This is a genomic window from Streptomyces sp. CNP082 (assembly GCF_059570535.1).
Genome location: NZ_JCANSZ010000009.1, coordinates 115,344 through 200,423 on the forward strand (window position 1 = coordinate 115,344; position 85,080 = coordinate 200,423).

Below are 85,080 nucleotides of genomic sequence, written 5' to 3' on the forward strand. Positions count from 1 at the left end.
CGATGGCGCTGTCCCGGCGCGTCGGCAAGGTCAAGGACGGCGTCTTCCTGGTCGACGCCGACACCCTGCCGCAGACCGTCGCGGTGCTGCGCACCCGCGCCGAGCCGGCCGGCGTCGAGGTCGTCGTCGCGGACCTGGCCGGCGGCATCCCCGCCGAGGTCGCGGAGCGCGGCGTCTTCGGCGTGCTGCTGCAGTACCCGGGCGCCTCCGGTGCCGTACGCGACCTCGTGCCCGTCATCGAGCAGGCGCACGAGCTGGGCGCCGTCGTCACCGTCGCCGCCGACCTCCTGGCGCTGACCCTGCTGGCCTCGCCCGGGGCGCTCGGCGCGGACATCGCGGTCGGCTCCAGCCAGCGCTTCGGCGTCCCCATGGGCTTCGGCGGGCCGCACGCCGGCTACATGTCCGTCCGCGAGAAGTTCGCGCGCAGCCTGCCCGGGCGGCTCGTCGGCGTCTCCAGGGACGCGGACGGGGCGCAGGCGTATCGGCTGGCCCTCCAGACGCGCGAGCAGCACATCCGCCGCGAGAAGGCCACCAGCAATATCTGCACCGCGCAGGTGCTGCTCGCGGTGATGGCCTCGATGTACGCCGTCTACCACGGCCCCGAGGGCCTGGCGGCCATCGCCCGGCGCACCCACCGCTACGCCGCGATACTCGCCGCGGGCCTGAAGGCCGGCGGCGCCGACGTGGTCCACGACGCGCTCTTCGACACCGTCACCGTCCGCGTCCCCGGCCGGGCCGCCGAGGTCACCGCCCGCGCGCGCAACGCCGGCGTCAACCTCCGCCTCGCCGACGCCGACCACGTCGGCGTCACCTGCGACGAGACCACCGTCCGCGACCATCTGGCCGTCGTCTGGGACGCCTTCGGCGTCACCGGCCAGGACGTGGACGCGCTGGACGCGGCGACCGCAGACGCGCTGCCCGCCGGGCTGCTGCGCACCGACGAGTACCTGACCCACCCCGTCTTCCACCGCCACCGCTCCGAGACCGCCCTGCTGCGCTACCTGCGCACGCTGGCCGACCGGGACTACGCGCTGGACCGCGGCATGATCCCGCTCGGCTCCTGCACGATGAAGCTCAACGCGACCGCCGAGATGGAGGCCGTCACCTGGCCGGAGTTCGCCGGCCTGCACCCCTTCGCGCCCGCCGACCAGGCCGAGGGCTACCTGACCCTGATCCGCGAGCTGGAGGAAGGGCTGGCCGCCGTCACCGGCTACGACAAGGTCTCCCTGCAGCCCAACGCCGGCTCGCAGGGCGAGCTGGCGGGCCTGCTGGCCGTACGGGCGTACCACCGTGCGAACGGCGACGAGCACCGCACCGTCTGCCTCATCCCGTCCTCCGCGCACGGCACCAACGCCGCCTCCGCGGTGATGGCCGGCATGAAGGTCGTGGTCGTCAGGACCGCCGAGAACGGCGAGGTCGACGCGGACGACCTGCGCGCGAAGATCGAGCAGCACGGCGACGAGCTGGCCGTGCTCATGGTCACCTATCCCTCGACGCACGGCGTGTTCGAGGAGCACATCACGGAGATCTGCGACGCGGTGCACGCAGCCGGCGGCCAGGTGTACGTGGACGGCGCCAACCTCAACGCGCTCGTCGGCCTCGCCGGGCCGGGGAAGTTCGGCGGCGACGTCTCGCACCTGAACCTGCACAAGACGTTCTGCATCCCGCACGGCGGCGGCGGTCCGGGCGTCGGCCCGGTCGCCGTCCGCGCGCACCTGGCCCCGTACCTGCCGAACCACCCCCTGCAGCCCGCCGCGGGCCCCGAGACGGGCGTCGGCCCGGTCTCGGCGGCGCCGTGGGGCTCGGCCGGGATCCTGCCGATCTCGTGGGCGTACATGAAGCTCATGGGCGAGGGCGGTCTGCGCCGGGCCAGCCAGGTCGCGGTGCTGGGCGCCAACTACGTGGCCAAGCGGCTGGAGCCGCACTTCCCGGTGCTGTACACGGGGCCCGGCGGGCTCGTCGCGCACGAGTGCATCGTCGACGTACGGGCGCTGACCAAGGCGACCGGCGTGTCCATCGACGACGTGGCCAAGCGGCTGATCGACTACGGCTTCCACGCCCCGACGATGTCCTTCCCGGTGGCCGGGACGCTGATGATCGAGCCGACCGAGAGCGAGGACCTGGGCGAACTCGACCGGTTCTGCGAGGCGATGATCGCGATCCGGCGGGAGATCGACCGGGTCGGCTCGGGGGAGTGGGACAAGGACGACAACCCGCTGGTCGGCGCGCCGCACACCGCGGCGCAGCTCGCGGGGGAGTGGACACACCCGTACGGGCGGGACGAAGCCGTCTTCCCGGCCGGGGTGACGCCAGCGGACAAGTACTGGCCGCCGGTGCGCCGCATCGACGGCGCCTACGGCGACCGCAACCTGGTGTGCTCCTGCCCCCCGTTGGAGGATTACGACGCCTGACGTACGCCTTCGCGCGTACCGCACCCGGCCCGGCGCCCCGCGCCGGGCCGGCGGCGTGCGGGACGGGTGCGCGGGCGAGGGGGACCGGCCGGCGGGCGCCGGCCGGGTCCGGTGCCCGTGCCGCTCAGGCCGCGGCGGTCACGTCGTCGGCGTTCGGCGGCCGGTGCGGCGCGATGATCCGGCCGTCGGGAAGCAGCTCGCCCGTGTCCTCGAACAGCAGAACACCGTTGCAGAGCAGGCTCCAGCCCTGTTCCGGGTGGTTCGCCACCGGGCGCGCCGCCTCCCGGTCGGTGGACTGGGCGGTGGGACAGGGTGGCTGGTGCTGGCACATGGCTGGATACTCTCGCTGTCGGGTGGTCTCGGTTCCGCGGTCTGCAGATGTCATCGCCGCCCCCGTGTCGACTCGTTCCGTATCCAGTGTTCCCCCGCGCGCGTCAATTCGCAGGGATTTACCGGCAGGTGGTCTCCGGGGCAGAAGACGCATCACTCCCGCGGGCGGTTGCTCCGTGCTTGACCATCCTTTCGGGGGGCGCACCGGCGGGGAGTGGACTAGTCCACAGCGGTGATCAGACCGTGACCTCTCCGTGATCAGGCGGAGGAGCCGAGCAGCCGTCCCCCGGCCAGCCGGTCGCGCAGCGCGGGCAGCAGGTCGCCCGCGCGGTGCGCGCGGTGGGCGGGGATGCCGGGCGGCGCGGGCGCCAGCGGCACCAGCAGATCGGCCGGGTCGACCGCGCCCGAGTCGGCCGCGGCGTCCGCGTCGGCGCGCAGCCAGAGCGTCACCATGTACAGCTCGGGCACGGACAGCAGCCGCGGCTGCAGGAGGGCGGACAGCGACTCGGCCTGACGCAGGGCGCGTTGGGTGGAGGCGACGTACGGACCCTCGGAGAAGTGCGAGAACGCCCAGCCGTCCGGGGTGATCCGCGCCTCCGCGGCGGCGACGACCCGGCCCTCGGCGGTGAGGTGGAACCGCCAGCCGGCCAGCGCCGCGTGCGGCGCGCCGTCCGCGGCCCCGACACCGTCCAGGACGTGGACGGGCAGCGGGTCCGTGGCGCCCGCCGGGCCGGTCCCGGACGTCGGCGCGAGCGTACGGGTCCCGCGCACCGCCGTCGGGGACTTCAGCGCGGCGTGGACGCTGCGCAGAGCCGGGGAGGGGGGCGTAAGGACGCTGAGCGGCATGAGGGCTCGCCTACCTTCGACAGACGTGGAGCAGAGCAGGGGGCAAGATGCGGACGGCGCTGTCTGCTAGCGGGGTCAGAGGGGACCGCATCCGTGCAAGGGGGCGCCAACTCTCTGCCTCGTTCGCGAATTTTATACGACTACCGGTAGAAGCCCTTCCGCCTGGTCGCCCGGGTGAATTGCGCAAGGGGATTCTCGGTCGAATATTCTCTGGTCTTTTCCCAAGATCGGCGTGAATTCCCTGGCAGGTTCGGCAATAGTCTGTGCCCGGGGTCGGCCGGATCTCGTCGGTGATGGCGACCAATCGGCTCACGGCGCGGTGTGCGTGGGGCGGTGTGCAATCGGAACGGCCCCGGCCCGCGCGGGCGGCCAGCGTAGCCGAAGAACGCCGGTCGCCGGGCGTCAGGGTCCCCGCACCTGGGCATCATCCCGGGCAGCCGAGCCGAGGAGGAACCCCGATGGGCGAGAAGGTCGTCGCCGGCGGGTTCGACCTGTCCGACCGCCACCGCTATCGGCAGCGGCTGCGCGAGTGTCTCGCGGGGCTGGAGCGACTGCTGGAGGAGAAGAGATTCGACCGCCCGCAGAATCTGATGGGGCTGGAGATAGAGCTGAATCTCGTGGGCGCGGACGGCATGCCGCGCATGATGAACACGGAAGTGCTGGACCGCATCGCGAGCTCCGACTTCCAGACCGAGCTGGCCCAGTTCAACCTGGAAGTCAACATCGCGCCCCACCGGCTCGCCGGCCGGGTGCTCGACCAGCTCGCGGAGGAGCTGCGCACCGGGCTGCGGTACGCCGACCGGCAGGCGCGCGAGGTGGACGCCGGGATCGTGATGATCGGCATCCTGCCGACGCTGACCGGCGCCGACCTGGTCTCCGCCAACCTCTCCGAGGTCGACCGCTTCCACCGGCTCAACGAGCAGATCCTCGCCGCCCGCGGCGAGGAGATCCACCTCGACATGCGCGGGGTGGAGGAGCTGGTGTACACCACCGGCTCCATCGCCCCCGAGGCCGCCTGCACCTCCGTCCAACTGCATCTCCAGGTCACCCCCGGGCGGTTCGCGGACGTCTGGAACGCCTCGCAGGCGGTGGCGGCCGTGCAGATCGCGCTCGGTGCCAACGCGCCGTTCGTCTTCGGCCGTGAGCTGCTGAGCGAGTCGCGGCCCGAGCTGTTCCTCCAGGCCACCGACACCCGGCCGCCGGAGATGCGCGCGCAGGGCGTGCGTCCGCGCGTCTGGTTCGGCGAGCGCTGGATCACCGAGCCGCTGGAGCTGTTCGAGGAGAACATCCGCTTCTTCCCCGCGCTGCTGCCGCTGCGCTCCGCGGAGGAGCCGCTGCGGGTGCTGGACGAGGGCGGGGTGCCGAAGCTGTCAGAACTGGTGCTGCACAACGGCACCGTCTACCGCTGGAACCGGCCCGTGTACGACGTCGCCGGCGGCGTCCCGCACCTGCGGGTGGAGAACCGGGTGCTGCCCGCGGGCCCCACCGTCACCGACGTCGTCGCCAACGTCGCGTTCTACTACGGGCTGGTGCGCACCCTCGCCGACGAGCAGCGGCCCGTCTGGGGCCGGCTGCCCTTCGACGGCGCGGCGGCCAACTTCGCCGCCGCCTGCCGCCACGGCATCGACGCCACGCTCGTGTGGCCCGGCCGGCGGCGGCTCGGCGGGGTGGCGCGGGTGCCGGTGACCAAGCTCGTACGGGACGAACTGCTGCCCATGGCCGCCTCCGGGCTGGACGCCTGGGGCATCGACCCGGCCGACCGGGATCGCTGTCTCGGCGTCATCGAGGAGCGCTGCCGGCGCCGGGTCAACGGGGCGTCCTGGCAGTCGGCGGCGTTCCGCCGGGCGCTGGGGCGCGGGCTGGACCGGGGCGCGGCCCTCGCGGAGATGACGCGGCGGTACGTGGAGCTGACCCGCACGGAGGAGCCGGTGCACTGCTGGCCGGTGGACTGACGGCCGGCCCGGCGGCGGCCGGACGGGCGCCGGCGGGTCTCCGGCCGGCGCCCCGGCCCGTACCGCTCAGGACAGCGCCGCCCGCGCGCCGGCGTCCGTCACCGCCCGCAGCAGCACCGCGTGGATCTCCTTCGGGTCCGTCACCCGGTACGATTCGCCGCCGATCGCCTTCGCGATCCGCCCGCACGCCTTGATATCCGCGTCCGGCCCGATGCCGATGGCGATCAGGCCCACCGGCCGCTCGGGGTCGGCGGTCTCGCGCAGCCGCGCGGCGAGGTCCGCGGCGGAGATGCTGCCCGGGTCCTCGTTGGCGCCGTCGGTGAGGAGCACGACCGCGTTGAAGCGGCCCGGCGCGTACTCCTTGACCTGCCGCTCGTACGCCGCAAGTACCGTGTCGTACAGGCCCGTCGCACCGCCCGGCACCGGCGTGAGGCCGCCGAAGGCGCTCGCGAGGCGTTCGCGGTGGCTGGTGCCGTCGTCGGTGCGCTGGGCCAGCCGCGTGGTGCTGGTGACCTCCTCGTAGTCCTGCTCGCCCGCCAGCCGGGTGGAGAAGCGCCACAGGCCGATCTCGTCCTCGCCGGTGAACTGGGCGAGCGCCTGGATCAGCGCGTTCTTCGTGACGTCCATACGGGTCTGCCCCGGCTCACCCGGCACCGGCTCACCCATCGAGCCGGAGACGTCGACCACGGTGGTCAGCCGGGCGCTCTGCACCGTGACGGTCCACATGCCGAGGACCGAGGCGACCTCGTCGGGGGAGGGCGGTTCGGCGGGCGGGGCGTCGAAGGGCTGCGGGGCGGCGCCGCCTGCGGCCATCGCCAGCTCCGCGTCGAGGTCCCCCTGGGGGGTGCGGAAGCCCTGGCGGCGCAGCAGGCCGGCGGACTCGGCGTCGGTCAGCAGCCGTTGGAAGCGGCTGGCGGCGCGGACCCGGTCCATCGCCATGGCGTCGTTGTTGACGATGGCGTACGGGTAGTCGAGCGCGACCGTGCCGCCCTCGGGGTAGAACATGTCGAGCTGCTCGCCGGTGCCCGCGCCGGCGTTGTGGCGGAAGGCGGCCTGCTCGGAGAGGAACAGCGCGTCGTTGTCCCGCGGGTCGTCCAGGCCGGAGTCCGGCAGCGAGGCGAGCACCGCGGTGTCGCCGGGCTCGACGCGCTCGGCGAGCAGCTTGGCGGTGGCGGCGGTACGGGTGTCCGCGTGCTCGCCGCCGGCCCGGTGCATCGCCGTCAGCGCGAGCGCGCCGGTGGCGCTCACCGCGGGGTCGGCGGTGCCGAGGCGCAGGCCGGCGCCGTCACCCAGCGCGGCGTCCGTCAGCCCGGCCCAGCCGTACGTCTTCTCGGGCCAGCCGAGCTTGCGGGAGCCCTCCGGGAGGGTGGCCATGCCCACGGGCGAACTGGCCAGCCGGGTCACCTCGTCGACGGTCGCGCCCTCGCCGCCGGCGGTGACCATGCCCGTCCAGACGCTGGAGTCGGGGATCCAGACCTGGAAGTCCGGCGGGGTGTCCCTGCGGCGCAGCGACTGGGCGACCTCGGCGGCGGGCCGCGCGGTCACCTCGATGTCCAGGCAGCGGCCGTCCGACTTCAGCTCGGCCTTGCGGGCGCGGTCCGCGGTCCTGCGGATGACGGGGGCGATGTCGGGGGAGGCGACGACGGCGAGTTCCAGCTCGGCACCGGCGCACGGCTCGTCCGACGGCAGCAGGCCGGTCTCCGCGGCGACCAGCGTCCCCGCGCCGATCGCCAGGACGAGGGCGGTCGCGATGACCACGGTGCGGCCCCGTACGCTGCGCCGCAGCACGGCTTCGTCCGTTCCGTACGCATCGGGCAAGCTGTGTCGTCCCATGGTCGTCCCCCCGGACAGCCGCATATTGGTCACGTGTTTTTTCCGTGACCCTAGCGACACGGTGAGGCCCGTGGGGAGGGATTGAGCAATTGGAGGAGCGAGTGCAGGACCAGTCCCGCCGGCTGCTGCGCAGCGAAACGCTGCTGGTGCTGGCGCTGTCCCTGGGCGCGAGCGCGGTCTCGGCCCTGATCAGCTTCACCGGCTCGGTGACCCGGCCGGGCGGGCTGAAGGAGCAGTCGGCCAATCTCAACTCCTCCGCCGCGCCGGGTCGTCCGTGGCTGGATCTTGCGTGGCAGCTCTTCGGCATCACCACCGCACTCGTGCCGGTGGCGCTCGTGGCGTACCTCCTGGTGCGGGAGTGCGCGGGCGGGCTGAGCGCGGTGGGGTTCGACCACCGGCGGCCGGCCTTCGACCTGGGCTGGGGCGCGGCCGTGGCTGCGGTGATCGGCGGTACGGGGCTGGCGTTCTACCTGGGCGCGCGGGCGGCTGGGTTCAACCTGACCGTCGTGCCGGAGTCGTTGCCGGACGTGTGGTGGAAGATCCCGGTGCTGATCCTCTCCGCGGTGCAGAACTCGGTGGTGGAGGAGGTCATCGTCGTCGGCTATCTGCTGCGCCGGCTGGACCAGCTCGGCTGGACCCCGGCGGCGGCGCTGGCGGGCAGCTCGCTGCTGCGCGGGACGTACCACCTGTACCAGGGGATCGGCGGCTTCATCGGCAACGCGGTGATGGGCGTGGTGTTCGTCCTGCTGTACCGGCGGTGGGGGCGGGTCGGGCCGCTGGTGGCGGCGCACGCCTTCATCGACATCGTGGCGTTCGTGGGGTACGCGCTGCTGGCGGGGAAGGTGGGGTGGCTGCCTACGGAATGAGCCGTTCCGGCGTTGGCCCGCCGTGTCGGAGGCGGAGTCTCCCTGGTCCCGGGTCTTGACGGTGGTCTGACAATAGATAAAGTCTAGACCAATGCCCCCCATGCAAGGAGAGACAAGATGCGCAGTCTCAAGAAGCGCGCAGCGGTCGTCGCGGCGACCGTGGCTCCGTTAGTCGCCCTCGTCCTCCCGGCCCCGCAGGCGAGCGCGCACGGCTGGATCACCAACCCGCCGAGCCGGCAGCAGCAGTGTGCGCAGGGGACCGTCTCGTGCGGTCAGATCCAGTGGGAGCCGCAGAGCGTCGAGGGGCCCAAGGGCCAGACGACCTGTCACGGCGGCAACAGCCGGTTCGCCGAACTCAACGACGACAGCAAGGGCTGGGCGGTCACGCCGGTCAGCAGGACGCAGTCGTTCAACTGGCAGATCACGGCCAACCACCGCACCAGCACCTGGCAGTACTTCGTCGGCGGCCAGAAGGTCGCGGAGTTCAACGACGGCGGCGCGCAGCCGCCCTCGCAGTTCAGCCACACGGTCGACTTCGGCAACATCACGGGCCGGCAGAAGGTCCTGGCCGTGTGGAACGTGTACGACACCAGCAACGCCTTCTACGCCTGCATCGACGTCGACATCCGGTGACGTCGCGCCGGTCGTAACGGCAGTACCGGGCCCCCGGGGAGCAAGCGGCTCCCCGGGGGCTTCGCCGTGTCCCGGAGTCGGTGCTTGCGCTGCGACTGTCGTCGATATATCGTTGATGTGTCGCAACCGATCGCAGAAGAGAGATAGAAGAGGTGATGACCCATGCGATCCCACGGACACGGGCGCGGCCCGCGTGACGGGCGCCGCTCGGCATTCGGCGGTTTCGGCCCGCCGTTCGGGCCGCCCTTCGGCCGGGGCCGCGGCGGCCCGCGGGGCCGCGCGCGCCGCGGTGACGTGCGGGCGTCGATTCTGGCCCTGCTCAAGGACCGGCCCATGCACGGGTACGAGATGATCCAGGAGATCTCCGAGCGCAGCGGCGGTGCCTGGAAGCCGAGTCCCGGCTCGGTCTATCCCACGCTGCAACTGCTGGAGGACGAGGGGCTGATCGTCAGTGCCACCGAGGGCGGCAAGAAGCTGTTCTCGCTCACCGATGCCGGGCTCGAGGAAGCCGAGTCGGGACCCGAGGCGCCCTGGGAGGACGCCGGGCGCGGGGTCGACTGGGAGGCGCTGCAGGAGGTCCGGCAGTCGGGCTTCGCGCTCGCCGAGGCGTTTCGGCAGGTGTACACCACTGGCACTCCCGAACAGCGCCAGGAGGCGCTGGCCGTCGTCAACGAGGCCCGCAAGAAGCTCTACCTGATCCTCGCCGAGGAGCGCTGAGGCGCCGTGCTGTTGAGCTGTTGAGCCACTGAGCCGCGGTGCCCCGGTCCGGCCGGCCGGGCGCCGCGGCTCAGCCGCGCCGCTGCCGCCGTCACCGCGCCGGGCCGTCTCCCTTCGCCAGCGGCAGGGCCTCGATGCGGCCGGCGTCGCAGACCTCGCCGAGCCGCCACGCGGTGTCCGTGTGGTGGTAGGTGTCGGGCGGGATGACCTGCAGCTCCGCCGGCGTCGGCCGGCAGGCGCCGCTCGCGTCGTCCGAGCCGCTGGCCACCACCGTCCAGTGCAGCCGGCTCCACGCCGAGGAGCCGGGGGCGAGCGTCTGCATCGACGGGGTGCGGCTGCGGTCCCGTACCGCCTCGGTCGGGACGTCGGTGCCGTTGGCCTTGACCAGTTGGAGGCCGGTCCAGCCCTGGGTGCGGCACGTGGAGTCCGAGTCGTTGGTGAGGACGAGCGCCGCGTAGCGGTTGCCCGCCGCCGGGTTGAGCGGGCGTACGGAGGCCGACAGGTCGTCCGTACGGCACCAGCGGGCTGCACCGGCATCGTTGACGGCCGTCTTGGGCTCCGCCTTGAGCGGTTCGGCGGCCGCGTTCTCGTCCGCCGCGTCGCCGTCCTGTGCGGTGCCCGGTGCCTTCTCCGGTGCGGTGCCGTCCTCGGCGGGCGCGTCCTGTGGCGCTGCGTCACCGTTGTGCGTGCCGTCGTTCCCGTCGGCGCCTTGCGCCGCGTGGGGCTTGGAGTTGCCGGCGGTGTCCGTGCGCCCGTCGTCGGAGTTCGCGCCGCATCCTGCGGCCAGCAGCCCAGCCGCCGCGAGGGTGGCGAGGGCGATGCGGGTGCGGGCGCGGCTGGGCTGTCGTGTCATGTCTTCCCCCTGGCTGCTCGAGGTGACCAGATCGTGGGGTGCCGGTCGTTGGACCCGTGCGGGGAGCGATCGGTTCCACCGAGTGGATTCCCGTGCCGCGAGGGGAGGATGCGCGGTGTGCGCCCGCGCGCTTCATGACAGCAGCAATGAGGAATGACACTCATGTACGGCGCTGACATAATCGCCGCATGCAGCAGTCATTCGACAGGCGCGCGGGGCTCGGGCTCGCGCTGGCCTCCGCGCTCGCGTTCGGTGGTTCCGGAGTGGCGGCCAAACCGCTCATCGAGCAGGGCATGGACTCGCTGCACGTGGTGTGGCTGCGTATAGCCGGCGCCGCACTGGTGCTGCTGCCGCTCGCCTGGCGGCACCGTGCGCTGGTACGGGAGCGGCCGGCGCTGCTCGCCGGGTTCGGCGTGCTCGCGGTCGCCGGCGTGCAGGCGTTCTACTTCGCGGCCATCGCCCGGATCCCGGTCGGGGTGGGGCTGCTCATCGAGTTCTTCGGGCCCGCGCTGGTGCTGGGCTGGGTGCGGTTCGTCCAGCGGCGGCCGGTCACCCGGCAGGCGGCGGTCGGCGTGCTGTTCGCGGTCACCGGACTGGCGTGCGTGGTCGAGGTCTGGGCCGGTCTCGGCTTCGACCCGCTCGGGCTGCTCCTCGCCTTCGGCGCGGCGTGCTGCCAGTGCGCGTACTTCGTCCTGGCCGGGCACGGCGCCGGTGACGGCGACGGCGCCGCGCCGAACCCGCTGGGCGTCATCGCGTACGGGCTGATCGTCGGCGCCGTCGTGCTCACCCTGGTCTCCCGGCCCTGGAACCTGCGGTGGTCGCTGCTCGGCGAGCGAGCCGAACTCAACGGTCTGCGACCGCCCGCCTGGACGCTGATCGTCTGGATCGTCCTGGTCACGACCGTGCTGGCCTATCTGTTCGGCGTCCTTGCGGTGCGCCGGCTCTCGCCGCCGGTGGCGGGCGTCGTCGCGTGCCTTGAGGCGGTCGTCGCCACGGTGCTGGCGTGGGTGCTGCTGGCGGAGCATCTGGGTGCGGCCCAGATCGTGGGCGGTGCGCTGGTGCTGATCGGCGCGTTCACCGCGCAGCTCGCGGCGCCGGGGGCGGGCCGGGGGGAGCGCGGCGAGCCGGCCGCCGGGAACGTGCCGCAGCCGCGGGACGGTGGCACGGAGCCGTCCGGCGACGGGCCGGGGACGCCCGCCGCCGCGGACGCGCCGCCGCCGGGTCAGCCCGCCGGCAGGTAGCCGGGCGCCTCGATGCCCGGGGCCAGGTCGTCGGCCGGCACGGGCGCGCCGTAGACCGGCGCGACCGGCACCACCCCGGTCCAGTACGGCAGCTCCAGGTCCTCCGGCTCGTCGTTGGGGCCGCCGGTGCGCAGCTTGACCGAGACCTCCTCGATGGCGAGCCGGAGCACAGCCGTCTGGGCCAGCTCCTTGGTGTTCGCGCGCCGGGAGTCGTCGGCCCGGCCGGGGACGATGTGGTCGACGATCGCGTCGAGGGCCATGGTCCGCTCGTCGTGGTCGGTCACCGTGTGCGCGTCGCCGTGCACCACCGCGGAGCGGTAGTTGATCGAGTGGTGGAACGCCGAGCGGGCCAGCACCAGCCCGTCGACGTGCGTGACCGTCAGGCACACCGGCAGGCCGGTGTCCCCGGCCCGCCCGGCGGTGCGCAGCGGGCGGGAGCCGGTGGAGCCGTGGACGTACACCTGCTCGCCGACGCGGGCGTAGAGCGTGGGCAGGACGACGGGGCGGCCGTCGCGGACGAAGCCGAGGTGGCAGACGTAGCCAGCGTCGAGCACGGCGTGCACCACGGTGCGGTCGTACGACGCGCGCTCGCGGGAGCGGGTCGGCACGGTGCGGTCGGTGGGGCGGTAGTCGGCGGGGGGCGTGGTGGACACGGGCGGCTCCCTCGGTGCTCGGCGGGTGCGCGCGCCGCCGGTCTGCGGCTGCGGCGTGCGGAGTTGCTGTGAGATTGCACTAGTGCAATACTTTCTTTGTGCTAGGAGAGTATCGGATCGAAGGGCGGGGCGCAGCAGAGATCTCCGCCAGCATCGAGCGCGGCATCGGCACCGGCGCGCTGCGGCCCGGCGCCCCGCTGCCGCCCCTGCGCGCGCTGGCGGCGGAGCTCGCGGTCAACCCGAACACGGTGGCCGCCGCGTACCGCATGCTGCGCGAGCGCGGCGTCGTCGAGACCGCCGGGCGGCGCGGCACCCGGGTGCGGGCCCGCCCCGCGACCGCACCCCGCGAGCAGATCAGCGTCGCCGTACCGCCCGGCGCCCGGGACCTGTCCACGGGCAACCCCGACCCCGCCCTGCTGCCCCCGCTCGGCGCCGCCCTCGCCGCCGCAGCCGCCCGCCACGCCGAACGTCCCGTGCTCTACGGCGACGAGAGCGTCGCCCCCGAGCTGGCCCGGCTCGCCCGCGCCGACTTCGACGCCGACGGCGTGCCGGCAGGCCCCGTGGCCGTCACCTCCGGGTCGCTGGACGCGATCGAACGCGCGCTGGCCGCGCATCTGCGCCCCGGCGACGCGGTCGCGGTCGAGGACCCGGCCTGGGGCAGCCTGCTCGACCTCGTGCCCGCGCTCGGCCTGCGGCCGGTGCCGGTGGAGCTGGACGACGAAGGGCCCCTGCCGGAGCGCACGGCGGCGGCGCTGGCCGCCGGCGCGCGCGCTCTGGTCGTGACCTCCCGCGCGCAGAACCCGACCGGCGCCGCGCTCACCCCGGCGCGCGCCGCCGAGCTGCGCGCCGTCCTCGCCCGGCACCCGGAGGTGCTGCTCGTCGAGGACGACCACGGCCACGCGATCGTCGATCTGCCGTTACAGCCGCTGGCCGGCGCCGCGCGGCACTGGCTCGCGGTGCGCTCCGCCGCCAAGGCGTACGGGCCGGACCTGCGGCTCGCGGCGCTCACCGGGGATCGGGTGACGGTGGACCGCGTCGCGGGCCGCCAGCGCCTCGGCCCCGGCTGGGTCAGCCGGCTGCTCCAGGACGCGGTCGTCCACCTGCGCGGCAGCGGGGTCCTGGACCCGGCGGCGGTCGCCCGCTCGTACGGCGAGCGGCGCGAGGCACTGCTGACGGCGCTGCGGCGGCGCGGCGTCGAGGCCGCCGGGCGCAGCGGCATGAACGTGTGGCTGCCGGTGCCCGACGAGACCTCTGCGGTCACGCAGCTCCTCAGGGCCGGCTGGGCGGCGGCACCCGGCGCCCGCTTCCGCCTCGCCTCGCCGCCCGGTATCCGGCTGACCGTCTCGCCGCTCGCCGGCCGGGACGTGGAACCGCTGGCGGACGCAGTGGCGGCGGCGGTACGGCCCGCACCCGGACGGCGGTGGGTCTGAGGGGCAGTACGGGCTGCCGGTGCGGACGGCGTACGGAGCGCCCGTACCGAACGCCCCTACCCGCGCCCTGCGTCCGCCCCGCGCGGCCGGCTGCGCGAGAGCGCCGCACCCGCCAGCACCACCGCCGCCCCGACCGGCGTATTCCACGTCAGCTCCTCGCCGAGCAGCGCCACGCCCGCGGCCGTGGCGATGACCGGGATGAAGTACGTGACCATCTGCGCCGTCGTCGGCCCCACCTCGGCCACCAGCCCGTACTGCAGGAGCACCGCGAACCCCGTCCCCAGCGCCCCCAGCGCCAGGACCGCCAGCACCGGCACTGCCGGATACGAGCCGGGCGCCGAGGTGAACAGCCCGGTGGCCAGCGCCAGTTGCGCCGTGCCCAGGAGGAGCTGCGCGCCGGTCATCGACAGGTGGGAGTGTGGGCTGCCGGCCAGGGTCCGGCGTACGTACAGCCAGCCGACCGCGTAGCTCGCCGAGGCGAGCAGCGCGAGTGCCGTACCGAGCGGGTCCTGGCCGCTGAAGCCCTGCCAGGCGCCGAGGACGATCAGCACGCCGGCGAACCCGAGGCCGAGGCCCGCGACCCGGCGGCGTGTCGGCCGGTCCTCCTGCAGTGCGACGAAGGAGAGCAGCATGCCCCACAGCGGCGACGTGGCGTTGCAGATCCCGGCGAGGGAGGAGGGGATGTGCAACTCGGAGTAGGCGAAGAGGGAGAACGGCAGCGCGTTGAGAAAGAACGCGGCGACCGCCAGGTGCGCCCACGTACGGCCGCCGCGCGGCAGCGACTCCCGGCGCACGGCCAGCGCGACGACGAGGACGGCGGAGCCGAACACCATGCGGCCGAGGGTCACCTGCAGCGGGGCGAACTCGTCGGTGCCCAGCTTGATGAGCAGGAAGCTGAACCCCCAGATGACGGAGAGGGCGGCGAAGCGGACGCGCCAGTCGAGGACGGGCTTCCGGGCGGCGGAAGCGGTGGCCGGGTCGGTGGCTGCCGGTGCCGTGGTCATGGGACTACGGTGAGCCACCCGATCCTCGTAGCACAAGCGAGACTTTGTGGGAGCTATCTCGTAGCATCGCTTACATGTTGAACCTGGAACGCCTGCGCACCCTGGCCGCCGTCGCCCGGCACGGCTCCGTGAGCGCCGCGGCCGACGGGCTGCACATCACCACCTCCGCCGTCTCCCAGCAACTCGCCAAGCTGGAGCGGGAGACCGGGCAGCAGTTGCTCGCCAAGAACGGCCGCGGCATCCGCCTCACCGACGCGGGCCGGCTGCTCTCCGAGCACGCCGACCGGATCCTGTCGCAGGTCGAAGCGGCACAGTCCGAGCTGGAGGCGCACCGCGGACGGCCCGTCGGAGAGCTGGGGCTCGCGGCGTTCCCGACCGCCGCCCGCGGGCTGTTCCCCGCAGCGCTCGCGGCGCTGCGCCGCGACCATCCCGAGCTGCGCGTACGACTGCGCGAGCAGGAACCGGACGAGACGGTGCCCGGCGTGATGCGCGGCGACCACGACCTCGGCGTCGTCCTGGACTGGTACAACAAACCGCTGCCGCTGCCCCCGGGCCTGTCCCGGGCGCCGCTGCTCGACGACGTGGCAGACGTCGCCGTGCCCGAGAGCCACCCGCTGGCGCGGCGCGCGGACGTGGTTCTGGAGGACTTCGCGGACGACGACTGGATCTCCTGGCCGGAGAGCGAGTTCTGCCACGACTGGCTGGTGTTCACGCTGCGCGCCAAGGGCATCGAGCCGCGCATCACGCACACCGCGGAGGAGCACCACACGCAGCTCGCGCTCATCGCCGCGGGCCTCGGCGTGGCCGTCGCGCCGCGGCTGGGCCGCGGGCCGGTGCCCGTGGGCGTACGCATCCTGCCGGTACGCGGCGCGATGCACCGGCACATCTACGCGATCTGGCGCTCCGACGCCGACCGCAGGCCGTCGATCAGGGAGGCCGTACGCGCGCTGCAGGTGACGGGCCGCGCCGTCTGAGCGCGGCCCCGGTTCGCCCGGGCGCGGGGGTGGCGGCCGGGGCCGGTGGCCGCCCCACCCGCGGCCGGCCGGCCCTCCTCGTCTCCCGTACGCCCGCCGCGTACGCCCCGCGTGTACGCCCTGGGAGGGGTCAGCCCCGGCGCAGGGTGTCGCCGTCGACCCGTACGTCCTCCGCGGGCAGCGGCTGCGTAGCCGGGCCGGTCGCGACGCTGCCGTCCGCGATGGCGAACTTGCTGCCGTGGCAGGCGCAGTTGATCGTGCCGTCCTCGACGCTGCTGACGATGCAGCCCATGTGCGTACAGACCGCGGAAAACGCCCTGAACTCGCCCGGCTCCGGCTGCGTGACGACGATCTTCTCGTCCTTGAAGATCTTGCCGCCGCCCTCGGGCACCTCGCCCGTGGTGCCGAGCTGCGAGCCGCCGTCTCCACCCTCTTTCTGCGGCTGCTGCTCCTGGGCGCCGCCGGAGTCTCCGGAGCCGCCCGGGTCGCCGCCGTCGCCCGGGTCGTCGCCGCAGGCGGCGAGTGCGGCGGTGAGTCCGCCGGCGCCGACGGCGGCCACGACGGTGCGGCGGGCGGTGAGCCGGGCCGGGTTGCGGGATTGCGTCATGGTGGGGCCCTTTCCTGGTGCGCCGGTCTGCCGCCTTTGGGCCGGCGGGCCCGGCGTTCTGATCGTGTGCCTCAGCGCCCTCATACGTACGCCGGAGGGCCGGCGTTCAGCTCCCGCCGCAGGAACGCCAGCTCGAACCAGAGGAGATTCTCGGCGATCGCGTCGTCGGAGATCATGTGCGACGCGCCGGGTACCGGCAGGACGGTGTGCGGCCGGCCCGCGGCCAGCAGCTCGCCGGACAGCCGCAGGGTGTGGGCCGCGACGACGTTGTCGTCCGCGAGGCCGTGGACGAACAGCAGGGGCCGGCGCAGCCGGTGGCCGAGGCCCACCAGGGACGACCGGTCGTAGTGCTCGGGGTGCTTCGCGGGGTGGCCGAGGAACCGCTCCTGGTAGTGCGTGTCGTACAGCCGTGCGTCGGTGACGGGCGCGCCGGCGACGGCGGCGTGGAAGACGTCCGGCCGGGTGAGGACCGCCGCCGCGGCGAGGAAGCCGCCGAACGACCAGCCGCGGATACCGACCCGCTCCAGGTCGAGGTCCGGATGGCCGGCCGCCGCCTGCAGCCCGCGCACCTGGTCCTCGACGGCCTTGTCCCGCTTGTCGCCGCTGTTCAGCCGCTCCCACGACGGCGCGCCCGGCGTGGCCCGCCCGTCGGTGACCAGCACGGCGAAGCCCTGCTCCGCGAACCACTGCGAGACCAGCGTCCACCACCCGCGCGCCGGCACCGCCAGCCGCAGCCCCGGCCCGCCGTACGGGTCGAGCAGCACCGGCAGCGGGCCGTCGCCGGGACGGTGCCACGACGGCAGGAACAGGTTGCTGCGCAGCCCGCCGGGTCCGTCGAGCCGATGCGGCCGGGGCCGGATCGCCGGCTCCTCGGCGAGGGAGACCAGCGCCCCGGCCGGGTGGCCAGCGGCCAGCACCCGCGTCGCAGGACCGGTGGGCGTCACGCTCTCCAGCACCGTCGTCCCGCCGCCCGCGGTCGCCGTGTGGTGCCCCGGCTCGTCGGTCAGCGGCGCGCAGCCCGACCCCGGTTCGTACGACCACACATGCCGCTCCGCCGGGTCCTCGGCCGCCGTGAACAGCACCCGCTCGCCCGCGACTCCGAGCACCGCGCGCACCTGCAGCCCCGCGGGCGTGACGGGCTCGCCGTCGCGAAGCAGGCGGTACGTGTCCGTGGCGGTGTCGTTCGCAACCCGCAGCAGCGCGCCGGACGCGGACCTGGCGGGGGTCCCCGGCACGAGCCGGGTCCAGTGCGCGTCGCGCGTCTCGGCCAGCACGCGGGTCTCGCCGGTGCCCGGGTCGGCGGCGAGCGTGAGCAGGGTGCGCTGGTCGCGGCTCTGCACGCCGAGGAGCGGGCCGTGGGCGTCCCAGCGGACGGTGGCCAGATACTCGTACGCCGTCCGGTCCCACCGCACCTCCGTACGGCGGCCGGCCAGCGTGACCACGTGCAGGGAGACGTCCGCGTTGGCCGTACCGGCGACGGGGTAGCGCACGGTGCGCGGCTCGGCCGCCGGGTCGGCGGGGTCGGCGAGGTGCCAGCGCTGCACGCCGGACTCGTCCACGCGCGCGACGAGCAGCGCGCCGCCGTCCGGGGCCCACCAGTGGCCGCGGTCGCGGTGCATCGACTCGGCGGCGACGTGCTCGGGCAGCCCGTACGTCACGTCGGCCCCCTCGGGCTCCGCGAGCAGCCGGTCCTCGCCGTCCCCGACGGAGACGGCGTGCAGTGCGCCACCCGTGACGTACGCGACGTACCTGCCGTCGGGGGACAGGCGGGGATCTACGGCGGGCCCGGCGGCGGGCACCCGGAACGGCGCCGAGCCGTCCGTCCGCACCGCCCACAGCTCACCGCCCAGCGCGAACACCGCGAGCCGTACGGCGGCGTCCGTGGCGTACGAGGTGACCCCCGCGGTCCGCGTCCGTGCCCGCTCCCGCCGCACCCGCTCCGCCACGGGCTCCGCCCCGGCCCGCGGCAACCCGGCCGGATCCGCCAACTCCCGCTCCACGCCCCCCTCGTAGAGCCACAGCCGCGCCACGGCATCCGTGCCGCTCCCGGTGCGCAGGAACAGGACGCGCTCGCCGTCGGGCGAGACCGTCGCGCCGTGCGGCAGCCCGAGCGTGAACTTGCGGGTACGGGCGAGATGACGGGGGAACTCGGATGCGCGCTGAGCGTTCATGCCCGAGACCATGCACACAGATCAGCCGTCGCCGCCAGGGGGACAGCCCGGCCGGGCGGGACGTCACAGCGGGCGCTGCGGCTGCGTGACGCCACCCCGGTCCCGCACCGGCGCGCGCGCCTGGCGGGGCACAGCGGCGGCGGGCGCGAGGAGGGCCCGCAGACGGCCCGGGGGAAGTCCGGACTCGGCGCGTACGACGTGCGTCATGTGCGCCTGGTCGGCGAAGCCGAGTTCGGCCGCGAGCCCGCCGAGGTCGCGTTCGCCGGCGGCCAGGCGCTCCAGCGCCCGCGCGGCGCGCAGCCTGTTGCGGTAGCGGCTCAGCGTGGCGCCTGTCGCCGCCCGGAACACCCGGCTCAGGTGGTGCGGCGAGCAGCCCAGCCCGGCGGCGAGCGCCAGGAGCCCGAGGCGCGGGTCCGCGGCCAGCGCTTCCCGGGCGCCGTCGGCGAGCCGCCGCCGGGCCGCGGCGGTGGCCGGAGCGCCGCTCGCCACCCGGCGCGCGTCGAGTTGGGCGAGCGCCGCCGCGATCAGGGCGACGGCCGACTCGGCGGCCGAGAAGGGGTCCCCGGTGCCGCGGTCCGCGGACGCGCACAGCAGGCGGTGCCGCAGCGCCATCGCGGGCGTGGTGAACACCAGCCCCGCCGGCACGGCCGGATCGCCGCCCAGCAGCGAGGCGAGCAGCGGCTCCGAGGGCACCAGCTCGGTGTAGCGGTCGGCGCCGAGCGGGTGCGCGAACTGCTGCTCGCTGCCGAGCCGTTCGACGTACACCGACGCGGGGTCCATCGTCTGCTCCACGCCGTCCGCCCGCGTCCGTACGACACCGGTGCGTACGAGGACGAGCCCGAAGACGTCCGCGGCGCGCAGGGGCGTCCACCCGGCGGGCGGATCGCCGCAGTACACGTCGGCGGCGCAGAGGTCGTCGCCGGTGAGGATCGCACGCCGGGTCGCGGCCATGCCCGTAAGCCTTGCACAGGGGGGCGGGGATCGAGCACGAACTTACAAGTGCGGACGGGGCGGTGGACGGGAGGGTGACTGCTGTGCGGACGCGTGGGCGGCCGGCGGAGCAGGGGAGCTGTGATGGCGCGTATGAACGACGGGGGCGTAGCACCGGGTGCCGGGGCGGGCGGCTGGCGGGGAGGGAGCGCCGGTGCCGGGGTGTGGGGGCGGCGGCGGGTGCTGCGGGGCGTGGGCGCGGCGGCAGCGGGGGCGGTCGCCGCGGCGGCGTCGGGCACGGCGGCTGCCGCCGCGCCCCCGGCGCGCCGCGGTCCGGCGGGCGGCACAGCGGGCGGCACTGCGGTCGCTCCGGCGGCCGGTCCCGCGTCCGGCCCGGAGGCCGCCGGGGCGGCCGTGTGCCGGGCCGGGCGGTTCGAGGTGACGGCGCTGCTGGACGCGCACGGGACGTTCCCCATGCCCGGCGCGGACGCCTTCCCCGGCGCCTCCGCCGCCGCGTGGGCGGAGGCGCGGCGCGTCGACCCGCGGGCGTTCGGGCCCGGCGGCACCTGGGAGCTGGACTTCCGCTGCTTCGCCGTACGGCGCCCCAGCGGCCGGGTCGTCCTGGTGGACTCCGGCATCGGCCCGGCCGGCAGCCCCGCGGCGAGCTGGGCGCCGGTGCCGGGGCTGCTGCCCGGGCGGCTGGCCGCCGCCGGCATCGCGCCGGACGACGTGGACACCGTCGTCCTCAGCCACCTGCACGAGGACCACTACGGCTGGTCCGTCACCCCCGACGGCGTACCCGCCTTCCCGCACGCCAGCTACGTCGTCCAGGCCGCCGAACTCGCCGCCCTCGCCCCGGACGACGCCGCGGTGGCGTACGCCGTCGACCCGCTGCGCGCCGCGGGGCGGCTGCAGGCCGTCGACGGCCGCACCCGCCTGGCCGCGTACGGCGGCGGCGCCGTCACGCTCGTGCCGACGCCGGGACACACCCCCGGGCACCAGTCGGTGGTCGTGGACGGCGGCGACCGGCAGATCGTGATCGCCGGCGACGTCCTCGTCCACGCCGTGCAGCTCGCCGACCCGGCCGTGCGGTACTTCTTCGAAGAGGACCCCGACCTCGCCCGTCTCACCCGGCGCCTGCTGCTGGAACGGGCGAAGGAGCGCGGCGCGGTGCTCGCCACGGCGCACCTGAACCGGCCGTTCCTCTCCCTGCGCTGACCCGCGGTACGCAGCTGATGCCGTTCCGAGGGGGCGCCGGCCGCGGCGGGCGGCGAGTCGGGGACGACGGGCCCTCCGGGCCGGACCGGGCCCGGAGGGGCGTATCCGGGAAGCCTTTCCGCGTGTACAGCAGTACCTCGATGCGTTCATCGACCGGTGCTACGGGGTCCGGCACCCGACGCTCCAGCCGTGCACGCGCTGTGGTGGCGGGCGGCCAATGCGCTGGACGACGTGGCGGACGGCGACGCAGGCCCGCGGACGTACGGGATGGCCGGGAGCGCCGCCCTGACCGCCGCCCTGGAGTGCGGCTACGGACTGCCGCTGCGCGTGCTCACCACCCTGCCGGTACCCGAGCCGCTGCGCCGCGTCCTGGCCGCCGACTACCTGGAGAGCTGGACCACCGCGACCGACGGGCAGCTCGGCGACCTTCTCAACGAACCGGGCAGGGTGGGACCCGACGAGGTGTGTGAGGTGTACCGGAAGAAGAGCGGCGCGGTCTACGCCATGGCCTGCGCCGCGAGCGCCCGGCTGGCCCACGGCGCCGGGTCCGCCGGGTCCGGTCCGGACGCGGACAGGGCCGCGGCATGGGGTGAGTTCGGCGAGGTCCTGGGGATCCTGGCGCAGCTCCGCAACGATCACGAGGACCTGCGCGACGGCGCCGGGGCGGATCTGCGGAACGGGACCGCCACCTACCGCCTCGCGCAGCTTCTGCACCGGACGGACCTGGCGGTGAGGGAGCGGGCCCGCCTGCTGTTCAGCCAGGCCGCCGTCGAGGTGCTGGGCCGGCCGGCGGCGATGTTCTACCCCGCCGGCGACCGGGCGGCCGGACGGCCGGAGCAGACGCTGGCCGCCGCGGGCGAGAGCGGGCGGTACGAGTCCGAGGGCTGGCGGGAACGGCAGGGAGGCGAGCGGTGCTGGCCGAGTCCGGTGCTCACCGTGATCCGCGACGCGAACGGGGACGTGTCGGGCTTCGCAGAGGTGATCAAGGATGCCGGTGAACGGCGGCGGGCCGGCTCCCTCTTCCACGGCCTGCTGGAGTCCGCCCCCGACGCCATGGTGATCACGGGCCCCGACGGCCGGATCAAGCTCGCCAACCGGCAGGCGGACGTGCTCTTCGGCTACGAGCGCGAGGAACTGGTCGGCCGGGAGATCGAGGTTCTGGTGCCGCCCCGGTTCCGCGGGAGATCCTGAGCGGGGTGCTGTCCGGGCAGGCCGAGTTGCTGGCGGACCTGCGGGCGGACGGCGCGGACGGCCGGTCCCGGGCCGACGGGCCGCCCCCGTAGGACACGGGGCTCCGGGGCTTCGCGTCGTCGCGCACGAGCAGGGAGCCCGCCGGTGAACCTGCTGCGTAAGATCCGCGACACCGGACGGGCGGCGGAACCCGCCCCGCCGCTCCCGCAGGCCGAGCCGCCGCCCGCGGCCCGGGAACTGGGCGGTTCTGCGCAGGTGCGGTGCATCGACGCCGGCTCGTGCAACGGCTGCGAGGTCGAGATCGCGAACGCCTTCGGCCCGGTGTACGACGCGGAGCGCTACGGCGCCCGCCTGGTGGCCTCGCCGCGGCACGCGGACGTGGCACTGGTGACGGGCCCGGTGACCCGCAACATGGCCGAGCCGCTGCGCCGCACCGTCGCCGCGATGCCCGAGCCGCGGATCGTCGTGGCCGTCGGGGACTGCGCGCTGAACTGCGGCGAGTTCGCCGGCGCGTACGGGGTCGAGGGCGCGGTCGGCGACGTGGTGGACGTGGACCTTGAGGTGCGCGGCTGCCCGCCGCGGCCGAGGAGATCGTCGCGGCGCTGCGCACCGTGACCGGCCGATGAGCGTGATCGGGGCGGCGCTGAGCGCCGCCTGTGCCCTGGCCGGGGCGAGTGCCGTTGCCGGGGCGCTGGCGCGACCGCGCCGCCGTGCCGCCGTCGTCGGCGGCTGCTGGGGCTGCCGCCGTTCAGCCTGTTCGCGTCCGAAGTCGCCCTGGTACGGGCCGGGTTCGCGGCGGGTCTCGGATGGCCCACGGGGGCGGCGCTGCTGCTGGTCCTGATCGCGTTCGGGGCCATCGGGGCGCGTACGGCACGGATGCTGCTGGGTACGTACGGCCCGCGCCCGGCGCACGCCGGCGCGGACGGCGGGCACGTACCGCACGAACGCGTACCGCACGGAGAAGCCCGGCCGCGGCCCGCCCCGCCGGCCTCGGCGGAACCCGGCACCGCGCCCGCCACCGCCGCGTCCGCCGTCGCGCTCGCCCCCGCCGCACCGGCCGGCAGCCCCGGGAGCGCGGCCGAAGAGGCCCCGTTGCGCCTTCGCCCCGCCGCCGGAGCCCCCCTGGCCCTCGGGCTGCTGGCCTGCGCCGTCCTGGGCATCGCCGCCGCCCCGCATCCCCGTCCTCTACGGCGGCGACGTCCTGGCCCGCTTCCTCATCCGCGCCGAGGAGATCGACACCTCCCTGGCCCTCATCGCCGAACTCACCCCCGGCCTCCGCCCCGGCGTCAGCACCGCACAGCCGGCGACGGCACCACTGCGCGGGCCCGCCTCGGGCGTGGGCCTCACCGAGGGCTGGCGGGGCACCATCACCACTCGCGTCGAACTCGCCCCCGACGGCACCCTGACCCGCGTCAAGCCGGTCGACCCGTCCTTCTTCAACTGGCCCGTACTCCCGCTCGCCCTGGCCGACACGATCGTCCCGGACTTCCCCCTGACCAACAAGAGCTTCAATCTCTCCTACGCGGGCAACGACCTCTGACCGCCGCCGGGAGCCGGGGTCAGCTCACTTCGTCGCCCCCCTCGTGAACCCGTTGTAGATGTAGCGCTGGAGGAACAGGAAGACGGCGAGGGTCGGCAGGATGACCAGGATCGTGCCGGCTGAGATCGTCTCCCAGTGCGCCCCGTAGGGGCCCTTGAAGCGGAACAGCGCGGTGGACATCGTCCCGAGGTCGTCGGAGGGCATGTAGAGGAACGGGATGTAGAAGTCGTTGTAGACCGTGACCCCCTTGACGATGACGACCGTCGCGATCGCCGGCTTGAGCAGCGGAAAGATGATCTTCCGGTAGATCGTGAAGGAGTTGGCGCCCTCCAGCCGCGCCGACTCGTCGAGCGAGATCGGAATGGACCGGATGAACTGCAGGAAGATGTAGATCGAGACGATGTCTGTGCCCATGTAGAGCACGATGGGCGCGAGCCGGCTGTTGACCATCCCGAAGCTGTCGACGATCTGGAAGGTCGCCACCTGCGTGGTCACTCCCGGCACCATCGCTGCGACCAGGAAGAGCCCCACCACCAGCTTGCGGAACCGGAACCGGAAGCGGTCGATGGCGTACGCCGTCATCGAGCCGATGACGACGGTGCCGGCGATTGCGAAGACCAGGATGACCGCGGTGTTGGCGAACGCCGAGAGCATGCGGCCGTCCTCGAAGGCCGTCGCGTAGTTGTCGAAGTTGAGCGGGTTGCCGGGGAGCGAGAGGGCCCCGCCGTCGCCTGCCATCTCCTCCGGGGTCTTCAGCGAGGTGAGGAAGACCACCAGCAGCGGCAGCACCACCACCACGGCGGCCCCGGCCAGCGACAGATATGTCAGCGTGCGCGCGGCGACGGCCGCTTTCATACGAGGTCACCCGCCTTCTCGTCCGGTACGAGCGTCCGCTGCACCCAGGTCACCGCGAGCACGATCAGCAGCAGCACCACGGCCGCCGCCGACGCCAGCCCGGTCTTGTTGAACGTGAACGCCAGCTCGACGGTCTGGATCACGAACGTCTCGGTGCCGGTCGCGCCGCCCGTCATGATGTACGGGATCTCGAAGACCGCCAGCGAGCCGGAAACCGCCAGGATCACGCTTAGGCTGATCACCGGGCGGATGCCCGGCGCGATGATGTGCCGGAACTGCTGCCAGCGGTTTGCGCCGTCCAGCTCGGCGGCCTCGTAGAGCTCGCCGGGGATGGACTGGATCGCGCCGAGGAACAGTACGAAGTTCAGCCCCATGAAGCGCCAGACCGACACCCCGGCCAGCGAGGCGTTGGCGGAGGTGGAGTCGCCGAGCCAGGCGCGGTCGGGCTCGTCGCCGAAGAGGCCGAGGAGTGCGTCGAGGGTGCCGCCGTCCTGGAAGAAGTAGAGGAAGACGAAGCCGATGGCGACGCCGTTGACCAGGTACGGGAAGAACAGGATGCCCTTGAAGAAGTTGCGGAAGCGGACGTTGAAGCTGAGCACGGTCGCGAAGTACAGCGCCAGCGCGATCTGCACCGCCGAGGCGGCGAGGTAGTAGCCGCTGACGAAGAAGACCTCGAACAGCTCGGAGCGGGTGAAGAGGTCGCGGTAGTTCTCGGTGCCGACGTAGTCCAGCTCCGGGCTCAGCCCGTCCCAGTCGGTGAAGCTGTACGCGGCCATGTTGGCGACGGGCGCGTACGTGAACGTGATCAGCAGCGCCAGCGGGGCGGCGAGGAAAAGCCACGGCACCGCGCCGCCCGCCAGCCGGCGCCTGCGCGCACTCACCGGTAACCCAGCTCCTCCGCGGCGTCCGTCCAGCGCTCGGAGAGGCCGGCGAAGAGGTCGCCGGGGCTGCCGTCCCGGGCACCGCGCGCGATGTCGACCAGCTCCTGGCGGTACATCGGGTCGTCGATGCCGACCTCCGAGGCGTCGTCCAGCTCCTTCAGCTCCGCGCCCTTCGACTGGTCCAGCTCCAGCAACTGCACGTCCTGCTCCTCGTACTCGGCGAGCACGTCGGGCAGCGGGGCGTCGCGCAGGGTGGAGATGTTCATGTTGTCCTCGGGGTAGCCGGACTTCTCCGCGAACCAGTCGACCCAGGCGCGCGCGGCCTCCTTGTGCTCGGAGTGGATGCTGACGGCCTGCTGGTAGTCGGGGGAGAGACCGGCGCAGAACTTCCCGTCGACCTGGAGCGGGAACGGCATGAAGCCGATGTCGTCCGGGTCCGTGCCGGCCTGTTCGGCGGCGTCGCGCATCTGGACGACGGCCCAGGAGCCGAGGAACATCGTGGCGATCTCGCCCTTGGCGATCTGAGGCTTGGAGCCCTCCCAGTTGGTGGTGGTCGGGTCCTTCTCCGCCAGGCCCTGCTTCACGATGTGGTACAGCAGGGAGTCCACGGTGCGTACGGTGCCGCCCTCGGCGAAGGGGTCGCCCTCGACCACCTCGACGTCCGCCTGGTCGTCGCAGCTCGCGGAGGACTGGGCGGGCCACCACTGGGCCAGCGGCCAGGCGTCCTTGAAGTTGGTGTAGTACGGGACGGCGTCGGTGCGGTCCTTGACGGCCTTGAGGTCGTCGAGGAACTCCGCCGGTGTGGTGGGCCATTCGGTGACGCCGGCCTGCTCCCAGACGCGCTTGTTGTAGACGAAGCCGGGGATGCTGCCGTAGATGCTGACCCCGTAGACCTCGCCGTCGACCGTGGAGTAGTCGGTGAAGCGGAACTTCTCGCTGCGTTCCGACTGCTTGCCCAGCGAGGCGAAGAACCGAGGGTAGTCGTTCTTCTTCACCCTGCCCGGGATCATGAGCACGTCGCCGTAGTCGTCCGAGTTCATCCGGGTCTTGACTTCGCCCTCGTAGTCGGTGACCCCGTCGAACTCGACCTTGACGTTCGGGTACGTCCTGCGGAACTCGGCCGCGTACTCGTCCATCGTGCCGTCCTCGACGAGGTCGGTGCGGTGCGTGATGACCTCGATCGTGCCGGAGACCTCGTCCGGGTCGCCGACGGCCTTCGCCTCCTGCTTCTCCGACGAGGCCCCGCCGCCCGTGCAGCCGGCCGTCGTCGCGAGCGCGGCGGCCAGCAGCGCACCGGCAAGCGCCCTTCCCTTCATCGTCACCATCTCCGTCCGTGAGTCCGGCCCTGCTGCTGAACCGGTCGAGTGAAGGCCCCTTTTCTTGACGAGGAACCATCCCCCAGCACGTCCATGACGTCAACCTTTCCGACACAGAAAGGACTTGACCGGTTTATGGACAGCGTCGAAGGCTGCGACTACCTTGGCGCAGGACCCGAGATTGGAGCACCCATGAAGGACGTCATCCCGCTCACCGAGGGCTGGACCCTGCGCCACGGCGGGGACCGGCTGCCCGCGCGGGTGCCGGGCTGCGTCCACACGGACCTGCTCGCCGCCGGCGTCATCCCCGACCCGTACCTCGGCACGAACGAGACCGACGTCGCCTGGGTCGGCCGGCAGGACTGGACGTACGAGACGGAGATCGCGCCCTACGACGGGCCGCACGAGCGCACCGACCTCGTCTTCGACGGCCTCGACACCGCCGCCGCGCTCCGGCTCGCCGGCGAACCCCTCGGCGCGACCCGCAACATGCACCGCCGCTACCGCTTCGACGTCACCGGCCGCGGCGGCACCCTGGCCGTGGCGTTCACCTCCGCCTACACCGAGGCCGAGGCGGTACGCGCCCGCACCGGCGACCGGCCCAACGCCTATCCCGAACCCTTCCCGTTCATCCGCAAGATGGCCTGCTCCTTCGGCTGGGACTGGGGCCCGACGCTGGTCACCGCCGGCATCTGGCGGCCCGCCCGGCTGGAGCGCTGGAGCACCGCCCGGCTGTCCCGGGTGCGCCCGCTGGCGACGGTCGACGCCGACGGCACCGGCCGCGTCGACGTGCGCCTCGACGTCGAGCGCACCGACGCGGGCGCGCACCGACCGCTCACCGTCCGCGCCCGCGTCGGCGACGCCGAGGCGACTGCGGTGCTCGACGGCGCCGACGGTGCCGACGGCGAGGCCGCCACCGTCGCACTGGCCCTCGCCCGCCCGGAGCTGTGGTGGCCCCGCGGCTACGGCGGCCAGCCGCTCTACGCGCTGGAGGTCACCCTCCACGACGGCGACACCGCCAAGGGCCCGCTCCTGGACTCCTGGACCCGCCGCGTCGGCTTTCGCACCGTCCGCCTCGACACGGCCGACGACGCCCGCGGCTCCCGCTTCACCCTCGTCGTCAACGGCGAACCCCTCTTCGCCCGGGGCGTCAACTGGATCCCCGACGACGCCCTGCCGTCCCGCCTCACCGCCGCCCGCTACCGCAAGCGGCTGCGGCAGGCGGCAGACGCGGGCGTCGACCTCGTACGGGTCTGGGGCGGCGGCATCTACGAGAGCGACGACTTCTACACCGCCTGCGACGAACTCGGCCTCATGGTCTGGCAGGACTTCCCGTTCGCCTGTGCCGCCTACCCCGAGGACCAGCCGCTGCGCGGCGAGGTCGAGGCGGAGGCCCGCGACAACGTCGTCCGGCTCATGCCGCACCCCTCGCTGGTGCTGTGGTGCGGCAACAACGAGAACCTGTGGGGCTTTCGCGACTGGGACTGGGAGGGCGCCCTCGCCGGCGACTCCTGGGGTGAGGGCTACTACCTCGGCCTGCTCCCGCGCGTCGTCGCCGAGCTGGACCCCACCCGCCCGTACTGGCCGGGCAGCCCCTGGTCCGGCTCCTGGGCGCACCACCCCAACGACCCCGCGCACGGCAACCACCACGACTGGGAGGTGTGGAACCGCGCCGACTACACCGGCTACCGCACCGCCGTCCCGCGCTTCGTCGCCGAGTTCGGCTGGCAGGCACCGCCCGTGTGGGCCACGCTGCGCCGCGCGCTGGGCGAAGGACCCGAGCTGGCTGCGTACGCGCCCGCGATGCTCCACCACCAGAAGGCCGACGACGGCAACGGCAAGCTGGAGCGCGGCCTCGCCCGGCACTTCGACGTCCCCGACGGGACTGCCGACTTCGCCCGCTGGCACTATCTGATGCAGGTCAACCAGGCCCGCGCGATCTCCGCCGGCATCGAGCACTGGCGGTCCCACTGGCCGGTGTGCACGGGTACGGTGCTCTGGCAGCTCAACGACTGCTGGCCGGTCACCTCCTGGTCCGCCGTCGACGGCGACGGCCGCCTCAAGCCGCTGTACCACGAGCTGCGCCGGCTCTACGCGGACCGGCTGCTGACCGTACGCGAGGGCGGCGGGGCGGCGGGCGGCCTGGAGGTGGCAGTGGTCAACCAGGCCGCGGAGCACTGGTCGGGCACGCTCACGCTGCGCCGGACCGCGGTCGACGGCAGCGTGGTCGCGCAGGCCGAGGTCCCGTTCGCCGCCGGGCCGCGGGCCGTCGCCGTCGTGCCGGTGCCGGACGGGCTGCCGCCGTCGGCCGCGTCCGGGAAGGAGCTGCTGGTCGCCGAGACGGACGGGCTGCGGGCGCTGCACTTTCGAGCGCGGGACAAGGACTTCGCCTACCCCCGCCCGGAGTTCGTCGTCGCGGTGGTGCGCGCCGGGGCCGCCGACCCGGATAGGGTCGATGTCGTGGTCACCGCCCACACCTTCGTACGAGACCTGCTGCTGCAGCCCGACCGGCTCGACCCGGCCGCCACCGCCGACCGGGGCCTGGTGACGCTGCTGCCCGGTGAACGCGCGACCATCGCCGTCCGCGGCTGGTCCGCGCCCGCGGCGCCCCGATCGCCGGGCGGGGACGATCCTGCCGTCGCCGCCGTGCGTGCCGCACTCTTCTGCGTGGAGCCCGCGTGAGCGGCGGCGGCCCGCCGGCCAGAGCGACGATCAAGGACGTCGCCGCCCGCGCCGGGGTCTCCAAAGGGGCCGTCTCACTGGCCTTCAACAACCGCCCGGGTCTCGCCGACGCCACCCGCGACCGTATCTTCGCCGCCGCCCGCGAGCTGGGCTGGGCGCCGAACCTCGCCGCCCGCTCGCTGTCCAGCTCCCGCGTCGACGCGGTCGGCCTGGCGATCTGCCGCCCGGCCCGGCTGCTCGGTCTGGAGCCGTTCTACATGGAGTTCGTCTCCGGGATCGAGAGCGTGCTCGCGGAGCGGTCGTGCTCGCTGCTGCTGCGGCTGGTCCGCGACCTGGACGAGGAGCTGGTGCAGCAGGAGCGGTGGTGGAGGTCCAAGCAGGTCGCCGGGTCGATCCTGGTGGACTTCCGCACCGACGACCCACGGGTGACTGCCGTCGACGCGCTCGGCATGCCGGCGATCGCCGTCGGCCACCCCTCCCTGACCGGCGGCTTCCCCTCGCTGTGGACGGACGACGCCACCGCCGTCGCGGAAGCCGTACGCTATCTGGCCGCCCTCGGCCACCGGCGCATCGCGCACGTCGGCGGCGCCGCGGAGCTGGGCCACAGCGCGATCCGTACCGCCGCATTCGCGGCCACCGTCCGGGAACTCGGCCTGGACGCGGGCCGGCAGACGCCCACCGGCTTCTCCGGCGAGGACGGCGCCCGCGCCACCCGTACCCTGCTGGCCTCCGCGGAGCGGCCCACGGCGATCCTCTACGACAACGACATCATGGCCGTCGCCGGCCTGTCGGTCGCCGCCGAAATGGGCCTGTCGGTGCCCGCGGACCTCTCGCTGCTCGCCTGGGACGACTCGCAGTTGTGCCGGCTCACCCACCCCAAGCTCTCCGCGATGAGCCACGACGTGCACGGCTTCGGCGCCGAGGTGGCACGGGCGTTGTTCGACCTGATGACCACCGGTGCGGCCGAGTCCCGCCAGGTGCCGACCCCGGCCCTCACCCCACGCGGCTCGACGGGCCCGCCCAGGGGCTGATAGGCGGGGCGCGGCGATGGTGGAGCCGGGGTCGGTACGCGGCGGAGGGGCCCGGCGGCGCAGGTGGGGCGTCGCCGGGCCCTGTGCCCGTTTCCGGAACGGTAGGGAGCCGGTCACGGGCGGCCCGTGCCCGATACGGGGGCAACGGTCACGGGCGGTCCGGGGAGAGGCGCCCGCTACGGCGTCCAGACGATGGGGCTGCCCTCGTAGTCTTCCTCTTCGTACGAGGCGCCGGCGACGGCCGCGCCCGGCCCGGCGCCCTGCACCCGCTTCGTCTCGTACGTGGCACCGGCCTCGGCGAACTCGTCGGGCGCCATGCCCTCCTCACAGCCCTCGATGTCAGCGCCGAAGACCACTGCCCCGGTGTTGCCGCCGTCCGCCGTGACACCCCGCAGGTCCGGCGGATACGAGCCGCCGAGGTCGCTGCCGTCGGCGTTCTCGATCGTGTACTCGACGCAGAACGGCGTGATGTCCGCGTCGGCCTGGTCCCCCATGGCGGCGTCGAAGGCCGCCTTGTCCGCCTCCGTCACCGCCGTGACGGTGATCCCGACATGACCGGTGGCGCCCGCCCTGTCGTACGGGACGACCGCGGTCTCGCCGATCTTCAACTGCGTGCCCGGCGGCGTCACCTCGACCTCCTTGGGCGCGGCGGCCGGGCTCTCCTCCTCGTCGGCCGCCGGCTCCTCCTCGGGCTCCGGCGCGGCCTCCTGCGAGGACTCGGTGTCCTGGTCCGCGGCGGAGTCGTCGTCGTCCGAGCAGCCCGCAAGGGCGAGCGCGGCGGAGCTGACCAACGCCAGCACGGTCATGCGAGTTCGGTTCACTTCGGTGATGCCTTTCGGAAGTGCGCGGTGGCGCGCGGTGCCCCTCTCCCCGGCAGGTGCAGGAGAGGAATGCGTGAAGGACACGAGCGGTGCCGCGCACGCAGATTCGTGTCGCGACCCACGGTTGCACTCCGAGCCGCGGAAGGTCATTGACGCTCTGAGGACACTTTCTTGACGATGCGTCCACCGCCTCCGGCCCGGTCCGGGAAAAGCGCGGGCGGCGCGTGCTCTAGGCTCGGGTGCCTGCCTCGGGGGGCAGAGGGGTGGAGGCGTGATCGGGAACGAGTTCCGCAGCGACGACGTGCCGGCGGCCGAGCGCTTCGCGTACTGGCGCGACTGGATGCACGAGCGGATGGACGGGTTCAGTATCCGGGCGGCGGACGCGGTCGACGGGGGCGGCGGGACCGGCGACGGGTTCCTCGCCGAGGAGCTGGAGATGCGCCTCGGCGGGCTGGGAGTCTCGTCCCGCCGATTCTCCCCGGTGGACTTCCAGCGAACCCGCGCGGGCGCCGGCGCCGGCAAGGGCGGCTACCAGTTCCTGGTGCCCGTCCAGGGTGCGCTGCACACGGACTGGGACGGCCGCGCCGGCGTCTCCCGGCCGGGCGGCATGTACTTCCACGACGGGACCCGGCTCAACGCCCTCGGCTGCCGCGCCCCGGACGGCCACGGCCACTTCCACGCGCTGACCATCGAGATCCCGGAGGACCTTCTCACCCTCCCGGCCGGGAGCCTCGGGTGCCTCGTCGGGCAGGACCTCCCCGGCGACGAGGGCCCCGGTGCGCTCCTGACCGGGGTGGTCAGCCACGTACTGAGCAGCGCCGCCGGCTACCGCCCCAGCGACACCGCCCGGCTGGGCACCGCGGTGCTGGACCTGGTGCACGCCTGCCTGGCACACAATCTGGAGTCGAAGACGACCGCGGCGCTGGACCCCGAGCACCGCCAGCACGCCCTGCTGGTGCGGGTGGTGGACTTCATGCGCCAGCAGCTCGCTGACCCTGAGCTGACCCCGCAGCGGGTCGCGGACGCCCACCACATCTCGGTCAGCTACCTGCACCGGATCTTCCGCGCGCACACCGAGGGCCGCGAGACGGTCGCGGGCTGGATCCGCCGCCAGCGCCTGGAGCACGCCCGCCGCGACCTGGCGGACTCCGTCCTCGCGGCGGTCCCGGTGCACCGGATCGCCGCCCGCTGGGGCTACACCCACGCGGCGGCGTTCACCCGCAACTTCCGCGCTGCGTACGGCGTGACGCCCCGGGAGTACCGGCACGGGTCGGCCGGCGACTCCTGACGACGACCGGCTCCAAACCTCCCGCTGAGGTCGGATCCGGTGCGCGGGTCTCCGACGGCCGCCGAGCACCAGGCGCTACGGCGCCTGCGACGTCGCGCTTCCCAGGCACGCCCCGTACCTCTCCGCCGAGTGGACGCGGATGTCGCCGGCCGCGCCCCCGCGCCGCCGTCCGCCTGCGGTGCGCGTCAGCCGGTGATGCGGAAGTGCCGGAACTCCGCGGTGCCGGCGTGCCCGTCGCCGTCCGGGGCGGCGGCGAAGAGGCCGAGCAGCGCGCCGACCCAGCGCCACGGCGTGGCGGCGAAGACCGGGCCCGCCTCCCGCCACCCGTCGCCGGTGTCGGCGGCGAAGCGGCAGCGCCCGCCGGGGCCGGCCTCGATGCGCAGCCGGGCGCGCCCGGCCGGCGCCGGGCGGGAGTGGGCGGCGTCCCGCTCCCGCTCGGCGACCTGCTCGGCGAAGCGGTGCACGAGGCGTACTCCGTCCGGGCCCCGCTCGAGGCCGGTCCAGCGGTACGCGTCGCCCAGCACGACGAGCCCGGCCCGCGCGCCCTCCCCGGCCGGGTCCAGGGCGAGGTCGACGGTGACGGTGCACGGTGCGCCGGGCAGCATGTGCGTCAGCACGTGCGGCAGCCGGCGCAGGTCGTGCGGGTCGTCGCCGCGCACGCAGGCGAGGCGGAGGCCGTCGCCGCCGTGGTGCCGGATCCAGCCCGGCCGCGGGTTGGCGGTCCACTGCCACTGCGGGCCGAAGGCGCCGCGCGGGAAGTCGTCGTCCGTCGCCGGCTGCGCAGCGGGCTGCGCCGGGCCCGTGGGCTTGCGGCCCGTGGCAACCGGCTCTCCGCCGGCGCCGATCAGCGGCCAGCCGTCGTCGCCCCAGCGCATCGGCTGCAGGTGCACCACGCGCCCGTAGGGGTCGCGCTGCTGGAAGTGCAGGAAGTAGTCCTCGCCCGCGGGCGTGGTCACCCAGGCGCCCTGGTGCGGGCCGTTGACCTCGGTCGCTCCCTGTTCGAGGACGATGCGCTCCTCGTACGGCCCGAAGAAGGAGCGCGCACGGAAGGCGCCCTGCCAGCCGGTCTCCACGCTGCCGGCCGGGGCGAAGATCCAGAACCACCCGTCGCGCCGGTAGAGCTTGGGGCCTTCGAGGGTGAACCAGCCGGGCAGCCGGTCGCCGTCGACGATCACCTTCCCCTCGTCGAGCAGCGTGCGCCCGTCGGGGCTCATCCGGTACCCGGTGAGCCGGTTCTTCACCCCGGAGCGGGACTTGGCCCAGGCGTGGACGAGGTACGCCTCGCCCGTCTCCTCGTCCCACAGCGGGCACGGGTCGATCAGCCCTTTGCCGGCCAGGAGGAGGTGCGGCCTGCTCCACGGGCCTTCCACAGACGGCGCGTTGACCTGCTGGACGCCGTGGTCGGGGTCGCCCCAGAAGATCCAGAACCGGCCGGCGTGGTGGCGCAGCGCCGGCGCCCACACTCCGCAGTCGTGGCGCGGTACGGCGAACTCCTCCGCCGGCTCCAGCCTCTCCAGCGCGTGGCCGGCGTACGACCAGTTGACGAGGTCTTTCGAGTGCAGCAGCGGCAGGCCCGGAGCACGGCCGAAGCTGGAGCTGGTCAGGTAGTAGCCGTCGCCGACGCGGATGGCGTCGGGGTCGGAGAAGTCGGCGTTCAGCACGGGGTTGGCGTACGTGCCGTCGAGGCGGTCGGGCTCCCAAGGGGCGGGCCGCACGGTCATCGGGTTCTGCCTTCCTCCTGGAACCGCCCCGGCCGCGTTCGCAAGGCTGCGGCAGCCGGGGGGACGGGGTGCTTCATCGGGCCGCCGCGCGTGGCCCGGGTGGCCCGGCCGCCCGTCACGGGCGGCTCGGCGGCATGGTGCTGCCGCGGACGACGAGTTCGGTGGGAAGCTCCACCCGGTTCTGCGCCAGCGGTCGCCCCTCGGCCAGCTTGACCACCATCGCCGCGGCGGTGACGGCCATCTCGGTGAGCGGCTGGTGCACGGTGGTCAGCGGCGGCACGGTCCACTGTGCCGGGCGCAGGTCGTCGAATCCGACGACGCTGAGGTCCTCGGGGATGCGCAGCCCGGCCTCCGCGGCGGCCTGGTATACGCCGAGCGCCAGCGCGTCGTTGCAGGTGAACACGGCGGTCGGCGGGTTAGGCAGGCGCAGCAGCTCCCGGGCGTGCCGCAGGCCCTCCTCGGCCCGGTAGTCGCCGAGGCGGACATAGGCCGGGTCGACGGGCACACCCGCGGTCTCCATCGCGGTCTTGTAGCCGTCCACCCGGGCCCTGCTGGCGAGGGCGTGTTCGGGTCCCGTGATGACGGCGATGCGCCGGTGCCCGAGCCCGAGGAGGTGGCGTGCGGCCGACAGGCCCCCGCTCCAGTTGGTCGCGCCCACCGACGGGGACGCGTGGGCCGGTTCCCCGTTGGGATCGACGAGGACGAAGGGGATACCGCGGCTGCGCAGTTGGCCGCTCTGGGTGTCGGTGAGGACCGAGTAGACCTCGATGATGCCGGCCGGGCGCCGGAACAGGACGTCCTCGACCCAACCGCGGCCGGGTGTCAGGCGGCCCTGCAACTCGGAGAGCACCACGGCGAGCCGGTGTTCGCGCGCCACCTGCTGGACGCCCTTGATGATCTCGATGTGGTACGAGTCCCGGATCTGGCGGAAGACGAGTTCCAGCATGGCGGCGGGGCGGGCGGCCCGGTTCCGTCTGCGGTGCCCGTGGGTGCGGATGATCTCCTCGACCTGGGCGCGGGTGCCGGGGGCGACGTCCGTCCGTCCGTTGATCACTTTGGAGACCGTCGCGACGGAGACCCCGGCGTGCGCGGCGATCTCCGCGGTGGTCAGCGGCCCGGCGGGCGGGCCGTCGGCGGAGGAACGCTGTTGCGCTGAGGACATGCCAAGAGTCTAGGGTCCCGTACTCGAAATTTTCGAGCCCTCGATGAGCGCGAAACTGCCGCAGATTCGGGGCTTGACGCGAAAGCAAGCTCTTTCTATATTCACCGCGCTTCATGGTGAGGGTTCGAAAATTTCGCCCCGCGGGGTGCATCGATCCGGTCGTCTCTCACCCCCCACGACACTGGAGAAGACCATGACTTCATCCACCGTGAAACACCGCAGGCGCCGCTGGTGGCCGTACGTCGCACCGGCGGCGGCGGTCGCCCTGTGCGGCTCCCTGCTGGGCCCGCAGGCCCTGTCCGACGACGCCGGCGCCGCCCCGGCGGCCCCGGAGTGGGCGGACGTACCGGACGGCTTCGCCTCCACCGACGGCGGCACCACGGGCGGCGCCGGCGGCGAGACCGTCACCGTCTCCTCCTTCGCGGAGCTGGAGCAGTACGCCACCGCGGAGGAGCCCTACATCATCCGGGTCGGCGGGGCGATCGAGTACCCGGAGACGGGCCACGAACTGCGCGTCGCCTCGGACAAGACCATCGTCGGAGCCGGCACCGCGGGGGAGATCGTCGGCGGCGGGTTCTTCCTCGGCGAGGGCGTCAGCAACGTCATCATCCGCAACCTCACCATCCGCGACACCCGGATGCCCGACGACGATCCCGGCGACGACGACTACGACTACGACGCCATCCAGATGGACACCGCCGACCACGTCTGGATCGACCACAACCGGCTCGAGCGGATGAACGACGGCCTGATCGACAGCCGCAAGGACACCACCAACCTGACCGTGTCCTGGAACATCCTCAACGAGCACCGCAAGACCTTCGGCATCGGCTGGACCGACAACGTCACCGCCAAGATGACGATCCACCACAACTGGTTCAGCGACACCGGCTCGCGCAACCCCAGCACCGACAACGTCGCCAACGCCCACCTGTACAACAACTACCTGCAGAACACCGGCAGCGGAAACTGGTCCCGGGGCTCCTCGAACTCCGTCATCGAGAACAGCTACTTCGAGGGCGTCACGGACCCCCTCATCAAGGACGACGCCGCCCAGCTCGTCGACAACGGCAACGTCTTCGTCGACTGCGAGGGCGACCGGCAGACCGGCGGCGAGGGCTTCGACCCCGGCTCGTTCTACGACTACACCCTCGACCCCGCCGAGGACGTCCCCGCCCTCCTCCGGGACGGTGCCGGGCCCCAGCCCGGCATCGGCGGCTGAATCTCACGGGCTCTGACGTACACGAGGAGTGGGGACACATCTCCGGCATCGTCGTCGAGCACGCCGGCGACAACGGGATCCTGCTCGGCGGCAGCAACAACGTCGTCGAGCGGGTCGTCACCCGCTTCAACCGCGACACCGGGCTCCAGCTCTCGCGCTACGAAGCCGGCGCACCCGCCGGAGAATGGCCGTCCGGCAACCTCGTCGTGAGTTCCGAGTCGCACGACAACGCCGACTCCGACGGCGAGGACGCCGACGGGTTCGCCCCCAAACTCACCGTCGGCGAGGGGAACGTCTTCCGGTACACCGTCTCCCACCACAACATCGACGACGGCTACGACCTCTTCACCAAGACGGGCACCGGACCCATCGGCGCGGTGACCATCGAGGACTCCCTGGCCTTCGGCAACGGGACCCTCTCCGACGGCTCTCAGGCCGGCGACGGAGACCGCAACGGCTCAAGCTCGGCGGTGAGGACATCGGCGTCGACCACACCATCCGGAACAGCATCGCCTACGAGAACGGCAAGCACGGGTTCACCTGCAACCGCAACCTCGGCACCATAGAGGTGTCGGGCAACGCCAGCATCGACAACGAGGAACGCAACTTCAACTTCGACGGCGGCACGTCGGTGTTCTCCGACAACACCTCCTGCTACTTCGACGGCGGCCTGGAGACGAACGACCGGATCGTCGGCGACGACACCGGCTCGAACCAGTTCTGGCACGAGGACACCGGCAACGGCTCCCGCTGCTCGGCCTACAGCGGCTCCCTGAGCTGGTCCTTCAACGCCGACGGCAGCCTGAACGTCAGCTTCGGATAAGACCGCGGCCGGGCTCGCCCGGCGGCGATCCGCAGCGGAATCCGGGGGCGGGGACAGGGGGTTCAACGTCCGTACACCTCGAACGAGTAGAGCGAGTACCCGTACTGCGTGTTGCGCTGCGTCCCGTACATGCGCACGTAGCGTCCGTCGGCGGAGACGGGGATGATCTCGACTCCGCCCCGTCCGTCGGTGGTGGCGTGGATGTCGGTCCAGTTGCCGCCGTCGTCCGAGATCTGGAGCCGGTAGTTCTTGGCGCTGGCCGTCTCCCAGTGGAGTTTCACGGTGCCGATGGCCGTCGTGGCACCCAGGTCGACGCTCAGCCATTGCGGGTCGGAGTAGTCGGATCCCCAGCGGGTGTTGTTCTGCCCGTCCGTGGCGTTGGCCGGGGCCAGTTCGGCGACGCGGGTCGAGGAAGCGGTGGCGGTCTTGCCGCGTGCCAGGTCGGGGGCTGTGTGCACCTCGAGACCGCGCAGGGAGAAGCCTCGCCTGGTGTGCCGCTTGGTGAGGTTCAGGCGGACGAAGCGCACCGGCTGGACGGCGAGGGGCAGGGTCTGGGTGCCGCCCGTTCCGGCGGTGGTCGAGTGGATGGTCCGCCAGGTCTCGGCGTCGGGGGAGACCTCGACGGCGTACGCCTGGGCATAGGCCGCGTCCCAGTGCAGCGTCACCGCGTCGGCGAACTGCGGCGTCAGCAGGTCGACCAGCGCCCACTGGCCGTCCGCATACGCCGACTCCCAGCGGGTGCCGGGGTTGCCGTCCGTCAGGAAGTGGGATCCGACGGAGGTGTCGTGCTCGGAGGAGGTGAGCACCGGCCGGCGCAGGGCGGCGTTGTTCGCCGGTGCCCCGAGGGTGACGGCGGCTCCCTGGCGGTCGCCGTCGGGGAGGGTGGCGGTCCGGCGGGTCACCTCTCCGGACCTGGTGAGGGTGACGGCGACGGTGAGGCCGGGTGCCTGCGGGGCGGAGACGGTGACGACGGGTTCGCCGGGCCCCGACTCGTCGAGGATGACCATGCAGGGCTGGTCGACGTCGAGGGTCACTCCCTGGCGGACGCCGGCGGTGCCGGGGGAGTAGAAGAGGAGCTGGGCGATGCCCAGACCGTCGTGGCGTACGCCTTGCAGGGACGTGGTGTTGGCGAGCACCCGGACCGGCAGGTCCTGCGCGTACGCCGCGGCCTGGCCCTGGTCGACGCCGGGCCGGACGACGTAGGCGTAGGTCGCGCCGCTCGGCTTGGCGCCGTGGTCGAGCCAGAGGCCGAACACGTCCTGGGTGACGGGTGCGGGGTCCTGGCCGGTGGCGATGTCGGCCCAGGAGCCGGTGACGGTCTCGTTCTTGACCGTCATGGCGACGGGTTCGAAGAAGGCGTATCCGGTGCCGTCGTGGTAGGCCCACGTTCCGGTACGGGTACGGGTGGCCCCCGGCTGGACGGTCGCTCCGGCGGCGACGGCCTTGCCCAGCCGGCGCGTCTGGTTGAGCGTGGTCACCACGGGGTTCGGGTCGGTGGAGGTGATGCCCGCGCCGAGCGCGACGAATTCGTCGTCGAAGCAGAAGTAGCCCTTCCGGGCGCGGGTGCCGTACTTGTCCATGTCCAGGGCCGCGGCGCCGTAGAGCCCGTTGTCCACACCGCCGACGAAGGTGGTCGACTGCCGGTAGGGGTTGCCGGCGTCCAGGGGGACCACGACCGCGGGGTTGGTGCATCCGGGCAGGCGGGACCAGTCCCAGACGGGGAACAGGTTGCGGTACTCGTCTCCCCTGCGGGCGATGAACGTGGTGCCGAAGGGGACCCAGTACAGGTAGTTCAGTCTCCGGGGGTTGGAGGAGCGCCACTCGGAGCCGATGGTGCGCGCGGAGACCATCTTGACGGTCACGCCCCAGTCGGGGCGCTTGTGGGCGGCGAAGTCCGAGCGCCAGAAGTACTTGTGGCCCCGCAGGCCCGTGTCGCTGCTCCGGAGGGCGATGTTGCGCCGCAGCCGGTCGAAGTGGCCGGCCTGGCCGGGCAGTACGTCGTCCATCTGCCGGAGGGCTTCGAGGATGCGCTCGGCGTTGCTGCGGTACCGCGGGGCGGGGTTGAGGAAGACGTTGAACTCGGCGTGGTCCCCGTTGATCATCCAGCGGGTCCCGTCCAGGACCCAGCTCGTGTAGTCGTAGACCGACGTGGGCGTGAAGGCGAAGGAGGTGCGTCTCAGGACGTACAGCCATTGCGCGACGTCGTTGAGCATGCTGCGGCCGTACCCGGCCGAGTAGAGCTGGTCACCGTGCTGGTGGTAGCTGAGGTCGCTCTGGATTCCGTCGCCCGTGTCGAGGAGGATCGCGCGGGCCATGGCATCGCGTCCGGAGGCGACGAGGGCGGGGTCGGGGGTCAGCAGGCCGCGGAAGATGACGTTCTGCGCGTACCAGACGGCGTTCTGGCCCGTGCCCGACGAGCTGCTCTGGAGGATGCCGACGATGTCCGCGGTGCGGTCGGCGCCGAGCTGTCCGTACAGGAGCAGGCCGATGCGCCCCAGGCGCAACTGGATGCCGATCCCCCGCTCCCACCAGTTGACGTTGGTCGGCTCGACCTCGAACCAGTGGTCGACGGCCTTCTGCACGCCGGCCAGCAGCGCGGGGTCGCGGTGGTGCGGTCCGGCCGGATTGGCGTAGGCGGCGGCCATGGCCTGCATGCGGTCCAGCGCCCGGTACGGCGACCACGCCGCCCCGTTGGCCGCACTGTTGGTGGCGGAGTAGTCGACGTCGCTCCACGAGCCGTCCGCGCCCAGGGCGGACAGGTAGCTCATGGCCTCGCTCTGATAGGTCCATTCCACCCGGGCGGTCGTGCCGTCGTCGAGCCAGTCGTGTGCGAGATAGAGCCCGAGCAGGGTCGAGCGGATGTCGGCGAGGTCGCCGGTGGTGCCGGCGAACGCCGACGGTACGCGGCCCAGCGGGCCGTTCGTCGTGATCAGCGCGGCGAGTGCCGCGCTCGAGGAACCCAGAAAGACTCGGCGTGAAACGGTCACGACGAGACTCCTCTCTGCGAGGTGGGGGCGGGACGGGGATTACGGGGTGGCGCGCTCGAGTGCGGCGACGCCGATGGAGCTGTCGGCCATCCCGTAGAAGACGTACGGGATGCCTTCGATCTCCTCGATGGCGGTGGGGAAGACGACATTGCTGAGGGTGCCCTCGGTCTCCTCCCGGGTCTGCGGGGACAGCCACGGCTGCGGGCTGCGCGCCAGCACCCGGGACGGATCGAGGGCGTCGAGCAGGATGCCGCCGGCCCGGTAGACGGAGCCGTGGCTGAGTTCGAAGCCCTTGGCGAGCGGTCCGGTGACCCCGTGGTGGATGAGCAGCCAGCCCTCGGGGACGCGCAGCGGTGGCGGCCCGGCTCCGATCTTGGCCTCCTCGAACGGCATCAGCGGTCCCGCGACCGGCGCGGCGTGGGTCAGCGAGGTCAGCGCGGTCAGGTCGGCGCGGACGGCGTCGGCGTCGGCGTACGCGATCCAGATCGACGGCCGGGTATCGGTGATCCCGGCCGGGACCGGAGCACCTTCGCCGGGCCGCAGCCAGTCCAGTTCCCACATCGGCCGGTGCAGCATGGCGAAGCAGGGCCGCCCGTCGGGTCCGGGCAGCACCTCGGGGAAGAACACCAGGTCCTTGTTGGGGAAGAAGTTCAGGTCGGTGGAGAGCCCCGGCTGGTAGGCGAAGCGCAGCGGACCCAGGCGCCGCCAGTGGACGGTGTCGTCGGAGACGGCCAGGGCCGGGCGGGGACCGAGAGGGCCGTAGGCGACGTAGGTCATGACGTGCACGCCGAGGTCCGGGAGGAAGGTGATGCGCGGGTCCTCCACGCCGGCGTTGTGGGCGCCGCGCTCGAAGCCCTCGTCCGGGGCCAGGACCACGCCCTGGCGTTCGACGCCGACCGGGACACCGCCTTCGATCACCACGCGGGCACGGGCGATGCGGGAGACGTTGCCGGCCGAGACGATCCGCGGGAACAGGTAGAGGTGGCCGTCGGAGCCCCAGGCCGTGGCGGGGTTGAGGACGCCTTCGGCCTCCAGCGGGTCGGCCGGGTCGGCGGTCATGAGTACGCCGATGCGCTTCAGGGCGTAGGGGAGTGCGGTTTCGGCGTTGAGCTGGGTCATACCTACCCTTTGATCGCGGAGCCGAGGTTGGCTGAGGTGAAGTGGCGCTGGAAGAGCAGGAACAACACGACGGCCGGGACTGCCAGGACGCACGCGCCGGCCAGTACGGCGCCCATGGGGTTGGCCTGGAAGGTGGAGTTGGCCTGGGAGAAGTTCGCCAGGCTGACCGCGAGGGGCTGCATGTCCGGGTTCTTGGTGATCAGGAACGGCCACAGGAATTCGTTCCACGGGCCGATGAAGGTCACCAGCATCGCGGTGAGGATCGCCGGCCGCACCAGGGGCACCGCGACCGAGCGCAGGATGCGCAGTTCGCCGGCGCCGTCCACGCGGGCCGCGTCGAATATCTCCCTGGGTATCTGCAGGAAGTACTGGCGGAAGATGAGCACGGCGACGGAGTTGACGGCGAACGGAAGGATCATCCCGGCGTAGCTGTCGGCCAGGTGGAAGTAGCGCACCACCATCACGTAGAGCGGGATCATCAGCAACTGGAACGGGATCGCCTGGACCAGCAGCACCAGGGCGAAGACCAGGCCGCGACCGCGGAAGTGCAGGACCGCCAGCGCGTATCCGGCGAGGAGCCCGAAGACCAGGGTGCAGGCCACCACGCCGGCGGTCATGATGAGCGAGTTGAGCAGCGCGGTGGTGAGGCTGAAGGAATCGTCGATTCCGGAGAGGTTGGCCAGGGTCAGGTTGGACGGGTCGGGCACCAGCCCGCCCAGGCTGGTGTCACGCTTCTTCTGCAGCGCGCCGATGAGCATGTAGTAGAACGGCAGCAGCGCGGCGACGGCGCCCAGACCGAGTGCGCCGTAACGCAGCAGGCGCAGTGCACGGGCCATGTCAGTTCCTCTCCATGACGCGCCGGGAGATGGTGGCGAGGATGAGCACCGCGGTGACGAGGATCAGCCCGATCGCGGCGGCCGCGTCCGGTTCGCCCTGTTCCAGGCCGCGCTGGTAGATGAGCAGGGCGGGGGTCAGCGAGGCGCCGTGCGGGCCGCCGCCGGTGAGCAGGAACGGCTCAGTGAAGATCTGCCCCGAGATGATCAGCGACAGCACGATGACCAGGGAGGTCACGGGCCGTACGGCCGGCAGCGTGACCGCGCGGAAGGCCTGCCAGCGCCCTGCGCCGTCGGTGAGCGCCGCCTCGTGCAGCTCGCGCGGCACGTTCTGCAGCGCGGCCAGGTACAGCAGGACGAAGAACCCGAGCTGTTTCCAGGTCACGTACAGCGCGATGAGCGGCATCACCAGGTGCTTGTTCGCCAGCCACGACGGATCCGGTGCCCAGGCGCCGAGCGCGTGGTTGACCGCGCCGGAGCCGTTGAAGAGGAACAGCCACACGGCGAGGGTGGCGACCGACGCGGTGACGTACGGCACGTAGTAGGAGACGCGGAAGAAGACCTGCCACCGCGTTGCCGCGTTCAGCGCCGCCGCCAGCGACAGGGCCCCCACGACGGTCAGCGGAATGTTGATCGCCATGAAGACGCCCAGGTTCCGGAAGGCACGCTGGGTGTCCTCGTCTCCCAGGACCGCGGTGAAGTTGTCGAACCCTACGAACGGGTGCGGGACGGACACCCCGGGGGCGGTGAAGAAGTAGTCGTGGAAGGCCATCCACACACCGAAGCCGAACGGGATCGCGAAGACGACCAGGACGAAGGCCGTGTAGGGGGCGGTGAGCGCGAGGCCGAACGGGTGCCGGCCCAGCCAGCGCTCAAGGCGGTGTGCCCGCCTGGGCCGTGGCTGCCGGGGGACCCGGGCTTTCGCGGGGGGAGCGGGGGACGGGGATTCCTGGGGCTGCGGCCCGGAGCGCGAGCGGCCGGGGGCTCGCGACTCCGGCGGGTGGCGGTGCGGTGCGGTCATGGTGCTGTGCCTCGTCAGCCGTTGGCCTGGTCGTCGATGGTCTGGGCGGCCTCGCCGAAGGCGTCCTTCACGTCGCCCTTGCCGGACAGCACGGTGTCGTCCCACGCCTTGCGGAAGGTCGTCCACACCTCGCTGGAGCCGGGGATGTTCGGCACGTCGACGGCGCGCGGGACGGCGTCGGCGAAGGGCTGGTAGAACGGGTTCTCCTGCAGGAAGCCGGCGGCGACGGCCGTCACATCGGCGCGGGTGGGGAACTGGCCGGTCTCCGCCAGCAGGGCCGCGTCGTTCTCCTTGCTCATGGAGAACTTGGCGAACTCCCAGGCGGTCTGCTGGTGCTGGCATGAGGTGAACATTCCGACGTTCTTCGAATCGGCGAACGTCGACGTCTCGTCAGCGCCGGCGGCGGTGGGCAGTGGTACCACGCCGTACTCCACCTTGCCGTCGAACTGCCCCTTGCCCCACGGCCCCGCGATGCCCATGGCGGCCACCCCGTCGGCGAACGGGCCGGCCCACATGTCACCGCTGTACGCCTCCGGCGAGGAGTAGCCCTCGGCGTACATCTGCTGCCAGAACCCGAGGGTCTGCAGGCCGGCTTCGCCGGTGAAGGTGGCCTTGCCGTCCTCGACCAGTTGGGTACCGCCGGAATTCGCCAGATACAGCGGGTAGAAGTCGAAGAGCGAGTTGGTGTAGTCGCTGGTCGCCGGCGGATACAGAGCGAACTCCGCCGCGTTGGTGCTCTTGATCGCCTCGGCCGCCGCCAGTACGTCGTCGTAGGTGCGCAGCTCGGGGTGCTCCGCATCCAGCCCGGCCTTGGCGAAGGCATCCTTGTTGTAGTAGAGCATGAACGGGTTGGTCTTCCAGGGCATTTGGTACAGCGAGCCGTCCGGGGACCGGAAGCCGTCCACCGCGCTCCCCGAGCGCTGCTCGATGAAGGAATCGGCGTCCTTGAACGTCTTCGACAGGTTCACCAGCCCGCCCTGCTTCTCGAACGCGGAGACCGCGGCGGGTGCGGTGTTGTAGACCAGGCAAGGCGTGTTGCCCGCGGTGATCGCCGCGCCGATGACGTCTTCTGTGGACTTGCCCGCAGGCACCGCCCGGGCGGTAACCTTCTCCTCGGGGTGCTCGGCGTTCCAGGCGTCGACGGCCGCCTTGGCCCACGCCTGCTCCTGCTCGTTGGTCGAGTACCAGATGTCGATCGGCCCCGCTGTCGGCTTGCCGCCGCCGGGGTCGTCCGACCCGCAGGCGGTCAGTGGCAGGACCACCGCCGCAGCCGTCACCAGCACCGCCATGCGCGTATGAGGCTTCATATGGCCTGACCCCTTCATGATGTGAGGGTGGAGAGATGCCGGACCCGACGGCCGCTTCCCGTCCCGCGCCGCCGTCGACCGGTCCCGGCCAGATGATCGAGCCGGGGTGACAAGCGCCATTCAAACCGGTTTAAAATCTGAGCGTCAAGGGACCGCACGAAACCTTTCGGTAATCGGCTGGCCGTCCGCACCCCGGGCTCACCGGCACCGGGCGGCGGCAAGGAGGCGAACAGCATGACCCACCGGCACCCTGAGCCGGACGAGGCGCAGACCGGCGCAGAGCCCGCCGCACCGTCGCCCCCGCGTCGGCGCAGCCGCCCCACCATCGGGGACGTAGCGGCGCTGGCCGGGGTGTCCAAGGCGACCGTGTCCTTCGTCGTCAACGGCCGGGCCGGCGTCAGCCCCCACGCGCGGCAACGGGTCCTGGAGGCAGCCGCCGAGCTGGGCTGGCAGCCCAGCGCCGGTGCCCGGGCGCTGTCCACCCGCCGCGCCCAGGCCCTCGGCCTGGTGGTCCGCCGGCCCCCCGAGCTGCTCAGCACCGACCCGTTCTTCCCGCAGTTCGTCGCGGGTATCGAAAGCGGACTGTCGCCCCTCGACTACGCCCTGGTCCTCCAGGTCGTCGCGACCGAGGAGGCCGAGCACAACGCGTACGAGCGCCTGAGCCACGACGGCCGCGCCGACGGGGTGTTCCTCACCGATCTCCGCGTCAGCGACCCGCGCCCGGCGCTCACCGACGGGCTGGGCCTGGCCGCGTTGATCATCGGCCCGGATCGCCCGGACAGCCCGGTGCCGTCGATCGGCGTCGACGACGCCGAAGGGGTGCGCCGTGCCGTGGAGCACCTGCATGCACTCGGCCATCGCCGCATCGGGCACGTCAGCGGCCCCGAGGGCTATGTGCACGCCGAGGCCCGGCGGCGCGCCTGGATGACCGCCATGGCTGACGCCGGACTGCCCGAAGGGCCGCTCGAGGCCGCCGACTTCAGCGGCGCCGGCGGCGCCCGCGCCACCCACTGCCTGCTCGACCTGCCCGATCCGCCGACCGCCATCCTCTACGCCAACGACCTGATGGCCATCGCCGGGATCGCCGCCGCGACCGGTCGCGGACTGCGGGTCCCGGAGGACCTGTCGGTGGTGGGATTCGACGACATCCCGCTGGCCGAGTACATCGCCCCACCGCTGACCACCATCCGCCAGGACGTGATCGCATGGGGCCGTGCCGCGGCGCAGCAACTGGTCTCCCTCGCCCAGGGGCACCCCTTCCAGGCTCCTGCACTGCCGCCGGTCGAGTTCGTGGCCCGCGCCAGCACGGCGCCGCCGGCGCGCTGAATCCGGCGTACGCACCGACCGGCCGGGGCGGGCGCGGGAAGCGGGGCCGCGGACGGTGGGCGGCGCGGCGGCGTCCCGACGGCAGCGCTGACCGCGGCCGGCCCGCACCCCAACTTTTGCCGTGCCGCGACTGTTGACGTACGCGGGGCGTAGCAGGTAACTGTTTACGCGTCGCTTCAAACCGGTTTGAAAATTGGTGCGTACCTGCCCGAGGACGTGAACCGAATCAGCACCCGGAAGCGCTCGTCAGCCGGCGAGCGCACACCTTCCGGCAGCGTTGTATGCCACCGGGTGCGCCTAAGGAGCCCGCATGCCCGAAAATGGAGCCGCACCCCTTCTCGACCGGCGTCGAGTCCTGCTCGGCGGACTCGGACTTGCCGGAGGCGTGGCCGGTCTGACGCTGTCAGCACCGGCTATCGCGCGGGCCGCCGAAGCCGGCGGAAGCAGTGCAGCGGCGGAAGACATCCAGCTCATCATCGAACGCATCCAGCAGCGCTTCCTGGCCCAGGGTGACCAGATCAAGCTGGCCAACCTCATCTACCTCGCCCGTACGTCCGAGGCCCTGACATATGCCGAGTCACTGGGTGCCGACGGTTCGTGGCCGGACGTGGACTACGCCGACACCACGAGTTCCGCGAACGGCCGGGTCTGGTCGCCGTATCACGCGCTCTACCGCATGATGGCGATGGCGCACGCCTACCGCGATCCGGATGCTCCGGGCTACGGGAAGCCGGAGATTATCGAGGCCCTGGACCGTGCACTTCTGTACTGGGACGGTGTCAAACCGACCAGCACGAACTGGTGGGAAGTCGAGATCGGCAAGTCCATGGCCATGGGCCGGGTGTCGATCTTCGTCGGCGATGAACTCGGTGCCGAGGCGCGCGAGGTGACCTACGCGCACAACACCGGCCGGCTCGACCCGGTCGGGGCGAACGGCTCGTGGAGGACGGAGAACTACCTCTACGAGGCTGTGGCCAAGCGCTCGGCCGCCGATATCGAGCAGGGCTACGCCACCATGTCGCAGACGATCGCGGTCGACAGCAGCGGTGGCGTCAAGGAGGCCGTGCAGGTCGACTCGAGCTTCTGGGCGCACGGTGCGCAGCTCTACAGCGAGGGCTACGGCATGGCGCTGTTCACCATCGTCGCGGCCTGGGCCGATGTCTCGCGCGACACGAGCTTCGCGTTCTCCGACGAGGAAATCGACGCCATCGCCTTCTACATCCTCGACGGCACGCGCTGGTTGATCCGCGGGGAGATCGGGATGATGTACCTCGGGTACCGTCCCGCCAACACCATCGACGGCGTCACGAGTTATGCGGCGGACTTCCTGGAGCCGCTCGACCGGATGGTGCGGGCCGACCCGGCCAACTCGAAGGCGTACCAGAAGCTCGCCGACAGCATCCGCGGGAAGACCCGCGAAAACGGCGTCACCGGGCACAAGTACTTCTGGCGCTCGGAATTCTCCTCGCACCTGCGCGACCGGTACGGAATCTTCACCAGGATCAATTCCCCGCGCATGGTCGGCAGCGAGTACCGTTCCACCTTCCGGCCGGAAGTCGGCAACGAGATCGACTGGAACGCGCAGGGCGCCACCGCGATCCAGGTCACGAACCGGGAATACGACGACCTCGTACCGGCCTTCGACTGGTTCCACTACCCGGGTGTCACCGCGCCGTACGTCAAGGTGATGTCGACGTCGGGAACGCGTAACGCCGGCAGCTTCACCGGCGGCGTCTCCGACGGGCGCTTCGGTGCCGTCGTCTTCACCCTCGACCGGTCCTCGACCACCGGGAAGAAGAGCTACTTCTACTTCGACGACGAGATGGTCGCTCTCGGCGCGGGAATCAGCTCCACCTCCGAACACGCCGTCCACACGACTGTCAACCAGGGCGCGGCCCGGCCTCATGCCACCGTCGGCGGCAAGGCGGTGCGCCCCGGGACCGATTCCGCGGCCACCCGTGCTTCGTGGGCGTACAACGACGAGATCGGATACGTCTTCCCCGCGAGGGGGCCGCTCAAGGTCTCGAACAAGGAGCAGAGCGGGAGCTGGATCGACCGCGATCCGGTGAGCCGAAATGCCTTCACGCTCTACTTCGATCACGGCCAGGCCCCGGCGGGCGCCGAATACGCCTACATCGTCCTGCCCGGCATGTCATCCGAGAAAGTACGTGCCTACGCGGCCGAACCGGCGGTCAGGATCCTGCGCAACGACGAGCAGGTCCAGGCGGTCCACCACCCGCGGCTGCGGCGGACGATGGCCACCTTCCACGCCGCAGGCTCCCTCGACCTGGGGCCGAGCCGTACGCTGCGGGTCGATCAGCCCGCCATCGTCATGCTCAACGAGTCCGACGAATCGGCCGTGGTGAGCGTCGCCAACCCCGATCAGTCCGGCCTGACGGTCTCCGTGACCCTCGCCGCCCCCGGCCGCACCCGTCGCGCCGCTTTTGAGCTGGGCTCCGGCGTGGACCTCGGGAAGACGGTGACGCAGCCCCTCGGCTGACGGCGTGAAAGGGCGTGCTGCCGACGCAGCACGCCCTTTCGGCGCGCGTCCGCGGCGATTGTCCCCGGGGGGAGAAGCCGGGGGCCGACCGGCCCAGGAGGACGTCCTCCCTCCTGCTCAGCTCACGTTTCGGCGAAGGACGGCTGCCACGTACCGCGGCACACCTGTGCCTCGGTCATGCTGGAGTCGGGGGAGTCCGCGGTGACGCTGGCGCGATGGCTCGGCATTCCTCTCCGGCCATCACACTCAGTTACTCTGATCACTTCATGCAGGAGGCCGGAAGCAAAGGGTGGAAACGTTGGATGGCCTTGGATGATGCTGCGAGAAGTCACCGCGACCCGCTATGTCACGCCTCTGCGTGAGGGCGGGTCGCTCCCCGGCGTCGTCGAGGCCGACGACCTCGGTACGTACGTCATGAAGTTCACCGGCGCCGGCCAGGGCCGCAAAGCGCTGGTCGCCGAGGTGATCAGCGGGGGTCTTGCGCAGCGCCTGGGGCTGCGGGTGCCGGAGCTCGTCGGGCTCCAGCTCGATCCGGTCATCGGGCGCTCCGAGCCGGACGAGGAGGTGCAGGCGCTGCTGAAGGCCAGCGGCGGGCTCAACCTCGGCATGGACTTCCTGCCCGGCTCGCTCGGCTTCGACCCGCTGGCCTTCCCGGTCGACGCGGCGGAGGCCGGCCGGGTCGTGTGGTTCGACGCGCTGGTCGGCAACGTCGACCGGTCCTGGCGCAACCCCAACATGCTCGTCTGGCACGGCGGTCTGTGGCTCATCGACCACGGCGCCACGCTGATCTGGCACCACAACTGGTCCTCCGCCCCGGCCGCCGCCGGCAAGCCGTACGACGCATCCGACCACGCGCTCGCCCCCTTCGGCCCGGACGTGGCCGCCGCGGCGGCGGAGCTGGCGCCGCGGGTGACCGCCGGTGTGCTGGCCGAGGCGGTGGCCGAGGTGCCGGACGAGTGGCTGGCCGGCGAGCCGGGTTTCGGTTCGCCGGCGGAGGTGCGCGCCGCGTACGTCGAGACGCTGGCCGCCCGCGCCCCGCAGGTGCTGGAGCGGATCGTGCTGGGCGAGCCGAGAGAGGACGGGCCGTCGAAGGCGCCCGGGTGGCTGCGGGCCAAGCTGCCGCCGAAGGGGACGCGATGAGCGGGCGCGAGGTCTTCGAGTACGCGCTGCTGCGCGTCGTGCCGCGGATCGAACGCGGCGAGCAGATCAACGCCGGGGTGCTGGTGTACTGCCGGGCGCGCTCGTACCTCTGCGCGCGCACCCACCTGGACGAGGGCCGGCTGCTGGCGCTCGACCCCGAGGCCGACGTCGCGGGCGTACGGGCCGCGCTGCGCGCGGTGGAGGAGCTGTGCTGCGGCGGAGCGCGGGCCGGGCAGGCGGCCGGGGACGACGCCGGGCGGCGCTTCCGCTGGCTCGTCGCGCCGCGCAGCACGGTGGTGCAGCCGGGGCCGGTGCACTCCGGCCTGACCGAGGATCCGGAGGCCGAGGCGGAGCGGCTGCTGGGGCTGCTGGTCCGCGTTCCCGTGTGACGCGTCGTACGAGCCGTGCGCACCCGCGTACGGGCACCCCGCGGTGCCCCGTTGACACGGCGGGGCCGGACTTCTAGCGTCACGTGCGGTACGTACTAAGCGGTTGCTCACCATTCGTCGGGCGGCACCCCCGGCCCCCGCCAGTGCAAGGAGAACACCAGCATGTCCACCACCGGAAGGGTCGCGATCGTCACCGGCGCCGCGCGCGGCATCGGCGCCGCCACCGCCGTCCGCCTGGCCCGCGAGGGGCGCGCCGTCGCCGTTGCCGACCTCGACGAGGGCGCCTGCGCGGACACCGTCGGCAAGATCACCGCCGCCGGCGGCACCGCGCTGGCCGTCGGCTGCGACGTCTCCGACGCCGCCGCCGTCGAGGCCGCCGTCGCGCGCGTCGCCGCCGAACTCGGCCCGCCCGTCGTCCTGGTCAACAACGCCGGCGTGCTCCGCGACAATCTTCTGTTCAAGATGAGCGAGGACGACTGGGACACGGTCATGAACGTGCACCTGCGCGGTGCGTTCCTGATGTCCCGGGCCTGCCAGAAGCACATGGTCGACGCCGGCTTCGGCCGTATCGTCAACCTCTCCAGCAGCTCCGCGCTCGGCAACCGGGGCCAGGCCAACTACTCCGCCGCCAAGGCCGGCATGCAGGGCTTCACCAAGACCCTCGCCCACGAGCTGGGCAAGTTCGGCGTCACCGCCAACGCCGTCGCGCCCGGCTTCATCGCCACCGACATGACCGCCCAGACCGCCACCCGGGTGGGCATGGACTTCGCCGACTTCCAGGCCGCCGCCGCCTCCCAGATCCCCGTCCGGCGCGTCGGGCAGCCGGACGACGTCGCCGGCGCCATCGCCTTCTTCACCGGTGAGGACGCCGGCTTCGTCTCCGGCCAGGTGCTGTACGTGGCCGGCGGGCCGCTCGACTGAGGCCGGGGGAGAAGAACATGACGCAGCAGGAGAGCGCCGGCGCGCCCGAGGCGCCGGACAGCGGGCGGGTCGCCCTGGTCACCGGGGCCAGCCGCGGCATCGGCTACGGCATCGCCGAAGCCCTGGTCGCGCGCGGCCACAAGGTGTGCATCACCGGCCGCGGCGAGGAGGCGCTGAAGGAGGCCGCGGCGAAGCTCGGCGCCGGCCGCGCCATCGGCGTACCGGGGAAGGCCCACGACGAGGCGCACCAGGCAGAGGCGGTGGCCCGCGCCATGGAGGCGTTCGGCCGGGTGGACTACCTGGTCAACAACGCCGGCACCAACCCCGTCTTCGGCCCCATCGCGGACGTCGACCTGAACGCCGTGCGCAAGGTCTACGAGACGAACGTCCTGTCCGCCCTGGGCTTCGCCCAGCAGACGTACCGGGCGTGGCAGCGCGAGCACGGCGGCGCGATCGTCAACGTCTCCTCCGTCGCCGGGCTCTCGGCCTCGCCGTTCGTCGGCGCGTACGGGATGAGCAAGGCCGCGATGATCAACATGACCCTGCAGCTCGCGCACGAGTTCGCGCCCAAGGTGCGGGTCAACGCCATCGCGCCGGGAGTGGTCAAGACGAAGTTCGCGGTCGCGCTCTACGAGGGCCGCGAGGAGGAGGCCGCCGCCGGCTATCCGCTGGGCCGGCTCGGGGTGCCCGAGGACATCGGCGGCGCCGCCGCGTTCCTCCTCTCCGACGAGGCGGGCTGGATCACCGGGCAGACGCTCGCCATCGAGGGCGGGATCTTCCTCAACGCCGGCTGGAGCTGAACCCCAAGTCACATACGCCTCACGGATCCCCCAGGACACAGCGCTGCCCGGGGGGATCCGTGATCCACCGACCGTGGGGTAGGGTCTGCGCACCCCATTCGAACAGGTGCAAGGAGGGGGACAGGCACGTGTTCTTCCGGTCGGGCCCGCTGCGGGTCGCAGCGGTGCTCATACCCGTCTCGATGCTGGCCGGTTGCGGCACTCTGTCGGCGTCGGGCGACGACGAGCGTCATCTGGACGTGGGTACGACGAGCGCGCCCAGCACGCTCGACCCGGCGGCGGCCTGGGACGGCAGCTGGGAGCTGTACCGCAACGTCTACCAGACGCTGATGCACTACGCCGGCACCAGCACGGTGCCGCAGCCGGACGCGGCCAAGAGCTGCGGCTTCACCGGCGCCGACAGCCGCACGTACCGCTGTCAGCTGCGCGAGGGCCTCACCTTCTCCAACGGCAACCCGCTCGACGCCGCGGCCGTCAAGCACTCCTTCGACCGGGTGCTCGCCATCAACGCCGAGACCGGCCCCGCGGGACTGCTGGAGAGCCTGGAGGAGGTCGAGACCGAGGGCGACCGGACCGTCACCTTCCACCTCAAGCGCCCCGACGCCACCTTCCCGTTCATCCTCGCCACGCCCGCCACCTCGCTCGTCGACCCCGAGACCTACCCGGCGGACAGGCTGGCCGACGCCGGCACCCTCGTCGGCTCCGGGCCGTACACGCTCGCGTCGTACGAGAAGGGGTCGGTCGCCGAGCTGGAGCACAACTCCGAGTACCGGGGCGACGCGGAGCTGCGCAACGACTCCGTCAGCATCCGCTACTTCGACGACTCCGACGCGATGACCGACGCGCTCAAGAAGGGCGATATCGACGTCACCTACCGCGGGCTGCCGCCGGACCGGGTGCCCGAGCTGGAGAAGACGGCGGACAAGGAGGGCACGATCGCGCTGAGCCGGGTGGTCCTGCCGGAGATCCGCTACCTGGTCTTCAACCCCCAGCACGAGTACGCCGACAGCCTCGCCGTGCGGCAGGCGGTCGCCCAGGTGGTCGACCGGGTGGCGCTCGTACGCAAGGTCTACGGCAGCACCGCGGAGCCGCTGTACTCGATGATCCCGCGCGGCATCACCGGCCACACCACCCCGTTCTTCGACCAGTACGGCGAGCCGGACCCCGAGGCCGCGGCGGCGACGCTGCAGGCGGCGGGGATCAGCGAGCCCGTGCCGCTGACGCTCTGGTACACCACCGACCGGTACGGCTCGGTGACCAAGCGGGAGTTCGAGGAGCTGGAGCGGCAGTTGGAGGACAGCGGCCTGTTCGAGGTCACGGTCCAGGGCCGCAAGTGGGAGCAGTTCGCCGCCGCGTACAACAAGGGCGAGTACCCGGTCTTCGGCCGCGGCTGGTCACCCGACTTCCCGGATCCGGACAACTACATCGCCCCCTTCACGGGCGCACGCAACGCCCTCGGCACGCCGTACGAGAACGCCGAGATCACCGACGAGCTGCTGCCCGCCTCGCGCCGGAAGGCGGACCGGGCCGGGGTGAACGAGCAGTTCTCGCGGGCGCAGGACATCCTCGCCGAGGACGCCCGGCTGCTGCCGCTGTGGCAGGCCCGGCAGTACATCGCGGCGGACGACGACGTCGCCGGGGTGGAGTGGAGCCTCGACGCCTCGACGATCATGCGGATGTGGGAGCTGTACAAGAAGACGAGCTGGTAGGGGAGTTGTCAGTGCCGGGCGGTACTGTCGGCTGCGCAACGACCCACAGAACCGATCTTCTGCACTGACCGGAGGTCCCTCACCCGTGTCCCCGATGCTGCCCCCGTCCTGGCAGGACGCCCTGGGCAAGGAGCTCGACAAGCCCTACTTCACGCGTCTTGAGTCGTTCGTCGAGGAGGAGCGCGCCCGCGGGCCCGTGTACCCGCCGCGCGAGGAGGTCTTCGCCGCCCTCGACGCGACGCCGTACGACCGGGTGAAGGTGCTCGTCCTCGGCCAGGACCCGTACCACGGGCCGGGGCAGGGCCACGGGCTGTGCTTCTCGGTGCGGCCGGGGGTGCGCACCCCGCCCTCCCTGCGCAACATCTTCAAGGAACTGCGCGACGACCTCGGCCACCCGGTGCCGGACAACGGCTGTCTGATGCCGTGGGCCGAGCAGGGCGTGCTCTTGCTGAACGCGGTGCTGACCGTGCGCGAGAGCGAGGCGAACTCGCACAAGGGCCAGGGCTGGGAGGAGTTCACCGACGCGGTGATCCGCGCGGTGGACCAGCGGCCGGACCCGGCGGTGTTCGTGCTGTGGGGTGCGTACGCGCGCAAGAAGCTGCCGCTCATCGACACCGCCCGGCACGTGGTGGTCCAGGGGGCGCACCCGTCGCCGCTGTCGGCGAAGAAGTTCTTCGGCTCGCGGCCGTTCTCGCAGATCGACGAGGCGGTGGCGGCGCAGGGGCACGCGCCGATCGACTGGCGGATCCCGGACCTGGCGGCGGGCAAGGGCTGACGTCCGCCGCCGCGGGGCGGCGGGCGCGGCGGGTACGGGCCGGGCGGCCCGCCTAGGAACCGAACCGCTCAGCGCACACCGCCGCCTCCCGGCTGCCCGGAGCCCAGCCGGCGAACCCCTCGGCGATGGCACACGGGTCGATACCCTCTTCGGAGTCGGCGGCCGGCGGGGACGTCGCCTCGGGCGTGGCCGTACGGGCCGGGCGTACCGGCGCCGGGAGGGGGACGGGCGTCTCGCGCGGGGGCGCGGGCGCCGGTCCGTCCGGCGCGGGTGCGTCCGGCCGCGCCGCGTCCGCGGACGGCGACGGGGACGTACGTGCCGGGCGTGGCGACGGGCCGATCGTCCTCAGCACCTCGCGTCCCGGCAGCGGCGACGCGGCGCGGCCGGGAGCGGCCGGAGCGGGCCGTGCGGTGCCGGGATCGGGGGAGACGGTGACGCAGCCGGTGACGGCGGTGAGGGTCGTGAGACCGGTCAGCAGGGCGCCGGCCGTGGGAGTGGAGCGCACTCGGCAACACTGCTGCGCCCGCCGCCGCCGCGCTACTCCCCGCAGGAGTGATGTCCGCCCCGCGAAGTTGCCGCCCCCGCCCGGCGGTCAGCCGCCGAGCATGCCGCGCAGCAGATCTTCGTACCCCGCGCGCAGCCGCGCCCTCGCCGGTGTCCGCGAACCGCTCACCCGGCCCGCCGTGTGCAGGAACATCATGCCGTCGGTCCAGGCGATCAGCTCCTGCGCGTGCCGTTCGGGGTCGGCCGATCCCCACGCCGCGAGCAGCGCGTGTGCGGCGTCGCCGAACGTGGTGCCCGCGCGGTCGTAGATCTCCCGCAGCTCGGGGCGCCTGGTGGCCTCCAGCGCCAGCTCGTAGCGGGCCACGAGCAGCGTGCGGTGCCGGGTCAGGAAGCGGTGCAGCACGCCGGCCAGCGCGTCGGCGAGCCGCCCGGCGCCGGCGCCGGGCGGGGGCAGGCCGTCGGCGTTCAGCACCGCGCCCTCGCGCTCCGCGAGGCGCTGGACGGCCAGTTCGAGGAGGGCGGCGCGGGTGCGGGCGCGGTTGGACGTGGAGCCCTGCGGCAGGCCCGCGGCCTCGTCCACGGCGCGGTGGGTCAGGCCCCGCATGCCGCGCTCGGCGAGCAGCGCGATGGCGGCGTCGGCGATGACCTCCTGCCGGGACGCGGCGGACGCGGGGGACGCCGGGGTCGCGGCGGACGCAGCGGACGGAGCGGAAGCAGGGGAGACGGCGGCGGGGGCCGGGGTGTCGGGGTCGGGCACCGCCCCAACCTACCGCCTGCTCCGGCCATCACTACATCCGTAGTTGCACCGTGCTACCCTCGGCCGTGTAACTACAGGTGTAGTTTTGGGGAGGTTCCCTTGAAGCAGCCGCGCGCCCTCGTCATCGGCTCCGGCCCCGGCGGGCTCACAGCCGCCGCCGCGCTCCACCGCCGCGGCTGGTCCGTCACCGTGCTGGAGCGGGCCGCCTCGATCGAGCCCGTGGGCGCGGCGATCTCCCTCGCCGCCAACGCCCAGCGCGCCCTGGACGCCGTCGGCGTCGGCGACGCCGTGCGCGACCTCGCCGCCTGGGAGGGGACCGGCGGGCTGCGTACCCCCGACGGCCGCTGGCTCTCCCGCACCGACGCGACCGCCGTGGCCGAGCGGTTCGGCGGCGGCATCGCCCTCGTGCACCGCGCCGGCCTCGCCGAGCTGCTCGCCGCCCGGCTGGCGGCCGGCGCGATCCGTACCGGCACGCCCGCGGAGGTCGAGGACCCGGGCGGCGCGGACCGGCCCGCGCGCGTCGCGGTGCCGGGCGGCGTCATGGAGGCCGACCTGGTCGTCGCCGCGGACGGCATCGGCTCCGCCGCCCGCCGGTTCCTCTTCCCCGACCACCCCGGCCCCGCGTACGCGGGCTTCACCACCTGGCGGTTCGTGCTGCCCGCGAGCCCCGTCGCGTTCGAGCCGCACGAGACCTGGGGCCGCGGGGAGCTGTGGGGGTCCCAGCCGCTGGCCGACGGCCGCGTGTACGCCTACGCCGGCGCCGTCGCGCCCGAGGGCCGGCGCTCCCGGGACGGTGAACTCGCCGGACTGCGCCGCCGCTTCGCCGGCTGGCACGACCCGGTGCCCGCCCTCCTCGCCGCCGCCGAGCCCGGCCAGGTGCTCCACCACGACGTGCGCTGGCTCGCCGAGCCGCTGCCCGCCTTCCACAGCGGCCGGGTCGCGCTCCTCGGCGACGCCGCCCACGCCATGACGCCGAACCTCGGCCAGGGCGGCAACCAGGCCGTCGAGGACGGCGTCGTCCTCGCCCACCACGCCGCCGCCGACTCGGCGGCCGTGCCCGCGGCCCTGGCGCGCTACACCCGCGACCGGCTCCCGCGCACCCGCGCGGTGGCGCTGCGCTCCGCCCGTGCCGGCCGGCTGATCAACCTGACCGGCCCGCTCGCCGTCCGCGCCCGCAACGCGCTGATCCGCGGCGTCGGGCTGCTCGGCCCCCGTGTCGTGCTGCGCGGGCTGGACGGCGTCGCGGACTGGGAGCCGCCCGGCGGCGGCGAACCGCCCGGCCCGTATGCTTCCCCAGCACAGGCGGCGCCCTGACGCAGGTTCTCCTGCCGGCGGGCTGCCCGCGGGCCGACGGCTGCGGACGGGAGCGGACATGACCACGGGCGCCATACCCCTGAAGGCCGGCGTGATCGGGCTCGGCGACATCGCGCAGAAGGCGTACCTGCCGGTGCTCACCTCGCTGCCCGGCGTCGAGCCGCACCTGTACACCCGCACGCCCGCCACCCTGGCCCGGGTCGCCGACGCCCACCGCATCCCGCCCGCCCACCGCCACCGCGACCTCGGCTCGCTGCTCGCCGCCGGCCTCGACGCCGCGTTCGTGCACGCACCGACCTCCGCGCACGTCGAGCTGGCCACCGCGTTGCTTGAGGCGGGCGTCCCCGTCTACGTCGACAAGCCGCTGGCGTACGATCTCGCCGGCGCCGAACGCCTCGTACGGCTGGCGGACGAGCGCCGCGTCCCGCTGATGACCGGCTTCAACCGCCGCCACGCGCCGGGCTACGTGCAGTGCCTGGAGCACCCGCGTGAGCTGATCATCCTGCAGAAGCACCGCGTCGGCCTGCCCGAGGACCCCCGCACCATGGTCTTCGACGACTTCATCCACGTCGTGGACACGCTGCGCTTCCTGGCGCCAGGACCGGTCGAGCACGTGGACGTCCGCGCCCGCGTCCGCGACGGGCTCCTGCACCACGTCGTCCTGCAGTTGTCCGGCGACGGCTTCACCGCCCTCGGCGCGATGAACAGGCTGTCGGGCTCCGCCGAGGAGGTCCTCGAAGTGTCCGGCCAGGACACCAAGCGCGAGGTCCGCAACCTCGCCGAGGTGGTGGACCACAAGGGCCAGCCCAGCGTGCGGCGGCGGGGCGACTGGGTGCCGGTGGCCCGGCAGCGGGGCATCGAGCAGGTCGTGCTGGCGTTCCTGGACGCGGTGCGCGCGGGGGAGCTGCTGAGCGCCCAGGACGCGCTCGCCACGCATGAGCTGTGCGAGCGGATCGTCCGCGAGGTGAGCCGGGCGGGTTGATTCCGCCACCCGTACGCCGGACAAGCTCAGGGTGTTAAGCGGAAAATCATAAGAAAAGCGGCAAGCTGGTTCCTGTTCGTGCTCCGACCGTACGAAGGGGGGCGCCCATGTCCCGGCGCCGCACCCGGCTCACCGCAGCCGCAGGCACCGCCACCGCGCTCGCCGCCTCCGCGGCCCTGCTCGCCGCGGGCTGCACGTCCGCCGAGCGGTCAGCCGTGTCCGCCGCGGCCGGACCCGCGCCCGGCGCCCGCCCGTTCACGCTGCTGGCGACCGGCGACGTCATCCCGTACCCCTCGATCATGACGCAGGCGGCCGACGACGCCGGGGGCGAGGGGTACGACTTCCGCCCCATGTTCGAAGCCGTCGCACCCACCGTCGCCGAGGCCGACCTCGCGCTGTGCCACCTGGAGACCCCGCTCGGGCCGCCGGAGGGCCCGTTCACCGGCTACCCGTCGTTCCAGTCCCCGCCCGGGCTCGCCGCCGCCCTGCGCGACGTCGGCTACGACGGCTGCTCCACCGCCTCCAACCACGCACTCGACTCCGGCGCCGACGGCGTACGCCGCACCCTCGACGCCCTCGACGAGGCCGGCCTGCACTACGCCGGCACCGCCCGCACCCGCGCCGAGTCCGGCCGCCCCGCCCTGCTGCGCGCCGGCGGCGCCCGGGTCGCCCACCTCTCGTACACCTACGGCAGCAACGCCGGCGTCCCCGCCGACGCCCCCTGGTCCCTCGGGATCCTGGACCCCCGCCGCGTCGTCGACGACGCCCGCGCCGCCCGCCGCGCCGGGGCCGACGTGGTCGTCGTCAGCGTGCACTGGGGCACCGAGTGGCAGCAGGAGCCGGACGTCGCCCAACGGCGGCTCGCCGACCGGCTGACGCGCTCGCGCAGCGGCGGACGCAAGGACATCGACCTGATCGTCGGCACCCACAACCACGTGCCGCAGCCGTACGAGAAGGTCAACGGCACCTGGGTCGTCTACGGCCTGGGCGACCAGGTCGCCAGCTTCATCCCGTCGATGTACCGCGGCAACGAGGGCTCCGCGGCCCGCTTCACCTTCACTCCCGCGCGCGAGGGCTGGCGCGTGACCCGCGCGGAATTCCTCGCGCAGCACGCGGAGACCGGGCCGCCGTTCCGGATCGTCCCGGCGACACCCGAGACCTACCCGGACGTCCACGCGCGGGTGCGCGCCGCCGTCCTCAGCCGCGGTGCGGCGGCGGACGGCCTGACGGAGGCGTCGTTCTGACTGCCCCGGGCCGTTCAGTGCGACGGCTCGCCCGCCTCCGGGTCCAGCGTGCCCGCCGCGACGAGGGCGAAGATCAGGATCCCGAGCAGCACGCGGTAGATCACGAAGGGCGCGAAGCTGCGGGTCGTGATGAACTTCATGAACCACGCGATGACCGCGTATCCGACGGCGAAGGCGATGAGCGTGGCGACGATGGTCCCGCCCCAGTTCATGTGCTTCGCCCCGGGCACCTCCTTCAGCTCGAAGAGCCCGGAGGCGAGCACCGCGGGGATGGCCAGCAGGAACGAGTACCGGGCCGCGGCCTCGCGGCTGTAGTTCAGGAACAGGCCGCCGGTGATGGTCGCGCCCGACCGGGAGACGCCCGGCACCAGCGCGAGCGACTGGGCGAGGCCGAAGAGCAGGCCGTCGCGGGTGTTGAGGTCGGTCAGCTCCTTGCGCTGCACCACGGCGCGGTGCCGGCCGCCGCCGCCGGAGGCGCGCCAGTCGGCGAAGCCGAGGATCAGGCCCAGCACGATGAGTGTCGTGGCGATCAGCCGCAGATCACGGAACGGGCCCTCGATCGACTCCTGGAACGTCAGCCCCAGCACCCCGATCGGGATCGAGCCGACGATGACCAGCCAGCCCATCTTCGCGTTGTGGTCGGAGCGCATCGACTTGTCCGTCAGCGAGCGGAACCAGGCGGAGACAATCCGGGCGATGTCCTTGCGGAAGTAGATCAGCACGGCGGTCTCCGTGCCGATCTGGGTGATCGCCGTGAAGGCCGCGCCCGGGTCCTCCCAGCCGGCGAAGGCCGCCGTGAGCCGGAGGTGGGCGCTGGAGGAGATCGGCAGGAATTCCGTCAGCCCCTGGACGAGTCCGAGGATGACTGCTTCGAACCAGCTCATACGGGGCTGCACATGTCCTTGAGTTCGCTGACGGGTTGCAGGAGATGTTAAGGCCCCTGCGTCAGGCGCGTGGCCCCAGGGTCGGCTGTGGCCGCCCCCGCGGCGCCGGTGGCGAGCCCGTCGGCGGGAGCGGCGGAAGGAATCACTCCGCGCGGGGCCCGGCGGCCGGCCGTCCGGCGGCGGCGCACGGCGACCGCGGCGCCGGCCGCCATGCTGGCGACGATGAAGCCGAGGGCGGCGAGGAAGACGGGGGAGAGCGGGTCGGAGGCCCGGCTGCCGGCGACCACGTAGGCGGCGGTGTTCGGCACGCAGCCCACGCCGGTGGCCACCAGGAACGGCGTCCAGTTCATCCGCGAGACCGCGGCGGCGTAGTTCACGCCCGCGAACGGCACGCCGGGGAAGGTGCGCAGCACCAGCATCGAGCGGAAGCTGTGCCGGCTGAGCTGCCGGTCCGCTGCTGTCAGCAGCCGCCCGCGCAGCAGCGGGCGCAGCGCGTCCTGGCCGAGCAGCCGGCCCATCCCGAACGCGACGCCCGCTCCCAGCACCGTGCCCGACACCGACCCGGCGAGGCCCGCCTGGGCGCCGAAGAGCGTGCCGGAGGCGAGGTTGAGCAGCGGGCGCGGTACGAGGGCCGCGGTGCACAGCCCGTACGCGACGGCGAAGAGGAGCACCGCGGACAGGCCGGTGAACTGCGGCGGCAGCCCGTCGACCAGCAGCCGATGCGGTCGCCACACCACCACCCCGACCGCCGCGGCGGCGAGGAGGACGAGGAGCAGCCCGAGCCGGGAGCGCGGGGACAGCAGAGCCCGGCCGCAGCGGACGGCGCGGCCGACGACGGGCGCCTCGGCGGTTTCGGGCACGGGTGGAGCCTAACCGACCGGGCCGCGCCTGCACCGTGACGTGCCCCTCAACTCCGGCCGCTACGGTGGCCGTCATGGCCCAGCAGCACCACGGCGCCCCCGCAGACCCGGACGCCTCCACGCCCCCCGGAACCTCCCCGGCCGCGGCTGCCCCGGACGCCCCCGGTGCCGCGGGAGCCGGGGACACCCCGCCCGTCCCCGCGAGCACCCTCGCCGACACCGTCCTCGACCGCCTCACGGCCGCCTACCCCGCCGCCGCCGACCCCGAGCGCGCCGCGCAGACGGCCGCGTACCTCCGCGGCACCGTTCCGTTCCTCGGTATCCTCGCGCCCCGCCGCCGCGAGCTGTCCCGCGCCGTCCTGTCCGGGACGCCGCACCCCGCCGAGGCGGACTGCGCGGCGATCGCGCTGCGCTGCTGGCGGCTGCCGGAGCGCGAGTACCACTACTTCGCCGTCGACTACCTCCGCCGCCACGTGCGCCGCTGCTCCTCCGGCTTCCTGCCCGTCGTACGCCACCTCGTCGTCACCGTCTCCTGGTGGGACACCGTGGACGCGCTCGCCGCACACGTCGTCGGCGGCCTCGTCGCCGCCGACCCCGCGCTGGCCGCCGTCATGGACGAGTGGATCGAGGACGACGACCTCTGGGCCGCCCGTACCGCCCTGCTGCACCAACTGCGCTTCAAGGGCGCCACGGACACCGGCCGCCTCTTCGGCTACTGCCTGCGCCGCGCGGACCACCCGGACTTCTTCATCCGCAAGGCGGTCGGCTGGTGCCTGCGCGAGTACGCCAAGAGCGACCCGGCGGCCGTGCGTTCCTTCGTCCACGCCCACCGCGCCGAGCTGTCGCCGCTGTCCGTACGCGAGGCGCTCAAGCACCTGTGACCGGCCCCGGGCGGCGGCGGAAAAGCCGTTCGACGGTCGCCTGCCCGTATGCGATCACGGTGGACCCGCACACGCCGACATGCGCGGCTGCGCCGACCGGTCGTACGCGCTCGACGGCGTGAGCACCACCGACGAAGCGATCTTCGTCATTGAGCGCTTGCGCGAATGCGCCGTCGAGTTGCTGGACATCTGCGACGTGCGCGGTGAACGACTGGCCGAACAGTCGGGTAGCTGACGCACAAACGCCCCCTGCCGCACCGCGGCGGGCGGATTCCAGGGGGCGTTCTGCACGGAGAATTCCGCTCCGCCGCGACGTCGACCCCGGCGAGAGGGCCGTCGCCCGGCCCGGCGACACCGTCGCCATGACGGTGGAGCTGGGCCGTGAGGTGCCGCTCGAAGAGGGCCTCCGCTTCGCGATCCGCGAGGGCGGGCGCACCATCGGCGCGGGCACCGTCACCGGGCTGGGCTGACCCCGGCCCGCCGCCCGCCTTCCGTATCCGCGCATCCGGGTACGGAAGGCGGGCCCCCTCCGCCACAATGGCAAGTGTGGAGGAGGAGCCCGTACCCATCGTCGCCGAGGTGGACGGCGGCACCGCGAAGCTGCTGCCGGACGTCGACCGCCCGCGCGCGTACCTGCTGACGGTCGAGGGCGCCCCGCAGTCGTACGTCGACCTCGACGACGCCACGCACCTGGAGTTCGAGTACGCTCGCCGCGTCGCGCACGTCGTGGACCTCGGCTTCCCGCCCGGGCGTCCGCTGGACGCCGTGCACCTGGGCGGCGGCGCGCTGACCCTGCCCCGGTATGTGGCGGCGATCCGCCCCGGCTCCCGGCAGGAGGTCGCCGAGTCGGACTGCGGGGTGATCGCCCTGGTCGCCGAGCACCTGCCGCTGCCGCCGGACTGCGGCGTCACGGTGCGTGCCCTGGACGCCCGCGCCGCGCTGGAGCGGCGCCCGCCGGCGAGCTGCGACCTGGTCATCGCCGACGTCTACGGCGGCTCCCGGGTGCCGGCGCACGTCGCGTCGCTGGAGTTCACCGGCGCCGCCGCCCGCGCGCTGCGCCCGGGCGGGCTGTATGTCGCGAACCTGGCCGACAGCGCGCCGTTCCGCTTCCTCGGCTCCCAACTGGCCACCGCCGCGGCCGTCTTCCCCGAGCTGTGCCTGATCGCGGAGCCCTCGGTGCTGCGCGGCCGGCGCTTCGGCAACATCCTGGTGGTGGCGGCGAGGCAGGATGCCGAGGCCGGGCCGGGGCTGCCGCTCGCGGAGCTGGCCCGGCGCACCGCAGGTGACCCGTTCCCGGCCCGCGTGGAGTACGGGCCTGCGCTGCGGCGGCTGATGGCCGGCGCTCAGCCGGTCACGGACGCCGACGCCGTGCCCTCGCCCGAGCCGCCGGACGGGGCCTTCACGATCGGCTGATCCGCGGTCTGATCCGCGCCGCTGCCGTCGTCCGCACCGGCGGACCCGGCCGCCGTGTGTTCCGTACGCCGCCGCAACCGCCGCACGTCCGGCACGCAGAGCACCGCCGCGGTCAGCGCGACGACCAGCCCCGCGCAGCCCCACAGCGCCGCGGGCCGGCCGACCAGATCCTGCATCGGGCCGGCGAGCGCGGTGGCCACCGGGATCAGGGCGAGGGAGCCCAGCCAGTCGTACGACGAGACACGCGACAGCTTGTCCTCGGGGATCTCCTGGTGCAGCGCCATCATCCACGCCACCGCGAAGACCTCGACGCTCGCGCCGGAGACGAGCATCACCCCCGCCAGCCCCGCCGCCGGCAGCGGCACCGCCAGTGCCGCGGGCGGCAGCGCGAGCGGGAAGACGCACAGCACCCCGACGAGCAGGATCCGCCGCGGCTTCCAGCGGGCCATCATCAGCGCCCCCGCCATCGTCCCCGCCGCGAAGGCGCCCATCGCCAGGCCCCAGGGCCCGGCGCCGCCCAGGTGCTCGCGCGCGACCAGCGGCCCGTACACCGCCTCGGCCGCCGCCACCACGGCGTTGACGACCGCGAACTGCAGCACGATCGACCACAGCCAGGGCCGCCCCGTCACCTCCCGCCAGCCGACCTTCAGATCGGTGCGGATGCTGCCCTCGGGCTCCCGCTCGGGGATGCCGCTGACGTCGAGGAACGCCCGCAGCGCCGCGGCGACGGCGAAGGCGCCCGCGTCCACGGCCAGCACCCACCCCGGCCCCACCGCGGCGACCATCGCGCCGCCGAGCGCGGCGCCGCCGATGCCGGCACCGTTGATGCCGACGCGGAAGAGCGCGAAGGCGCGGCCCGCCTGCTCGCCCGTGACCGACGAGAGCACCATGCCCTCGGAGGCGGGCGCGAAGAAGGCGTGGCCCGTCCCGCCGATGGCGGACAGCAGCATCATCTGCCACACCTGCGCCCGGTCGGTGATCACCAGCGCCGCGAAGACGCCCTGCGAGGTGCAGTTGACGGCGTTCGCGACGACCATCACCCGGTGCCGCGGGAACCGGTCGGCGACCGCGCCGCCGACGAGCACGAAGACGATGAGCGCCGCCGTACGCGCCGCCGCGACCAGCCCGACGTCGGTGGCGGAGCCGCCGGCTTCGAGCACCGCGAACGCCGAGGCGATCAGGGCGCCGGAGGCGCCGAGGTTGGTGATCACCGCGGCGAGGGACAGCAGTGTGTAGTTGCGCCCCGCCCAGCGGCGGCGGGGCGCGGGCGGGGCAGCGGCTGGCGGGTCCTCTACGGGGTCCGGCGGGGAATCGGCGCCGGGCGCCGGGGGATGGGGCACCCGCGGGACTCTGCCTGACCCGCCGGCCGGCTGCCAAGCGGATTTCTCCGCGCCGCTCAGCCCTCCAGCGGGCGCAGACTGTCCATGATTTTGGCGATGGTGTCGTCCGGCACCTCGTCCTTCACACCCGTGTCGCTGTACAGCACCCAGGTGGCGAACTCGCCGTTGGCGTCGGTGTAGGTGAAGGCGACGATCTTGCCGTCGGCCGAGCACTTGGTCTCGCGCGGCACGCCGGTGACCGTCGCGGTGGCCATGTGGCCCTTCAGCCCGTGCTTGCTGGAGAACGGCACCGGCTCGGTCTCCTTGACGGTCGCCTTCCCGCTGGTGTTGAAGGCGGCCTCGGCCCAGGCCCCGGCCTCGTTCGCCACGGCCTCCTTGGTGCTCTCGGCCCCGATGCCGCCCTTGGTGCCGGCGCCGGCGCGGCTGGCGTACTTGCAGATGCCGTCCTTGTAGAGCGCGGCACCGGTCATCGACACCAGCGGGCCGGAGTCGTCCTCGAAGCCGATGGTCATGGTCGGGGACTGCACCTCCCACTCCGGCGGCACGTCGTAGACGTTGTGGCGCTTGGCGTTGTGGACCGCCTTCCAGCCGGAGACGACCGGTTCGATCTCCTGGTCGTCGGGGCGGCCGCGCGGGTTGTCCGGGTCCTCCTGGAGCACGGGCTTGTCCGACGCCGACGCCGACGGTGAGGGCGACGCGGAGGGCGAACCTCCGCCTCCGCCGCCGGGGCTCGCCTGGCTGCCGCCGTCGTCGTCGTCGAGGAGCACCACGCCCGTCACGGCCGCCGCGGCGATCACGGCGGCGGCGCTGATGATGGCGACGGCGACGCGGGGACTCGTCCCGCTCTTCGACGGGACCGGAGCACCGGGCTCCGCAGGCTGGCCCCACTGTTCCTGCTGCTGGTGCTGCTGTTGTCCGTCGTAGCCCTGCGGGCCGTGCGGGGCGGGCTGTTGCTGGTACGGGTTCGGCTGCTGCTGGTGCTGCTCGCCCCCGGGCTGCTGTCCTGGCCACATGCGGAACAACATAGCTGGCGAGAGGGAGTGGCCACACTTATTACCCGTTGGTAACGTAGTCGTATGTCAGACCCTATGCCGCCGCTGGGCGAGCTCCTTCAGGCATCGGTCCCCATGGTCCGCACCCTCGGCCTCCTCTACGACGAGATCACCGCGGAGGCCGCCACCCTCCGCCTCCCCGACCGCCCGGAGTACCGCAACCACGTCGGCGGCCCGCACGCGGGCGCGATGTTCACCCTCGCCGAGTCGGCGACCGGCGCCGTCGTACTGGCCGCGTTCGGCGACCAGATGGAGCGGGCCCTGCCACTGCCGGTGCGGGCGGAGATCGACTTCCTGAAGGTCGCCAGGGGCGACGTCACCGCCAAGGCGCGGCTGGGCCGGCCGGTTGCCGAGGTCCTCGCCGAACTCGACGCCGGCAAGCGGCCGGAGTTCCCGGTCGAGGTCGACATCATCCGCGGGGACGGTGCCGTCAGCGGGCGGATGACGGTGCTGTGGACGCTGCGGCCGAACGACTGAGCCGATGGGCGCCCGCGGGGCCGCCGGCGGAGGGGGTACGCGCCGGCGGCCCGGCGCGTACCGGCCCCGCATCCCTGGAGCCCGCGTCTCAGGTGCCCGCGTCTCAGGAGCCGGAGGCTCAGGAGCCGGCGTCGCCCAGGGAGTCGCGGTGCACCTGCGCCAGGGCCACGTAGCCCGCGCCGTTGAGGCGGACGTGCTCGCGCTCCTCGTCGGTCAGGGGCCGCTTCACCTTCGCCGGCACTCCGGCGACCAGGGAGCCCGGCGGCACCTCCATGCCCTGCGGGACCAGCGCCTGCGCGGCCACCAGCGAACCGGCGCCGATCACCGCCCCGTTGAGCACGGTGGCGCCCATGCCGACGAGCACGTGGTCGCCGACGGTGCAGCCGTGCACCACGGCGTTGTGGCCGACGGTCACGCGCTCGCCGATGACGACGGGGAAGCCGGGGTCGGCGTGGACCGAGCAGTTGTCCTGCACGTTGCTGCCCGCGCCCACGGAGATCGACTCGCAGTCGCCGCGCAGCACCGCGTGGTACCAGACGCTGGCGTCCGCGCCGACGGTCACGTCCCCGACCACCACCGCCGTCGGTGCCACGTACGCCTGGGGGTCCACCGCGGGCTCCTGCCCGCCCACCGCCGCGATCAGCGGCTCCGGCCGTCCTGACATGTCGTCCGCTCCCGGTGCTCGCGGCGGCTCTCGCCGCCCGCCGTCGTACGTCCTGGTGAGCCGCCGGCCGGCCCCGTCGGGGGCCGGGGCCGCGCCCGGTCAGAGCGTAGGCGAGGCGTGGGAGGGGTACGGTGACCGGGTGCCGAACCCGCAGCGCAACTCCGTGACGAGCCGGCTGCTCTCGCGTGCCGTGCACCGCGGCTGGCGGTGGGTGCGGAGCACGGGGGCGGTGAGCGCGGCCCGGCCCGGCCCGTACCGCTTCCGGCGGCTCGGCGACGGCACGGTCCTCGCCTTCCCGCAGGGCACGATCTTCGGTGAGCGGCGGATCGAGCTGGGCGTGCACTGCATCATCGGCGAGCAGGTGACGCTCACCGTCGGCCTCGCGCCCGACGCCCCCCTCGGCCCGGACACGGCCCTGCGGCTCGGCGACGGCGTGGTGCTCGGCCGGGGCAGCCATGTGATCGCCGACCTGCCCGTCACCATCGGCGACGACGTCTTCTGCGGGCCCTACGTGTACGTCACCTCCACTAACCACAGCTACGACGACCCGCACGAGCCGGTCGGCAAGCAGTGGCCGCGCTCCGCGCCGGTGGAGATCGGTGCGGGCAGTTGGCTGGGCGCGGGCGCGCTGATCCTGCCCGGCGCCCGGCTGGGCCGCAACGTGGTCGTCGCCGCCGGCTCCGTGGTGCGCGGCGAGGTCCCGGACCACGCCGTCGTCGCCGGGGCGCCCGCCCGGATCGTACGCCGCTGGAACCCCGAGTCCGGCTGGCACCCGCCGCTGCGCCCGGCCCCGCCCGGCACCCTGGAGACGGCGACGTGACCGCGGCCGAGGGGAGGGGCGCCGCATGATCACGAACCCCACTGCGCATCGTCCTGGCCGTCGTGCTGTGCCTGCACGCCTTCGGGCTGCTCCTCTACACGATCCGCAACCACTTCTGAGCCGGCTGACTCTGCACCTGCCTGCACCTGCCTGCACCTGCCTGCACCGGCCCGCGCCGGGCGCCGCCTCACCCCGACGCCAGCAGCACCGTTCCCGCCAGCGCCAGCCCCGCGCCCGCCGCCTGCACCGCGCGCAGCTTCTCCCGCAGCACGCCCCGCGCCGCCAGCGCCGTGACCACGGGATACAGGGAGGACAGCACCGCCGCCAGGGTCATCGGGCCGTGCTGCGCGGCTATCGCGTACGTCCCGTTGGCCGCCACGTCCGCCAGGCCCACGAACACCAGCCCCGGGGCCGCGGCCCGTATCGTGCCCCAGCCGCCCTCCGGCAGCGCCGCACCGCCCCGCCGCACCGCGGCGTACAGCGCGGCGCCGCCGACCGCCACGTTCACCGCACGCTGCACGAACAGCGCGAGGAACAGCCCGGTGACCGTCGTGGACGCCTCGGCGATGAAGGCGAAGACCGCGCCGAAGCCCGCCGCCGCGCCCAGCGTCAGCGCCAGCGTCCGCCGCGCCACCGGCGCACCCCGCACCGGCCCGGACGCCAGCACCACGCCGGCCAGCGCGATGGCCCCGCCCGCGTACTGCACGGGGCCCGGCCGCTCCCCGTACGCGGCGAGGCCCACGCCGAACGGCACCAGCACGGCCAGCGAGGCGAGCGGCGAGACCACGCCCATCGGCCCGCGGGCCAGCGCGCTGTAGAAGCAGATCATCGCGACCGGCCCGGCGACGCCGGCCGCGACCGCGAACCACAGCAGCGGGCCGGCCTCGTGCCAGGCGCCGGTGGCCACCACCACGGCACCCAGCACGACCGTAGCGGCGATCTGCGAGAGCACGACCACGGTGAGCGCGGGCGTGCGCCGGCTCAGCACCCCGCCGCCGAAGTCGGCCAGCCCGTAGAGGATGCTGGTGGCCAGGGCGAATACTGCTGTCACGACGAAGCCCCCCGAGTACACTGTGATGAACGCCGCGGTCCCCCGCAGTGTAGTTCACTGTACTGGACGACGCAGCAAAAATATTGGACGGAGTTGGACGGAGCCTTGGCGGATTTCGACGTCCTCACGCACGCGCTCGCCCGCAATCTGAAGCACTGGCGCAACGAGCGCGGCTTCACCCTGGACTCGCTGGCCGGCCGCTCCGGCGTCAGCCGCGGGATGATCATCCAGATAGAGCAGGCGCGTACGAACCCCAGCGTCGGCACGACGGTCAAGCTCGCCGACGCCCTCGGCATCACCATCACGACGCTGCTGGACTACGAGCACGGCCCGGAGGTGCAGCTCGTGCCGCCGCACCGGGCCGTGCGGATGTGGACGACGAAGCAGGGCAGCGCCAGCCGGCTGCTCGTCGGCACACAGAGCCCCGGCCCGTTCGAGATGTGGTCCTGGCGGCTCATGCCCGGCGACGGCAGCAGCTCCGACCCGCACCCCGCGGGCACCACCGAGCTGCTGCACGTGACCGCGGGCGAGCTGACGCTCGTGGTGGCCGGCACGGCGCACGCGGTGCCGGCGGGCACGTCCGCCAGCTTCGAGGCGAGCGCTCCGCACGCGTACCGCAACGAGGGCGAGGAGCCGGTGGAGCTGGTGATGGCGGTCGCCGTGCCGCCCCCGCGCTGAGGCACGCAGGGGCACCGCCCTGCGCGTACCCCTCGCCGGACCGCCCGGCGCCTGCCGGGCGCCGCTCAGCCGAGCCGGGGGATCTCGATGGCGGGGCAGCGGTCCATGACCATCTCAAGGCCGGCAGCGCGGGTGCGCTCGTACGCGGCCTCATCGAGGATGCCGAGCTGGAACCACACCGCCTTGGCGCCCTTGGCTACGGCTTCATCGGCGACCGTGCCGGCGAGGTCACTGTTCACGAAAACATCCACGACGTCAACGTCGAAGGGAATGGCATCGAGGGACGGATAGCCCTGTTCTCCGTGCACCTTCTCGGCCTTTGGGTGCACGGGGATGATCCGCTTGCCGTGGCGCTGCAGGACCTCGGCGACTCTGTAGGCGGCGCGCCGCTCGTTCGAGGAGAGACCGACGATCGCCCATATGTCGCCGAGTTCGTTGAGGATCTTGCGGACGGTGTCTGTCTCGCTGTACACGCTTGCCTCCACGGGGCCGATGCTCGCCACAGAAGGGAACGACCGACCACTGCCGGCCATTCCCGGCGGCTCCAGTGCGTGGGAAGAGCTGATCAACCCACCGTCCTACGCAGGTTCGAGTCCCCGGCACGGAGCACTCTTCCTGACCTGGGGCTCAATCAGGGTGTGTCCAGTAGACGGCCCTGTCTCACTTTCGGTGGTGACGGAGGGTGGTGACGATCGTTGACATCCGTGTGTGCGAGTGCGGCGGCTGGGGTGTCCCACGCTCGGCTGCCGGCGTACCTTCCGCGAGCAGGTGCCCGGGGTGCTGGAGCGTTGCCAGCGACGCGCAGCCCGTCTGACCTGCATATACTTGGGACTTCGCGCAGACAGACACCTTTCCGATGACTCACCACATGGAGTGCGTGGCGGTGCTGGTGAGGGCCGAAGGGGCTGCCTGACCTGCGATTTTCATGATGTGCGTGAGGGGCGGTATCTTGACGCTCGTTGATCTTGCTTCAAGCGGGGGCAGCGCCCGATGGCGGGCCGGACGGGCAGACGTATCCGCAGTAGAATAAAAGCGAGGCAGAGTGCATGACGGCGTAATTCCGATCATGAGTAATATCGAGAACTACGCCATCCTCAGTGACCTCGGGACCGCTGCGATGGTCGGCAGGGACGGGTCGATCGACTGGTTGTGTCTTCCCCGGTTCGACTCGCCCGCCTGTTTCGCGGCGCTCCTCGGCACGGCGGACAACGGCTTCTGGCGCATCGCCCCCGCAGGCGGGGGGGCGGGCGCCGGTCGTGCGTACCGCCGTGACACGCTGGTTCTGGATACGCACTGGGAGACAGCAACCGGAGCCGTCCGGGTCACGGACTTCATGCCGCCCCGCACCGAATCTCCCTGTGTCGTGCGCATCGTCGAGGGCCTGTCCGGCTCCGTGGCCATGCAAAGCGAGCTGCGGCTGCGCTTCCATCAAGGGCGTGTCGTCCCGTGGATGCGCGACGCCGAACACTGCTCGGTCGCCGTGGCCGGGCCCGACTGTGTCTGGCTGAATGCGGTCGGGCCGGTGCGGGTACGCCGCGGCGATGAGCCCACGGTCCTCGACTTCACCGTCTCCACCGGGCAGCGGCTGGCGTTCACGATGGCCTGGTCGCCCTCTCACACGCCGGAGATGCCGGCGCCGCTGTGCGTCCCGGCGGAGACGGCGCTGAAGGAGACCGGCGACTTCTGGCGACGCTGGGCGATGCAGTGCCGCTACGAGGGACCGTGGCGCGAGGCGGTGGTGCGCTCGCTGATCACGCTGAAGGCGCTCACCTACGCGCCCAGCGGCGGCATCATCGCGGCACCGACCACCTCGCTGCCCGAGTGCATCGGCGGCGAGCGCAATTGGGACTACCGTTTCTGCTGGCTGCGCGACTCCGCCCTCACCCTGTCCTGTCTGCTGCGCAGCGGCTATCGGGAAGAAGCGGCGGCCTGGATTGACTGGCTGTTGCGCGCCGTCGCCGGCGACCCCGCCAATATGCAGTCGGTGTACGGCGTCGAGGGCCAGCGGCTGCTGCCGGAGAAGGAGGCGTCCTGGTTGCGCGGCTACGAGGGTTCGCAGCCGGTCAGATTCGGCAACGCCGCTGTGAACCAGTTCCAGCTCGACGTGTACGGCGAGGTCATGGACGCGCTCTGGCTGTCGCTGCGGTCGGGGCTCCCCGTGCCGCGCCAGCTGTGGGACCTGGTGAACCTCCTGATGAGCTATCTGCAGAGCCACTGGCGCGAACCGGACGAGGGGTTGTGGGAGGTTCGCGGCCCGCGTCGGCACTTCACCCACTCCAAGATGATGACCTGGGTCGCCGCCGACCGCGCCCTGCGGATCGGCGAGATGCTCGGCCTGAACGGATCCTCGGCGGCGTGGCGGGCGATGCGGGGCGAGGTGCACCGGCAGATCCTCCGGGACGGGTGGGACCGGCAGCGGCAGTCGTTCGTGCAGTCGTACGGCTCGACCGCCCTGGACGCCTCGGCCCTGCTGATCCCCCGGCTGCGCTTCCTCCCGGCCGGCGACGCCCGGGTGCGCGGCACGGTGCAGGCTATGCGGGCGCTGGACCACGGCGGGTTCATCCAGCGGTACGCCCACCCGGGGACCGGAGTGGACAGCGTCGACGGCATGTACGGCACCGAGGGCAGCTTCGTGGCCTGCACTCTGTGGCACGCCGAGGCGCTGGCGGCGACCGGCTGTCCGGAGCAGGCGGAGGAGACTTTCGAGCGCGTCCTCGGCATCCGCAACGACGTCGGCCTGCTCTCCGAGCAGTGGGACCCGGACGCCGGCCGCCAGTTGGGGAACGCGCCCCAGGCGTTCAGCCATATCGCCCTGGTGGAAGCCGCGTTCGCGCTGGGCGCTCAGCCTGCGGAGCCGTCCCGCCGCGTCTCGGCGGTCATGAGCACCATGCCGGAGTCGCCGTAGTCCGGCAGCGTGGGGTCGACGTCGATCCGGGTGACCGCCAGCGCCCCGGTGAGCGGGGTGAACACCTCCGTGACGACGTCCGGATCCACCGGGCAGCCCGGCCAGTGCGGCCCGCGGCCGATGCGGTACGTGGGCATGTTCTCCATGAAGGCCGCGACCAGATGACCGCCGGGGACGACGGAGCGGACGAAGTGCCGGCAGAAGTCCGTGAACTCCGCGAAATCCTCGGTGGCGCCCTCGGCGACGAAGTTCATCGACGCGATGTCGTAGCGGCCGGGCGGCAGTTTCCGTACGTCGGCGTGGACGATCCGTACCCGGGAGAGCGCGTCCGGCAGCTCCTGTGGCAGATCGGGGTTGAGCTGCCGGCAGAGCGCGTAGAAGGGGCGCCAACTGCTGTCGGGGCGCTGGTGCAACTGCCGGCGCAGGTAGGCGACGCCCGCGGTGCTCGCCTCGACGGCGTCGATCCGGCGGCTGGCGGCGGCGGCGAGCATGAGCGGGTAGAGGTTCGGCCCGGCCCCGAACTCCAGGGAGCGGGCGGCGGATCCGGGGGCGAATCGGCGGTAGAAGGCGGAGTGGTGGGCGATGACCGCTGCGTCGGAGGGGTGCAGCCGGCGGTAGTTCTCGGCGAGGTAGTCCTCGACCGGCCATCTGTCCCAGTCCACGTCGTCATTGCGGATGGGTGCGTTCTGCGCGTCTTCCGCGTTGGAGGGGAACGGCGGCATGGCGGGCTCAGTTCCGCATCCGCAGGGCGAAGCGCTCGGACAACCGGGTCAGGGTGTCGTTGAGCCGCTCGATGTCCTCCTCGGAGTTCGCGGCCGTGACCTGGATGCGGAAGCCCACGCGGTCGCGCGGGACGAGCGGGTAGGGGGCCAGGGTCACATAGGTGCCGTGGTCCCACAGGAACCGGGCGACCGCGTCGAGGTCGGAGGCGTGCGCCAGCGGGACCTCCATGATCGGCAGCCCGTCGGTGTTCAACGTATCCAGGCCGAGGCTGTGAATGTGGTCGAGCACCCGGGTCGTCTTGCGGTACAACTCGGCGCGGATGACATCGCCGCGCCGGTCGTTGACGTCGAGTCCGGCGAGGGCCGTGGCCAGGGAGGCGGTGGGGGAGGGGCCGGAGTACAGGTAGGGCGCCGCGGCGACCTTGAGACGGTTCTTGAGCGAGGTGGGCAGGGCGAGGAAGGCGAGCAGCGACGAGTACGCCTTGGAGAAGCCGCCGGCGAGCACGATGCCGTCGTAGGACTCGCCGGCGTGCCGGACGACGCCGTTGCCGCGGGAGCCGTACGGGCACAGCTCGTCCGTGCGGCGCTCGCCGACGAGGCCGAAGCCGTGGGCGTCGTCGACGTAGAGGGTCGCGTCCCGCTCCCGGCAGACGGCGGCCAGTTGGGCCACATCGGCGACGTTGCCGCTCATGCTGTTGACCCCGTCCAGGCAGACGAGCCTGGCGGAACCGGCCGGCACGGCGCGCAGCAGAGCGTCAAGACGGTCCGGCCGGCCGGCGTGGAACCGCTGCAGCGTCGCGCCCTGCCAACGGGCCGCCAGGCAGCCGTCGTACACGGTCCGGTGCGCGGTGGCCTCGACGAAGACGTGGCCCTTGTCCGCGAGGACGGGGATCACCGAGCCGTGGATCAGGGAGAGCGTGGGCAGGAGCAGCGTGTCGGGGGCACCGAGCAGCGCGGCGAGCCGCTCCTCGATCTCGGGGTAGAGCCGCGGGCTGCCCAGCAGCCGCGACCAGCTTGGGTGCGTACCCCACTGCCGCACGGCCGGCCCGATCGACTCGATGATCTCCGGATCCCAGTCGAAGCCCAGGTAGTTGCACGAGGCGAAGTCGATCAGCCAGTGGTCCCCGCTGCGGAGGTGGCGTCCGCGCACCTCGTCCAGGACGGCGTCGCTCATCGGGCTGTTTTGCCGCAGATGCTCCAGATCCGCCGAGCGTGGCCCGTCACACGCCTTTCTGGGCTTGCTGGGCGTGTCCGCCATAATGTGATTCGTTCCCCTGTCAGGGAACTCGAAACGGCGGCGGAGCAGCGTCCTGCTCTGCTCCGCGGTCATCGGGCGGGCGAAGAGGTAGCCCTGCCCGAACCGGCAGCCCATGTCGGCCAGCAGGTCGCACTGGGCGGCGTCCTCGATCCCCTCGGCGATGACCTGGAGGCCGAGGGCGTCGGCGATGTGGACGATGCCCTCGACGAGCGCGACCTGCCGGTGGTCCCCGGTGATGTCGTCGATGAAGGTCTTGTCGACCTTGAGGACGTCGATCGGGAACTCCTGAAGATAGCGCAGTGAGGAGAAACCGGTGCCGAAATCGTCCAGCGCGATCCGGACGCCGAGGTCCTTCAACGACCGCATGACCGACAGGATCTGGGCGTCCTGGCGAATGAGCAGGGACTCGGTCAGCTCCAACTGCAGGGACTGCGCGGCGAGGCCGGAGGTCTCGAGCGCCCGGTCCACCCCGGCGAGGAAGCCGGTGTCCCGGAACTGGCGCGCGGAGACGTTGACGCTGGCGTACGGGGCCGCCTGCTGACCCGTCTCCCGTTGCATTCCGGCGATGTCGGCGGCGGCGTGCTCCAGCACCCAGGTGCCCAGGGGTGTGATGTGTCCGGTCTCTTCGGCGAGGGGGATGAACTGCTCGGGTGGCACCGGACCGCGGCGTGGGTGCGGCCACCGCGCCAGTGCCTCGAAGCCGACGACGTCGCCCGAGGTGATGTCCACGACCGGTTGGTAGCGCAGGGCGAACCCCTCCTCGGTGATCGCCCGGTTCAGGCCGGCGTGCAGGTCGTGCCGCCCCACCGTGGCGGCGTGCAGCGGTGGCTGGAAGCGGCGCCACTGGCGCTTCCCGGCGCTCTTGGCCTCGTAGAGCGCCAGGTCGGCATGGCCCAGCAACTCGTCGGCGTCGGTGCTGTCCCAGGCCGTGGCCACGCCCACGCTGGCGGAGACGCTCACGGACTCGCCGGCCAGGGTGAACGGCCGGCTGAGGGACTGGATCACCTGCGCGGCCAGCAGCTCCGCGTCGACGGGCGCCTTCGCCGCCTCCATCAGCACCGCGAACTCGTCTCCGCCCAGCCGGGCAGCGGTGTCGGTGCGGCGCAGCGTCTCCAGGAGCCGGTCGCCGACGGCGGCGAGCAGCCGGTCGCCGACGGTGTGGCCCATCGAGTCGTTGACGACCTTGAAGTCGTCCAGGTCGATGTACAGCACGCAGGCCAGCGTCGACTCGCGCACGCCGCGCAGCAGGGCGCGCTCGATCCGCTCGTACAGCAGTGTCCGGTTGGGCAGCCCGGTCAGCGGGTCATGGAAGGCACGCCGTGTGAGCTCGTGCTCAAGCTGGCGCTGTGCCGTCACGTCCCGCAGCGTCACCACCAGCCCGTCGACGGTGGCATCGTCGCGCAGGTCACTGCACCGCACCTCCACCTCGATGTGGTCGCCGTCCTGCGGCACCCACCAGGAGTCATGGCTCTGCCGCCGGTCGCCGTTGCGCAGGCCGGAGAGCATCCCCGCCGCCCGCTCCCGGTCGCGCGGGTCGACCAGGCCGGTCAGCGCCGCCCCGATCAGCGGCCCGCGGCCGAACACGGCCTGTGCCGACGGGCTCGCGTAGCGTACGGTGTCGTCGTCCTCGACGATGAGGATGACGTCCGAGGCGTTGCGCACCAGCGTGCGGAAGTACGCCTCGTTCTCCCGTTTGCTGATTTCCTGCCGGAGCCTGACGCGCTCCATCGCCAGGCCCGCGTGCGAGGCGAGGATCTCCAGCGACCCCCGCACCTCGCTGAGCCTCTTCTCGGTGCCCGCGACGAGCAGCGCCCCCGGCAGCTCGCCGCCCGCGGGCCGGCCGGGCGGGAGCATCGGGCACAGCAGAGCGGCTTGGACAACCCCCAGCTCGTCAATGACGCCCGGGCCCAGTGCGGCGACGGGCACCAGCCGGGTCCGGGGCAGGGCGGACGGTGTCTCCGCCGCGTACAGCTGCTCGGCGCTCCCGGCCGCCAGCAGCATGGTCCCGTGACGTTCCCCCGGCCCGAACAGCTCGCGCACCGCACTGTCGCAGGACTCCTCGATCTCCTCCCGGCTCATCGCCGCCACCAGCGAGGCAGCCGCCGACCGCAGCGCCAGCTCGCGTGTCACGGCCTTGCGGTGGGCCACCACCATGCCCGCGAGCCGGGCGATCACCAGCAGGAACAGCGCGCCGGAGAAGCCCGCGATCACGGCGGCGTCGCCGACGCCGCCCGTGAACGCCTCGGCGAACAGGATCCCGGGCGCGATGAGCGTGGTCACGGCGAGCAGCACCAGGCGCCGCCGCGGCGGGAGCAAGGACTGCCGCTGCGGTGCGGAGACGGTCAGCTCAACCATCGAGGGGTGCAGCGCGGCGAGGCCCCAGGCCGTGTAGAAGACCACCCAGCCGGCGTCCAGCACGGTGCCGACCTGCCACATCTCGTTGAGCTGGAGGATCCCGTACGCGATGTCGAAGCCGAGCAGCGCCACCGTGCCCACGACAAGCAGTTGCAGGGCGCGGTTGCGAGGGCCGGGGCCCGGGGCGAGGAGCCGGGTCAGCATCGCGAGCACGAGCACGTCGCCGAGCGGGTAGGCGATGCTGATGGCCCGCTGCTCCCAGGTCAGGCTGTTGAGCTCGGTCAGCGGCTGCACGAGGTAGACCCAGACCGGCAGCGCCAGGCCGGCGGTGACGATCAGGGCGTCCAGCAGGCTCGGCAGGTCGCGGCCTGCCCAGCGGTAGCGGACGAGGCCGAAGAGACCCGCGGCGAACAGCGGGTACGTGGTGAGATAGCTGGCGTCCGCGGGGGAGGGGAAGGGGTTGGCGGTCTGGAAGTAGTCCTCGAGCACGTTGTAGTACGTGTCGCCGAAGACGAACGTGAACAGCGCCGCGGCGAGCAGCCACCACGGCCACCGGTGTGCCGGCCGGTGCAGGTGCACACCCACCAGCACCGCCGCGACGCTGGCGAGACCGGTCAGCGCCCAGAGCGGCGTACGGACGCCGGAGAGCGTCAGGTAGAGGCTGGTGGTGGCGACGACGAAGACGGCGTAGCCGGCCATCAGCCAGTGCCAGTGTGCCCGCAGCAACGCAAGCGCCTCCCGGGTCGCCCCGTCTTGATCGTAAGCACGGGCGGTGCGTGCCGCATGTCGGCGAGGTGGCGATCAGTCCGCCGGTACCGGGACGGCGGCCCCGACCGGGGGCGGGCTGCCGGTACTCCGGCCGAAGTGGTCAACGGCTCCGGGGTCGGTGCCGAACAGCTTCCGCAGGTTGAGGCCCTTGCCTGCCAGGGAGTCGCAGTCAGGGACGATCAGGTGGGCGTCGCCGGCGGAGCGGACGTCCGGCAGCGCGCCGCCGCGGAAGCAGGGGTCGACGGACAAGCCGGTCGGCCGGCCGTCGACCTGCTCCTGCCCCGTCGCCGCCCGCCAGGTGTCCAGACCGGTGTAGGAGCGGTCACCCCAGTCGACGCTCCACCGGCCGTTCGCTGGGTGGTAGTCGTTGCCCTGCAGGACGACCTTACGGGGGGAGAAGGCGCCGTTCGAGTAGATCAGCGGGGAACCGTCGGTGGCGAGGATGTTGTTGCGCACGGTGATTCCCCGGACACCGAGCTGCAGATGCAGGGCGGGGGGACTCCCGTGCGCGTTCTCCGACATGACCACGGTGTTCTGGTAGATCTGCAGGTCACGGATGTCGTTGCCGTAGACGGCCAGGCCGCCGCGCCGGGTCAGCTCGCGGGCGTCGTCGACGGCGACGTTGTAGCGGATCGTGTTGTCGGTGTGGGTGCCGTCCAGCGCGCGCGAGAAGGCGTAGAAGCCGGGGCCGTCGTTGCGGAAGGTCAGGTTGTACTCGATCACCGAGGACGAAACGTGGTCGTCGAGCCCGAAGCCGGCTCCGTCGACGGCGGAGCGGGTGTGGTTGCGGTAGGCGCTGTTGTGCGACATACGCACGTCGGCGGCATCGTAGGCCCAGATGCCCGCCGGTCCTTCGGGCGCGTCGGTCGCCGACCGGCGGCCGTTGTCGTGCGCGCTGGAGTGGCGCACCGTGGCGTGGCGCACCGCGCCGAGGACGATGCCGTTGCCGGAGTGGCGGTCGTGGGCCGCGGGATCGCCGGCGTTGCGGTATGCCTCGACGCCCTCGACGGTGACGCCCTCGTGCGCGTAGGCCGGACTCCCGGGATCGAAGGCCGCCCCGTACGTCAGCAGACCCGCCTCCTTGTTGCCGTGCAGCCGGGCCTGCTCGACCGTCACGTCCCGGAAGCCGGCACCGCTCGCACCCCCGCCCACCGCGACGCCCGTGCTGAAGCCGGAGACGTCGACGCCGGAGACGGTCACGTGGTCCAGCCTGCCGCCGCGCGCACGGTCGTGGTAGAGGTTGATGCCTGCGTCGCGGGCGTAGGCGGTGCCCTTCCCGGTGACGACCAGGTCGCGGACCTCCACGCCCGCGGTGTTGTGCACGGAGACGCCGGGGGTGTCGGTGGCCTCGATGGTCGCGCGCCCGCCGCCGTACGAGCTGATCACCACGGGACGGTCCGCCCGGCCCGCCTCCCCCTCCTTGACCGTGACGGTGCCGGCGAAGTGCTCGCCGCCCTCCAGCAGCAGCCGGTCGCCGGGCTGCAGCGCCGTGCGCTCCGCGCGCGCGAGCGTCCGCCATGCCTGGCCGGAGGAGGTACCGTCGCCGTCGTCGTCGCCGCGCGGGCTGACGTAGTACGTGGTGCCCGAGGGCGGCGTGTAGTGGGGCGTGTCGACGCAGGCGGCGAGCAGCAGGGCCGCGCCGCCGATGACCACCGCCGTCATGCGATGGCCTGTGGTACGGGCCGGGGCGGTCCTGCGCATCGGGATCAAGTCTCCACGATCTCATGGGCGGTGCGGCGGGGCACCCGCTCCGGCGCCGGTCGGCGCCCGGACTGGGCGGCGAACCATGCCACCGTGTGGTGCAGGCCCTCGTCGAGCGGGACCCGGGGGGCCCAGCCGAGCAGCTCGCGGGCCTGGGCGATCAGGGGCCTGCGGCGGACCGGGTCGTCGACGGGAAGCGGGCGGAACGCGAGGGGGGACGGCGACCCGGTCAGGGCGAGCACGAGCTCCGCGAGGCCGCGGACGGTGTACTCGCCGGGGTTGCCCAGGTTCACCGGCCCGCTGTAGTCGCTGTCGAGCATGGCCGTGATGCCGCGCACCAGGTCGTCGACGTAGCAGAAGCTGCGCGTCTGGCTGCCGTCGCCGAAGATGGTCAGAGGCCGGCCCGCCAGGGCCTGGCGGACGAAGGTGGACACCACCCGGCCGTCGTTCGGCCGCATCCGCGGGCCGTAGGTGTTGAAGATCCGCACGATACCGACGTCGACGCCGAAGCTGCGCCGGTACGCCGTGGACAGCGCCTCCGCGTACCGCTTGGCCTCGTCGTAGACGCTGCGCGGGCCGACCGGATTGACGTTGCCCCAGTACTCCTCCGGCTGCGGGTGGAGTGCGGGGTCGCCGTAGACCTCGCTGGTGGAGGCGAGGATGAAGCGGGCGCCATGGCGGTGGGCCAGTCGCAGGGCGTGCTCCGTGCCGCGGCTGCCGACGGCCAGGGTCTCCAGCGGGAGGCGGTGGTAGTCCGGCGGGGAGGCCGGACTCGCCAGATGGGCCACCGCGTCGACGGGCGGCGGCACGTCGAACTCCTCGGTCACGTCCGCGCGGACCAGCCGGAAGTGAGGGTCGTCCTGCAGATGGGCGACGTTCTCGGGGGCGCCGGTGGAGAAGTTGTCCAGGCACCAGACGGTGTCGCCGCGGCGGAGCAGGACCTCGCAGAGATGTGAGCCCAGGAACCCGCTGCCGCCGGTCACGACGACGTTCCTGGTGTGCGTGGCGTTCCAGGTGTTCATGATGCACTTCCTACGAGGGGGGCGGGCAGGGCCGCGGGAGCCGGCGCGTGGCGCGGCCGGCGGCCCAGCGAGTGCAGTGTCCAGCCGGCCGCGAGCCACGGATCCGGGTCGAGGGCGTTGCGGGCGTCCAGCAGCACCGGCGTGCGCACCACCGCGGCGAGCGCGGCTGGGTCGATGGCCCGGTACTCCGGCCAGGAGGTCAGGTGCAGGACCAGGTCCGCGTCCGCACACGCGGACGGGACATCGGCGGCGTAGTCCAGGCCGGGGCAGACGGCGCGGGCGGTGTCGCGGGCCTCGGGGTCGTGCACCCGCACCTCCGCGCCCTCCTCCCGGAGGGTGGCTGCGACGGCGAGGGCGGGCGAGTCGCGCACGTCGTCGCTGCCCGGCTTGAACGCGGCGCCGAGGACGCCGATCCGGCGGCCGGTGAACGACCCGCCGACGAGCCGCCGGGCCAGGTCCACGGTGCGCTGCCGCTGGCGGGTGTTGATCCGGTCGACCTCGCGCAGGAAGACCACCGACTCGGTGGCGCCGAGTTCCTCGGCGCGGGCCGCGAAGGCGCGGATGTCCTTGGGGAAGCAGCTCCCGCCGAAGCCGAGTCCGGGCTCGAGGAAGCGGTTCCCGATCCGCGAGTCCGCGCCGATGGCGGCGGCGAGGACAGTCGCGTCGGCGCCGGTCGCATCGCACACCTCGGCCATGGCGTTGATGAAGGAGATCTTGGTCGCCAGGAAGGAGTTCGCCGCCACCTTGACCAGTTCGGCGGTGGCCGGGTCGGTGCAGAAGAAGGGCACACCGGCCTGCAGCATGGGCGCGTAGATCTCCCGCAGCACCTCCTCGGCATAAGGGGACGCGACGCCGACGACGATCCGCTCGGGCCGCATGGAGTCCTGGACCGCGGAACCCTCTCGCAGGAACTCGGGGTTCCAGGCGACGTCGGTGCCCGGGGTGGCCGCGTCGAGCCGCCGTGCCAGCCGGGCCGCCGTGCCGACGGGCACGGTGGACTTGCCGACGACGAGGCTGCCCGGGCGCAGGTGCGGCGCCAGGCCGTCCACGACGGCGTCGACGCAGCGGAGGTCGGCGGCCCTGCCGTCGGCGCGCTGCGGGGTGCCGACGCACACGAAGTGCGTGCGGGCGAACGCGGCGCCCTCGGAGAGCGAGGTGGTGAAGCGCAGCCGGCCGGACGCGACGGTCCGGCGGAGCAGGTCGTCCAACCCGGCCTCGTGGATCGGCGCTTCGCCGGCGGCCAGGCGGGCGACCCGGTCGGCGTCGATGTCGACGCCGAGGACGTCGTGGCCGAGGTCAGCCATGCACGCGGCGTGCACGGTGCCGACATATCCGGTGCCGATGACTGTCATCTTCATGATGTCACTCCTTGGTACGGCGGCCGTCGGCCGAGCCGGCATAGCCGTTCGGGTTGAAGCGCTGGAACCGCCAGGCGTCGCGGCACATGGCGGCCAGGTCGCGGGTGGGGTGCCAGCCCCAGGCGCGGGCCACGGCGCTCGCGTCGGCGACGAGTTCGGTGACGTCGCCGGGGCGGCGGGACACCACCTCGTACGGGATGGGCCGGCCGCAGGCCGTGCTGAACGCGGCGATGACCTCGAGAACCGAGTGGCCCGTGCCCAGGCCCAGGTTGAACACCCGCATGCCCGACGCGTCGGCAAGGTGGTCCAGCGCGATGCGGTGGGCCTCGGCGGTGTCCATGACGTGCAGGTAGTCGCGGACAGCGGTGCCGTCGGCGGTGTCGTAGTCGCCTCCGTACACCAGGAGCCGTTCGCGCCGGCCGACGGCGACCTGCGCCAGGAACGGCATGAGGTTGCCGGGGGTGCCGCGCGGGTCCTCCCCGAGCAGCCCGCTGGAGTGGGCGCCGACCGGGTTGAAGTACCGCAGGCAGAACACGGTGAACTCGGGGCACCGGCGGCACACGTCGGCGAGGATCTGCTCGCAGGCCCACTTGGAGGCCGCGTACGGGTTCGTGGGCTGGGCGGGGGTCGCCTCGTCCAGCGGGCCGCGCCCGGCCTCGCCGTAGATCGAGCAGGAGGAGGAGAACACAAGCTGGTGCACCCCGTGGTCGTGCATCGCCTGCAGCAGGGCGGTCGTGCCGCCGACGTTGGTGTCGTAGTACTGGACGGGCATCCGCGTCGACTCGCCCACGGCCTTGTGCGCGGCAAAGTGCACGACGGCGTCAATGGAGTGGCGGTCGAATACGGCCGAGAGGGCTTGTCGATCACGGATGTCCAGCTCATAGATGGCGCCGACGAAGCGGTCGGCGGCCCGTTCCACCCGGCTGAAGACCTGGGGGGTGCCGATGGCGTAGTTGTCGATCACGATCACTTCGTAGCCGTGGTCGAGCAGCTCGACGCAGGTATGGCTGCCGATGAAGCCCGCCCCGCCGGTGACGAGCACCGTCGACGGCGTCACCGGCGGCGTGGGAGCGGTCCGAATGCGCATAGGTCTCACCAGCCCAGGACGGCGGCGGCGTACGCCGGGTAGAAGACGGCGGCGGTGGCGACTGGCAGGAGCACCAGCACGCCCACGGCCAGCGGCAGCCGCGCGGTCGGCAGCGCGGCGGTGAACGGCACGCCCGTGGCGCGGGCCGTCTCGTGCACATGCAGCACGGACACCGCCAGCGCGACGGCGGTGTAGGTCGCGGCGGCGAGCAGGCACAGGAAGACGTAGCCGACGGAAGGACTGGTCAGCTCGCCCAGCACGGCGACCGAGGACAGGGTGGCGGCGAGGCCCGCGAAGGGCAGGATCAGCCGCGCGAGCAGGCGCTGCGGCCCGCCCGTGCCCTTGGGCGTGACCTTGAAGGTGACCGGCCGGGGGCGGATCTTCTGACGGACCGCTCCGAGCACGCCCCAGATCACGAATGGCCAGCGGGCGAGCGCGAACAGCCAGGTCTCCCAACTGATGAGCGGCGCGGAGCGCGGGCGCAGCAGCCCTCGCCGGCGCATCAGGAACAGGGTCAGCAGCAGCCAGACGGGCATGGACCACAGGTGGAGCAGGAAGTCGAAGTAGTTGACGTTCATCCAGGGCAGGCCGGTGATCACGGCGATAGGCGGCAGCGCGAGCCCGGCGACGATCATGAGGCCGAGCAGCGGGTAGTGCGCGAGCGCGTAACCGAAGCGCACGCGCAGCAGGGCGGGCAGGCGTCCCTGGTGCCGGGGGAGCAGGTCGATCAGCATCGTGGTCAGGCTCCGCGACCACTGGTACTCCTGCGTGATCAGGTCGGCGAAGGTGCGCGGCCCGTCGCCGTGCGCCTCGGCATCGACGGCGAAGGCGCCCTGCCAGCCGGCCGAGTTGAGCAGGTAGGTGGTGGAGAAGTCCTCGGCGAGTTCGGGGCCGAGGCCGCCGATGTCGCGCAGCGCGCGGGTGCGGACGGCGTAGTGGGACCCGATGCACATGGGGGCGAGACCGGCGCTGTGGCCCAGCTGGACGGCACCGTGCCAGATCGCCTCGCGGTGGAGCCGTCCCCGTGCCGCCCAGGAGGTCGCGCTGTTGGCGTCGCACATGCTGGGCGCGGCGACGTAGCCGATGGCCGGGTCGTCGAAGGGGCGGACCATCTCGGCGAGATAGGTCGGCGCGGGTACGTGGTCGCAGTCGAGCTGGGCGACGACGGCGTAGCTGCGGTAGCCCCAGTGGTCGTAGAAGTAGGCGAGGTTGCCTTCCTTGCAGCGGGTACGGCGCGGCCAGTCGGTCCGGTGGTACGGGGCCACTCCGCGACGGCAGGAAATCCGCACGTGGTGGCGTCGGCACCAGCGCTCGATCTCCGGGGTCGGGTCCTCGTCGCACAGCCAGACGTCGTAGGCGTGCGGAAAGTCCTGGGCCAGCATCGCCTCAAGCGTGCTGCGGACCGTGGGCCAGGGCTCCGAGGGGGCGTGGGTCACAGCGAAGGCGACCGGCAGTGCTGGAACCGGCAGGTCCGGGTTCACCCGGCGGAGCCGGAGCGCGGTGACGAAGAAGTAGGAGGGCAGGCCGGTCAGGTAGAGCAGCAGTGCGCTGTTGACGATCAGGCCCGCCCAGCCGACCCGGTGCTGCGGCTCCAGCCACCACGACCAGAACCAGGCGAAGGACGCCGCCCAGCACACGGTGATGACCAGGAGGGCGCGCCGGTCTCGCCGCGTCAGTGCGGGCACGAAGGTCGTCGGCCGGACGGCGCGTGGCCGCGGCGGATGCGCGAAGACGGGCCCGCCTGCGGCGATCCGGCGGACGTTGCCCGCCGAGATGTGCGCCAGGTGGCGCTCGACCTGTGTGAGATCTGCCGGAACGGGCTTGCCGCGTGTCATGGGGCACCTACGATGTACGCATGGGATGTATACCTACGACACATCCTTACGGTGTATATGTACAAGCCTGTCCCTTTTGGTCCAGAGTGTCAAGGGGGGAGTGCCTGAAGCGGAGAGCGGAGCGGCGGAGGCGGCCATGACAGCAGCGGGAGGCGGCGCCAAGGGGCGACGTGCCAGCGACCGGGGGCACTATGGGCGGCTGAACCGCGCCCGCGTGCTCGCCGCGGCTTTGGAGCTCGTCGACCGCGAGGGCCTGTCCGGCCTGAGCATGCGCAACCTGGGCGAGGAGCTGGGCGTAGAGGCGATGTCCCTGTACCGGTACGCGGACAGCAAGGACGCGCTGCTGGAAGGGCTGGTCGAGGCGTTCTGCCAGGAGCTGGAGCAGGACCTGGCGGGGGGTGCCGCTGAGGCCGACTGGCGAGCGGAGCTGCACCGCATCGCACACGCCACCCTGCAGGTCGCGCTGCGCCACCCTCATGTGGTGCCGCTGCTGGCCACCCGGCTGCTGTCCACGCCGCTGGCGCGGCGGCCGGCGGCCGTGCTGCGCAGCGACGAGCGCATCCTGGCGCTGCTCCACAACGCCGGACTGAGCGACCGCACCTGCGTGGTGGTCCACCGGGCGTTCACGGCCTGGCTGCTCGGCTACCTCCTGGTCGACCTGCGCGCCATGGACGACGCGCCCGGCGAGCCGGATCCGGCCTTCCGGCTCGGCCTGCACCGCGTCTCGGCGCAGGACCTGCCGCGGCTGCGGGCGACCGGAGTCATCCTCGCCGAGCGGGGAGGTCCGGAAGAACTCGGCACCGGGCTGGACGCCCTGCTCGCACGCTTCGCCTAATGGGACGTGCCGGGTCGGTGAGACTCGGTGCCGTAGCCGCCAGCAGGTGAGCACTTTCTTCGCCGGAAGCATCCGACTTCTGTGGTCAGACCGTGCCCCTGCTGGTCGGCCGGGAGGCCAGACCGTTGATGGGGTGGCGTGCCTGCCCCATGGGGCGTGAGCACTGGATCCATTAGGCCGCGTGCCGCGCCTTCCGCAGGCTGCAGAGGAAGCGAAGTTCCTGACCAGGAGGACGAGTTGCTGCTGATCGGCGATGACTGGGCCGAAGACCACCATGACGTCGA

The 85,080-nt window shown here is 72.8% G+C and carries 70 protein-coding genes and 3 pseudogenes (1 of these 73 cut by a window edge); 37 read left to right on the plus strand and 36 right to left on the minus strand.

Annotated features, from left to right (window positions below; genetic code table 11):
• Positions 1–2,411, plus strand: the 3' portion of a protein-coding gene (gene gcvP / locus B124_RS10935; RefSeq protein ID WP_496502542.1) for an aminomethyl-transferring glycine dehydrogenase. The gene continues 496 nt to the left of window position 1, outside the view; 2,411 of the gene's 2,907 nt are visible here — the last part of the coding sequence; its start codon lies beyond the left edge, outside the window; its stop codon occupies positions 2,409–2,411.
• Positions 2,412–2,535: 124 nt separating this feature from the next.
• Here gcvP and B124_RS10940 read toward each other — a convergent pair whose 3' ends face one another.
• Positions 2,536–2,742: a DUF5999 family protein gene (locus tag B124_RS10940; protein ID WP_101425852.1), complete on the minus strand. Its 207-nt coding sequence runs from the start codon at positions 2,740–2,742 to the stop codon at positions 2,536–2,538.
• A gap of 257 nt (positions 2,743–2,999) precedes the next feature.
• Positions 3,000–3,587, minus strand: a complete 588-nt coding sequence (locus B124_RS10945) for a hypothetical protein (RefSeq protein WP_496502543.1) — start codon at positions 3,585–3,587, stop codon at positions 3,000–3,002.
• Between the two features lie 458 nt (positions 3,588–4,045).
• Between B124_RS10945 and B124_RS10950 the strand changes: the two genes are divergently transcribed.
• Complete coding sequence (locus B124_RS10950; RefSeq protein WP_496502544.1) at positions 4,046–5,539, plus strand: glutamate-cysteine ligase family protein; 1,494 nt, start codon at positions 4,046–4,048, stop codon at positions 5,537–5,539.
• 66 nt (positions 5,540–5,605) lie between these two features.
• On the opposite strand, the gene B124_RS10955 is transcribed toward B124_RS10950, so the two are convergent.
• Positions 5,606–7,372, minus strand: coding sequence for a substrate-binding and VWA domain-containing protein (locus B124_RS10955; protein ID WP_496502545.1), 1,767 nt, complete (start codon positions 7,370–7,372; stop codon positions 5,606–5,608).
• Between the two features lie 101 nt (positions 7,373–7,473).
• Between B124_RS10955 and B124_RS10960 the strand changes: the two genes are divergently transcribed.
• The 3 genes from B124_RS10960 to B124_RS10970 all read left to right on the plus strand — a co-directional run bounded on the left by B124_RS10960 (position 7,474) and on the right by B124_RS10970 (position 9,588).
• Positions 7,474–8,238 carry a CPBP family intramembrane glutamic endopeptidase gene (locus B124_RS10960; RefSeq protein ID WP_496502612.1) on the plus strand — a complete coding sequence of 255 codons (765 nt, stop codon included), beginning with the start codon at positions 7,474–7,476 and terminating at the stop codon, positions 8,236–8,238.
• Between the two features lie 117 nt (positions 8,239–8,355).
• Positions 8,356–8,871, plus strand: a complete 516-nt coding sequence (locus B124_RS10965) for a lytic polysaccharide monooxygenase auxiliary activity family 9 protein (RefSeq protein WP_496502546.1) — start codon at positions 8,356–8,358, stop codon at positions 8,869–8,871.
• Positions 8,872–9,033: 162 nt separating this feature from the next.
• Complete coding sequence (locus B124_RS10970; protein ID WP_496502547.1) at positions 9,034–9,588, plus strand: PadR family transcriptional regulator; 555 nt, start codon at positions 9,034–9,036, stop codon at positions 9,586–9,588.
• A 91-nt stretch (positions 9,589–9,679) separates the two neighbouring features.
• Here the strand turns inward: B124_RS10970 and B124_RS10975 are convergent, their stop codons facing one another.
• Positions 9,680–10,441: a DUF4232 domain-containing protein gene (locus tag B124_RS10975; protein WP_496502548.1), complete on the minus strand. Its 762-nt coding sequence runs from the start codon at positions 10,439–10,441 to the stop codon at positions 9,680–9,682.
• Between the two features lie 188 nt (positions 10,442–10,629).
• Here B124_RS10975 and B124_RS10980 point away from each other — a divergent pair, with 188 nt between their 5' ends.
• A complete protein-coding gene (locus tag B124_RS10980; protein WP_496502549.1) occupies positions 10,630–11,682 on the plus strand; it encodes an EamA family transporter in 1,053 nt (350 codons plus the stop codon).
• Here the strand turns inward: B124_RS10980 and B124_RS10985 are convergent.
• Positions 11,664–12,335 carry a pyridoxamine 5'-phosphate oxidase family protein gene (locus B124_RS10985; protein WP_496502550.1) on the minus strand — a complete coding sequence of 224 codons (672 nt, stop codon included), beginning with the start codon at positions 12,333–12,335 and terminating at the stop codon, positions 11,664–11,666. The two genes, B124_RS10980 and B124_RS10985, sit on opposite strands and share 19 nt — an antisense overlap.
• Positions 12,336–12,433: 98 nt before the next feature.
• Here B124_RS10985 and B124_RS10990 point away from each other — a divergent pair, with 98 nt between their 5' ends.
• A complete protein-coding gene (locus B124_RS10990) occupies positions 12,434–13,765 on the plus strand; it encodes an aminotransferase class I/II-fold pyridoxal phosphate-dependent enzyme (RefSeq protein ID WP_496502551.1) in 1,332 nt (443 codons plus the stop codon).
• Positions 13,766–13,821: 56 nt separating this feature from the next.
• On the opposite strand, the gene B124_RS10995 is transcribed toward B124_RS10990, so the two are convergent.
• Positions 13,822–14,769 carry a DMT family transporter gene (locus B124_RS10995; protein ID WP_496502552.1) on the minus strand — a complete coding sequence of 316 codons (948 nt, stop codon included), beginning with the start codon at positions 14,767–14,769 and terminating at the stop codon, positions 13,822–13,824.
• Positions 14,770–14,843: 74 nt separating this feature from the next.
• On the opposite strand from B124_RS10995, the gene B124_RS11000 reads away from it, so the two are divergent.
• Positions 14,844–15,743: a LysR family transcriptional regulator gene (locus B124_RS11000; protein WP_496502553.1), complete on the plus strand. Its 900-nt coding sequence runs from the start codon at positions 14,844–14,846 to the stop codon at positions 15,741–15,743.
• Positions 15,744–15,873: 130 nt separating this feature from the next.
• Here B124_RS11000 and B124_RS11005 read toward each other — a convergent pair whose 3' ends face one another.
• The 3 genes from B124_RS11005 to B124_RS11015 all read right to left on the minus strand — a co-directional run bounded on the left by B124_RS11005 (position 15,874) and on the right by B124_RS11015 (position 19,472).
• Positions 15,874–16,350 carry a Rieske (2Fe-2S) protein gene (locus B124_RS11005; protein ID WP_496502554.1) on the minus strand — a complete coding sequence of 159 codons (477 nt, stop codon included), beginning with the start codon at positions 16,348–16,350 and terminating at the stop codon, positions 15,874–15,876.
• Positions 16,351–16,430: 80 nt separating this feature from the next.
• On the minus strand, positions 16,431–18,521 hold the full coding sequence (locus B124_RS11010; RefSeq protein ID WP_496502555.1) for a S9 family peptidase: 2,091 nt from the start codon (positions 18,519–18,521) through the stop codon (positions 16,431–16,433).
• A 63-nt stretch (positions 18,522–18,584) separates the two neighbouring features.
• On the minus strand, positions 18,585–19,472 hold the full coding sequence (locus B124_RS11015) for a helix-turn-helix domain-containing protein (RefSeq protein WP_496502556.1): 888 nt from the start codon (positions 19,470–19,472) through the stop codon (positions 18,585–18,587).
• 123 nt (positions 19,473–19,595) lie between these two features.
• Between B124_RS11015 and B124_RS11020 the strand changes: the two genes are divergently transcribed.
• The 5 genes and pseudogenes from B124_RS11020 (at position 19,596) to B124_RS11040 (ending at position 23,400) form a co-directional block, all read left to right on the plus strand.
• Complete coding sequence (locus B124_RS11020) at positions 19,596–20,669, plus strand: MBL fold metallo-hydrolase (RefSeq protein ID WP_496502557.1); 1,074 nt, start codon at positions 19,596–19,598, stop codon at positions 20,667–20,669.
• Positions 20,670–21,464: 795 nt separating this feature from the next.
• Positions 21,465–21,860, plus strand: coding sequence for a PAS domain-containing protein (locus B124_RS11025; RefSeq protein ID WP_496502613.1), 396 nt, complete (start codon positions 21,465–21,467; stop codon positions 21,858–21,860).
• Positions 21,842–21,952, plus strand: a pseudogene (locus B124_RS11030) (transcriptional regulator); the annotation flags it as partial. The gene B124_RS11025 and the pseudogene B124_RS11030, both read left to right, overlap by 19 nt.
• Before the next feature lie 52 nt (positions 21,953–22,004).
• Positions 22,005–22,475, plus strand: coding sequence for an NADH-quinone oxidoreductase subunit B family protein (locus B124_RS11035; RefSeq protein WP_496502558.1), 471 nt, complete (start codon positions 22,005–22,007; stop codon positions 22,473–22,475).
• Positions 22,476–23,196: 721 nt separating this feature from the next.
• Positions 23,197–23,400, plus strand: coding sequence for a hypothetical protein (locus tag B124_RS11040; RefSeq protein ID WP_496502559.1), 204 nt, complete (start codon positions 23,197–23,199; stop codon positions 23,398–23,400).
• Positions 23,401–23,424: 24 nt separating this feature from the next.
• Here the strand turns inward: B124_RS11040 and B124_RS11045 are convergent, their stop codons facing one another.
• The 3 genes from B124_RS11045 to B124_RS11055 are packed head-to-tail and all read right to left on the minus strand — an operon-like array spanning position 23,425 to position 26,452.
• Positions 23,425–24,255 carry a carbohydrate ABC transporter permease gene (locus B124_RS11045; protein WP_496502560.1) on the minus strand — a complete coding sequence of 277 codons (831 nt, stop codon included), beginning with the start codon at positions 24,253–24,255 and terminating at the stop codon, positions 23,425–23,427.
• Positions 24,252–25,136, minus strand: a complete 885-nt coding sequence (locus B124_RS11050) for a carbohydrate ABC transporter permease (RefSeq protein WP_496502561.1) — start codon at positions 25,134–25,136, stop codon at positions 24,252–24,254. The genes B124_RS11045 and B124_RS11050 overlap by 4 nt, the downstream gene beginning before the upstream one ends.
• A complete protein-coding gene (locus B124_RS11055; RefSeq protein ID WP_496502562.1) occupies positions 25,133–26,452 on the minus strand; it encodes an ABC transporter substrate-binding protein in 1,320 nt (439 codons plus the stop codon). Before B124_RS11055 ends, B124_RS11050 begins: the two co-directional genes overlap by 4 nt.
• Positions 26,453–26,644: 192 nt before the next feature.
• Between B124_RS11055 and B124_RS11060 the strand changes: the two genes are divergently transcribed.
• Positions 26,645–29,134 (plus strand): glycoside hydrolase family 2 protein, encoded by a 2,490-nt coding sequence (locus B124_RS11060; protein WP_496502563.1) that lies wholly within the window; start codon positions 26,645–26,647, stop codon positions 29,132–29,134.
• Positions 29,131–30,165 (plus strand): LacI family DNA-binding transcriptional regulator, encoded by a 1,035-nt coding sequence (locus B124_RS11065; RefSeq protein WP_496502564.1) that lies wholly within the window; start codon positions 29,131–29,133, stop codon positions 30,163–30,165. The genes B124_RS11060 and B124_RS11065 overlap by 4 nt, the downstream gene beginning before the upstream one ends.
• Positions 30,166–30,341: 176 nt before the next feature.
• Here the strand turns inward: B124_RS11065 and B124_RS11070 are convergent, their stop codons facing one another.
• Positions 30,342–30,986, minus strand: a complete 645-nt coding sequence (locus B124_RS11070; protein WP_496502565.1) for a hypothetical protein — start codon at positions 30,984–30,986, stop codon at positions 30,342–30,344.
• A 271-nt stretch (positions 30,987–31,257) separates the two neighbouring features.
• On the opposite strand from B124_RS11070, the gene B124_RS11075 reads away from it, so the two are divergent.
• Positions 31,258–32,274 carry a helix-turn-helix transcriptional regulator gene (locus B124_RS11075; protein WP_496502566.1) on the plus strand — a complete coding sequence of 339 codons (1,017 nt, stop codon included), beginning with the start codon at positions 31,258–31,260 and terminating at the stop codon, positions 32,272–32,274.
• Positions 32,275–32,459: 185 nt separating this feature from the next.
• Here the strand turns inward: B124_RS11075 and B124_RS11080 are convergent, their stop codons facing one another.
• Both B124_RS11080 and B124_RS11085 read right to left on the minus strand, forming a co-directional pair.
• The gene (locus B124_RS11080) at positions 32,460–33,995 is read right to left on the minus strand and encodes a glycoside hydrolase family 43 protein (RefSeq protein ID WP_496502567.1); all 1,536 of its coding nucleotides are present in this window, start codon (positions 33,993–33,995) and stop codon (positions 32,460–32,462) included.
• A 115-nt stretch (positions 33,996–34,110) separates the two neighbouring features.
• Positions 34,111–35,157: a LacI family DNA-binding transcriptional regulator gene (locus B124_RS11085; protein ID WP_496502568.1), complete on the minus strand. Its 1,047-nt coding sequence runs from the start codon at positions 35,155–35,157 to the stop codon at positions 34,111–34,113.
• A 193-nt stretch (positions 35,158–35,350) separates the two neighbouring features.
• Here B124_RS11085 and B124_RS11090 point away from each other — a divergent pair, with 193 nt between their 5' ends.
• Both B124_RS11090 and B124_RS11095 read left to right on the plus strand, forming a co-directional pair.
• Entirely contained in the window at positions 35,351–36,379 is a 1,029-nt protein-coding gene (locus B124_RS11090; protein ID WP_496502569.1) for a pectate lyase family protein, read from the plus strand.
• A 41-nt stretch (positions 36,380–36,420) separates the two neighbouring features.
• A pseudogene (locus B124_RS11095) lies at positions 36,421–37,202 on the plus strand (right-handed parallel beta-helix repeat-containing protein); the annotation flags it as partial.
• 62 nt (positions 37,203–37,264) lie between these two features.
• Here the strand turns inward: B124_RS11095 and B124_RS11100 are convergent.
• From B124_RS11100 to B124_RS11120, 5 genes are read right to left on the minus strand one after another with little or no spacing between them, the layout of a single operon-like run.
• Positions 37,265–40,189: a polysaccharide lyase family 8 super-sandwich domain-containing protein gene (locus B124_RS11100; RefSeq protein WP_496502570.1), complete on the minus strand. Its 2,925-nt coding sequence runs from the start codon at positions 40,187–40,189 to the stop codon at positions 37,265–37,267.
• A 39-nt stretch (positions 40,190–40,228) separates the two neighbouring features.
• Positions 40,229–41,308: a glycoside hydrolase family 130 protein gene (locus B124_RS11105; RefSeq protein WP_496502571.1), complete on the minus strand. Its 1,080-nt coding sequence runs from the start codon at positions 41,306–41,308 to the stop codon at positions 40,229–40,231.
• A 2-nt stretch (positions 41,309–41,310) separates the two neighbouring features.
• Positions 41,311–42,144, minus strand: a complete 834-nt coding sequence (locus B124_RS11110) for a carbohydrate ABC transporter permease (protein WP_496502572.1) — start codon at positions 42,142–42,144, stop codon at positions 41,311–41,313.
• 1 nt (position 42,145) lies between these two features.
• Complete coding sequence (locus tag B124_RS11115) at positions 42,146–43,162, minus strand: carbohydrate ABC transporter permease (RefSeq protein ID WP_496502573.1); 1,017 nt, start codon at positions 43,160–43,162, stop codon at positions 42,146–42,148.
• A 14-nt stretch (positions 43,163–43,176) separates the two neighbouring features.
• A complete protein-coding gene (locus B124_RS11120) occupies positions 43,177–44,469 on the minus strand; it encodes an extracellular solute-binding protein (RefSeq protein ID WP_496502574.1) in 1,293 nt (430 codons plus the stop codon).
• Positions 44,470–44,703: 234 nt separating this feature from the next.
• On the opposite strand from B124_RS11120, the gene B124_RS11125 reads away from it, so the two are divergent.
• The 8 genes from B124_RS11125 (at position 44,704) to ung (ending at position 54,029) form a co-directional block, all read left to right on the plus strand.
• Positions 44,704–45,795, plus strand: coding sequence for a LacI family DNA-binding transcriptional regulator (locus tag B124_RS11125; RefSeq protein WP_496502575.1), 1,092 nt, complete (start codon positions 44,704–44,706; stop codon positions 45,793–45,795).
• A 310-nt stretch (positions 45,796–46,105) separates the two neighbouring features.
• A complete protein-coding gene (locus B124_RS11130) occupies positions 46,106–48,295 on the plus strand; it encodes a polysaccharide lyase family 8 super-sandwich domain-containing protein (RefSeq protein WP_496502576.1) in 2,190 nt (729 codons plus the stop codon).
• Positions 48,296–48,610: 315 nt separating this feature from the next.
• Entirely contained in the window at positions 48,611–49,435 is an 825-nt protein-coding gene (locus B124_RS11135; protein ID WP_496502614.1) for a HipA family kinase, read from the plus strand.
• Complete coding sequence (locus B124_RS11140) at positions 49,432–49,824, plus strand: DUF3037 domain-containing protein (RefSeq protein ID WP_496502577.1); 393 nt, start codon at positions 49,432–49,434, stop codon at positions 49,822–49,824. Before B124_RS11135 ends, B124_RS11140 begins: the two co-directional genes overlap by 4 nt.
• Positions 49,825–49,986: 162 nt before the next feature.
• Positions 49,987–50,745, plus strand: coding sequence for a 3-oxoacyl-ACP reductase FabG (gene fabG / locus B124_RS11145; protein ID WP_496502578.1), 759 nt, complete (start codon positions 49,987–49,989; stop codon positions 50,743–50,745).
• A gap of 17 nt (positions 50,746–50,762) precedes the next feature.
• The gene (locus tag B124_RS11150) at positions 50,763–51,545 is read left to right on the plus strand and encodes an SDR family oxidoreductase (protein ID WP_496502579.1); all 783 of its coding nucleotides are present in this window, start codon (positions 50,763–50,765) and stop codon (positions 51,543–51,545) included.
• A 128-nt stretch (positions 51,546–51,673) separates the two neighbouring features.
• Entirely contained in the window at positions 51,674–53,254 is a 1,581-nt protein-coding gene (locus tag B124_RS11155) for an ABC transporter substrate-binding protein (protein WP_496502580.1), read from the plus strand.
• Between the two features lie 94 nt (positions 53,255–53,348).
• Positions 53,349–54,029, plus strand: coding sequence for a uracil-DNA glycosylase (ung, locus tag B124_RS11160; RefSeq protein WP_496502615.1), 681 nt, complete (start codon positions 53,349–53,351; stop codon positions 54,027–54,029).
• Positions 54,030–54,081: 52 nt separating this feature from the next.
• Here the strand turns inward: ung and B124_RS11165 are convergent, their stop codons facing one another.
• Positions 54,082–54,534 carry a hypothetical protein gene (locus tag B124_RS11165; protein WP_496502581.1) on the minus strand — a complete coding sequence of 151 codons (453 nt, stop codon included), beginning with the start codon at positions 54,532–54,534 and terminating at the stop codon, positions 54,082–54,084.
• 87 nt (positions 54,535–54,621) lie between these two features.
• The gene (locus tag B124_RS11170; protein ID WP_496502582.1) at positions 54,622–55,290 is read right to left on the minus strand and encodes a TetR/AcrR family transcriptional regulator; all 669 of its coding nucleotides are present in this window, start codon (positions 55,288–55,290) and stop codon (positions 54,622–54,624) included.
• 99 nt (positions 55,291–55,389) lie between these two features.
• Between B124_RS11170 and B124_RS11175 the strand changes: the two genes are divergently transcribed.
• The 3 genes from B124_RS11175 (at position 55,390) to B124_RS11185 (ending at position 58,830) form a co-directional block, all read left to right on the plus strand.
• Positions 55,390–56,604 (plus strand): FAD-dependent monooxygenase, encoded by a 1,215-nt coding sequence (locus tag B124_RS11175; RefSeq protein WP_496502583.1) that lies wholly within the window; start codon positions 55,390–55,392, stop codon positions 56,602–56,604.
• 79 nt (positions 56,605–56,683) lie between these two features.
• On the plus strand, positions 56,684–57,586 hold the full coding sequence (locus B124_RS11180; protein WP_496502616.1) for a Gfo/Idh/MocA family protein: 903 nt from the start codon (positions 56,684–56,686) through the stop codon (positions 57,584–57,586).
• 107 nt (positions 57,587–57,693) lie between these two features.
• Positions 57,694–58,830 (plus strand): CapA family protein, encoded by a 1,137-nt coding sequence (locus B124_RS11185; RefSeq protein ID WP_496502584.1) that lies wholly within the window; start codon positions 57,694–57,696, stop codon positions 58,828–58,830.
• 14 nt (positions 58,831–58,844) lie between these two features.
• On the opposite strand, the gene B124_RS11190 is transcribed toward B124_RS11185, so the two are convergent.
• Together B124_RS11190 and B124_RS11195 are read right to left on the minus strand one after the other, a co-directional pair.
• Positions 58,845–59,714 carry an undecaprenyl-diphosphate phosphatase gene (locus B124_RS11190; RefSeq protein ID WP_496502585.1) on the minus strand — a complete coding sequence of 290 codons (870 nt, stop codon included), beginning with the start codon at positions 59,712–59,714 and terminating at the stop codon, positions 58,845–58,847.
• Positions 59,715–59,761: 47 nt separating this feature from the next.
• Positions 59,762–60,574: a TVP38/TMEM64 family protein gene (locus B124_RS11195; RefSeq protein WP_496502586.1), complete on the minus strand. Its 813-nt coding sequence runs from the start codon at positions 60,572–60,574 to the stop codon at positions 59,762–59,764.
• A gap of 74 nt (positions 60,575–60,648) precedes the next feature.
• Here B124_RS11195 and B124_RS11200 point away from each other — a divergent pair, with 74 nt between their 5' ends.
• From B124_RS11200 to B124_RS11210, 3 genes and pseudogenes are all read left to right on the plus strand, one after another.
• Positions 60,649–61,455: a DNA alkylation repair protein gene (locus B124_RS11200; RefSeq protein ID WP_496502587.1), complete on the plus strand. Its 807-nt coding sequence runs from the start codon at positions 60,649–60,651 to the stop codon at positions 61,453–61,455.
• A 311-nt stretch (positions 61,456–61,766) separates the two neighbouring features.
• Positions 61,767–61,925 (plus strand): annotated as a pseudogene (locus tag B124_RS11205) (EF-Tu C-terminal domain-related protein); the annotation flags it as partial.
• Between the two features lie 67 nt (positions 61,926–61,992).
• Positions 61,993–62,868, plus strand: coding sequence for a spermidine synthase (locus B124_RS11210; protein ID WP_496502588.1), 876 nt, complete (start codon positions 61,993–61,995; stop codon positions 62,866–62,868).
• Here the strand turns inward: B124_RS11210 and B124_RS11215 are convergent.
• Together B124_RS11215 and B124_RS11220 are read right to left on the minus strand one after the other, a co-directional pair.
• Positions 62,799–64,208 (minus strand): MFS transporter, encoded by a 1,410-nt coding sequence (locus tag B124_RS11215; RefSeq protein WP_496502589.1) that lies wholly within the window; start codon positions 64,206–64,208, stop codon positions 62,799–62,801. The genes B124_RS11210 and B124_RS11215 overlap by 70 nt on opposite strands.
• Before the next feature lie 56 nt (positions 64,209–64,264).
• Positions 64,265–65,221: a DUF8017 domain-containing protein gene (locus tag B124_RS11220; RefSeq protein WP_496502590.1), complete on the minus strand. Its 957-nt coding sequence runs from the start codon at positions 65,219–65,221 to the stop codon at positions 64,265–64,267.
• Between the two features lie 63 nt (positions 65,222–65,284).
• On the opposite strand from B124_RS11220, the gene B124_RS11225 reads away from it, so the two are divergent.
• Entirely contained in the window at positions 65,285–65,737 is a 453-nt protein-coding gene (locus tag B124_RS11225; RefSeq protein ID WP_496502591.1) for a DUF4442 domain-containing protein, read from the plus strand.
• Between the two features lie 118 nt (positions 65,738–65,855).
• Here the strand turns inward: B124_RS11225 and B124_RS11230 are convergent, their stop codons facing one another.
• Entirely contained in the window at positions 65,856–66,401 is a 546-nt protein-coding gene (locus B124_RS11230) for a gamma carbonic anhydrase family protein (protein WP_496502592.1), read from the minus strand.
• Positions 66,402–66,540: 139 nt separating this feature from the next.
• Between B124_RS11230 and B124_RS11235 the strand changes: the two genes are divergently transcribed.
• Positions 66,541–67,221, plus strand: coding sequence for an acyltransferase (locus B124_RS11235; RefSeq protein ID WP_496502593.1), 681 nt, complete (start codon positions 66,541–66,543; stop codon positions 67,219–67,221).
• Between the two features lie 187 nt (positions 67,222–67,408).
• On the opposite strand, the gene B124_RS11240 is transcribed toward B124_RS11235, so the two are convergent.
• The gene (locus B124_RS11240; RefSeq protein WP_496502594.1) at positions 67,409–68,272 is read right to left on the minus strand and encodes an EamA family transporter; all 864 of its coding nucleotides are present in this window, start codon (positions 68,270–68,272) and stop codon (positions 67,409–67,411) included.
• A gap of 105 nt (positions 68,273–68,377) precedes the next feature.
• On the opposite strand from B124_RS11240, the gene B124_RS11245 reads away from it, so the two are divergent.
• Positions 68,378–68,950: a helix-turn-helix domain-containing protein gene (locus B124_RS11245; RefSeq protein WP_496502595.1), complete on the plus strand. Its 573-nt coding sequence runs from the start codon at positions 68,378–68,380 to the stop codon at positions 68,948–68,950.
• Between the two features lie 65 nt (positions 68,951–69,015).
• Here the strand turns inward: B124_RS11245 and B124_RS11250 are convergent, their stop codons facing one another.
• Positions 69,016–69,423: a CoA-binding protein gene (locus B124_RS11250; protein WP_496502596.1), complete on the minus strand. Its 408-nt coding sequence runs from the start codon at positions 69,421–69,423 to the stop codon at positions 69,016–69,018.
• 593 nt (positions 69,424–70,016) lie between these two features.
• Here B124_RS11250 and B124_RS11255 point away from each other — a divergent pair.
• The gene (locus B124_RS11255) at positions 70,017–71,855 is read left to right on the plus strand and encodes a glycoside hydrolase family 15 protein (RefSeq protein ID WP_496502597.1); all 1,839 of its coding nucleotides are present in this window, start codon (positions 70,017–70,019) and stop codon (positions 71,853–71,855) included.
• Here the strand turns inward: B124_RS11255 and B124_RS11260 are convergent.
• The 7 genes from B124_RS11260 to B124_RS11290 all read right to left on the minus strand — a co-directional run bounded on the left by B124_RS11260 (position 71,792) and on the right by B124_RS11290 (position 83,961).
• Positions 71,792–72,577 (minus strand): class I SAM-dependent methyltransferase, encoded by a 786-nt coding sequence (locus B124_RS11260; RefSeq protein ID WP_496502598.1) that lies wholly within the window; start codon positions 72,575–72,577, stop codon positions 71,792–71,794. The genes B124_RS11255 and B124_RS11260 overlap by 64 nt on opposite strands.
• A gap of 7 nt (positions 72,578–72,584) precedes the next feature.
• Positions 72,585–76,889 carry an aminotransferase class I/II-fold pyridoxal phosphate-dependent enzyme gene (locus B124_RS11265; RefSeq protein ID WP_496502617.1) on the minus strand — a complete coding sequence of 1,435 codons (4,305 nt, stop codon included), beginning with the start codon at positions 76,887–76,889 and terminating at the stop codon, positions 72,585–72,587.
• A gap of 102 nt (positions 76,890–76,991) precedes the next feature.
• Positions 76,992–78,659, minus strand: coding sequence for a right-handed parallel beta-helix repeat-containing protein (locus B124_RS11270; RefSeq protein WP_496502599.1), 1,668 nt, complete (start codon positions 78,657–78,659; stop codon positions 76,992–76,994).
• Positions 78,660–78,664: 5 nt separating this feature from the next.
• The gene (locus tag B124_RS11275; protein WP_496502600.1) at positions 78,665–79,681 is read right to left on the minus strand and encodes a UDP-glucuronic acid decarboxylase family protein; all 1,017 of its coding nucleotides are present in this window, start codon (positions 79,679–79,681) and stop codon (positions 78,665–78,667) included.
• On the minus strand, positions 79,678–81,039 hold the full coding sequence (locus B124_RS11280) for a UDP-glucose dehydrogenase family protein (protein WP_496502601.1): 1,362 nt from the start codon (positions 81,037–81,039) through the stop codon (positions 79,678–79,680). Before B124_RS11280 ends, B124_RS11275 begins: the two co-directional genes overlap by 4 nt.
• 4 nt (positions 81,040–81,043) lie before the next feature.
• Positions 81,044–82,126 (minus strand): UDP-glucose 4-epimerase GalE, encoded by a 1,083-nt coding sequence (galE, locus tag B124_RS11285; RefSeq protein WP_496502602.1) that lies wholly within the window; start codon positions 82,124–82,126, stop codon positions 81,044–81,046.
• Positions 82,127–82,131: 5 nt separating this feature from the next.
• The gene (locus tag B124_RS11290; RefSeq protein ID WP_496502603.1) at positions 82,132–83,961 is read right to left on the minus strand and encodes a glycosyltransferase family 2 protein; all 1,830 of its coding nucleotides are present in this window, start codon (positions 83,959–83,961) and stop codon (positions 82,132–82,134) included.
• 136 nt (positions 83,962–84,097) lie between these two features.
• Between B124_RS11290 and B124_RS11295 the strand changes: the two genes are divergently transcribed.
• A complete protein-coding gene (locus tag B124_RS11295) occupies positions 84,098–84,796 on the plus strand; it encodes a TetR/AcrR family transcriptional regulator (protein ID WP_496502604.1) in 699 nt (232 codons plus the stop codon).
• The last annotated feature ends 284 nt before the right edge of the window (positions 84,797–85,080 follow it).

Bases quoted from the DNA above. Each gene is read 5' to 3' on its own strand.
- B124_RS11270 (WP_496502599.1), bottom strand. From the start codon at position 78,659: ATGCGCAGGACCGCCCCGGCCCGTACCACAGGCCATCGCATGACGGCG.
- B124_RS10950 (WP_496502544.1), top strand. From the start codon at position 4,046: ATGGGCGAGAAGGTCGTCGCCGGCGGGTTCGACCTGTCCGACCGCCAC.
- B124_RS11295 (WP_496502604.1), top strand. From the start codon at position 84,098: ATGACAGCAGCGGGAGGCGGCGCCAAGGGGCGACGTGCCAGCGACCGG.
- B124_RS11230 (WP_496502592.1), bottom strand. From the start codon at position 66,401: ATGTCAGGACGGCCGGAGCCGCTGATCGCGGCGGTGGGCGGGCAGGAG.
- B124_RS11220 (WP_496502590.1), bottom strand. From the start codon at position 65,221: ATGTGGCCAGGACAGCAGCCCGGGGGCGAGCAGCACCAGCAGCAGCCG.
- B124_RS11005 (WP_496502554.1), bottom strand. From the start codon at position 16,350: ATGACGCAATCCCGCAACCCGGCCCGGCTCACCGCCCGCCGCACCGTC.
- B124_RS11225 (WP_496502591.1), top strand. From the start codon at position 65,285: ATGTCAGACCCTATGCCGCCGCTGGGCGAGCTCCTTCAGGCATCGGTC.
- B124_RS11015 (WP_496502556.1), bottom strand. From the start codon at position 19,472: ATGGCCGCGACCCGGCGTGCGATCCTCACCGGCGACGACCTCTGCGCC.
- B124_RS11210 (WP_496502588.1), top strand. From the start codon at position 61,993: ATGGCAAGTGTGGAGGAGGAGCCCGTACCCATCGTCGCCGAGGTGGAC.
- B124_RS10965 (WP_496502546.1), top strand. From the start codon at position 8,356: ATGCGCAGTCTCAAGAAGCGCGCAGCGGTCGTCGCGGCGACCGTGGCT.
- B124_RS11275 (WP_496502600.1), bottom strand. From the start codon at position 79,681: ATGAACACCTGGAACGCCACGCACACCAGGAACGTCGTCGTGACCGGC.
- B124_RS10945 (WP_496502543.1), bottom strand. From the start codon at position 3,587: ATGCCGCTCAGCGTCCTTACGCCCCCCTCCCCGGCTCTGCGCAGCGTC.
- B124_RS11280 (WP_496502601.1), bottom strand. From the start codon at position 81,039: ATGAAGATGACAGTCATCGGCACCGGATATGTCGGCACCGTGCACGCC.
- B124_RS11140 (WP_496502577.1), top strand. From the start codon at position 49,432: ATGAGCGGGCGCGAGGTCTTCGAGTACGCGCTGCTGCGCGTCGTGCCG.
- B124_RS11010 (WP_496502555.1), bottom strand. From the start codon at position 18,521: ATGAACGCTCAGCGCGCATCCGAGTTCCCCCGTCATCTCGCCCGTACC.
- B124_RS11060 (WP_496502563.1), top strand. From the start codon at position 26,645: ATGAAGGACGTCATCCCGCTCACCGAGGGCTGGACCCTGCGCCACGGC.
- fabG (WP_496502578.1), top strand. From the start codon at position 49,987: ATGTCCACCACCGGAAGGGTCGCGATCGTCACCGGCGCCGCGCGCGGC.
- B124_RS11130 (WP_496502576.1), top strand. From the start codon at position 46,106: ATGCCCGAAAATGGAGCCGCACCCCTTCTCGACCGGCGTCGAGTCCTG.
- B124_RS11090 (WP_496502569.1), top strand. From the start codon at position 35,351: ATGACTTCATCCACCGTGAAACACCGCAGGCGCCGCTGGTGGCCGTAC.
- B124_RS11265 (WP_496502617.1), bottom strand. From the start codon at position 76,889: ATGGCCGGCTACGCCGTCTTCGTCGTCGCCACCACCAGCCTCTACCTG.
- B124_RS10940 (WP_101425852.1), bottom strand. From the start codon at position 2,742: ATGTGCCAGCACCAGCCACCCTGTCCCACCGCCCAGTCCACCGACCGG.
- B124_RS10995 (WP_496502552.1), bottom strand. From the start codon at position 14,769: ATGACCACGGCACCGGCAGCCACCGACCCGGCCACCGCTTCCGCCGCC.
- B124_RS11125 (WP_496502575.1), top strand. From the start codon at position 44,704: ATGACCCACCGGCACCCTGAGCCGGACGAGGCGCAGACCGGCGCAGAG.
- B124_RS11190 (WP_496502585.1), bottom strand. From the start codon at position 59,714: ATGAGCTGGTTCGAAGCAGTCATCCTCGGACTCGTCCAGGGGCTGACG.
- B124_RS10980 (WP_496502549.1), top strand. From the start codon at position 10,630: ATGCAGCAGTCATTCGACAGGCGCGCGGGGCTCGGGCTCGCGCTGGCC.
- B124_RS11025 (WP_496502613.1), top strand. From the start codon at position 21,465: ATGTTCTACCCCGCCGGCGACCGGGCGGCCGGACGGCCGGAGCAGACG.
- B124_RS11055 (WP_496502562.1), bottom strand. From the start codon at position 26,452: ATGAAGGGAAGGGCGCTTGCCGGTGCGCTGCTGGCCGCCGCGCTCGCG.
- B124_RS11200 (WP_496502587.1), top strand. From the start codon at position 60,649: ATGGCCCAGCAGCACCACGGCGCCCCCGCAGACCCGGACGCCTCCACG.
- B124_RS10975 (WP_496502548.1), bottom strand. From the start codon at position 10,441: ATGACACGACAGCCCAGCCGCGCCCGCACCCGCATCGCCCTCGCCACC.
- B124_RS11105 (WP_496502571.1), bottom strand. From the start codon at position 41,308: ATGACCCAGCTCAACGCCGAAACCGCACTCCCCTACGCCCTGAAGCGC.
- B124_RS11135 (WP_496502614.1), top strand. From the start codon at position 48,611: ATGCTGCGAGAAGTCACCGCGACCCGCTATGTCACGCCTCTGCGTGAG.
- B124_RS11120 (WP_496502574.1), bottom strand. From the start codon at position 44,469: ATGAAGCCTCATACGCGCATGGCGGTGCTGGTGACGGCTGCGGCGGTG.
- B124_RS11260 (WP_496502598.1), bottom strand. From the start codon at position 72,577: ATGCCGCCGTTCCCCTCCAACGCGGAAGACGCGCAGAACGCACCCATC.
- B124_RS11255 (WP_496502597.1), top strand. From the start codon at position 70,017: ATGAGTAATATCGAGAACTACGCCATCCTCAGTGACCTCGGGACCGCT.
- galE (WP_496502602.1), bottom strand. From the start codon at position 82,126: ATGCGCATTCGGACCGCTCCCACGCCGCCGGTGACGCCGTCGACGGTG.
- B124_RS10955 (WP_496502545.1), bottom strand. From the start codon at position 7,372: ATGGGACGACACAGCTTGCCCGATGCGTACGGAACGGACGAAGCCGTG.
- B124_RS10970 (WP_496502547.1), top strand. From the start codon at position 9,034: ATGCGATCCCACGGACACGGGCGCGGCCCGCGTGACGGGCGCCGCTCG.
- B124_RS11080 (WP_496502567.1), bottom strand. From the start codon at position 33,995: ATGACCGTGCGGCCCGCCCCTTGGGAGCCCGACCGCCTCGACGGCACG.
- B124_RS11085 (WP_496502568.1), bottom strand. From the start codon at position 35,157: ATGTCCTCAGCGCAACAGCGTTCCTCCGCCGACGGCCCGCCCGCCGGG.
- B124_RS11045 (WP_496502560.1), bottom strand. From the start codon at position 24,255: ATGAAAGCGGCCGTCGCCGCGCGCACGCTGACATATCTGTCGCTGGCC.
- B124_RS11185 (WP_496502584.1), top strand. From the start codon at position 57,694: ATGTCCCGGCGCCGCACCCGGCTCACCGCAGCCGCAGGCACCGCCACC.
- B124_RS11150 (WP_496502579.1), top strand. From the start codon at position 50,763: ATGACGCAGCAGGAGAGCGCCGGCGCGCCCGAGGCGCCGGACAGCGGG.
- B124_RS11020 (WP_496502557.1), top strand. From the start codon at position 19,596: ATGGCGCGTATGAACGACGGGGGCGTAGCACCGGGTGCCGGGGCGGGC.
- ung (WP_496502615.1), top strand. From the start codon at position 53,349: ATGCTGCCCCCGTCCTGGCAGGACGCCCTGGGCAAGGAGCTCGACAAG.
- B124_RS11000 (WP_496502553.1), top strand. From the start codon at position 14,844: ATGTTGAACCTGGAACGCCTGCGCACCCTGGCCGCCGTCGCCCGGCAC.
- B124_RS11110 (WP_496502572.1), bottom strand. From the start codon at position 42,144: ATGGCCCGTGCACTGCGCCTGCTGCGTTACGGCGCACTCGGTCTGGGC.
- B124_RS11115 (WP_496502573.1), bottom strand. From the start codon at position 43,162: ATGACCGCACCGCACCGCCACCCGCCGGAGTCGCGAGCCCCCGGCCGC.
- B124_RS11290 (WP_496502603.1), bottom strand. From the start codon at position 83,961: ATGACACGCGGCAAGCCCGTTCCGGCAGATCTCACACAGGTCGAGCGC.